Origin of the sequence: Amycolatopsis sp. NPDC004169, from assembly GCF_040610315.1 — a bacterium.
GTDB lineage: Bacteria > Actinomycetota > Actinomycetes > Mycobacteriales > Pseudonocardiaceae > Amycolatopsis.
In genome coordinates this window covers 1-81,830 of sequence record NZ_JBEXMD010000047.1, presented here as the reverse complement: position 1 = coordinate 81,830, position 81,830 = coordinate 1, and the positions used below count along the sequence as shown (strand labels likewise).

General features: G+C 71.6%; 77 protein-coding genes and 2 pseudogenes. 39 read left to right on the top strand and 40 right to left on the bottom strand.

The genetic code is table 11. The features are described 5' to 3' along the window. Window positions 1-112 precede the first annotated feature (112 nt). From ABZX11_RS40725 to ABZX11_RS40700, 6 genes are all read left to right on the top strand, one after another. Window positions 113-2,293, top strand: a complete 2,181-nt coding sequence (locus tag ABZX11_RS40725; protein WP_176169891.1) for a YcaO-like family protein — start codon at window positions 113-115, stop codon at window positions 2,291-2,293. Window positions 2,294-2,302: 9 nt separating this feature from the next. Continuing rightward, complete coding sequence (locus tag ABZX11_RS40720) at window positions 2,303-3,535, top strand: MFS transporter (protein WP_354923728.1); 1,233 nt, start codon at window positions 2,303-2,305, stop codon at window positions 3,533-3,535. Then, on the top strand, window positions 3,528-4,016 hold the full coding sequence (locus ABZX11_RS40715; RefSeq protein ID WP_354923726.1) for a GNAT family N-acetyltransferase: 489 nt from the start codon (window positions 3,528-3,530) through the stop codon (window positions 4,014-4,016). The genes ABZX11_RS40720 and ABZX11_RS40715 overlap by 8 nt, the downstream gene beginning before the upstream one ends. Window positions 4,017-4,066: 50 nt before the next feature. Further along, a complete protein-coding gene (locus ABZX11_RS40710; protein WP_354923724.1) occupies window positions 4,067-5,116 on the top strand; it encodes a DUF2235 domain-containing protein in 1,050 nt (349 codons plus the stop codon). Window positions 5,117-5,272: 156 nt separating this feature from the next. Further along, entirely contained in the window at window positions 5,273-6,736 is a 1,464-nt protein-coding gene (locus ABZX11_RS40705) for a PKD domain-containing protein (RefSeq protein ID WP_354923722.1), read from the top strand. Between the two features lie 16 nt (window positions 6,737-6,752). Continuing rightward, window positions 6,753-8,207 carry a hypothetical protein gene (locus tag ABZX11_RS40700; RefSeq protein ID WP_354923720.1) on the top strand — a complete coding sequence of 485 codons (1,455 nt, stop codon included), beginning with the start codon at window positions 6,753-6,755 and terminating at the stop codon, window positions 8,205-8,207. A gap of 75 nt (window positions 8,208-8,282) precedes the next feature. On the opposite strand, the gene ABZX11_RS40695 is transcribed toward ABZX11_RS40700, so the two are convergent. The 7 genes from ABZX11_RS40695 to ABZX11_RS40665 form a co-directional block, all read right to left on the bottom strand. Then, the gene (locus ABZX11_RS40695; protein WP_176169897.1) at window positions 8,283-9,041 is read right to left on the bottom strand and encodes a hypothetical protein; all 759 of its coding nucleotides are present in this window, start codon (window positions 9,039-9,041) and stop codon (window positions 8,283-8,285) included. Between the two features lie 111 nt (window positions 9,042-9,152). Then, on the bottom strand, window positions 9,153-10,592 hold the full coding sequence (locus ABZX11_RS40690; protein ID WP_354923718.1) for a glycoside hydrolase family 3 N-terminal domain-containing protein: 1,440 nt from the start codon (window positions 10,590-10,592) through the stop codon (window positions 9,153-9,155). 4 nt (window positions 10,593-10,596) lie between these two features. Beyond that, the gene (locus tag ABZX11_RS40685; RefSeq protein ID WP_176169899.1) at window positions 10,597-11,427 is read right to left on the bottom strand and encodes a carbohydrate ABC transporter permease; all 831 of its coding nucleotides are present in this window, start codon (window positions 11,425-11,427) and stop codon (window positions 10,597-10,599) included. After that, window positions 11,424-12,410, bottom strand: coding sequence for a sugar ABC transporter permease (locus ABZX11_RS40680; protein WP_176169900.1), 987 nt, complete (start codon window positions 12,408-12,410; stop codon window positions 11,424-11,426). Before ABZX11_RS40680 ends, ABZX11_RS40685 begins: the two co-directional genes overlap by 4 nt. Beyond that, window positions 12,407-13,708, bottom strand: coding sequence for a sugar ABC transporter substrate-binding protein (locus ABZX11_RS40675; protein ID WP_176169901.1), 1,302 nt, complete (start codon window positions 13,706-13,708; stop codon window positions 12,407-12,409). Before ABZX11_RS40675 ends, ABZX11_RS40680 begins: the two co-directional genes overlap by 4 nt. A 301-nt stretch (window positions 13,709-14,009) precedes the next feature. Then, the gene (locus tag ABZX11_RS40670; protein WP_354923715.1) at window positions 14,010-15,809 is read right to left on the bottom strand and encodes a TIM barrel protein; all 1,800 of its coding nucleotides are present in this window, start codon (window positions 15,807-15,809) and stop codon (window positions 14,010-14,012) included. Beyond that, window positions 15,799-16,647, bottom strand: a complete 849-nt coding sequence (locus tag ABZX11_RS40665) for a shikimate dehydrogenase (protein WP_354923713.1) — start codon at window positions 16,645-16,647, stop codon at window positions 15,799-15,801. The genes ABZX11_RS40670 and ABZX11_RS40665 overlap by 11 nt, the downstream gene beginning before the upstream one ends. A 115-nt stretch (window positions 16,648-16,762) precedes the next feature. On the opposite strand from ABZX11_RS40665, the gene ABZX11_RS40660 reads away from it, so the two are divergent. Both ABZX11_RS40660 and ABZX11_RS40655 read left to right on the top strand, forming a co-directional pair. Then, a complete protein-coding gene (locus ABZX11_RS40660) occupies window positions 16,763-17,407 on the top strand; it encodes a TetR/AcrR family transcriptional regulator (protein ID WP_176169904.1) in 645 nt (214 codons plus the stop codon). Between the two features lie 130 nt (window positions 17,408-17,537). Further along, window positions 17,538-18,857 (top strand): MFS transporter, encoded by a 1,320-nt coding sequence (locus ABZX11_RS40655; protein ID WP_354923711.1) that lies wholly within the window; start codon window positions 17,538-17,540, stop codon window positions 18,855-18,857. Here the strand turns inward: ABZX11_RS40655 and ABZX11_RS40650 are convergent. The 4 genes from ABZX11_RS40650 to ABZX11_RS40635 all read right to left on the bottom strand — a co-directional run bounded on the left by ABZX11_RS40650 (window position 18,854) and on the right by ABZX11_RS40635 (window position 22,608). After that, window positions 18,854-19,225 carry a hypothetical protein gene (locus tag ABZX11_RS40650; RefSeq protein WP_176169905.1) on the bottom strand — a complete coding sequence of 124 codons (372 nt, stop codon included), beginning with the start codon at window positions 19,223-19,225 and terminating at the stop codon, window positions 18,854-18,856. The two genes, ABZX11_RS40655 and ABZX11_RS40650, sit on opposite strands and share 4 nt — an antisense overlap. After that, window positions 19,226-19,975: an FHA domain-containing protein gene (locus ABZX11_RS40645; RefSeq protein ID WP_354923709.1), complete on the bottom strand. Its 750-nt coding sequence runs from the start codon at window positions 19,973-19,975 to the stop codon at window positions 19,226-19,228. Window positions 19,976-20,058: 83 nt separating this feature from the next. Further along, entirely contained in the window at window positions 20,059-22,161 is a 2,103-nt protein-coding gene (locus ABZX11_RS40640; protein WP_354923707.1) for a (Fe-S)-binding protein, read from the bottom strand. 30 nt (window positions 22,162-22,191) lie between these two features. Continuing rightward, complete coding sequence (locus ABZX11_RS40635; protein WP_176169908.1) at window positions 22,192-22,608, bottom strand: hypothetical protein; 417 nt, start codon at window positions 22,606-22,608, stop codon at window positions 22,192-22,194. Window positions 22,609-22,829: 221 nt separating this feature from the next. Between ABZX11_RS40635 and ABZX11_RS40630 the strand changes: the two genes are divergently transcribed. Beyond that, window positions 22,830-23,492 (top strand): nitroreductase family protein, encoded by a 663-nt coding sequence (locus tag ABZX11_RS40630; protein ID WP_354923705.1) that lies wholly within the window; start codon window positions 22,830-22,832, stop codon window positions 23,490-23,492. Window positions 23,493-23,495: 3 nt separating this feature from the next. Here ABZX11_RS40630 and ABZX11_RS40625 read toward each other — a convergent pair whose 3' ends face one another. From ABZX11_RS40625 to ABZX11_RS40615, 3 genes are all read right to left on the bottom strand, one after another. Next, window positions 23,496-25,595: an EAL domain-containing protein gene (locus ABZX11_RS40625; RefSeq protein WP_354923703.1), complete on the bottom strand. Its 2,100-nt coding sequence runs from the start codon at window positions 25,593-25,595 to the stop codon at window positions 23,496-23,498. Between the two features lie 81 nt (window positions 25,596-25,676). Beyond that, entirely contained in the window at window positions 25,677-26,774 is a 1,098-nt protein-coding gene (locus tag ABZX11_RS40620; RefSeq protein ID WP_176169911.1) for an alpha/beta fold hydrolase, read from the bottom strand. Window positions 26,775-26,845: 71 nt separating this feature from the next. Next, window positions 26,846-28,177 carry a cytochrome P450 gene (locus ABZX11_RS40615; protein WP_354923701.1) on the bottom strand — a complete coding sequence of 444 codons (1,332 nt, stop codon included), beginning with the start codon at window positions 28,175-28,177 and terminating at the stop codon, window positions 26,846-26,848. 124 nt (window positions 28,178-28,301) lie between these two features. On the opposite strand from ABZX11_RS40615, the gene ABZX11_RS40610 reads away from it, so the two are divergent. Beyond that, window positions 28,302-29,126 carry an SAM-dependent methyltransferase gene (locus ABZX11_RS40610; protein ID WP_176169913.1) on the top strand — a complete coding sequence of 275 codons (825 nt, stop codon included), beginning with the start codon at window positions 28,302-28,304 and terminating at the stop codon, window positions 29,124-29,126. Between the two features lies 1 nt (window position 29,127). On the opposite strand, the gene ABZX11_RS40605 is transcribed toward ABZX11_RS40610, so the two are convergent. Beyond that, the gene (locus ABZX11_RS40605) at window positions 29,128-32,055 is read right to left on the bottom strand and encodes a glycoside hydrolase family 3 C-terminal domain-containing protein (RefSeq protein WP_354923699.1); all 2,928 of its coding nucleotides are present in this window, start codon (window positions 32,053-32,055) and stop codon (window positions 29,128-29,130) included. A 343-nt stretch (window positions 32,056-32,398) separates the two neighbouring features. Between ABZX11_RS40605 and ABZX11_RS40600 the strand changes: the two genes are divergently transcribed. The 5 genes from ABZX11_RS40600 to ABZX11_RS40580 are packed head-to-tail and all read left to right on the top strand — an operon-like array spanning window position 32,399 to window position 38,451. Beyond that, complete coding sequence (locus ABZX11_RS40600; protein WP_354923697.1) at window positions 32,399-33,406, top strand: LacI family DNA-binding transcriptional regulator; 1,008 nt, start codon at window positions 32,399-32,401, stop codon at window positions 33,404-33,406. A 38-nt stretch (window positions 33,407-33,444) separates the two neighbouring features. Then, entirely contained in the window at window positions 33,445-34,680 is a 1,236-nt protein-coding gene (locus tag ABZX11_RS40595) for a sugar ABC transporter substrate-binding protein (RefSeq protein ID WP_354923695.1), read from the top strand. Continuing rightward, window positions 34,677-35,615 carry a sugar ABC transporter permease gene (locus tag ABZX11_RS40590; RefSeq protein WP_176169917.1) on the top strand — a complete coding sequence of 313 codons (939 nt, stop codon included), beginning with the start codon at window positions 34,677-34,679 and terminating at the stop codon, window positions 35,613-35,615. Before ABZX11_RS40595 ends, ABZX11_RS40590 begins: the two co-directional genes overlap by 4 nt. Further along, the gene (locus ABZX11_RS40585; RefSeq protein ID WP_176169918.1) at window positions 35,612-36,427 is read left to right on the top strand and encodes a carbohydrate ABC transporter permease; all 816 of its coding nucleotides are present in this window, start codon (window positions 35,612-35,614) and stop codon (window positions 36,425-36,427) included. Before ABZX11_RS40590 ends, ABZX11_RS40585 begins: the two co-directional genes overlap by 4 nt. A gap of 20 nt (window positions 36,428-36,447) precedes the next feature. After that, entirely contained in the window at window positions 36,448-38,451 is a 2,004-nt protein-coding gene (locus tag ABZX11_RS40580) for a TIM-barrel domain-containing protein (RefSeq protein ID WP_354923692.1), read from the top strand. Here the strand turns inward: ABZX11_RS40580 and ABZX11_RS40575 are convergent. After that, the gene (locus ABZX11_RS40575) at window positions 38,438-39,376 is read right to left on the bottom strand and encodes a pentapeptide repeat-containing protein (protein WP_354923690.1); all 939 of its coding nucleotides are present in this window, start codon (window positions 39,374-39,376) and stop codon (window positions 38,438-38,440) included. The genes ABZX11_RS40580 and ABZX11_RS40575 overlap by 14 nt on opposite strands. A 44-nt stretch (window positions 39,377-39,420) precedes the next feature. Between ABZX11_RS40575 and ABZX11_RS40570 the strand changes: the two genes are divergently transcribed. Continuing rightward, entirely contained in the window at window positions 39,421-40,023 is a 603-nt protein-coding gene (locus tag ABZX11_RS40570) for a TetR/AcrR family transcriptional regulator (RefSeq protein WP_176169921.1), read from the top strand. Window positions 40,024-40,047: 24 nt separating this feature from the next. Here the strand turns inward: ABZX11_RS40570 and ABZX11_RS40565 are convergent, their stop codons facing one another. After that, window positions 40,048-40,605 carry a YceI family protein gene (locus ABZX11_RS40565; RefSeq protein WP_176169922.1) on the bottom strand — a complete coding sequence of 186 codons (558 nt, stop codon included), beginning with the start codon at window positions 40,603-40,605 and terminating at the stop codon, window positions 40,048-40,050. Window positions 40,606-40,712: 107 nt separating this feature from the next. On the opposite strand from ABZX11_RS40565, the gene ABZX11_RS40560 reads away from it, so the two are divergent. The 4 genes and pseudogenes from ABZX11_RS40560 (at window position 40,713) to ABZX11_RS40545 (ending at window position 43,895) form a co-directional block, all read left to right on the top strand. Beyond that, window positions 40,713-41,189: a MarR family winged helix-turn-helix transcriptional regulator gene (locus ABZX11_RS40560; protein WP_176169923.1), complete on the top strand. Its 477-nt coding sequence runs from the start codon at window positions 40,713-40,715 to the stop codon at window positions 41,187-41,189. A gap of 9 nt (window positions 41,190-41,198) precedes the next feature. Then, window positions 41,199-42,194 (top strand): glutathione S-transferase C-terminal domain-containing protein, encoded by a 996-nt coding sequence (locus tag ABZX11_RS40555; protein WP_354923687.1) that lies wholly within the window; start codon window positions 41,199-41,201, stop codon window positions 42,192-42,194. Window positions 42,195-42,237: 43 nt separating this feature from the next. Next, window positions 42,238-42,606, top strand: a pseudogene (locus tag ABZX11_RS40550) (sigma factor-like helix-turn-helix DNA-binding protein); the annotation flags it as partial. A gap of 158 nt (window positions 42,607-42,764) precedes the next feature. Continuing rightward, window positions 42,765-43,895, top strand: coding sequence for an epoxide hydrolase family protein (locus ABZX11_RS40545; RefSeq protein ID WP_354923685.1), 1,131 nt, complete (start codon window positions 42,765-42,767; stop codon window positions 43,893-43,895). Here the strand turns inward: ABZX11_RS40545 and ABZX11_RS40540 are convergent. Then, a complete protein-coding gene (locus ABZX11_RS40540) occupies window positions 43,892-44,401 on the bottom strand; it encodes a TetR/AcrR family transcriptional regulator (protein ID WP_354923736.1) in 510 nt (169 codons plus the stop codon). The two genes, ABZX11_RS40545 and ABZX11_RS40540, sit on opposite strands and share 4 nt — an antisense overlap. After that, on the bottom strand, window positions 44,343-44,984 hold the full coding sequence (locus ABZX11_RS40535) for a GNAT family N-acetyltransferase (protein WP_354923683.1): 642 nt from the start codon (window positions 44,982-44,984) through the stop codon (window positions 44,343-44,345). Before ABZX11_RS40535 ends, ABZX11_RS40540 begins: the two co-directional genes overlap by 59 nt. A gap of 134 nt (window positions 44,985-45,118) precedes the next feature. On the opposite strand from ABZX11_RS40535, the gene ABZX11_RS40530 reads away from it, so the two are divergent. Then, the gene (locus tag ABZX11_RS40530) at window positions 45,119-45,718 is read left to right on the top strand and encodes a hypothetical protein (protein ID WP_354923681.1); all 600 of its coding nucleotides are present in this window, start codon (window positions 45,119-45,121) and stop codon (window positions 45,716-45,718) included. 78 nt (window positions 45,719-45,796) lie between these two features. On the opposite strand, the gene groL is transcribed toward ABZX11_RS40530, so the two are convergent. The 9 genes from groL to ABZX11_RS40485 form a co-directional block, all read right to left on the bottom strand. Then, window positions 45,797-47,488 (bottom strand): chaperonin GroEL, encoded by a 1,692-nt coding sequence (gene groL / locus ABZX11_RS40525; protein WP_176169928.1) that lies wholly within the window; start codon window positions 47,486-47,488, stop codon window positions 45,797-45,799. An 11-nt stretch (window positions 47,489-47,499) separates the two neighbouring features. Further along, window positions 47,500-48,525, bottom strand: coding sequence for an NAD(P)-dependent alcohol dehydrogenase (locus ABZX11_RS40520; RefSeq protein ID WP_354923679.1), 1,026 nt, complete (start codon window positions 48,523-48,525; stop codon window positions 47,500-47,502). Beyond that, window positions 48,522-49,211, bottom strand: coding sequence for an iron-sulfur cluster assembly protein (locus ABZX11_RS40515; RefSeq protein ID WP_354923677.1), 690 nt, complete (start codon window positions 49,209-49,211; stop codon window positions 48,522-48,524). The genes ABZX11_RS40520 and ABZX11_RS40515 overlap by 4 nt, the downstream gene beginning before the upstream one ends. Next, window positions 49,208-50,245, bottom strand: a complete 1,038-nt coding sequence (locus tag ABZX11_RS40510; protein WP_354923675.1) for an amidohydrolase family protein — start codon at window positions 50,243-50,245, stop codon at window positions 49,208-49,210. Before ABZX11_RS40510 ends, ABZX11_RS40515 begins: the two co-directional genes overlap by 4 nt. Before the next feature lie 37 nt (window positions 50,246-50,282). After that, window positions 50,283-50,654 carry a propane 2-monooxygenase effector subunit MimD gene (gene mimD / locus ABZX11_RS40505; protein WP_176169931.1) on the bottom strand — a complete coding sequence of 124 codons (372 nt, stop codon included), beginning with the start codon at window positions 50,652-50,654 and terminating at the stop codon, window positions 50,283-50,285. Beyond that, window positions 50,651-51,820: a toluene hydroxylase gene (locus tag ABZX11_RS40500; RefSeq protein WP_176169932.1), complete on the bottom strand. Its 1,170-nt coding sequence runs from the start codon at window positions 51,818-51,820 to the stop codon at window positions 50,651-50,653. Before ABZX11_RS40500 ends, mimD begins: the two co-directional genes overlap by 4 nt. Before the next feature lie 7 nt (window positions 51,821-51,827). Beyond that, complete coding sequence (locus ABZX11_RS40495; protein ID WP_176169933.1) at window positions 51,828-52,856, bottom strand: 2Fe-2S iron-sulfur cluster binding domain-containing protein; 1,029 nt, start codon at window positions 52,854-52,856, stop codon at window positions 51,828-51,830. A 16-nt stretch (window positions 52,857-52,872) separates the two neighbouring features. Continuing rightward, complete coding sequence (locus ABZX11_RS40490; protein WP_176169934.1) at window positions 52,873-54,522, bottom strand: methane monooxygenase; 1,650 nt, start codon at window positions 54,520-54,522, stop codon at window positions 52,873-52,875. A 106-nt stretch (window positions 54,523-54,628) separates the two neighbouring features. Further along, on the bottom strand, window positions 54,629-54,868 hold the full coding sequence (locus ABZX11_RS40485; RefSeq protein ID WP_176169935.1) for a hypothetical protein: 240 nt from the start codon (window positions 54,866-54,868) through the stop codon (window positions 54,629-54,631). 137 nt (window positions 54,869-55,005) lie between these two features. Between ABZX11_RS40485 and ABZX11_RS40480 the strand changes: the two genes are divergently transcribed. Further along, the gene (locus ABZX11_RS40480; protein WP_354923671.1) at window positions 55,006-56,790 is read left to right on the top strand and encodes a helix-turn-helix domain-containing protein; all 1,785 of its coding nucleotides are present in this window, start codon (window positions 55,006-55,008) and stop codon (window positions 56,788-56,790) included. 10 nt (window positions 56,791-56,800) lie between these two features. Here ABZX11_RS40480 and ABZX11_RS40475 read toward each other — a convergent pair whose 3' ends face one another. Then, window positions 56,801-57,508: a DUF4142 domain-containing protein gene (locus tag ABZX11_RS40475; RefSeq protein ID WP_176169937.1), complete on the bottom strand. Its 708-nt coding sequence runs from the start codon at window positions 57,506-57,508 to the stop codon at window positions 56,801-56,803. A 243-nt stretch (window positions 57,509-57,751) separates the two neighbouring features. Here ABZX11_RS40475 and ABZX11_RS40470 point away from each other — a divergent pair, with 243 nt between their 5' ends. Further along, window positions 57,752-58,165 carry a DUF5655 domain-containing protein gene (locus tag ABZX11_RS40470; protein ID WP_354923669.1) on the top strand — a complete coding sequence of 138 codons (414 nt, stop codon included), beginning with the start codon at window positions 57,752-57,754 and terminating at the stop codon, window positions 58,163-58,165. Window positions 58,166-58,168: 3 nt separating this feature from the next. Here the strand turns inward: ABZX11_RS40470 and ABZX11_RS40465 are convergent, their stop codons facing one another. Further along, window positions 58,169-59,302 (bottom strand): YncE family protein, encoded by a 1,134-nt coding sequence (locus ABZX11_RS40465; protein ID WP_354923734.1) that lies wholly within the window; start codon window positions 59,300-59,302, stop codon window positions 58,169-58,171. 282 nt (window positions 59,303-59,584) lie between these two features. Between ABZX11_RS40465 and ABZX11_RS40460 the strand changes: the two genes are divergently transcribed. Then, window positions 59,585-60,703 (top strand): helix-turn-helix domain-containing protein, encoded by a 1,119-nt coding sequence (locus ABZX11_RS40460; RefSeq protein WP_354923667.1) that lies wholly within the window; start codon window positions 59,585-59,587, stop codon window positions 60,701-60,703. Window positions 60,704-60,713: 10 nt separating this feature from the next. Further along, window positions 60,714-61,163, top strand: coding sequence for an HIT family protein (locus ABZX11_RS40455; protein WP_354923665.1), 450 nt, complete (start codon window positions 60,714-60,716; stop codon window positions 61,161-61,163). Here the strand turns inward: ABZX11_RS40455 and ABZX11_RS40450 are convergent. Continuing rightward, window positions 61,160-61,369 carry a DUF2945 domain-containing protein gene (locus ABZX11_RS40450; protein ID WP_033262310.1) on the bottom strand — a complete coding sequence of 70 codons (210 nt, stop codon included), beginning with the start codon at window positions 61,367-61,369 and terminating at the stop codon, window positions 61,160-61,162. The two genes, ABZX11_RS40455 and ABZX11_RS40450, sit on opposite strands and share 4 nt — an antisense overlap. Window positions 61,370-61,431: 62 nt before the next feature. Here ABZX11_RS40450 and ABZX11_RS40445 point away from each other — a divergent pair. Together ABZX11_RS40445 and ABZX11_RS40440 are read left to right on the top strand one after the other, a co-directional pair. Beyond that, window positions 61,432-61,812, top strand: a pseudogene (locus ABZX11_RS40445) (class I SAM-dependent methyltransferase); the annotation flags it as partial. Between the two features lie 384 nt (window positions 61,813-62,196). Beyond that, the gene (locus ABZX11_RS40440; protein ID WP_354923732.1) at window positions 62,197-62,523 is read left to right on the top strand and encodes a DUF3140 domain-containing protein; all 327 of its coding nucleotides are present in this window, start codon (window positions 62,197-62,199) and stop codon (window positions 62,521-62,523) included. Between the two features lie 75 nt (window positions 62,524-62,598). Here ABZX11_RS40440 and ABZX11_RS40435 read toward each other — a convergent pair whose 3' ends face one another. Then, complete coding sequence (locus ABZX11_RS40435) at window positions 62,599-63,726, bottom strand: epoxide hydrolase (protein ID WP_354923663.1); 1,128 nt, start codon at window positions 63,724-63,726, stop codon at window positions 62,599-62,601. A 62-nt stretch (window positions 63,727-63,788) separates the two neighbouring features. On the opposite strand from ABZX11_RS40435, the gene ABZX11_RS40430 reads away from it, so the two are divergent. Then, window positions 63,789-64,757 (top strand): YafY family protein, encoded by a 969-nt coding sequence (locus ABZX11_RS40430; RefSeq protein ID WP_354923661.1) that lies wholly within the window; start codon window positions 63,789-63,791, stop codon window positions 64,755-64,757. On the opposite strand, the gene ABZX11_RS40425 is transcribed toward ABZX11_RS40430, so the two are convergent. Together ABZX11_RS40425 and ABZX11_RS40420 are read right to left on the bottom strand one after the other, a co-directional pair. After that, on the bottom strand, window positions 64,726-65,205 hold the full coding sequence (locus tag ABZX11_RS40425; RefSeq protein ID WP_354923659.1) for an SRPBCC family protein: 480 nt from the start codon (window positions 65,203-65,205) through the stop codon (window positions 64,726-64,728). The two genes, ABZX11_RS40430 and ABZX11_RS40425, sit on opposite strands and share 32 nt — an antisense overlap. Before the next feature lies 1 nt (window position 65,206). Further along, the gene (locus tag ABZX11_RS40420; protein WP_354923657.1) at window positions 65,207-65,542 is read right to left on the bottom strand and encodes a metalloregulator ArsR/SmtB family transcription factor; all 336 of its coding nucleotides are present in this window, start codon (window positions 65,540-65,542) and stop codon (window positions 65,207-65,209) included. Window positions 65,543-65,631: 89 nt separating this feature from the next. On the opposite strand from ABZX11_RS40420, the gene ABZX11_RS40415 reads away from it, so the two are divergent. The 6 genes from ABZX11_RS40415 to ABZX11_RS40390 all read left to right on the top strand — a co-directional run bounded on the left by ABZX11_RS40415 (window position 65,632) and on the right by ABZX11_RS40390 (window position 71,780). After that, on the top strand, window positions 65,632-66,849 hold the full coding sequence (locus tag ABZX11_RS40415; protein ID WP_354923730.1) for an ROK family transcriptional regulator: 1,218 nt from the start codon (window positions 65,632-65,634) through the stop codon (window positions 66,847-66,849). Window positions 66,850-66,948: 99 nt separating this feature from the next. Further along, window positions 66,949-67,968: an ABC transporter substrate-binding protein gene (locus ABZX11_RS40410; RefSeq protein ID WP_354923655.1), complete on the top strand. Its 1,020-nt coding sequence runs from the start codon at window positions 66,949-66,951 to the stop codon at window positions 67,966-67,968. Then, window positions 67,965-68,738, top strand: a complete 774-nt coding sequence (locus ABZX11_RS40405; RefSeq protein ID WP_354923653.1) for an ABC transporter ATP-binding protein — start codon at window positions 67,965-67,967, stop codon at window positions 68,736-68,738. Before ABZX11_RS40410 ends, ABZX11_RS40405 begins: the two co-directional genes overlap by 4 nt. Next, the gene (locus ABZX11_RS40400; protein WP_354923650.1) at window positions 68,735-69,577 is read left to right on the top strand and encodes an ABC transporter permease; all 843 of its coding nucleotides are present in this window, start codon (window positions 68,735-68,737) and stop codon (window positions 69,575-69,577) included. Before ABZX11_RS40405 ends, ABZX11_RS40400 begins: the two co-directional genes overlap by 4 nt. Continuing rightward, window positions 69,574-70,887, top strand: coding sequence for an LLM class flavin-dependent oxidoreductase (locus ABZX11_RS40395; protein ID WP_354923647.1), 1,314 nt, complete (start codon window positions 69,574-69,576; stop codon window positions 70,885-70,887). The genes ABZX11_RS40400 and ABZX11_RS40395 overlap by 4 nt, the downstream gene beginning before the upstream one ends. Next, window positions 70,884-71,780 (top strand): TauD/TfdA family dioxygenase, encoded by an 897-nt coding sequence (locus ABZX11_RS40390; protein WP_354923644.1) that lies wholly within the window; start codon window positions 70,884-70,886, stop codon window positions 71,778-71,780. Before ABZX11_RS40395 ends, ABZX11_RS40390 begins: the two co-directional genes overlap by 4 nt. 212 nt (window positions 71,781-71,992) lie before the next feature. Here ABZX11_RS40390 and ABZX11_RS40385 read toward each other — a convergent pair whose 3' ends face one another. After that, window positions 71,993-73,180 carry an amidohydrolase gene (locus ABZX11_RS40385; RefSeq protein ID WP_354923641.1) on the bottom strand — a complete coding sequence of 396 codons (1,188 nt, stop codon included), beginning with the start codon at window positions 73,178-73,180 and terminating at the stop codon, window positions 71,993-71,995. A gap of 80 nt (window positions 73,181-73,260) precedes the next feature. On the opposite strand from ABZX11_RS40385, the gene ABZX11_RS40380 reads away from it, so the two are divergent. Then, window positions 73,261-74,721: an aminotransferase class I/II-fold pyridoxal phosphate-dependent enzyme gene (locus ABZX11_RS40380; RefSeq protein WP_354923638.1), complete on the top strand. Its 1,461-nt coding sequence runs from the start codon at window positions 73,261-73,263 to the stop codon at window positions 74,719-74,721. 51 nt (window positions 74,722-74,772) lie between these two features. Here the strand turns inward: ABZX11_RS40380 and ABZX11_RS40375 are convergent, their stop codons facing one another. Next, a complete protein-coding gene (locus tag ABZX11_RS40375; RefSeq protein WP_176169952.1) occupies window positions 74,773-75,252 on the bottom strand; it encodes a hemerythrin domain-containing protein in 480 nt (159 codons plus the stop codon). Between the two features lie 96 nt (window positions 75,253-75,348). On the opposite strand from ABZX11_RS40375, the gene ABZX11_RS40370 reads away from it, so the two are divergent. Further along, window positions 75,349-76,443: a glutamate--cysteine ligase gene (locus ABZX11_RS40370; RefSeq protein WP_176169953.1), complete on the top strand. Its 1,095-nt coding sequence runs from the start codon at window positions 75,349-75,351 to the stop codon at window positions 76,441-76,443. Here the strand turns inward: ABZX11_RS40370 and ABZX11_RS40365 are convergent. Then, window positions 76,440-77,774 (bottom strand): sigma-70 family RNA polymerase sigma factor, encoded by a 1,335-nt coding sequence (locus ABZX11_RS40365; RefSeq protein WP_354923635.1) that lies wholly within the window; start codon window positions 77,772-77,774, stop codon window positions 76,440-76,442. The two genes, ABZX11_RS40370 and ABZX11_RS40365, sit on opposite strands and share 4 nt — an antisense overlap. A 57-nt stretch (window positions 77,775-77,831) precedes the next feature. Then, window positions 77,832-78,227 (bottom strand): STAS domain-containing protein, encoded by a 396-nt coding sequence (locus tag ABZX11_RS40360; RefSeq protein ID WP_354923632.1) that lies wholly within the window; start codon window positions 78,225-78,227, stop codon window positions 77,832-77,834. Between the two features lie 112 nt (window positions 78,228-78,339). On the opposite strand from ABZX11_RS40360, the gene ABZX11_RS40355 reads away from it, so the two are divergent. Continuing rightward, window positions 78,340-79,473, top strand: coding sequence for a glutamate--cysteine ligase (locus ABZX11_RS40355; RefSeq protein WP_354923629.1), 1,134 nt, complete (start codon window positions 78,340-78,342; stop codon window positions 79,471-79,473). Between the two features lie 8 nt (window positions 79,474-79,481). Further along, complete coding sequence (locus ABZX11_RS40350) at window positions 79,482-80,477, top strand: iron-containing redox enzyme family protein (protein WP_354923626.1); 996 nt, start codon at window positions 79,482-79,484, stop codon at window positions 80,475-80,477. Between the two features lie 42 nt (window positions 80,478-80,519). Here ABZX11_RS40350 and ABZX11_RS40345 read toward each other — a convergent pair whose 3' ends face one another. Then, window positions 80,520-80,732, bottom strand: coding sequence for a CDGSH iron-sulfur domain-containing protein (locus ABZX11_RS40345; RefSeq protein ID WP_176169957.1), 213 nt, complete (start codon window positions 80,730-80,732; stop codon window positions 80,520-80,522). Continuing rightward, entirely contained in the window at window positions 80,719-81,438 is a 720-nt protein-coding gene (locus tag ABZX11_RS40340; RefSeq protein WP_176169958.1) for a methyltransferase, read from the bottom strand. The genes ABZX11_RS40345 and ABZX11_RS40340 overlap by 14 nt, the downstream gene beginning before the upstream one ends. Before the next feature lie 155 nt (window positions 81,439-81,593). Between ABZX11_RS40340 and ABZX11_RS40335 the strand changes: the two genes are divergently transcribed. Further along, window positions 81,594-81,758 carry a hypothetical protein gene (locus tag ABZX11_RS40335; RefSeq protein WP_354923621.1) on the top strand — a complete coding sequence of 55 codons (165 nt, stop codon included), beginning with the start codon at window positions 81,594-81,596 and terminating at the stop codon, window positions 81,756-81,758. Window positions 81,759-81,830 lie beyond the last annotated feature (72 nt).

Sequence of the window (81,830 nt, the reverse complement as noted above, 5' to 3'; positions counted from 1 at the left end):
CGACCACCATTGGCCCGCACGCGTCTGAAACTCCCGTGATCTGCGCAGAACGGGCCGCTCCGGGGCCGCGGCACGGCCGTGTCCGGCCCGTTTTCCGACCGAGGGGTTCGCCATGCCTGACGACGTCCGCCCGCAGCTGACCGGCATCGAGGTCCACGACCTCGAACCCGGGCTGTGCCTGCTCATCACGCCGAACGGCGGCCAGTTCTCCATCACCGCCCCGGTGCACGAGTTCCGGGCGTGGCTCGGCCGGTGCGACGGCACCCGCACCCGCCGGGAACTGCTGGCCGGGATGAACCCCGACTACGCCGAGGTGCTCGACGTCCTCGAAGAGGACGGCTGCCTGCGCCCGGGCCAGGACGAGCAGGCCGGTGCCCGGCGCCTCGCCGCGACCACCGTGCTGCTGACCGGCGCCGCCGAGCTGACGGCCCCGCTCGCGGAGCTGCTCGCGCCGTCCGGTTACGCCCGGGTGGCCCCGCTCACCGGGCCCGGCCACCCGTTCCCGGTCGATCCGGCGGACACCGTCGTCGTCGCCGCGTTCGCCCACCCGGCCTATGCCGAACTCACCGCGCTGGATGCGTTCTGCGCCGACCGCGGGGTGCGGTTCCTGCCCTTCCGCTGTGAACGCGGCCAGGGGATCGCCGGGCCCGCGGTCACCCCCGGCACCGGCCCCGACTTCGCCGACGTGCTGGCCCGCCGCCGCTCCGCCGCGCTCGACCCGCGCGTGCTCGACGCCTTCGCCGCGGCGGACGCCCCGCCCGGCCCGCGGTTCCGGCCCGGGGAGACCCGCTGGCTGCTCACCGCGCTCGCCGTCCAGCTCGAGCGCTGGGTCGCCGGCACGCCCGCCGAGACGACGACCGGGGAGCTCGAGCTCGATCCCGTCCGGCTCACCGCGCTCCCCCGGCCCGTGCTGCCGGTGCCCGACCGGCCGCGGCCGGTGGTCGCGCACGGGCCGCGGCCCGACCTGCTGGTCGACGACCGCACCGGGATCGTCACCGCGGTCCACGAACTGCCCGCCGCGCCGGGCATGCCCGCCCGGCTGAAGGTGTGCGCGGTCGACGTCGCCGACATGCGGCGGGTGGTCGACTGGCCCAACGACCGCCAGGCGTTCGGCACGTCGTGGCACGACTTCGAACTCGCCCGCGACTCCGCGATCGGCGAGGCCGTGGAACGCTACTGCGGCAGCTGGCTCGCGCCGGACCGGGTGATCCGGCACGGCAGTTACGACCGGCTGCGCCGCGACGGCGTCCCGGCGCTCGACCCGCGCCGCCTGAACCTGTACTCGCCACGCCAGTACCGGAGCGCGGGCTTCCCGTTCGCGCCGCTGGCCACCGACACCGAATGCGCGTGGGTGGAGGGCTTTTCGCACACGACGAAGGAGCCGGTCTGGGTGCCGGCCTGCCTCGTCTCGACCGAAGCCGAACCCGGCGGCGCCCGGTTCACCGACCCGCTGATCGCCGGGCTCGCCGGCGGCACCAGCCTCGAGCACGCCGTCACCTCCGGCCTCGAAGAGGTGCTGGAACGCGACACGACCATGCTCTGGTGGGCCAACACCCCGCGGCTGCGCCGGCTGCCCGTGCCGGCGGAGATCCGGGCGCTGGTCGCCGACACCGCCGACACCTACGACGTCACCCTCGTGCCCCTCGACAACGAGTTCGACGTCCCGGTCGTCGCCGCCGCCGTGTTCGACCGCACCCGGCGCTGGCTGTCGATCGGGTTCGCGACCCGGCCCGACGCGTTCGAGGCGGCCAAGAAGGCCCTCGCCGAAGGGTTCACCCTGCAGCACACCTGCCTCGCCCTCGACGACGAGCGCGAGCTGGCCGGGATGCAGGCCGACCTGCCGCACCTGGGCAACCTGAAGCCCTACCGCGCCGACCGGCGCTACCTCGACTCCTACCGCGAAGACTTCGCCGACGTCGTGGACCTGCTGTGCCAGCAGCAGGTCTACCTCGACCCGCGGGCCGCGGCCCGGGTGGCGCCGTGGGTGCGCGACCTGCCGGTGCGGGCCTGGGAGGGCCTCCCGTCGCTCGGCGAGCGGCGGCTGAAGGCCTACCAGGAGCGCGTCGAGGCGCGCGGGTTCGAGGTGATCAGCGTCGACCTCACCACCCGGGACGTCGAGGCCGCCGGGTTCCACGCCGCGCACACGCTCGTGCCGGGGCTGGTGTCGAACTTCCCGGCCGGGCTGCCGTACTGGGGTGACGGCCGGATCCGCCGCGCCGCGGTCGACCTCGGCTGGCGGTCGGAGCCGCTGCCCGAGGAGCGGCTGAACGTCTTCCCGCTCCCCCACGCCTGAGGAGCCCGGATGGCCGTCACCGAACTGCTCGGGCTGCCCCGGACCCGGGGCCGCCTGCCGCTGATCGCCGCGCAGGGTGTCGACGCGCTCGGCACCGGCCTGTTCCTGCCGTTCGCCGTCGTGTACTTCCACGCGGCCAAGGACATCCCGCTGCCCGCGGTCGGGGCCGCGCTGTCGCTCGCGGCCCTGCTCTCGCTGCCGGCGGGGCCGCTGGCCGGGCCGCTGGTGGACCGCTTCGGCCCGCGCCGGATCGTGGTCGCCGCCAACCTGCTGCGGGTGGCGACCTTCACCGGCTACGTCTTCGCCGGGTCGCTGTGGCAGCTGGTGGTGCTCGCCGCGCTGACGTTCTGGGGCGAGGGGCTGTTCTGGCCGGCCTCGGGCGCGCTGGTCGCGCAGGTGGCCGACGACGGGCAGCGCGCGCGGTGGTACGCGATGGAACGGACGCTGCGCAACGTCGGCATCGGCCTCGGCGGGCTGGCGGGCAGCGCGCTCGTCCTCGCCGGCGGCTACACCGCGATCGTCGTGCTGAACGCGGTCAGCTTCCTCGTCGCGGCGACGCTGGTCGCCGCGTGGCGAGGCGGGCGGGCCGGCCCGCCGGCCGCCGCACGCGAAGCCGTGCGCCGCCGGGGTTACCGGGCGGTGCTCGCCGACCGCGCGTTCCGCCGCGTGCTCGTGACGGTGTTCGTCTTCGCCCTGTGCGACCTGGCGCTGACGGTCCTGCTGAGTGCCTACGTGCTCGACACGCTGCGGCTGCCCGCGTGGCAGCCCGGGGTGCTGTTCGCTCTCAACACGGTCCTCGTGGTGCTCGCGCAGACCGTCGTGGCCCGGCGGGTGGAGCGCCTCGCCAAGGCCAGGACGCTGCAGGTCGCGGCCGTGGTGTGGGCGGTCGCCTTCCTGCTGTTCGCCGCCGGGCCGCTCGCCGCGCCGCTGCCGGTCTTCGCCGTGCTGACCGTGGCCACCGCCGTGTTCACCGCGGCCGAGCTGCTGCAGGCGCCGACCAGCAGCGCGCTCACCGTCGCGCTGGCCCCGCCGCACCTGCGCGGCCGGTACCTCGGGCTGGAGGAGCTGCTGTTCGGCGTGGCGCGGGTGGTCGCCCCGGTGACGTTCACCGCGCTGCTGGCCGCCGGCCCGCAGCTGCCCTGGCTGGTGCTGGCCGGGTGCTGCATCCTGGCGGTGGTCGTCCTCGCGGGACTGAAGGCGGTTCCGGAGCCGGCCGCGACCCGGGAGACCGCGCATGCCTGACTGGGCCGAGCTCAGTGACCTCTACCTCGACGTCTACCGCGAACCGCCGTACGGCGAGGGCGAAGCCGAGGCGGCGGAGTTCCGCGAAACCGTGGCACGGCACGCCCTGCTCCCCGGCTTCGCGGTCACCACCGTCCAGAGTGGAGAGACCGTGGCGGGGTTCGCCTACGGCGTCGGCCGCGAGGCGGGCTGGTGGCACCCGCGAGCCACCGCGGCCGCCCCGCCGTGGCTGGCCGGGCACCCGGTGTTCTACGTGTACGAACTGGCGGTCCGGCCGGCGTCGCGCGGCCGCGGCCACGGCCGGGACCTGCTCGACCGGCTGCTGGAGCCGCGGCCGGAGCCGTATGCGGCACTGGCCGCGTCGACGGCCGCCCCGGCGCACGCGATGTACCGCCGCTGGGGCTGGCGACCGGTCGGCTCGCTCGCCCCCGGCCGCTCCGAGCTGCTGGTGCTGCCCCTCCGGGGTGCTCCCCTGCCGTAACGCGGCCCCGGGTACCGGCGACTCACGAGCGTCCGGACCGGGGAGGAAGCATGCCGAAACGTCTCGTGATCTGCTGCGACGGGACCTGGAACTCCCTGCGCCAGCCGGCCCCGACCAACGTGGGCCAGCTCCAGAAGGTGGTCGCGCCCACGGACCCGGCCGGCACCGAACAGCGGGTGTACTACCACGAAGGCGTCGGCACCGGGAAGCTGTGGGACCGGCTCCTCGGCGGCGCGTTCGGGGTGGGGCTCTCGGCGAACGTGCAGCACGCCTACCGCTTCGTCGCCGAGAACTACGAACCCGGCGACGAGCTGTTCTTCTTCGGCTTCAGCCGCGGTGCCTACACCGCGCGCAGCACCGTGGGCTTCATCCGCAACTGCGGCGTCCTGCGCCCCGCCGAGCTCGGCCGGCTCGACGAGGCCTACCGGCTCTACCGCGACCGCGACCGGGAGACCTCCGGGCCGGACAGCGCGCGGGCCCGCGAGTTCCGCGCGAAGTACGCCCGCGAAGACCGGACGCCGATCCGGTTCGTCGGGGTCTGGGACACCGTCGGCGCGCTGGGCATCCCGCTCAGCGGCGGCCGGCTGATCCACCTGCTGAACAAGCGCTGGCAGTTCCACGACATGGAGCTGACCTCGATCGTGCAGGCGGCGTTCCAGGCGCTGGCGGTGGACGAGCACCGCAAGTCGTTCAGCCCGGCCGTGTGGCAGCCGTCGAAGGCGGCGAAGGGCCAGGTCCGCGAGCAGGTCTGGTTCGCGGGCGCCCATTCCGACGTCGGCGGTGGCTACCGGCAGCCGGCGCTGTCGAACCTCGCCCTCCGGTGGATGGCCGACCGCGCCGAGCGGTGCGGGCTCGCCTTCGCTGACGACGCCTTCGGCTACCTGGCCGCGCGCGACGAACTCGGCGAACTGCACAATTCGCTCAACGCCTTCTTCCGGTGGTTCGGCTCGGCGAACCGGGTGATCGGCCGGGTGGACCCGGCGACGGAGTGCGCGGGGTCGTGCGTGGTGCTCCGCGGTGAGCAGATGCGGCCGCCGTACCGGCCCGGGAACCTGCTCGCCTACCTGGCGGACCCGGAGCACCGGATCCTGAAGGTGTGACATCGGGGGCCATTACGTCATTCGGCGTAACTTGCGCCGAGCGTGTCACGCGGATCAAGGTGCCGCCGATACGCCTCGCGGGGATCTTCGTCATGGGGGCGAAGACCCGCGAGGGGGGCGGTTTTCGTGTTGTTCCCGTTACGATCCCGTGGCCGGATGGCCGTGGTCACGCTGCTGGCGGCGGCGCTGGCCACCGTGGTGCCCGGCGTCGCACAGGCGGCGGCGCCACCGGCCAACGACGACTTCGACAACGCCGCCGTCGTCACGTCCCTGCCCTTCACGGCGCAGGAGGACAGCGGCGCGGCGACCACGGCGGCCGACGACCCCGGCTGGTGCAGCGGGTACGCCGCGGCCGGCTCGGTCTGGTTCAGCTACACCGCGACGCAGGACGGCCTGCTGCGCGCCACGACGGCGGGCAGCGACCACCGGACGCTCCTGTCCGCGAACACCGGGGCACGCGGCGGCCTCCAGAGCGTCGCCGACGCCTGTGACTACGGAACCGGGCCGGTGATCACGTTCCGCGCGACGGCGGGGACCACCTACTCGTTCCTGGTCGCCGGGATCGACACGCCCGGCGGCGCGCTCTCGTTCTCGCTCGCCGCGGTCGCCCCGGCGCCCAACGACACCTACGCGAACGCCGAGCCGGTGACCGCCCTGCCGTTCACCGGACGGCCGGACCTTTCGGTGGCCGCGGCCGAGTCCGGCGAGCCCGACTCGACCTGTGTGGACGACGAGGGGCAGCCGTCGGTCTGGTACACCTACCCGGCCTCCGGCCCGGCACAGTGGCTCACCGCCCGAGTCGCGGGCACCGACGCCGCCGTCACCGTCTACACCGGAGCGTCGCCGGCGGAGCTGACCCAGGTCGCGTGCGCGCGGAACAACTCCTCGCGCCCCGCCACGTTCCCCACGAACCCCGGAACGGTCTACGCCATCCGGGTCACCGGGGCGCACCACGGCTACGGGACCTTCCAGTTCACCCTCCAGGAGGCGCCGCCGCTCGAGCCGGACGTGTCCGTGTACCCGTCGCCCGCCACCGTGTTCGACAACGTCGGCTTCTCGGCGTCGTCGTGGGAGTCCGCCGACCTGCCGCTGGGCGGGACGTGGGACTTCGGCGACGGGACGTCGGCCCCGGTGGGCACCGAGACCGTCTACCACCGGTACGCCGCCGACGGCGGCTACACCGCCACGCTGCACGCGACCGCGCCCGACGGGCGCACCGCGACGGTGACCCGGCCGGTCACGGTGACCACGCACGACGTCGGGATCTCGAAGTTCACCGTCCCGTCCGCGGCGCGGCAGGGGGAAAGCAAGCCGATCAACGTGGACGTCACGAACACGCGGTACGCCGAGACGGTGACCGTCGTGCTGTCCAAGCGGTCCACGGACTACTGGGCCGAGGTCGGCCGGCTGACCCTGCAGGTGCCCGCGCGGGCCACCGGCAAGGTCCGGTTCCCGTTCGCCTACACCTTCACCCCGGACGACGCGCTCGACGGGAAGGTCGCCTTCCGCGCCGAGGTCCAGCTGGCGTACCCGGTGACCGATGCCCGCCCGGGCGACAACGAGGCGATCTCCGTCGCCACGACCGTCAAGCCGCCCGCCACGCGCATCGCCGCCGTCTGACTTCCAGGGGGACCACATGAAACTCCGCCCGTTGCTCGCCTGCCTCGCGGCCGTCACGGCCACGCTGGTGGCGCCCGGGGTGGCCCACGCGGCCGCCCCGTCCAACGACGACTTCGGCTCCGCCACCGCCGTCACCGCCCTGCCGTTCACCGCGTCCCAGGACGTCCGGGAGGCGACGAGGGCGGCCGACGACCCGACGCCGTGCCAGACCTACACGACGTGGAGCGTCTGGTACGACTACACCGCGACGGCGGACGCCCTCGTCCGGGTGACGCCGGCCGGCACCGGGGCACGGCCGTTCGTCGCGGTCTACACCGGTGAGCGCGGGGCACTGTCCCCGGTCGCCTGCCGTGCCTGGGACACCCCCGGCTACGTGACCTTCCGCGCCACCGCCGGGACGACCTACCACGTCATGTTCGCCCAGCAGTACAACCAGGGCGACCTGACCGCCGGGTTCACCACCGTGCCGCCGGCGCAGAACGACGGATTCGCCGCGGCCGCACCGGTTTCCGTGCCCGGCGACTACGCCGGTGACCTCACCGTCGCCTCGGCCGAACCCGGCGAAGCGCGGCCGAGCTGCGACCCGGGCGCGGACCGGTCCGTCTGGTTCGCGTTCACGCCCGACCGCACGCGGTCGGTGAGCGCGCTGGCGATGTACGACTGGGGCCCGGGCATCACGGTGTACCGGGGCACGACGCCGGGCACGCTGTCCGAAGTGGACTGCGTGGCTTCCGGTGACCGCCGGGCCGCCGTGTTCACCGCGGAAGCCGGGCAGTCCTACCGGATCCGGGTCGCCGACGACGCCGAGGCCGCGTCGGTGTTCCAGCTCCGGCTCGACACGGCGCCGCCTCTCCGGCCGTTCGTGACGCCGTACCCGAACAACCCCACGGTGTACACCGACGTCACGCTGGTTCCCTACTCCGGCGACAGCCTGGGCCGGGACTTCGTCAGCGGCGAAGTGCGTTTCGGCGACGGCGGGTCCGCCCCCATCACCGGTGCGCCCATCGTGCACCGGTACGCCGCCGACGGCGAGTACCGCGTCGAGGTCACCGGGGCGACCGCGGACGGCCGGACCGGATCCGGCTTCGCCACCCTGAAGGTCGAAACGCACGACGTGGCGGTCTCGGACTTCGTGGTGCCGGCCAAGGCCCGGGTGGACGAAACCAAGCCGATCAAGGTGTCGATCACGAACACCCGCCACGACGAGACCGTCGTGGTCTCCCTGTCCAAGCTGACCGAGCAGGGCTACTACCAGGAAGTCGGGCAGCTCAAGCAGTGGGTGCCCGCCGGCGGCAAGGTGCTCTTCCCCTTCGCCTACACCTACACCGCGGCCGACGCGGCGGCGGGCAAGACGACGTTCAAGGTGTCCGCGGGCTTCGACCCGTCCTACACCGAAGACGCCCGGCCCGAGGACAACGTCCGGTCCGCCTCGACGGTGGTCCGGGCGCGGACGGCGATCGCGATGTCCTGACGTCCGTGGTGCCACGACGCGAGCGGGCCCCTGTCCGAGGGAGGTGGACAGGGGCCCGTGCGCGCGGTCAGCGGGTCAGTGGTTGACCTTGAACCACGGCTGCGACCAGCCGAGGTAGGTCTGGCCCCACTTGCTCTTGATCTGCGCGATCGTCGTCTCGGTGTAGCTGCCGTAGCCGTTGATGTCGTTCGACAGGAACTTGCCGCCGCCGATGGAGATCATCGTGTGGCCGGCCCCGCTGCTCTTGAAGAACGCCAGGCCACCGGCCGGGACCTGGTAGTCGCCCGGGTGCTTGAACGACGACGGGATCTGGGTCCAGTGGATGTAGGCCGTCTCCGAGCCCGAAGCGGTCCAGCCGTAGTTCTGCGCGTTGATCCGGTCGCACCAGCCCTCGTAGGAGTCGAGGTCGTTTGTGTGGATGCGGGACTTCGCCTTCGTGACCGCCTCGGCGCAGGTGTTCGGGTCGCCGGTGCCCGCGGTGGAGCAGGTCAGCGTCGAGCCGGCGCAGTCCGGCGCGACCCGGCCGTCGGAGCCGGTGTAGACGTAGGCGTCACTGACGTAGCCGTCGCCCACCTTGTCCCAGATGTCCGAGGTGCCGTACTTGCCGTCGACCGTGGATCCGTTGGTCTGGCAGGAGATGGTCACCGCGGTGCCGTCGGCGATGCTGCCGACCGCGCCCGCGCTCGCGCTCGGGCTGGACCGCACGGTCAGCGGCGCACCCGAGTCGGTGTGCACGGTCCCCGATGCCGCGAAGGCCGGGCCCGCCCCGGCGACCACGATCGCCGCGGCGATACCGGCGACCCCCGCCATCCGCTTCACGATGCCCATGTTCATGCTTCTGTCCTCCAGTTTTCGGTGTGAGGACAGCATGGGGACCGCCGGTACAAGCCCCGTACAAACGCCGACGCCGCTCGTGGAGATGCGGCAAAGCGGACGAAAACCCGGTCAGGCCAGGTATTCCGCCGCCGCGCGCAGGCTGACCCACGAGCCGCTGAACGTGTCGATCCGCGGGCCGGTGTCCCCGCCGGGGCCGGGCACCCCGGTCTCCACGCGGATGAAGTCCAGCTCCGCCAGGGCGGCCAGCAGTGCCTGCACCGGCGGGTGCCGGTGCGCCTCGCGGGTCACGACGACGACGCTGCGGAACCCCGGTGCCGCGGCCAGCACGGCATCGGCGTCGTCGGGGGTCACGGTGAGCGCCCGGGTTCCCGGCACCAGCTCGGTCAGGTGCGCGCCGAGGCCCCACGGCATCGGGCCGGCCGCGATGGTCGGCTCGGTCTGGACGTCGACTACCAGCGGCGGCCCGTCCAGCCGTGGCTCACCCTGGATCCGGAGGGCCTTGCGGGCCGCCTCCAGGCCGAGCCGCCGGTCCACCGGCCCCACCGCGGCCGGCGCCGGGTCGGTGCCCAGTGCCGCCGTCCGCTCCGCGGCCTCCGCCAGCCGCTCCAGGGGCAGCTCCCCCGCCGCGACCGCGGCCACGATGGCCGAGACGCAGGCGTCCAGGTGCTCGGCTTCGAACGCCGCCCCGCCGAGGCAGAGCGCGTCCGCGCCCGCGGCCAGCGCCCGCACGGCCGACCGGCCGAGGCCGTCGTGCTTGCCGTACGCGCCCGAGACCGCGCCCATCTCCAGCGCGTCGGTGATGACCGCACCGGTGAAACCGAGCTCGCCGCGCAGGACGTCGGTGAGCGCGGTCCGGTTGAGCGTGGCCGGTTCGTCGCCCCAGGCCCGGACGACCAGGTGACCGGACATCACCGAGCGCACCCCGGCCCGGATGGCCGCGGCGAACGGGACCAGCTCGATCTCCCGGAGCTCCTCGACCGTCCGCGGCAGCACCGGCAGGGCCACGTGCGAGTCCTCGGTCGCCGCGCCGTGCCCCGGGAAGTGCTTGGCGCACGCCGCGACGCCGTACTTCTGCAACCCCGTCACGTACGCCGCCACATGCGGTGACGCCTTCGCCGGGTCGGACCCGAACGCCCGGACGCCGATGATCGGGTCCTCGGCCGCCAGGGTCAGGTCCGCGCAGGGCGCCAGGTCGAGCGTGACACCGCAGGCCGCCAGCCGTTCGCCGAGCGCGGCGGCCACGGCCGTGGTCAGCTCCGGGTCGTCGGCCGCGCCGAGGGCCAGCGGCCCCGGCACGAACGACCCGGTGCCGACGTCCAGGCGGGTGACGTCGCCACCCTCCTCGTCGATCCCGACCACCACGCCGTCCCGCTCACCGCGCAGCTGGGCGGTGAGGGCGGCGACCTGCTCGTCGTCGACGACGTTGCGGCCGAACAGCACCACCCCGCCCAGGCCGCCGGCGATCCGGCGGCGCAGCCAGTCCGGGGCGGTGGTCCCGGCGAACCCGGGCAGGAGGAAGGCTTCGGCGAGCTTCTCCGGTGAAGTCAACGACCTACCCCTTCACGGCACCGGCGGTCGCGCCGGACACCAGCTTGCGTTGCACGAGCAGGAAGAAGATCAGCGCCGGGATCGCGTAGATCACCGACGCGGCCATCACGCCGCCCCAGTCGGTGGCGAACGCGGTGCGGAACGACGCCAGCCACACCGGCAGCGTCTCCTTCGGCTTGTCCTGGATGAAGACCAGCGCGAACAGGTACTCGTTCCACGCGGTGATGAAGCTGAACACCGAGGTGGTGACCAGCCCCGGACCGAGCAGCGGCAGCGTCACCCGGCGGAACGCGCCGGTCTGGCTGCAGCCGTCGATCATCGCGGCTTCCTCCAGCTCGTACGGGATCCCGTTGACGAAGCCGTAGAGCATCCAGACGGTGAACGGCAGCGTGGTGGCGAAGTAGATCAGCAGCAGCGACGGCAGCGTGTTGAGCAGCCCGGCGTCCCGCATCAGCAGGAACAGCGGGATGAACAGCGCCGACACCGGCGCCAGCTGCGCCACCATGACCAGCACCAGGAAGCCCCGCCGCCCGGTGAACCGCAGCCGGGACAGCGGGATCGCCGCCAGTGTCCCGGCGACCAGCGCGCACAGCACCGAGCCGACCGTGACGATCAGGCTGTTCATCAGGTAGGTCGGGAAGTTGTCCTTGCCCAGCGCGGTGGCGAAGTTGCCGAACGAGAACGACGTCGGGATCAGGTCGTACTTCGGCGAGAGGATCTGGCCGGGCGACCGCAGCGACGTGACGAACATCCAGTAGGTCGGGAAGACGATGGCCAGCGCCACCAGGACGCCGACGACCGACAGCGCGATCCGCTGCGGCAGCGATTTCCTCACTTGAGATCACCTTCCGGGGTCCGGACGAGCAGCTGGATGTACCGGCCGGTGATGAGCGCCAGCACGATCAGCATCAGCGTCGCGATCGCGCCCGCCGCGCCGAAGTGGTTGCCCGCGATGCCCTTGAGGTACAGGACGACGGCCAGCGTGGTGCTCCCGCCGTCGGGCCCGCCCTCGCGGATCGCCCAGATCTGGGCGAAGGCGTTGAAGTCCCACAGCACCGACAGGAACGTCACCATCGTGGTGATCGGCCGGATGGCGGGCCAGGTGACCGCGCGGAACGTCTGCCACGCGCTGGCGCCGTCGATGCCGGCGGCCTCGTACTGCTCCCGCGGGACGCCGATGATGCCCGCGTAGAGCGAGAACGTCACGAACGGCACGGCCTGCCACACGATGAGCAGCCCGATCACGGTGAGCGTGCTGGGCCCGCTGGAGAACCACGAGAAGCCGATGAAGGAGTGGAAGCCCAGCCGGTCCAGCGTCTTGTTGAGGATGCCGTACTGCTGGTCGAAGATCCACTGGAACACCGTGGTGGTGGCGATCACCGGCGTCGCCCAGGCGAGCACCAGCGTCACCTGCACGATGATCCGCACGACCGGGTCGAGGTGGCGCATGAGCACCGCCAGCAGCAGCCCGCCGAGGATGGTGGCGGCCACGATGGCGGCGGTGAAGACCAGGGTCCGGACGGTGATCGTCCAGAACTCCGGGTCGGCGAGGGTGTTCGTGTAGTTGTCGAACCCGATCCAGATCGTCTTGCCGGAGACGAGCTGGCCGATGTCGAGCTTGCGGAAGCTGATCGCCAGCACCTGGACCAGCGGCCACGCGAGCAGCACCAGGATGGCCGCCAACGCCGGGAGCAGCAGCAGGTACGGGAGGACCCGGTCGCCGAACCGGCCCCGCCTGCGCCTCTTCACCCGGGTGTCGCGCGGCGATGCCGGCGGGGTGGCCCCCGCCGGCATCGTCACATTCGCGGTCGCGGTCATCCGCCGATGAGCTTGTTCAGCGCTGCGTTGGCGTCGGCGGTCGCCTGGTCGAGCGTCTTCTTGCCGGTCAGGTACGCGGTCAGCATGTCCTTGACCGGGTTCTGGCCGGACTCCACGTCACCCCACTTCGGGCTGGCCGGCACGGCCTTGCCGTTGGTGGAGGCCTTGGCCATCACGCTGCCCAGCGGGTCCTTGTCCAGGCCGGTCAGGTCGGTCGACGTGCCGGGCACGACGCCGGCGGCGGCGAGCTGGCCCTGGTACTTCGGGCTGGAGAGCAGCTTGATGTACTCCTTGGCGGCGGCCACGTTCTTGCTGTTGGCCGGGATCGCCAGGTTGGAGCCGCCCAGGAAGACCGGGGCGCTCTGGCCGGCGGTCTTGCTCGGGATGGCGAAGGCACCGGTCTTCGCGGTCAGGCTCGCGTCGGTCTTGGCCGCGGTCGCCAGCTCCCACGGGAGGCCGATCATCATGGCCACCTTGCCGGCGCCGTAGACGGTCGCCTGCTGCGGCTTGGCCTCGTCGGCGTCCTTGGGCGCCTTGGTGCCGGAGGTGTCGACGAGCTTCTTGTAGAACTCCAGGCCGGCCTTGGCCTCGGGGGTGTCCAGGGTCGCCTTGTAGTTCTTGCCGTCCGCCTTGGCGATGTCACCGCCGTTGTCCCAGATGAACGACAGCAGCGAGTACCAGTTCTGACCCGGCAGGTAGAGCGCCTGGAAGTCGGGGTCGGAGCCGAACTTGGTCTTCAGCTTGCCGATCGCGTCGATCCACTCGTCGTTCGAGGTCGGCGTCTTGGTGATGCCGGCCTGCTCGAACAGGTCCTTGCGGTAGATGACCTCGCGGTTGGCCGCGTAGAACGGGACGCCGTAGACCTTGCCGTCGTAGGTGCCCGAGTCGGCGAGGCCCTTCAGCCACTGAGCGCCGTTGAAGCTGTCCTTGTCGGCGGTCAGGTCGGTCAGGACGCCGTCCTGCGAGGCGAACGCGGCGGTCTGCGTGTTGCCGATCTCGATCACGTCCGGCGGCGCGCCGCTGGCCAGCGCGGTGGTCAGCTTCTGCTGGATGCCGTCCCACTGCTGGACTTCGTACTTGACCTTGACCCCGGGGTGCGCGGCCTCGAACTCCTTGTTGAGCGCGGTGGTCAGCGTCTCCGGCGCGGAGCCGGTCATCAGCCAGACCGTGACGGTCCCGCTCAGCGGTGCGTTGCCGCTGGACGAGGCCGCGGTGTCCGAGCCGCCGGAGCCCGCGCAGCCCGCCGTAGCGAGCGTGAGTGCGGCGGCGCCCGCCGCCAGCTTGAGCCAGCGTTTCACTCGATGCCGTCCTTTCCATGCCCGGCCACCGCGGCCGGGCGCCCCAAATGGTGTAGACCAATGTTGGGGTTAGAGTGGTACGTACCACAGGCCCTGTCAAGGCGGTTGCCGGAACGTTGTAAACGCATGCGAGGAGTAGCCGGGCGGTTACACCTGCCGCGACGGGCGCGGCAGAAGTCGTCCGAATAGGAAGGTGTCCCGGGCGTTTTTCACCGCTGGGACATCGGGATCACGCGCGCCCGCGGTGACCGGCCACGACGAAAACCGCCCCGGGAAAGGCTTCCCGGGGCGGCGGTGGCGATCAAGCCGGCGTGTTCGCCGGTGGGACAGCGTGTCGCCGCGCGCGGTGGGCGGCCATCCGCACCGGCGCGTTGACCTCGCCGAAGCCGCGGTAGCCGCCGATGCGCTGCACCACTTCGAAGAACACCCGCGCCCCGGCCAGCGCGGTGTGGAAGTGCAGGAACTCGCCGCCGGCGTCCCGGTCGTAGAGCACCGAATGCTCCCGCAGCGCGGCCAGCAGCGAGGGCGGCAGCTCCAGGCGGGCTTCGAGGTCGTCGTAGTAGTTGCCGGGGATGTCCAGCAGCGGCGCGCCGGCCGCCCGCATCGCCGCGGCCGCGGCGAGCGCGTCCGTGCAGGCGAACGCCACGTGCTGCGGTTCGGGCACGGCCGGCGCCCATTCGCCGCGGCGGACCACCGCGGCCGCCAGCGTCAGCCGGACGTCCCCCGCCGCCACCGCCCGGCTGCGCACCAGCCCGAACGGCGCCGCGAACTCCGTCACCGGCGAGGGCGTCAGCCCGAACACCGAGCGGTAGAACAGCGCCGCCTCCTCGAAGTGGTCGAAGGGCTGGGTGAGCGCCACGTGATCGATTCCGAAGACCCCCGCACCGACGGCCGTTTCCCCGGTCGGCACGAAGTCCTCGCGCCAGTCGTCACCGCAGAGGAACACCTGGGTGCCGTCCGGCGCCGCGACCGAGGCGAGATCCGCCTCGTGCGGGCCGCGCACCCGCGGCAGGACCGGCGCCCGCAGCGCTTCAGCCCGGCGGGCCGAGCGCGCCGGGTCGGTGCTGGCCAGCGCGACCGCCCCGACGGCACCGTGCGCGGCACCCCCTTCGTTGACCACCACCCGGGCGTCGCCCTGCTCCCACAGCTCGACCGGCTTGGTGCGGTGCACGCCGGTGCGGGCGAAGCCCAGCGAAGCGAGCACCCGGCCGGCACCGGGATCGGTGACGACCTCGGCGAAGGCGTGCCCGGTGAGCGCGGGCGCGGGCGGCAGGTCGAGCACACCGAGGGACTCCTGCAGCGCCAGCAGCGAGCGCAGCGCGTCGACCGCGGCCGGGCGCGGGTCGGCCTGGCGGAACACGTCGTTGAAGACCTCGAGCGAGAGCGGCCCGCGGTAGCCCGCGGCCAGCACGTGCCCGGTGAACGCCGTCAGGTCGAAGTCGCCCTGGCCCGGGAAGAGCCGGTGGTGACGGCTCCACGGCAGGACGTCCATCGGCAGCTTCGGCGCGTCGGCGAGCTGCAGGAAGAAGATCTTCTCGCCGGGGATCGCGCGGATCGGCGCCGGGTCGTGGCCCTTCGAGAGGATGTGGAAGCTGTCCAGGCAGACGCCGAGCGCGGGGTGCCCGGCGCGGCGGACGATCCGCCAGGCGTGCTCGTAGCCGCTGACGTGCCTGCCCCAGGCCAAGGCTTCGTAGGCGACCCGCATCCCACGTGTCGCGGCCAGCTCGGCCAGTGCGTGCAGCTGCGCGGCCGCCAGCTCGTCGTCGTCGATCGCCTCCGGCGAGACCGACGAGCAGACGAGGATCGTGTCCGTGCCGAGCTCGGCCATGACGTCGAACTTGTGCGCCGCACGGCGCAGGTTGGCCGCGTGCCGCTGCGGCGGGACGGCTTCGAAGTCACGGAACGGCTGGTAGAGGTCGATCGACAGGCCGAGGTCGGCGCAGCGGCGGCGGATCTCGGCCGGGCGCGACGGCGAGACCAGCAGGTCGTTCTCGAACAGCTCGACGCCGTCGAACCCGGCCGCGGCGGCCGCGGCGAGCTTGTCCTCCAGGGTGCCGGAGAGGCAGACGGTGGCGATCGCGGTGCGCGGTTCAGGCGGCACGGGCGGCTTCCCCCTCCAGGGCGTCGAAGTGGCGCAGCATCCGCGCCGGATCCGGTTCGGCGCCGGTGAACAGCCGGAACGACTCGGCGGCCTGCAGCACGACCATGCCCCCGCCGTGCAGCACCCGGCAGCCGCGGGCGCGCGCGGCGGCCAGCAGCGCGGTCTCCAGCGGGCGGTAGACGATGTCGGCCACCCACAGCCGCGGGTGCAGCAGTTCGGCCGGGACCGGCGAGCCGGGGTGGGCGGCCATCCCGGTCGGGGTGGCGTGCACGAGCCCGTCGGCGTGCTCGAGCGCGGTGAGATCGCCGGCTCGGGCGCGGCCCGGGCCGAACCGCTGCACCAGCGCCTCGGCCAGCCGGGCGCTCCGGGCCGCGTCGACGTCGTGCACGGTGAGCCGTCCGGTGCCGAGCGAGAGGAGCGCGTGCCCGACGGCGGCGCCCGCTCCCCCGGCGCCGAGCAGGACGACCTCGTCCATCCGCGCGTCCGGGAGGCCGCGGGTGAGGCTGCGGGCGAACCCGGTCGCGTCGGTGTTGTGGCCGATCGCGCGGCCGTTCCGGAAGACGACGGTGTTGACCGCGCCGAGCGCGGCGGCTTCCGGCGAGAGCTCGTCGAGGTGCGGCAGGACGGCCTGCTTCGCCGGGTGGGTGACGTTGAGGCCGTCGAACCCGGCGAGCCGCGCGGCGGCGAGGACGTCGGCGACCGGGCGGCGCAGCACGTCGAGGTCGAGCAGGCGGTAGACGTAGCGGAGGCCGAGCTCGTCGGCCTCGCGTTCGTGCAGGGCCGGGCTGGCGGACGGCCCGATGCCCGTGCCGACGAGTCCGATCAGGTAGCTGGTCACGCGGCACCCCTCCGCCGTTAATGTACGAACTAGTACGTTCACGGTAGCGTGGCGACCGCCCGTGCGGAAGGGCTGGGCTAGAGTGAGGCCGTCGACCTGCAGCGGAAGGAGCCCGGTGGCCGCACCATCGTCGGAGGCCGAGCGCCAGCGCGACAAGGAACGCACGCGCGCCGACATCCTCGCGGTGGCCACGCGCGAGTTCGCGGACAAGGGCTACACCGGCGCCCGGGTCGACGAGATCGCCGCCCGCACCAGCACGACCAAGCGGATGATCTACTACTACTTCGGCGGCAAGGAACAGCTCTACCTCGCCGTGCTGGAACAGGCGTACTCCGCGCTCCGGGCGTCGGAGCAGCGGCTCGACGTCGAGCACCTGGACCCCGAGGACGCCCTCCGCCAGCTGGCCGCGCTGACCTTCGACCACCACGAGGCGAACCCGGACTTCATCCGGCTGGTCAGCATCGAGAACATCCACCACGCCGAACACCTGTCGCGCTCGGAGATCCTCGCCGGCCTGGCCGACCCGGCGCTCGGCGGGATCACCCGGATCCTCGACCGCGGCCGGAAGGCCGGCCTGTTCCGCGAGGACGTCGACGCACTCGACGTCCACATGCTCATCAGCTCGTTCTGCGTGTTCCGCCTGGCCAACCGCCACACGTTCAAGGCGATCTTCGGCCGCGACATGCTGGACCCGGCCCGGCGGGAGCACTACCGCGCGATGCTGGGCACCCTGCTGATCGAATACCTGACCGCGCGCTGAGCGCTCCGCTCCGCCCGGCAAAAGGATCTCTTGACACCTTGGGTCCGGTCTCGCACTCTCTATTAACTAACTAGACCGTACATTGCTTCCCCGCCGCAGCAACGAAGCACGGACGTCAGGAGCACCTCCCGTGACCGGATCGATGCCCCGCAAGGCGGCGCTGGCCGCCTGGATCGGCAGCGCGCTCGAGTACTACGACTTCTTCATCTACGGCACCGCCGCCGCGCTCGTGTTCGGCAAGGTGTTCTTCCCCGCCTCCTCCCCCGCCACCGGCACCCTGCTCGCGCTGGCCACCTTCGGCGTCGGCTACCTCGCCCGGCCGGTCGGCGCCTTCGTGCTCGGCCACGTCGGCGACCGGTTCGGCCGCAAGCGGGTGCTCGTCTTCACCCTGCTGCTCATGGGCTTCACGACGTTCTGCGTCGGCTGCCTGCCGACGTACGCGAGCGTCGGCGTGCTCGCCCCCGTGCTGCTGGTCGTCCTCCGGCTGCTGCAAGGGCTTTCCGCGGCCGGCGAGCAGGCGGGCGCGAACTCGATGTCCCTGGAACACGCCCCCGAGCACCGGCGGGCCTACTTCACCAGCTTCACCCTGAGCGGCACGCAGGCCGGGCAGATCCTGGCCACCGCGATCTTCCTCCCCGTCGCCGCACTCCCCCAGGCCGACCTGCTGGCCTGGGGCTGGCGGCTGCCGTTCTGGGGCAGCGCACTCGTCGTGGTCGTCGGCTTCGTGATCCGGCGCAAGCTCGACGAGACACCGGTGTTCGCCCGCACCGAGGTGGCGAAACTGCCGGTCGCCCTGCTGTTCCGGGACCACTGGGCGGACGTCCTGCGGGTGGTCGTCGCGGCGACGATCGCCTCGGTGAGCACGATCTTCACCGTCTACGCGCTGAGCTACGCGGTCAACACGATCGGGCTGGCCCGCACCCCGATGCTCTGGGTCGGCGTGCTCGCGAACATCGTCGCGCTGGGGGCGATCCCGCTGCTGGCCGGGGTCGCCGACCGCGTCGGGCGCAAGCCGGTGTTCATCACCGGCTGCCTGGCCTGCGGGGTGCTCATCTTCCCGTACCTGTGGTCGGTTTCGATCGGCTCGTACGCGCTGCTGTTCGTGCTGGGCATCCTGCTCTTCGGGGTGGCCTACTCCGGGGTCAACGGGGTCTGGCCGTCGCTGTACGGCGAGATGTTCACCGCCCGCGTCCGCCTGTCGGGCATGGCGATCGGCACCCAGATCGGCTTCGCGGTCGCCGGCTTCGCCCCCAGCGTCGTGGCGGCGATCGGCTCGGGCAAGGGCGACTGGCTCGGCGTCGCGATCTTCACCGCGGCGGTCTGCGTCGTGGCCGCGCTCGCCGCGGCGACGGCCCGCGAGACCTACCGGGTGCCGACCGCGCAGCTGGGCGCCAAGACGCCCCACGCCGACACACCGTCCACTGTGGTCGCGTCCGCTGTGGACGGTTAGCAGGGGATACCCACCGCCGCGGCCAGAGCGCGAACGGCGGTCCACAGCCCGGCGCCGGCGGTCGCGAGGCCGCCGGCGTCCCGGAGCAGGTCGCGAGCCCGGCGCACCTTCGCGCCCACGCCGGTTCCGCCGTGCACGACGTCCCGGTCGACCTCGTCGAGGGCGTCGTGCACGGCTTCTTTCGTGGCCGGCGGCAGCCGGGCCGCGTCGAGTTCCGCGCGGACCGACCGCACCAGGGCGGCGACCTGCCGCGCGTCGAGGCCGCGGTGGATCTGCTGGTGTCCACCGTGGACGGTGTTGATGTCGCCGTGGACGGCGTTGTTGACCGTTCCGGCCGACACGTCCCCGTGGAAGTGGATGCCGTCCACCTAGCGCCTCCTGTTCCGGCGCCGCTCGCGCGCCGCCTTGGCCATCACCAGCCCGATCGTCGCCACCACCCCGCCGAGCCCGAACAGGGCGAACCCCACCACCCCGAGCGGCACGCCGTCGAAGACGTCCGGGCCCAGCAATGACGGCGGCGTCCCGAACCCGTCCGCGGTGACCGCCTTGACGAACCGGAAGATCACCGACGCCCAGATCGCGATGCCGGCCAGCACCATGAGCAGCCCGAGCACCATGACCGCGCGGCCGGCGCCCCGCCCGGTGGCCAGTTCCGAGATCAGCTGCCCTTCGGGGGTGCTGAACTCGTACTGGTGGTGCTGGCGGTTGTCGTAGCTGTTGTTGACATCGCGCCCGGCGTTGTTGATCGTCCCGGCCGACACGTCACCGAAGGAGACACCGGACGCCGAACGCTGCCAGTTCCGGGTCTGCTGAACCCCGCCCGCACCGTCGGAGTACACCGCGGGGACCGGACCGAACTCGAGCCGGTCGCCGTGGCGGAGCGGGTGGTCCTGCCGCGGTGCCAGCCGCCGCCCGTTGACCCAGGTGCCGTTCCGCGACCCGGCGTCGGCCACCCACGTCCCGCGCGCGTCCTGCCGGATCCAGGCGTGCCGCAGGGAAACCTGGTCGGAGACCAGCCGCAGGTCCGCGTCGGGCCCACGCCCCACCAGCCACGAACCCCGGCGCACCTCCAGGCGCGCCCCGGACCCACCGAGCGTTTCGATCCTCGCCCCGGACATCGGTCTTCCTCCCGCCGCACGGCTCCCTGTTCAGGAAGAGCCGTGCGGCGGCCGGGAGATATCCGGCGAACGGGTGAACCCGTTCAGACCTTCGGGGCGGGGGTGTCCGCGGCCTTCACCCGCTCCAGCAGCAGCTGGGCCACATCGCGGACGTCGACGTTCTCCGCCTTCTGCTCGCTCTGCCGCTGGACCAGCCCGTCGGTCAGCATCACGCGGCAGAACGGGCAGCCCGTCACGATCGTCTCCGCGTCCGTGGCGATCGCCTCGTCCACGCGTTCCAGGTTGATGCGCTTGCCGATCTGCTCTTCCATCCACATCCGGGCGCCGCCGGCACCGCAGCACAGTGCCCGGTCCGCGTGGCGGGGCATCTCCGCCAGCGACGCGCCCGTGGCGCCGACCAGTTCGCGCGGGGGTGTGTAGACCTTGTTGTGGCGGCCCAGGTAGCACGGGTCGTGGTAGGTGACGCGCGGGCCGTCCTCCACCGGCTTCACCGGGGTCAGCTGACCGCCGCGGACCAGGCGGTTGAGCAGCTGCGTGTGGTGGACCACCTCGTAGTGCCCGTCCAGCTGGGGGTACTCGCGGCTCAGGGTGTTCAGGCAGTGCGGGCAGGTCGTGACGATCTTGCGCAGCCGCGGCTCACGGCCCTCGAACACGGCGTTGAGCGTCTCGGCCGTCTGCTGGGCCATCATCTGGAAGAGGAACTCGTTGCCCGCGCGGCGGGCCGGGTCCCCGGTGCAGGACTCCTCCTTGCCGAGCACCACGTACTTCACCCCGGCGATGTGCAGCAGCTCGGCCGTGGCGCGGACGGTCTTGCGCGCGTGGTCGTCGAACGCGCCGGCGCAGCCGACCCAGTAGACGTACTCGACGTCCTCGGCCAGCTCGCCGTCGAACACCGGGACGTCGAAGCCGAGGTCCTTGGTCCACGCGAGCCGCTCGGAGTTGTTCTGGCCCCACGGGTTGCCCTTGGTCTCCAGGTTCTTGAACAGCCCGCCCAGCTCGGTCGGGAACGCCGACTCGATCATCACCTGGTAGCGGCGCATGTCGACGATGTGGTCGACGTGCTCGATGTCCACCGGGCACTGCTCGACGCACGCGCCGCAGGTGGTGCACGACCACAGCACGTCCGGGTCGATGACGCCGCCGTCGTCCTCCGGCCCGACCAGCGGGCGCGCGCCCTCGTGCTCGGTGCCCGCCAGGATGTAGGGCGCCTCCTCGAACAGGTTGTCGCGCAGGTTCATGATGACGAGCTTCGGCGACAACGGCTTGCCCGTGTTCCACGCCGGGCACTGCGACTGGCAGCGGCCGCACTCGGTGCAGGTGGCGAAGTCCAGCATGCCCTTCCAGGTGAAGTCGCCGATCTTGCCGCGGCCGAACGTGTCGTCCTCGCCCGGGTCCTCGAAGTCGATCGGCTTGCCACCGGACTCCATCGGCAGCAGCGGGCCGAGCGCGTCCGGCAGCCGCTTCGCCGAGACGTTGATCGGCGCGACGAAGATGTGCAGGTGCTTGGAGTAGAGCACGATCGACAGGAACACCAGCATCACGCCGATGTGCAGCAGCAGGCCGACGGTCTCCAGCACCTCGGTCGTCGAGTGGCCGAGCGGCTCCAGCAGGTTCCCGACGCCGAGCGAGACGTACGCCCCGTTGTCGTACGGGAAGTTGCCGGAGGCCGACGAGGCGCCGCGGAAGAAGAACATCGTCCAGACGACGTTGAAGATCATGAACAGGATCAGCCAGGCGCCGCCGGTGTGCGAGCCGTAGAAGCGGGACGCGCGGTCCTTGCGCTCGGGGGCGTTCCGGATCCGGATGACGGTGAAGACGCCGAGCGAAACGGCCACGGCGACCGCGATGAAGTCCTGCAGGAACCCGAGCACCGCCCAGTGGCCGATCCACGGGATGGCGAACTTCTCGTCGAACAGCGCGCCGTACGCCTCGAGGTAGACCGAAGCGAGGATCACGAAGCCCCAGAACGTGAAGAAGTGCGCCAGGCCGGGCACCGACCACTTCAGCAGCTTGCGCTGACCGAACACCTCGCGCACCTGTGCGAAGAGCCGGGCACCGAGCTCGCCGGACCGCTTGGTGTCGGGCTGGCCTGCCTTGATCAGCCGGTACAGGAAGGCCACGCGCTTGCCGGCGACGGCGAGGCCGACGACGGTCATGAGCAGGCCGAGGATGAGACGAACGAGCACGAGTCCTCCGGACGTACTTGAAGGACCGGCTCAGTGCGAGCCGGTGTAGTACCGGCACGCCTTGCACGCGTACCGCATCTTCGCGATCCGCCAGTGCTTCCGGTACAGATCGAGGTCGGGCGAGCGCCGGACGCCGAGGCGCTGGTAGCGCCCGGGCCGCCGGCCGGTTTCGTACTGCTCGGTCGCGCGGCCGAGGTGGGCGCGCCGCAGCACGCACCCCCGCGTCCGGCAGCGGCCCAGCGCGGCGCGGCAGAACCGGTGCAGCAGCACGAGGTCGCCGGTCACTTCTTCGACCACGCCGTAGCCGGGGTGGTCACCCGGCCCGGTGAGCCGCACCGGCAGCCCGCAGTACGCGCATTTGAGCGTGCAGGGCAGGCAGCCGGTGAGGTGCCGGATCCGCAGTTCGCGCCGGTCTTCGGAGCCGGGTCCTCGGACGCGCGACGCCATGAAGCCTCCCGGATCGACTGTGATCAGCACCACTGTCTGCTACTGGAGGGTAATGAGGAGGTCACTTCGCGCGACAGGACCGAACAGCCCAGTTTCGCTGAGCTGTTCAGCGTAATTTCCGGAGGAAGGATCACCTTACTGTCCGTACAACGGACACTCAACACCGCGAATCGTACGTTCGGACCTGCTGCCGTCTCCGTGTTCCCCGCCACAATCCGGGCATGACCTACCACCCGGTCCCCTACCGGCCCGCCCGGTTGCCCGAAGACGAAGCGCTCGCCCAGGCCGCCGCGCTGCGCCGGCGGATGGAAGCCCGGCGCTCGGTGCGCATGTTCTCCCCCGACCCGGTCCCCGAACGCGCGGTGCTCGACGCCATCGCGGTGGCCTCCACCGCGCCGAGCGGGGCGCACCAGCAGCCGTGGACGTTCGTCCTGGTGTCGGACCCGCAGGTGCGCCGCCGGATCCGCGAGGCGGCCGAAGCCGAGGAGCGCGTTTCCTACGGCGGCCGGCTCGGCGACGAGTGGCTCGACGCGCTCCGGCCGCTCGGCACGGACGCGGTGAAGCCCCACCTGACCGACGCGCCGTACCTGATCGTCGTGTTCCAGCAACGGTTCGCCCTCGACGAGGACGGCGGCGTCCGCAAGCACTACTACGTCGACGAGTCGGTCGGCATCGCGGTCGGCATGCTGCTCACCGCACTGCAGGTGGCCGGCCTCGCCGCGTTGACGCACACGCCGTCGCCGATGCGGTTCCTCGGGGAGCTGCTGGGCCGCCCGCGCAACGAAAAGGCGTTCGCGGTCATCCCGGTCGGCTACCCGGCCGACGACTGCGTCGTGCCCGACCTGCGGCGCAAGCCCCTCGACGAAGTCCTCGTGCGGATCTGAGCCTCAGCCGGGCAAGCCGTCCGGCAGGCCGGGGAACGCCGGGCCGGACAGCAGGTCCGCGCCCCGGTCCTGCCACCAGGCGGCCTCGTCCGCGGTGCGCACCCCGGCGACCGACACCGCCGCCCCGGCTGTGTGGGCCGCGTCGATCAACGCCGACAGGGGCCCGGTCACCAGCGGGTGGTCCCGCTTGGCGGCCAGGTTCGGCGCGATCCGGACGGCGTGGACCGGGAACTCCGTCAGGCAGGTGGCGTCACCGAAACCGTGGATCTCCGCCCGCACCCCGATCTCCGCCAGCACCTTGAGGTTGTCGGCCGCGTCGCCGCCCTCGGCCGTGAGCGCCGCGGCCGGGAAGCCGGGACGCAAGTGCTCCGGCGGCAGGCCCGTGTCGTCCAGGACGCGGCGGATCTCCCCGACCAGGTCGGGGTCCGCCGCCTGCTGCGCCGTGAGCTCCAGGACCAGCGGCACACCGGCCCCGGACGCGGCCAGCCGCTCGGCCGCCGTGCGCAGCAGCCACGTCCCCAGCGGCAGCGCCAGCCCGGTTTCCGCGGCCAGCCGCACGCAGGTTTCGTGCGGCAGCACGCCTTCGGCCGGGTGGTTCCAGTGCAGCCGCGCTTCGACGCCCGCCACCGCACCGCTCGCCGCGGCCACCAGCACGCGGTAGCGGACTTCGATCTCGCCGTTCTCCCACGCGCCCGCCATCGACGCGGCCAAGCCGAAGTCGTGGCGGTCGCGCCGGTCCAAGTCGCGGTCGAACAGGCCCCACTGGTTGCCCGTCCGCTGGGCGCGTCGCAGGGTCAGGTCCGACGCCTGGAGCAGCTCCGCGGGCGTGATGTCGCGCGGCGGCCGGTGGACGACACCGATGGCGGCCGACACCGCGACCCCGCGCTGCCCGTCGACGTACTCCGCTTCGCCGAGCTCGGTGCCGATCCGGCGGACGAGCGCCACCACGCCCGGCGTCTCGGCCGTGTTCTGCACCAGCACCCCGAACTCGTCCCCGCCGAGGCGGGCCACCAGTGCCTTCTCCGCCTCGAACACCAGCTTCAGCTTGGCGGCGACCCCGCGCAGCACGCGATCGCCGAGCTCCTGGCCGAGCCCGCCGTTGATCCGGGAGAAGCCGTCGAGGTCGAGGTGGAACAGGGTGACCCCGCGCGCCGGATCGGCGTCGCGCAGCAGGGTTTCCAGCCGGGTGCTGAAGAACTGCCGGTTCGGCAGCCCGGTGAGCACGTCGTGCAGGGCCTGGTGGCTCAGCCGCCGCTGCAGCAGCGACACCTCGGTGTCGTCGTCGACGATGGTGAGCAGCTGCCGGGGCGCGCCGGCCGCGTCGCGGATGACCGACGCGGCGAACGTCGCCCACATCGGCTCGCCGTCCTTGCCGACCAGGCGGCGGCCGGCGCGCAGCCGGTGCAGCCGGCCGGCCACCAGTTCGCGGTAGCCGTCCCGCAGCTGCTCGACGTCCTCGGGGTGGACGAGGTCGAACAGCGTGAGAGCGGCGATTTCCGCCGGCGTCCGCCGGAGCGTCTTGGCCAGCGCCGCGTTGGCCCGCAGCACCCGGCCGTCCAGCTCGGTGAGCGCGACGCCGCTGGCCGAGCCGGCGAACACCTCCTCGAACTGCGCGCGGGAGATGACGTGCTTCTGCCGCGTTTCCTGCTCGACCTTGAGCAGCGCGCGGCTCAGGCCCTCCTGCCGCTTCTGGATGTCCTCGCGCAGCATCTCGCCGTAGCCGGAGCTGAACGCGCCGAGCACCAGCACGACCCGCTCGGCCAGCCCGTCGGTCCCGCGCAGCTCGGGCTCGCGCACCAGGGCCTTGCCCAGCACCTCGAGGCTGCGGCGCAGGCTGTCGGCGCCGACGCAGCGCAGTTCGACGAGCCGCCCGCCCGCGTCCGCGGCCGCCGCGAGGTCCGGCGGGTCGCCCGCCACCGCGTCGAACAGCCGCCCGGCCAGGACGCCCAGCTCGCGTTCGATCTCTTCGGGCGTGTGCGGCAGGTAGGCCGTGGTGCTGATCAGGTAGCCCCACTTGCGCGCGAGCGTGCCGAGCCGTTTCGCCGCGCGGTCGGCGGACGGCTTCTTCCGCGGAACGTCGCCGCGGGGTTGGGGAGCAGTCACCTCAGGCTGTCCAAGGGTTCAGTGCGCACCGGACGGGTCAATCGATATATCTTGGCCCGGAATTGCGCGACACGCACGGATTCAGTTACGTCCGATCGAGTGATAACCCTGCGGAGCGATCCCCAGGCTGCCCTGCAGCCAGGAGCGGGTGGCACTGCGGTATTCGCCGGCGTTTTCGTGCAGCGCCACGGAATGCCCCGCGCCGGGGAGCACGTACATCGACAACTTCGACGGGTCCGCGTAGTAGGGCGCTTCCTGCGCGCGCAGCACCGCGGCGTCGGAACAGTCGCGCAACGCCAGCACTCCGCAAAACAGGACGTCTTTTTCTCCCACCACCTGGAAAACCGGTGCGGTGATTCCCCACGTCGCGGGCAGCACGATACCGAACAACGCGACCGTGCCCATCCCGGGAACCGAAACCTGGTCCTTCGTCGCCTCGTCGGCCGCGATCACGGCCGGGTCGGCGTCACCCGCGGCGTAGAACAGGCCGGCCCGCGCGCCTGGCCTCGTCGTGAAGTACAGCGGATCGCTGCCGAGCCGCCCGAGCTGCCCGTCGAGCAGCGCCGGCTGCAGGCCGAGCGCCGCGCCGAGGGCGAGCACGGGCAGCGCGGGCAGGTGCGTGATGCCGGTCAGGACGACCCCGTCGACGTCGTGGTAGGTGGACGCCTCCACGGCGACGATCCCGGACCCGACCGAGTGCCCGACGATGACCACCTTCGCGAACGGGACCCCGCCGACCCGCCCGGCCCGCAGGTGGCCGACCACCTCGTGCATCGATTCGGCGGCCGCCCAGACCGACAGCGGCAGGCTCAGCGGCCGACTGCTGCCCCCGGCGCCGAGCTGGTCGGCGGCGAAGGTCGCGTAGCCGTGCGCGGCCATGTCGCGCTGGTAGGAGTAGCGCTCCGGCTGGTACGGCAGGTCCCAGTACGCGCTGTTGTACGTCCCGCCGTGCACGAGCAGCTGGACGGTGTCGGGGGCATCGCCGGCGGGCAGGCACAGCCGGCCGTGCACGATCGACGGCGCACCCGGCACCAGCGGCGGCAGGCCGGGGCCGGTGACCGGCAGATCCGTGTCGCTGCAGGAGATCGCGGCGGCCTCGGCCGGCACCGCCGCGGTCAGGGACGCGAACAGGATGCCGCAGCCCAGCAACGCCGACGTCACCTTGACGGGCAGCTTCACGCGCACTCCTTCTGGACTCGGACAGGTGAAGGAACTCGGAAACACTACACCCGGTAGCCGAACGCGTACCGTCAGGTCGTGCGCGGCACCACCGTCATCGGAAGCCGGTTCGGCTGCATGGTGGCCTTGATCTGCGCGTACACCTTCCGGCCCGGCACCGGCACCAGCCGCCACCGCGCCCCGATGGTGGCGGCGACGATGGCGATCTCCGTCGGCGCGAACACGTGCCCCGGGCACAACCGGGCACCCGCGCCGAACGGGATGTACGCGCCCTTCGGCAGTTCCGCCGCGCGGCCGGGCGCCCACCGGTCCGGGTCGAACCGGTCCGGCTCGGGGAACCAGCGCGGATCGCGGTGCAGCGTGTGCTGGCTGACCGCGACCTCGCTGCCCGCCGGGATCGCCACCCCGCCCAGCTCGACGTCCTCCCGCGCGCGGCGCATCAGGATCAGCGGCGGGGTGCGGCGGACGATCTCGTTGACGATCTGGTGCGTGTACGCGAGGTCGGGCAGGTCCTCGAAGCGCGCGGGACGGCCGCCGAGGACTTCGTCGACCTCGGCGTGGAACCGCCGCTCGACGTCCGGATGCTGCCCGAGCTCGTGGAAGAACCAGGCGAGCGCGACAGCGGTGGTCTCGGCGCCGGTGGTCAGGATGGTGATGACCTCGTCGTGGACCTGGCGGTCGGACATGCCCTCGCCGGTGTCCTCGTCGCGGGCCAGCAGCAGCATCGAGAGCAGGTCGCCGTGATCGGCGCCGGTTTCCCGGGCCGCGACCACGGTTTCGCCGATCACCTCGCGCAGGCGCGCCGCGGCGGCGTCGAACCGCCGGTTGGGCGGGATCGGCAGCTTCTCGACGAACTTCGGGGAGAACGCCCGGACCAGCACGTACTTGAGCATGATCGGGATCGAGCGGCGGATCTCGGCCAGTGCGTCTTCGCCCAATGCGGTGGAGAACAACGTCTGCCCGGCGATGGTCAGCACCAGGTCCTGCATCCGCCGGTCGAACTCGACGACTTCGCCGGGCCGCCACGAACTCGCCAGGTCGTCGGCCAGCTTCGTCATGGTGTGCTCGGCGTAGCCGGCGATCCGCGTGCGGCCGAAAGCGGGCATCACCAGCCGGCGCTGGCGGCGGTTGAGCTCGCCGTTCGAGGTGGCCAGGCCATCGCCGAAGAGCGGGCGCATCTTGTCGAAGACCAGGCCCTTGTCGAACTTGTCGGCGTCGGTGGCCAGCAGCTGCCAGGCCGGCTCCGGCGTGGTGACCACGTGCACCGGCAGCGGACCGAGGTGGATCTTGACGACTTCTCCGTGTGCCGGAAGGGAAGTGAAGAACCCGAGCGGGTTGCGCAGCAGCGGCAGCGTGTGCCCGAGCAGGGGCCACCGGCCGGGAACGGGACGCGCGTTCGTCATGGCCTCGCCTCCCTCGTGACCGGGACACCTTAGCCGGGGCCCGGCCGGCGGGAGCGCGAGTCCACACGAACGGGTGAGAGGACTAAGCTCCGTGCCTCGAGCGTCCGCGAGGGTGGGAGGTCCCGTGACCGGAGAACTGAGCTGGGTACCGCCGGAGATCGACACCACGGTGCCGAACCCGGCCCGGGTGTACGACTTCTGGCTGGACGGCGACCACAACTTCGCGGCCGACCGGGCGCTGGGTGAACAGATCCTGAAGATCATGCCGGGCATCCGCGACGCGGCCCGGCTCAACCGCGCGTTCCTCCGCCGCGCCGCCCGCGCCATGGTGGACGCCGGGGTCCGGCAGTTCCTCGACGTCGGCTCCGGCATCCCGACGGTCGGCAACCTGCACGAGATCGTCCAGCAGCTCGACCCGGCCTGCCGGGTGGTCTACGTCGACCGCGAACCGGTCGCCGTGGCGCACAGCGAACTGCTGTTGCAGGGCAACGACAACTGCGCGGTGCTGCAGGCCGACCTGCGCGACGTCAACGACATCTTCGACGCCGAGCCGGCCCGCCGGCTGCTCGACCCGGACCAGCCGACCGGCGTGTTCATGTTGCTGCTGCTGCACTTCGTCCCCGATTCCTGGGACCCGGCCGGCATCCTGGCCCGCTACCGCGACCGGCTCGCCCCGGGCAGTTTCCTGGCCCTCACCCACGTCGCGGCGGATTCCGGTTCGGCGGGCCTCGACGAGGCGATCGAGGTGTACACGGAACGGCAAAACCAGCAGAACCGGCCGTTCCCGCGCACGCACGACCAGGTGCTCCGGTTCTTCGAGGGCTTCGACCTCGTCGAACCGGGCCTGGTCGGCTGCGCGATGTGGAACCCCGAAGGGGTGGGCGACGTGTCCGACACCCACCCCTCGGTCAACTCGCTCCCCTACGCCGGGGTCGGCCGGAAACCGTAGATCACTTCAGCGAGAAGCTCGCCAGGTTCACCGGACCGTCGAAGGTCAGGTACACGTCGTGGCGCCCGCTCGCCTTCGCCAGGGCCGCCGTCACCGTGGCGTACGCGTACCGGTCGCCGGTGCCCGGGACCGAAGCCGTGCCCAGGACCGGGCCGGTCGGCGAGTCCAGGCGGACCGTGACCTTCGACGGCGTCAGCGCGGACACCGTGGCCGAGAACCGCACCGGACCGTTCAGCGCCACATCCCGGTACGCCACCCAGCTCCCGGCGATACCCGCGACCGAGGTGCCGGAGACCTTCGACGTGTCCGTCAGCGTCGTCCCGGAGTAGTCGTCGAAGTTCTGGGCCTGCGTCGGACGGCTCAGGTCGCGCGGCTGCGGCCGTTCTCCCGGGACGTGAACCGGCTGCGGCGCCGAAAGCTCGGAAGCGTTGCGGCCCACCGAGAACTCGTGGACGCCGGCCGCCACCACGGACCGCTCGCGCGAGACGTCCCAGGTCGCCAGGTCCGCCACCGGCACCTCGAACCGCACCGTGCGTGTCTCCTTCGGGGCCAGGGCCACCTTGGCGAAGTCCCGCAACCGCTGCACGCCGGCGTTCTTCGAGTACAGCTGGACGACGTCGCTGCCGGACCGGGCTCCGGTGTTCGTCACATCGACGCTGACCCGGACCTCGTCCCCGGCACGCACCGCACGCACCCGGTCGTACCGGAAGCCGGTGTAGCTCAGCCCGTAGCCGAACGGGAACAGCGGCTTCCCGCGGTAGTACTGGTAGGTCAGCCCGGTCTTGGCGATGTCGTAGTCCAGGATGCCCGGCAGGCCGGCGTCGGAGGCGTACCAGGTCTGGGTCAGCCGCCCGCCCGGGTCCTGGTCGCCGAAGAGCACGTCGGCGACCGCGTGCCCGGTTTCCTGCCCGGCGTGGCTGGTCCACAGGATGCCGGGTACCGAGAGCGTGTCCCAGCCGGTCGTCGGGTAGCTGTTCTCCACCACGACGACCGTGTGCGGGTTCGCCTTCTGCACCGCTTCGATCAGCGCGCGCTGCGCCGGGGCGAGCTCGGTGCTCGTGCGGTCGTCGGCCTCACGGCCGTTGATGAACGGCATGCTGCCGACCACGACGACGGCCGTGTCCGCGCCCTCGGCCGCGGCGACCGCGCTGCCGACGCCACTGGTCAGCACGTCCCGGCCGAACTTCGTCGCGTGCGCGGCGTCCGGGGCCGAGATCGTCAGGACCCCGTCGGCGCCGACGACGGCGAACCTGTTCGGGCCGAACCACGGCTCGTTCACCTCGTTGCCCGCGTACTCGAGCACATAGCTGCCGTCGGGCTGGGCGTCGAGCTTCAGCTGCTGCTGCACGAACCAGCCTGCCGGCTGGTCGACGTCGTTGACCAGCGCGCCCCCGGAGTAGCTGAGGAACTTGCCGTTGGCGGCCGCGCGCAGGGTGTTCTTGCCCGCGCCCCAGTCGTAGACGTCGAAGGACTCCGCGGTACCCGCGACGGTGCCGCCGGCGGTGATCTTGCCGGTGGTCGCGGGAGCCGTGAGGTACCGGCCGGTGGCAAGGTCCTTCAGAGCGATCCGGTCGACGCCTTCGGACGAGGCGACCGTGCCCGCCGAGCCGAGCCGCTCCTTGATGCCCTGCACCGGCGTGACCTTGTACTGCATCGCGCCGGCGTACCAGTCTTCGTACAGGGTGTTCGAAAGCGGGCCGACGACCGCGATCTTCTTGTTCTTCGCGGCGTCCAGCGGCAGCGCGGGGCCGTTGTTGCGCAGCAGCACCATCTGCGCAGCGGCGGCCTTGCGCGCCAGTGCCTGGTGCTCGGGCGAGCCGATGACCGCCGGGGTGATCTTCGCGTAGGGGTTGCGGCCCGGCGGGTCGAACTCGCCGAGCCGGAACCGCAGCGACAGCAGGTGGCGGTCGGCGTTCTCGACGTCGGCCATGGTCAGGAACCCCTTGGCCAGTGCCTCCTTGACCGCCGCCACGGTGATCGAGCCGTCGGTGTCGTTGTCGGTGAAGCTGTCGAGCCCCGCCTTGATCGCCGCCGCGTCCGCTTCGGCCTTGGTGGCGTAGTACTTCTCGGAGTTGACCAGGTTGGAGGGCGCGCCGGCGTCGCTGACGACGGCGATGTCCTGCGGCGCCCACTTGCGCAGCGCGCCGTCGAGGTCCGGGCTCACGTGGTTGGGCCGGCCGTTGACCAGGTTGTACGACGGCATCACGGCGTTGGCCGCGCCCGCCCGCAGCGGGATCTTGAACGCCTGCTCGTCGTAGTCGTGCAGGATCTTCGGCGGCACCGAGGAGTTGCTGGTGTCGCGGTTGGCTTCGTTGTTGTAGGCGAGGAAGTGCTTCAGCGTCGGGGCGGCCTGCAGGTACCGCGGGTCGTCCCCCTGCATGCCGCGGCCGTAGGCCACCGCCGTCTTCCCGGTCAGGTAGGGGTCTTCGGAGTAGCCCTCTTCGTTGCGGCCCCACCGCGGGTCGCGCAGCAGGTTCACCACCGGGGCCCACAGGTTCAGGCCCCACAGCGTCGGGTTGCGGGCGTTGAAGCCGCGCGCTTCCTGCCCGACCGCCGCACCCACCTGCTTGACCAGCGCCGGATCCCACGTACTGGCCAGCCCGATCGCCTGCGGGAACACCGTGCCGTCGGCCTTCACGACCGCGCCCTTGTTGTCGTAGTCCGTCGACCAGGCCACGCCGTGCAGGGCTTCGGTGCCGGTCTTGAACACGCCGATGCCCAGCCGCGGGATGGCCGGTTCGTACTGGTGCAGCAGCGAGATCTTCTCGTCCGCGGTCAACCGGGACAGCAGGTCGTCGATCCGCGTGGCCAGGGGCAGCGACGGGTCGCGGAACGGGGGTGGCGGGGCCGCGAACGCCGGTGACGGCGTCACCAGCAGGGTCGCGGCCACCGCCGGGACGAGGGCACGGCGGAAGAAGGACAAGCGCACGGACGGCCTCCGATTCGTCGAATCGTTTCGACGGCGCGGCGCGGAACATTCGCGTCGAACGGCGGGGAACCCGACGACTATTACAGTCGTGTGAGCGGGAGGTCAAGACATGCTGAAAACGCTCCCAGACTTCTCGCCCGACCGCGGCGATGGTGGCTCTGAGCTGCATAAAGATCCTTCAACAGGTGCTTTCGACGATTTCGACGAACAGGCTTGTTGTCGAATAACCGTCGAATACCCGCAACCGGCGAATGATGCTTGTGTTTCCGGCGGGTGTCACTTACCTTCGTGCCATCGTCGATGCGCTTCGACAGCTGCCAGCCCCGTCCCCAGGAGGCCGCCCGTGGTCACGATCAACGACGTCGCCAACGCGGCCGGGGTCGCCCCCAGCACGGTGTCGTACGTGATCAGCGGCAAGCGCTCGATCTCGCCGAAAACCCGGCGGCTGGTCGAGGACAGCATCCGCAAGCTCGGCTACCACCCGCACGCCGGGGCGCGGGCGCTGGCCAGCAGCAAGACCAACGTGCTCGCCCTGGTCGTGCCGCTGCGCACGGACCTCAACGTCGCCGTCGTGATGGAGTTCGTCGCCTCGGCGGTCACCGCGGCCCGCGCGCACGACCACGACCTGCTGCTGCTCACCAAGGACGAAGGACCGGCGGCACTGCAGCGGGTGGCGTCCTCGGCGATCGCCGACGCGCTGATGGTGATGGACGTCGAAGCCGCCGACCCGCGGGTGCCGATGCTGCTGGCGCTCGACCTGCCGGTGGTGCTGATCGGCGTACCCGACCACCCGGCCGGGCTCAGCTGCGTGGACCTCGACTTCACCTCGGCCGCTTCGACGTGCGTCGCGCACCTGGCCGAGCTGGGCCACCGCTCGATCGCGCTGATCGGCCCGTCCCCCGCCGTCTACCGGCGTGGCACGAGCTACGCGACGCGGTTCCTGCGCGGCTTCGACGAAGCCGCGAAGAGCCGTGACGTGCGTACGGCTTCCCGGGCGTGCGCGCATTCCTACGAAGCGGTGAGCGCCTGCGTCGGCGAGCTGCTCGCCGCCGATCCCGGCTTGACCGGCCTCGTCGTGCACAACGAGGCCGTGCTGCCCGGGCTGCTGTCGGACCTGCGCCACCGCGGCCTGCGGGTGCCCGAGGACATCTCGGTGATCGCCGTGTGCCCGGACAGCATGGCCGAGCAGCACGCCGTCGCGCTGACCAACGTGGCCATCCCGGCCGAGGAGGTCGGCACCCAGGCCGTCGAAATGACCATGCGCCGGCTCGCCGGCCACACCACCCCGGAGGTCCGCCTGCTCGGGCCCCGCCTCACCCGGCGCGAGAGCACCGCCGCGCCGCGCGCCTAGACCGACCGGTTCTGCTCCGCCGTCGAAGGAGAATCACCATGACCTCGATTCGTCGCGCCCTCGTGCTGACCGCGGGCGCCGCTCTGCTGGCCGGCTGCAGCCCCAGCCCGACGGCCCCGGCCGCGCCGGGCGGTGCCGACGCCCCGGCCGCCACGTCGATCACCGAGCTCGACTACTACGCCGACGAACAGGGGTCGGCCGCCTGGCAGAAGATCCTCGACACCTGCGCCGCGCAGACCGGGATCAAGATCGAGCGCCAGAAGGTGCCGACCAACCAGATGCTGCCGAAGGTGCTGCAAAGCGCCAGTTCGAAGACACTGCCCAACCTGCTCTTCACCGACAACCCGACGCTGCAGCAGGTCGCCGCCACCGGCGCGCTGACCCCGCTGAGCGACTACGGCATCAGCACCGACGGCTACTACGACAGCATCGTGAAGGCCGGGACCCACCAGGGCAAGGTGTACGGTGTCGCCCCCGGCGTCAACGGCCTCGCGCTGATCTACAACAAGGACCTGCTGCAGGCCGCGGGGGTCGAGCCGCCGAAGACGTGGGACGAGCTGAAGACCGCCGCGGCGAAGCTGACCAAGGACGGCAAGTACGGGCTCGCGTTCTCGGCCATCCCGTCCGAGGAGGGCACCTGGCAGTTCCTCCCGTTCTTCTGGAGCAACGGCGCGGAACTGTCCCAAGTGGACTCACCGAAGGCGGCCCAGGCGCTGCAGTACGTCACCGACCTGGTGAACTCGGGTTCGGCGTCGAAGTCGGTGGTGACCTGGAACCAGAACGACGTCGCCGACCAGTTCGTCGGCGGCAACGCGGCGATGATGATCAACGGGTCGTGGAACATCGCCCGGCTCGACGAGCAGAAGTCGCTGCACTACGGCGTCGTGCCGATCCCGGTGCCGCAGGACGGCGGCAAGCCGGTGGTCGCCCTCGGCGGCGAGGTCGGCACCGTCCCGGTGACCACCGGGCCCGCCCAGCAGGCCGCCGGCAAGGTGCTCTCCTGCATCCTCTCCGAGCCGACGATGGTCGAGTGGAGCAAGGCGCACGCCTACATCCCGTCGAAGACGGCCGTGGCGCAGAAGTTCGGCGCGGACCAGCCGGCGATGCAGGCGTTCGTCGACGAGGTCGGCACCGCCCGCTCCCGCACCGCCGAACTCGGCGAGAAGTACCCGAAGGTTTCGCAGGCGCTGGCCGACGCGCTCCAGGCGGCGCTGACCGGCAAGACCCCGGTCGACCAAGCCCTCGAGGCCGCCCAGCAGGCGAGCGGCTCGTGACGCTCGCCGCCGCCCCGGCGGTCTCGGCGGCCCCCCGCGCGAACCGGAAGTCCCGCCGGGACAACCGGTTCGCCGCGTGGGCGTTCCTGCTGCCCGCCCTGGCCTACGTCATCGTGTTCTTCGGCTACCCCCTGGTCGCGAACCTGGTGATGAGCACCCAGGACTACACGGTGAAGTCCTTCTACACCGGCGAAGCACCGTTCGTCGGCCTCTCGAACTACTCCGCCGTGCTGAACAACCCGTTGTTCTCGACGGCGGCGCTCAACACGGTGCTGTTCACCGCCGGGTCGCTCGTCTTCCAGTTCGGCATCGGCCTGGCGCTCGCGGTGTTCTTCAACGGCCGCTTCCTCGGCAGCGCGCTGCTGCGGTCGCTGCTCCTGCTGCCGTGGCTGCTGCCGCTGGTGGTCAGCGGCGCGGTCTGGCGGTGGATGTTCGACCAGGACCACGGCGTGCTCAACGCGGGCCTGCGGTTCCTGGGCTTCGACGCGGTGCCGTGGCTGAGCAGCACGAGCTGGGCGCTGCCGGCGGTGATCCTGACCAACATCTGGATCGGCATCCCGTTCAACCTGGTGATCCTGCACGGCGGGCTGCGCGCGATCCCGGCGTCGCTCTACGAAGCCGCGGCGCTGGACGGCGCCGGGGCGTGGCAGCGGTTCCGGCACGTCACCTGGCCGCTGCTGCGGCCGGTCACCGGGATCGTGCTGATGCTCGGGCTCGTCTACACGATCAAGGTGTTCGACGTGATCATGGTGGTCACCGGCGGCGGGCCGGCCAACGCGACACAGACGCTGACCACGTGGTCGTACCGGCTGTCCTTCCAGGACTTCGCGTTCGGGCAGGGCGCGGCGGTCGGCAACGTCCTCATCGTGGTGGCGACGCTCTTCGGGCTGCTCTACCTGCGCTCGGCGAAGGCGACCCTGGCGGAGGCGGCATGAAGACGGCGAACTGGCCGCGGACCGCGCTCGGCGTGCTGATCGTCGCGGTGCTGCTGTTCCCGCTGTACTGGATGGTCAACGCTTCGCTGCAGCCCAGCGGCGCCCTGCTGCGCCCGGACCCGGCGTTCTTCCCGGTCGGCGGCACCCTGGACGGGTATCGCAAGGCCTTGTCCTCCCAAGGGCCGCACCTGCTCTCCAGCGTCGTCGTCGCGCTCGGCACGGTGGCCGTGTCGCTGCTCGTGGCGGCCCCGGCGTCGTACGCGCTGGCCCAGCTGAAGGTGCGCGGCGGGCCGGTGCTGGTGTTCGTCCTGCTCATCGTGCAGATGATCCCGGGCATCGTGATGGCCAACGCGCTCTACACCGTGTTCAGCAACCTCGGCCTGATCGACAACTACCTCGGTCTGGTGCTCGCCGACTCGACCGCGACCATCCCGTTCGCCGTCCTCCTGCTGCGGGCGTTCATGATCTCCGTGCCGAAGGAGCTCACCGAAGCGTCCCGGGTGGACGGTGCCGGGTACTGGCGCACGTTCTCCTCGATCATCCTGCCGGTCAGCCGCAACGCCCTCGTCACCGCCGGGCTGTTTTCGTTCCTGTTCGCCTGGGCCGACTTCCTGTTCGCCGTCACGCTGACCACCGGGCAGTCGTTCGAACCCATCACCGTGGGCATCTACCGGTTCGTCGGCAACCAGTCCGCCGACTGGAACGGGATCATGGCCACCGCCGTCCTCGCCGCGATCCCCGCGGCCGTCCTGCTGGTCGTCGCCCAGCGCTACGTCGTCGCCGGGCTGACCAGCGGCGCCGTCAAAGACTAGTTCTTCCCAAGGAGACCCGCGTGATCGCCACGACCGAAGACGGCCGCTCGCTCGAAGTCAGCGTGCGGCACGAGGTGCTGCGCATCGAGCCGTGGGGGGACGGCAGCCTGCGCGTGCGGGCCGGACGGCACCGCATCCTCGAGGACGTCCCGGGCGCGCTGCTGCCCGCGAAGCCGTCCGCCGCCACCGCCGAGACCGACGGGCGGCACGGCCGCGTGGTCAACGGGGCGCTCACGGCGATCGTCGAGATCGCCGACACCGACACCGGGATCGACGCGCAGCTGAAGTTCGTCCGCACGGACACCGGCGAGGAGCTGCTGTCCGAGCAGCGCGCACACTTCTGGTGGCCGGGGGCGCGGCTGTTCATGCCCTCGCGCAACGGCTACGGCCGGCTGGAACAGCGCTTCAGCGCCTACGAAGACGAGCGGCTCTTCGGGCTCGGGCAGCACACCCACGGCAAGCTCGACCAGAAGGGCCTGGTGCTCGACCTGGTGCAGCGCAACGCCGAGGTGTCGGTGCCGTTCCTGCTGTCCAGCCGCGGCTACGGGTTCCTGTGGAACAGCCCCGCCGTCGGCCGGGTCGAGCTCGCGGCCAACGGCACCCGCTGGGTCGCCGACGACGCCCGCCAGCTCGACTACTGGGTCACCACCGGCGACGGCCCCCGCCGGATCCTGAGCCACTACGCCGACGCGACCGGCCACGCGCCGATGCTGCCGGAGTGGGCCGCGGGGTTCTGGCAGTCCAAGCTGCGCTACCGGACGCAGGAGGAACTGCTGTCCGTCGCCCGGGAGTACCACGCGCGGGGACTGCCGCTTTCGGTGATCGTCGCGGACTTCTTCCACTGGACCCACCTGGGCGACTGGAAGTTCGACCCGGCCGAGTGGCCGGACCCGGCCGGGCTGGTGCGCGAGCTCGACGGACTCGGCGTCAAGCTGATGGTCTCGGTGTGGCCGTCGGTGAACCCGCTCTCGGAGAACTACCGCGAACTGCACGAACAGGGCCTGCTGGTCGCCGCCGAGAGCGGCGTCCCGGCGCACGCGCCGTGGAAGGACAAGGGGTTCGGCGTCGAGATGCCGGTGGCCTTCTACGACGCGACCAACCCCGAGGCGCGGCGGTTCGTCTGGAGCAAGGTCAAGGAGAACTACTACGACCTGGGTGTGCGCGCCTGGTGGCTGGACGGCGACGAGCCGGAGATCCAGCCCGGCCACCCGCACAACCTCGGCTTCCACGCCGGTCCGGGCGCGGAGGTGTTCAACCTCTACCCGCAGGCGAACGCGCAGACGTTCCACGACGGCATCCGCGCCGAGGGCGACGACGAAGTGGTGCTGCTGTCCCGCTCGGCGTGGGCGGGCAGCCAGCGGTTCGGGGCGGCGCTCTGGTCGGGCGACATCGGCGCGACGTGGGAATCACTGCGGACGCAGGTCCGGGCCGGGCTGAACGTGGCGCTGGCCGGTATCCCCTGGTGGACCACGGACATCGGCGGCTTCCACGGCGGCGATCCCGGCTCGCCGGAGTACCGCGAGCTGATGGTCCGCTGGTTCTCCTACGGTGTGTTCTGCCCGCTGTTCCGCCTGCACGGCTTCCGCGACCCGCGCCCGGCGTTCGGACCGGAGATGACCGGCGGCCCCAACGAGGTCTGGTCGTTCGGTCCGTCGGCCTACGAGGCGATCACGGCGTCGCTGCGGTTGCGCGAGCGGCTGCGGCCGTACCTGATGGCGCAGATGCGGGTGGCCCACGAGCAGGGGATCCCACCGATGCGCCCGGTGTTCGTCGACTTCCCGGCGGACCGTGCCGCCTGGGACGTGGACGACCAGTTCCTGCTCGGCCCGGACGTGCTGGTGGCGCCGGTGCTCGAACCGGGTGTCACCACCCGCCGGGTGTACCTCCCGGCCGGGGCGGTGTGGACGGACGCGATCACCGGCACGCAGCACGAAGGCGGCGACTGGGTCGAGGCCCCGGCCCCGCCGGAGCGCATCCCGGTCTTCCTCCGCGACGGGGCGGACCTGCCGATCAAGCCCGAGTGAACCCGGCCCACCGCGGGGGCTGGGGCTCGCCGGGCGCCCAGCCCGGCGGCCAGGTCCGGACGACGCGCGCGTCCGTCCGGACCCGCGCCCCGGTGAAGTCGAAGCCGGCGGCGGTCGCGCCCGTGAAGTCCGCGGGGCCGCTGAAGCGCGCCCGGGTGAAGAGCACGCCGGCGGCGAACCGGCTGCCGGAGAAGAGCGTGCGGCCGGCGAACCCGGTCGCCTCGAACGAGACTTCGTCGCCGAAGGCGGCCGAAGTGAAGTCCGTGCGGGCCGAGAAGCGGGCGTGGTCGAACCACACCGGGCCCGCGGCGGTCACCCCGGCGAAGTCGGCGGTACCGGTGAAGGTGGCGTTCTCGAAGTCGGCGCCCGTTCCGAACCGGGCGCCGCCGAAGAAGGCGTGGCGGGCGAAGCACGATCCTTCGAAGCTCACCAAGCCGGTGAAGCGCGCGTCGCCGAAGCGGGCGTCGCCGGCGAACCGCACGCCGTGGAAGCGCGCGTCGCGGACTTCGCAGCCGCGCAGGTCGACGGCGTGGAGCACCACGTGGTCCAGCTCGACGTCCATCCCGGGCCAGAACCGCGGGGCTCCCGGGCGCAGGTGCGGCAGCAGGAGCCGCCACAGCTCGGCCTGCCAGGCCACCGGGTCCGGCCACCCGGACCGGAACCGGTCCAGGATCCGGTCGACGCACTCCTGGCGCAGCTCCAGGTCACCGTCGGCCCGCTCGGCGAGCGTGGTCAGCTCGGCCAGCCGCGCGGTGCGCTCGTCGGCCAGCAGCCGGGCGGCGACTTCCCCGGGCACCGGCTCCGGCGGCGCCGCGGGGGTGAGCACCTCGGCGGGCCGGTCCCGGCGCAGGAGCAGCCACGCGGTGACCGAGCCGGAGACGGCGCCGATCACCGCGAGGACCGCGAACGGCGTGACGGTGGACATACCCGGCATTCTCCCGGACGTGGCCAGCGGATTAACCTGGACCAGTGAGTCCAAAACTGACCCCGAAGGGCGCCGCGACGCGGCAGCGGATCATCGAGGGAGCGGCGGCGGAGATCCGCGAGCACGGCGTCGCCGTCACCACGCTCGACGACGTCCGGGCGCGGACGGGAACGAGCAAGAGCCAGCTCTTCCACTACTTCCCGGACGGCAAGGAAGAGCTCCTGCTGGCGGTGGCCCGCTTCGAAGCGGACCAGGTCCTGGCGGTGCAGCAGCCGCAGCTGGGCGAGCTGACGTCGTGGGCGGCGTGGCGGCGCTGGCGGGACACGGTCGTCTCGCACTACGACAGCCGCGGCCGGCACTGCCCGCTCAACGTGCTGATCTCGCAGCTCGGCCGCGCGACGCCGGGCGCGCAGGCCGTGGTGACCGAGCTGCTGCGCCGCTGGCAGGACGAGATCGAGGCGGGCATCCGCCACCTGCAGCGGGCCGGTGAGGTCGATCCGGAGCTGGACGCCGGACGCACGTCCGCCGCCCTGCTGGCCGGCATCCAGGGCGGTGTCGTGGTCATGCTCTCGACCGGCCGCATCGACCACCTGGAAGCGGCGCTCGACGTCGGGATCGGCAACCTGCGGGCGAGCGGGAACCGGTGAGCCCCGGTTCCCGCTCGGGCCGGATCAGGCGGACTTGATCGCGGAGATCTCGAACTCCAGCGTGACCTTGTCGCTCACCAGCACGCCGCCGGTCTCGAGCGCGGCGTTCCAGGTGATGCCGTAGTCCTTGCGGCTGATCGTGGTCGAGCCCTCGAAACCGATCCGGTCGTTGCCGAACGGGTCCTTCGCCGCACCCTCGAACTCGAACGGGATGGTGACCGAACGGGTGACGTCCTTGATGGTCAGGTCGCCGGTGACGTCGAAGCTGGTGTCACCCGTCTGCTTGATCTCGGTCGAGGTGAAGGTGATCTGCGGGTACTCGTCCATCGACAGGAAGTCGTTGCTCTTCAGGTGCCCGTCGCGGTCGGCGTTGCGGGTGTCGATGCTGTGGGCCTGGATGGTCACCTGGGCGCTCGACTTCTCCGGCGCGTCGCCGTCGATGGTCGCGGTGCCGGTGAACTCGTTGAAGCTGCCGCGCACCTTGGTCACCATGGCGTGCCGGGCGACGAACCCGATCCGCGAGTGCGTGGGGTCGAGGGTGTATTCGCCGGTCAGCTGGGGGTAGGCGGTCGCGCTGGTCATCGTTGTACTTCTCTCCTCGTGGTGGCACCCCCCGGTGATTGAGGGTTCAACGACACCCTACTCACTTTTGCTGGTTGCGCAAGCAAGCTTTCGGTACAGTCGCCGACATGGGTGATCTTCCGGCTCTCGACCTCGACGAAGCCGCCTTCTGGCGGCCGCTGATGCGGATCATGACGGCGCTGCCGCGGGCGCTCGAGGACCAGTTCCTGTCCGAGACGGGGCTCGCGATCACCGACTACGGCGTGCTCGTGGCGCTGTCCGAAGCGCCGGACCACCTGCTCCGCATCTCCGGCCTGGCCGCGACGACCGGGCTGTCGCTGAGCCGGATCAGCCGGGTCGTCGACGACCTGACCCGCCGCGGCCTGGTCGAGAAGCGCAAGTGCCCCGAGGACGGCCGCGCGTCCAACGCCGTGCTGACCCCGGCCGGATTGGCCAGACTGGAGGCGGCCTACCCCAGCCACCTCGCCCGCGTGCGGGCCTCGGTGTTCGACCACCTGAGCGCCGAGGACATCCGCACGGCCGGGCCGGTGCTGGCCCGGCTGGCCGCGGCACTGGACGCCGCTCCCCCGACCGACGACTGCTAGAGGACACGGATGAGCGACAAGGGCGAGTACAAGCGGGACCAGAACTACCTCCCGGACCGGATCACCGCCGACGGCCGCGACGGCTGGCCGGTCGAGGCCGGCCGCTACCGGCTGGTGGTGGCCAGGGCGTGCCCGTGGGCGAACCGAGCGGTGATCGTCCGCCGGCTGCTCGGCCTGGAGCCGGTCCTGTCGATGGGGATCGCCGGCCCGGTGCACGACGAGCGCAGCTGGAGCTTCGACCTCGACCCGGGTGGCCGCGACCCCGTCCTCGGCATCGAGCGCCTGCAGGAGGCCTTCTTCAAGCGCGACCCGGACTACCCCCGCGGCATCACGGTGCCGGCGTTCGTCGACGTCCCGAGCGGGAAGGTCGTCACCAACGACTTCGCGCAGATGACGCTGGACATGTCGACCGAGTGGACGGCCTACCACCGCGACGGCGCGCCGGAGCTGTACCCGGAGAAGCTGCGCGACGAGATCGACGACGTCGCGCAGAAGGTGTTCACCGACGTGAACAACGCGGTGTACCAGTGCGGGTTCGCCCGGTCCCAGGAGGCGTACGAGCACTCCTACCGCAAGCTGTTCGCCCGCCTCGACTGGCTGTCGGAGCGGCTGGCGGACCAGCGCTACCTGGCGGGCGACACGATCACCGAGGCCGACGTCCGGCTGTTCACCACGCTGGTGCGGTTCGACGCGGTCTACCACGGCCACTTCAAGTGCAACCGGCAGAAGCTCACCGAGCTGCCGGTGCTGTGGGCGTACACGCGCGACCTGTTCCAGACGCCGGGCTTCGGCGACACGATCGACTTCCCCCAGATCAAGGAGCACTACTACGTGGTGCACAAGAACGTGAACCCGACGGGGATCATCCCGCTGGGCCCGGACACCGGCGGCTGGCTGACCCCGCACGGCCGTGAGGAGCTGGGCGGGCGCCCGTTCGGCGACGGGACGCCGCCGGGGCCGCCGCCCGCCGAAGAGCGGGTGCCCGCGCTGCAGCCGCCCGGCTAAACCGGAGAGGCGGGTCGCGCGTGGTCTGCCCGTGACTGCGAACATGTCGAGAGCCGAGCGGGAAATCGTCTTCCGGGCCCTGTTCGACCGGCACTTCGGTGACCTGGCGCGGCTGGCCCACCTGCTCGGCGCCCAGGACGCGGGGGGCGTCGCGCAGGAAGCCTTCGTCCGGCTGTACGGGCTCCGGACCTTCCCGGCCGACGAGCACCAGGCGGCCCGGCGGCTCCACGCGACCGTCGTGCGGCTGACGCGGCGGCGGCGTTCGCGGCCCGGCCGGCCGCTCGGCGGGCTGTCCCGCCGGCACCGCGAGGTCCTCGTGCTGCGCTACGGCCTCGACCTCGGCACGACGGACATCGCCGAGACGCTCGCCCTTTCGCCGCACGCGGTCGACGCGGCCGGGCACCGCGCGCTGGAGGAGCTGCGGGGGCTCCAGGCCCGGTCCCCGGTCCCGGCCTGGAGCCAGGCCGCCGCGGTGGCCGCGGCGTTGGTCGTGGCCGTGGTGGTGCCGATGAGTGCCTCCATCGGCAACGAGGACTCGATCCGTCCTATATCCGCGAGACCCTCGTTCCCATGGATCCCTTCCGCCTCGACGTTCCGCAAGCCGACCTCGACGAGCTCCACCGCCGCCTCGCCGACACCCGCTGGCCCGGTGAGCTCCCCGGCGCCGGCTGGGACTACGGCGTCGACCAGACCTCCCTGATCGACCTCGTCGGCTACTGGCGGAGCGGCTTCGACTGGCGCGCCCAGGAAGCCCGGCTCAACGCCCACCCGCAGTTCACCACCACCATCGACGGCCAGCGCATCCACTTCCTGCACGTCCGCTCCCCCGAGCCGGACGCCACGCCCCTCGTCCTCACCCACGGCTGGCCGAGCACCGTCGCCGACTTCCTCGGCATCCTCGGCCCGCTCACCGATCCGAAGGCCCACGGCGGCGACCCGCGGGACGCCTTCCACGTCGTCGCGCCGAGCGTGCCCGGGTTCGCCTTCTCCGGGCCGACGCACGAGCGGGGCTGGAACACCCGCCGCACCGCGAAGGCCTGGGCCGAGCTGATGCGGCGCCTCGGCTACGACCGCTACGGCGCCCAAGGCGGCGACTTCGGCAGCATCGTCTCCCCCGAACTCGGCCGCGTCGCTCCCGAAGCGGTGCTGGGCGTGCACGTCAACGCCGTCGCCAACGCCGGGGTGCCGACCGCCCCCGGGGACGCGGACCGGTTGTCCGAAGAGGACCGGAAGAAGGCGGAGGAAAACCAGGCCTGGTGGTACGCCCACTCCGGCTACGCCACCCAGATGGCCACCCGCCCGCAGACCCTCGCCTACGCGCTCAACGACTCGCCGGCCGGGCAGCTCGCCTGGAACCTCGAGTGGTTCGTCGACTGGGACCCCACGGCCACCGCCCAGACCCCGGTGAGCCGGGACGCGATCCTGACGAACGTGACGATCTTCTGGCTCACCGGCACCGCCGGCTCGGCCGCGCGCCTCTACCGCGAGGCCGCGCAGGACGGCTGGGGTGAACGCCCGGCCCCCTCCGGCGTCCCGACCGCGGTCGCGAACTTCCGCGGCGACCACGCCATCCGCGGCCTGGCCGAGCTCTCGAACACCGTGACGCGCTGGTCCGAATACGACACCGGTGGCCACTTCGCGTCGCTGCAGGCGCCGGACGTGCTGGTCCGCGACATCCGGGAGTTCTTCCGCGACCTCTAGGCCCGGCGGCGGCGCCGGTCCACGGCGCCGTCGAGCAGCGGCCGCAGCTCCGCGACCACCGTCTCCAGCGGGGCGACGTCCCGGTGCGCCCGGGCCAGGACGATCGCGCCCTCCAGCGCGCTGAGCATCAGCACCGCCAGGGACCCGCTGCGGGCCGGCGGCACGCCCAGCTGCTCGAGGGTCGCGGCGACCGGGCGCTGCCACCCCTCGAACGCCTTGCCCACCGCCTCGCGGAGGCTTTCGCTGATGGCCGCCGTGTCCGCGACCGTCGCCACCAGCGGGCAGCCCGCGTCGAAGCCCGCCGTGGTGAACTCGTCCGTCCACTGGGCGGCCATGGCCTCGAACAGCTTCCCCGGGGTCGGGTCCTCGAGCTTCGCCGCGATGCGCGCCACGCGCCGGGCCGCGTAGTCCCCGGCCCAGGTGACGGCTTCGGCGATCAGCTGGTCCTTACCGCCCGGGAAGTAGTGCTGCAGGGACCCCCGCGGGGCTTCGGCGTGGGCGACCACGTCCCGCATGCCGGTCGCCCCGACCCCGTGGATCCGCACCAGCTGCGCGGCGCTGAGCACCATCCGCTCGCGCGGTGTCCTGGTCATCCGCTGCCTCCTTCATGACGTCCGTCATGGTAGCCCAGTCCGGCACGACGAGCGCGAAGTCGCGTTCGCCCCGCTCGTAGGACGGCACCGGCCGGAACCCCTGCCGCAGCAGCAGCGCCTCGGCGCCGGTGTTGCCGGCCCGCACGGTCGCCCGCACGGTCCAGCCCGGCCAGCGCCCGGACGCCCACAGCCACCGGCTCAGCGCGCTGCCGATTCCCTGCCGCTGCCACGCGTCGGCGACGAGGATGCCGATCTCCGCCTCCCCCGGGGCCGGCGAGACGAAGTTGAGCAACCCCACCGGGACCTCGCCGGACACGGCGAGCAGCGCCACGCCGTCCGGCGGTCCGGCGAGCAGGAACCGCTGGTAACGGCGGAAGACGTCGGCCGGGCGGGCGGGGCCGCCCATCAGGAACCGGCTCCGCAGGCTCTCCGGCGAGCAGGCCCCGACCAGCGCCGCGACCCGCTCGCGGTCGGCGACCTCTATGACAGTGGTCATAGACCCATGAGAACACAGCCGCCCGGAAAACGCCATGACCGCTGTCATAACCCGGCGGAGACCGCCCGGTTCGCCCGGCCGGGACGCGGGTACGTTGCCGTGGCCGCGCTCCCCCACCGCGAAAGGCCTTTCCGATGCAGCTCTACGCCGAACGGCCGGTCCGCCGGACCGCCCAGCTCGTCAGCGACCTCCTGGCCGTGCTGCTCGTCGTCTTCGCGGTGTGGCTGGGAACCTCCGTGTACGACCAGGTCATGAAGCTGCGGGCGCCCGGCGACGGGCTCGTCGACGCCGGCACCGGCCTGCGCGGCACCTTCGACTCCGCGGCGAACTCCGCCGACGGCATCCCGCTCGTCGGCGCCGCACTGGCCAAGGCCCTCCACGGCGGCTCGGACGTCGGCACCAAGCTCACCGACGCGGGCCACTGGCAGATCGAGGCCGTCGAGAACCTGGCCTGGTGGCTGGCGGCGGTCATCATCGCCCTGCCCGTGCTGACGCTCCTGGTGTCGTGGCTGCCGCTGCGGTGGCACTTCACCCGCCGGGCCACCGCGGCCGCACGGCTGCGGGCCCTCGGCGACGACGGGCTGGACCTCCTGGCCCTGCGGGCACTGGCCACCGGGTCCTTGCCGCGCCTGGCCGCGGTGGGCGAACCGGCGAACGGCTGGCGGGAGCGCGACCGGGACGTCATCGAGAAGCTGGCCGGGCACGAACTGGCCCGGCACGGGCTCGCCCGGTGAGCCGGAGGTCTCCCCGCCGGGGCTCAGGACACCGGCGGGGAGACCTCCTCTACTCCGCGGCTGACGGACGTGGAGCTTTCAGCCGACGGAGGGGCCCATCCCGAGGGACTGCGGGGTGCTGGCGTCCGGCGACGGCTGGTGGAGGCCTTCGTCCAGCGGCCCGAACTCGGTCATCAGGGCCGGGCTGCCGCCCCACGGGGTCTGTTCCTCGGCGATCAGCGAGTTCGTCGTGAGCAGCAGGCCCGCCACCGAAGCGCCGTTCTGCACCGCCGACCGGCACACCCGCAGCGGGTCGACCACGCCGAGCGCGATCATGTCGCCGTAGCGGTCGTGCAGGGCGTCGAAGCCCTCGTCGTCGCCGAGTTCCCGGGTGCGCGCGACGATCTCGTGGGCCGGGTGGCCCGCGTTGTGCGCGATCAGGAACGCCGGCTCGGCCAGTGCCCGCCGGACGATCTCGACGCCGATCGCCTGGTCACCGTCCAGTCCGAGGTTTTCCAGGGCCCTCTCCGCGTGCAGCAGCGCCGCTCCCCCGCCCGCCACGATGCCTTCGGCCATCGCCGCCCGGGTCGCCGACAGGGCGTCCTCGACCCGGTGCTGCAGCTCCTTCAGCTCGGCCGGGGTGGCCGCGCCGACGCGGACGACCGCGACCTTGCCGGTCAGGGCGCCGATCCGCTCGGTCAGCACGTCCTCGTCGACGCCGAACTGCGCCCGCTCCAGCTCCGCGCGCAGCTGGCCGACCCGGAAGTCCACCGCCTCCGACGAACCGGCGCCGCCGACGATCGTGGTGCGGTTCTCGGTGACCCGGACCTGCTTGGCCCGGCCGAGGTGCTCCAGCGTCATCGTCTCCATGGTGAACCCGGACTGCCGCGAGAGCACCGCGCCGCCGACGATCGCGGCCAGGTCCTCCAGCTTGTGCAGCCGCCGGTCCCCGAAGCCGGGCGCCCGGACGGCGACCGACTGGAACGTGCCGTTCATGTGGTTGTGCACCAGCATGGACAGCGCCGTGCCCTCGACCGTCTCGCCGATCACGACCAAGGGCCGGGGTGCCCGCATCACCTTGTCCAGCAACGGCATCAGCTGCTGCACCTTGGTGATCTTCTCCGCGCACATCAGGATGTACGGGTCGTCGAGCACCGCCTCCAGCCGGCCGGGGTCGGTGACCAGGTACGGCGAAAGGTAGCCGTTGTCGAACTCGAACCCTTCGACGAACTCGACGCTCATCCCGATCGACGGCGACTCCTCGACCGTCACCACCCCGCCGTCGCCGACGGTGTGCAGGGCCTTGGCGATCACCGCGCCGACGGCGTCGTCGTCGTTGGCCGAGATCGCCGCGACCCGCGCGTAGTCCTGTTCGGACACCACCGGGTGCGCCTGCTTCTCCAGGTGCCTCACCAGCAGCCCGACGGCGTGGTCGATGCCGCGCTTGACGAGCACCGGGTTGCCGCCGCCGGCGATGGCCCGCATGCCTTCGCGGACGATCGCCTGGGCCAGCACGGTGGCCGTGGTGGTGCCGTCGCCGACGACGTCGTTGGTCTTGATCGCCGCTTCCTTGACCAGCTGCGCGCCCATGTTCTCGAACTGGTTCTTCAGGTGGATCTCGCGCGCGATGGTGACGCCGTCGTTGGTGACCACCGGCGAGCCGGTGATCTTCTCGATGATCACGTTGCGGCCCTTGGGCCCCAGCGTGGACTTGACCGCTTCGGCCAGCTTGTCCACGCCCGCCAGCAGCAGGTCGCGGGCATCCGGGCCGAACCGCAGTTCCTTCGCCATGTTCGCTGCTCCTAGGGGGTGAGGATGGCCCGGCCGCGCACGCGCCCGGCGTCGAGGTCGGCCAGCGCGTCCAGCGCCGCGTCCAGCGGGTACTTCTTCGTGTGCAGCGTGACCTTCCCGGCCTGGGCCAGCACCATCAGCTCGGCGAGGTCGTTGTAGGTGCCCACCAGGTTGCCGATGATGTTCCGTTCGGTGGAGATGATGTCGATCGTCGGGATCTCGATGTTCGAGCCGTAGCCGATGACGAAGTGCGATCCGGCGCGCCGGGTCATCGCGAAGGCGTCCTGCTGGGCGCCTTGCTCGGCGACGAAGTCGAGGACGACCTCGGCGCCGTTGCCGCCGGTCAGGTCGAGCACCGCCTCGACCTGCTTGCCGTCGGCCAGCACCGTTTCGTCGGCGCCCAGCGTGGCCGCGAGCTCCAGGGCGTCGGCGTTGCGGTCGACCACGATGACCCGGGCCGCGGTCAGCGCGCGCAGCGACTGGATGCCGATGTGCCCGAGACCGCCGGCGCCGTTGACGACGCAGGTGGTGCCCGGGTACAGGTGCGGGACGGCCTTGCGGACCGCGTGGTAGGCGGTGATGCCCGCGTCCGCCAGCGCGGCCACGTCGGAGGGCTGGGTCGACGGGTCGAGCTTGATGCACGCCCGCGCCGACGTCAGCAGGTACTCCGCCATCCCCCCGTCGCTGCTGATGCCGGGGAAGCTCCCGTTCGGGCAGTGCATGTCGTCGCCCGCGCGGCAAGCGTGGCAGAGCCCGCAGGTCGGCGTCGGGTGCAGGATGACCGTGTCGCCGACCTCGACGTTCGTCACCGCCGAACCGACCTCGTGCACCCAGCCGGCGTTCTCGTGGCCGATCGTGTACGGCAGCTCGACGCCGGACTTCTCGGCCCACTGCTCCTCGATGATGTGCAGGTCGGTGCGGCACACGCCGGCACCGCCGATCTTGACCACGACGTCGAAGGGTCCGGTGGCGCGCGGCTCCGGGACGTCTTCGATCACCGGGTGCTGGTGGTACTTCTGCAGCCGCACGGCCTTCATCCCGTGCCCTCCTCTTCGCTGGTCAGGGCGTACCGCGCGCGCAGCATGCCGCGGCAGACGCCCGAGTTGGCCTCCATGCTCGTGCGGGTCAGCCGCGCGAACGCGAGGTACCGCTTCGCGTCGGCCGGGCTCGTCCCGGTGGCCGGGTCGAGCAGCAGCGGGTCGCCGTCCTCGGCGGGCAGGCCGAGCTCGCGGCGGCGGGCGCGCAGCCGGTCGAGGTCCGGGCTCGGCGGGACGTCGCCGAGGGTGAGCGATCGCGGGTCCCGGCCCAGTGACCGGCAGACGCGGTCGGTGCCGGCCAGCACGGCCTTGCGGACGAAGTCGTACCGCAGCGTGTCGAGCTCGTCGGCGGCCTCGCCCTCGAACGACGCGACGAACCCCTGCCGCGCGGCCACCCCGCGGTTGATGACGTCGGAGGCGAAGTGGTCGTCGAGCCGGATGTCGAGCCCGGTCAGGCCCGGCACGCCGGCCACGGCGTCGTAGGCGTCCGCCACCATGAGGAACGCGAAGTTGGGCGCGCAGAAGTACGTCGGCAGCCGCAGCCGGACGACGGCGTGGCCTGCGTCGCTCACCTCGCAGCGGGCCACGAACCCGAGGTCGGTGAGGGGTTCGTCCAGTTCGGGATCCCGGACGGTGCCCAGCGCCGCCCACACGGCGGCGCGGGCCCCGGTCACCACGGCGGTCATGAGTTCGGCACGCCGACGGGCTCGACGTTCTCCGGGTCCGCGAGCCGCAGCTCGGCGGGGACGTCGATGTCGTAGAGGCGGGCCGCGTTCAGCCCGAGGATCTTCTTCTTCTGGTCGACGGTCAGCGGCGGGAAGTCCGACAGCTCCTCGTCGGACGGCATGTTCCAGTCGACGAAGCCCTCGACCTGCCACTTCGGTTCCCAGATCGCGTAGTCCGCACCGAAGATCAGCTTGTCCTCGCCGAGCCAGAACATCAGCTCGCCCATGACCTTCGCGAAGAACTTCGGCCGGGCGTGCATCAGGCCGCCGACCACGACGGCCAGCCCCGCGTAGACGTTGCGCTCCTGAGTGGCCATGAAGCAGAAGTCCTCGATGCGCGGCAGGCCGACGTGCTCGACGATGAAGTTCAGGCCCTGGAAGTTCGTCGCCGCGTGGTCCACATCGGACACGTCGAAGGCGTCCTTGTCGAGGGGCCAGATCGTCGGTCCCTTGTGGATGTGGACGTTCTTGACGCCGAGCTCCTCGCACTTCTCCAGGTAGCGCGCGGCTTCCGGGTCCTTGAGGCTCCAGCCCCGCGAGTTTCCGCGCCATTCGGCCGTGTACAGCTTGACGCCCTTGCAGCCGTACCGCTTGACGCGTTCTTCCAGGGCCTTCAGGCCTTCGTCGCCTTCACGCGGGTCGAAGGTCGTGTTGACGAGGAACCTGCCGGGGTGCTTCTCGGCCAGCGCCGCGTCGGCCTCGGTCGTGTTGAACCCGTTCTTGTACCACTGCCGCAGGTTGGTCGGCTGGAAGATGGCCGTGTCGACGTGCCCGACCTCGAACAGGTCGTGCATCATCAGCTCCTCGGAGTACTTCTGGAACCGGTCGAGCGGCCAGTGCGTCTCCTTCGGGCCGAGTCCCTGGTAGGCGTGGAAGCACTCGATCCAGCCCTTGGCGTATTCCTCCTGCCCCTCCACCCAGTTCTCCGGGCTCGCGTCCCAGAAGTGGGTGTGGGCGTCCACCACGAAGTATTTTTCGCCGTCTTTTTCGTACATGGTTGATCCTCCTGAGCGGGATCGAGTGCTTGCCTTGCTAGCGAATGGGCTTCAGATCGAAATCGAGGTACTCGGCGGCGTCCTCGGGGTTGGCGAACATGATCGTGCGGTCGTCCTCGTGGATCATCCGCCCGTAGTGGGTGGACATGCTCTCCTCGAACTCGGCCGCGGTGAACCAGCCCTCCTCCTCACCGGCGGCTTCGTCGACCTCGGCGTAGACGACCTCCATGCGGCCGACCGCGTCGACCCGGATCATCGAGGGCAGCGGCGTGATGGTGACGTTGTCCTTCGTCCCCATCACCTCCGCGATGATCGCGCCGACCTGGTTGTTCATCAGGGTGAAGCCGCACATGTTGGACGCGGTGTTGTCGGCCTTGAACGGGCTTTCCGCGGTCTTGAAGACAGTCACTGGCCCAGCTCCTCGGGTGCCTTGAGACCCAGTTCGGACAGGATTCCGGCGAACCGGCTCTTCACGCGGTCGAGCCCGTCCTCGAACCGGATCGGCTTGGCGTCGGGCTGCGACCACAGCGGCTGCAGCGCGCGGGCGGCGGCGATGCACCGCGGCACCCAGTCCTCGAGCCACTTCTGCAGCAGCGCCTTGTTGTGGTCGGCGAACTCCTTGTCGTTGATCAGCAGGTGGTACAGCGGTTTCGTGTAGCGCAGGTCGCGTTCGGAGAAGTCGAACTCCTCGGCGCCGATCAGCGTCGGGGTGACGAAGTCGCCGTTGGCGGGTGCGGCCTGCTGGACGAGGTTGCTGCGGAACAGCTCGCCGACGAGGGGTTCGAAGACGACGTTCGCGGCGAAGATCGCCTCGCCCCAGTCCCAGATCCCGGTCAGCTGCTCGGCGGTCTCGCGCACGCCCTGCCAGGCCGGGTCCTCGTTCCAGGTGGCCAGGTGGGCGGTGCCGTCGAAGCCCTCGATCTCCTCGGTGAGCGTCAGGTTGTACAGCGCCAGGTCCTGCGCCGCGCGGATGCGGTGCATGCTGTTCACCGAGATCGCGTTGTTGTGCATGTTGGTCGGAGCGCGGCGGTTGGCGTTGGCGAACAGGTACAACCCCAGGCCGTGGTCGACGTGCATCCAGGCGCCGACGTGCTTGGCGACGAAGTCGACCCAGTTGCGGTTCCACTGTTCGAACGCCTTGGCCTGGCGGGCGGCGTCGATGTTCTGGTTGAGTTGGCGGACGACGTTCGCGTTGTAGCGGTAGAGGGTGAGCTCCCACTCCTCGTTGGGGTCACGGAACTCGTGCCAGCCGTGGGCCGGCCAGTCGTAGCCCTTGCCGCCGGAACCCGGGCCGCGTTGGGGCAGCGGCCGGTCCGAGCCCCACGCCTTCAGCGCGGTCCACTCCAGCGGGTAGCCGCCCTGGCCGTCGGCGAAGGCGTAGAGCCAGCCCTGGGCCAGGTAGTGCCGCGGGTCGGGCTGGACCTCGACGGTGACGTCCTCGTAGTGGCTCTGCTTGCGCTTGGCCGGGGTGAAGTAGTTGTACTGGCGGGCGGTGGAGTCGGGGAAGACCTTCGCGCCCGCTTCGGCGTCGGTGAACGCCGGCTTGGGCACGCTGCGTTCCTGGGTGGCTGTCATGGGTTTCCTACCCTTCGCCCGTGGTGGTGAACTTGTCGTAGAAGACGCGTTTGTCCGCGACGCCGAGCGCGGGCAGCAGCTCCAGCGCGGCCTCCACCATCGGCGGTGGCCCGCAGACGTAGGCGTCGGCGCCGGTGAGGTCGGCGCCGGCCCGGCGCAGGACGTCGGTGACGAAGCCGGTCTCGCCGGTCCAGTCGTCGTCACCCGGCTCGGACAGCGCGGGCACGTACCGGAAGCCGGGCAGTTTCGCTTCCAGTTCCCGCAGTTCCGCCTCGAAGCAGAGGTCACGGCGGCGGCGGGCGCCGTAGTAGAAGGTCGCCTTCCGGTCGATCCCGCGCTCGGCCATCGACCGCAGCAGCGACAGGATCGGCGCCATCCCGGCCCCGCCGCCGACGAAGACGAGGTCCGCGCCGGGGTTGTCCCGGAGGGTGAACACCCCGAACGGGCCGGTCACCCGGAGCCGGTCGCCGACCGCGACCTCGGCGGCCAGGAACCGGGAGAACAACCCGTCGGGGTAGATCTTGATGACGAACTCCAGGAGCCCGTCGCGGGCTGAGGTGTTGGCCATCGAGAACGACCGCGTCTCCTCGGTGCCCGGGACCGCGAAGTCCAGGTACTGGCCGGGGAAGAACTTCAGGTCCCCGTCCAGCCGGACGACCAGGTGCCGCAGGTCGTGGGTCACGGGATCGTTCGCCACGACCTCCGCGGTGGCCTCCTGGATCGGCAGGCCGGACTGGATCATCTCCTCGTCGTAGTTGAGCAGCTCGATCGTCAGGTCTTCGTAGGCGTGGGCCCGGCACAGCAGCGTGAAGCCTTCCTCCTTTTCGTAGTCGGGGAGCGCGAAGGTCGAGTACTTGTCGTGTTCGACGTCGTCGCCGTCGAGGAGGAACGACTTGCAGGCCGCGCACTGTCCTTCCTTGCAGCCGTGCATGAGCATGACGCCCTGCTCGGCGGCGGCCCGCAGGATGGTCTGCTCCTCGGCGACGTCGATCTCGATCCCGACCGGCTCGAACCGGACGCGGTGCTTCTCTCCCATGCCGGACCCCGCCCCGTCAGGCCTGCGGTGCCGGGCGCCCGGCCGGGCCCTGGCGGTGGTAGTCGGCGACGAACGCGGCGCGCTGCTCGTCGGTCATCTGGTTGAGCAGCACGTTCGGCGACTGCACCTCGGGCATCCGGCGCAGGTGGTCGAGCGTCCACATCTTCTTCGGGTCGAGGTCCAGATGCGGCTGGGCGACCATGGTCTTGCCGTCGTCGCGGACGAAGCCCATGTCGGAGACGACGTCGGCCCAGTTCCAGCCGTGGTAGAGCGTCTCCCACTCGCGGGCGCCCACCAGCTGGCCCATGTTCGGCGTGTTGCGGCCCTGGTAGGTGGGCCGGAACGCCTCGGCGTCGGTCCAGCGGCAGGTCTCCGAGCAGTACGTCCGGTGCTGGCCGTCGACTTCGTCGACCACCATGTCCTCGCGGATCAGGCACGGCACCATGCAGGTCCAGCAGCGGTGCGGGTACACGTAGTCGACGTCCTCGGCGACGATCGGGTGGTGCCCGTTCGGCGTCGCGAGGCGGTTGTAGTTCTCCCACCACTTGCCGTACTTGTCGTACCAGCCCGGGTACTTGTACTCGAACCACTCGAAGTCCTCGTCGGTCATCGGGTCGATGCGCCAGTAGTTGGCGAGCCACCCGGTGGCGAAGAACTGCGCGACCTCGTGGACGTAGCCCTTGTTCCAGATCCGGTTCCAGGCTTCCTCGATGAGGTCGTGCGGGATGACGAGCCCGTACTTCTCCAGCGGGACGAGGTAGGAGCGGTAGTAGTCGTCGTAGATCCAGCGGCGCCACATCTCCGCGTAGCTTTCGCGGTCCTTGCGGCGGTCCTTGGTGCCGTATTCGATGAACGTGCCGATGGCGGCGTCGACGACGGCGTGGTTGTTCCACCACGCGTACCGCAGGTCGCGTTCGAGCAGCTGGTGGTTGCTTTCGTCGGACAGCGCCATCAGCAGCGTCGCGTAGCCGTTGCTGATGTGCCGGGACTCGTCGGACTGCACCGAGTGGAACACCGTGGGCAGCAGGTAGTCGCCGTTCGCGGCGGCCTCGGCCGGCATGGCGACGAACAGCGTGTTCGTGAACGCCGTTTCCGCGACGATCGTGAGGTAGATGCTCGCCGCGGTGATGGCGTCACCGGTGATGAAACCTTCGGCGAACTGGCGGCCGATGGTGCCGCAGTAGTCGTTCTGGAAGTTGCGCAGGCTCGAGTTGAAGCCCGCGGGGTCGATGTAGTTCTGCATGTACAGGCGCTTGAGGTTCTGCTGGATCGTCGAGTGCCGGACCTCGTCGATCATCTGGATCGCCTGGCCGTTGTGCAGCTCCGGGTTCGGGACCGTGCGGAACAGCAGCGGCATCGCCCGTGCGGCGGAGATCTCGGGCAGCGGGATGATCGACAGGAACAGCTTCTGCCACTCCAGCCAGCGTTCCTGCACCTGGCGGAACATGTTGCCGCGGATCGCGCCGTCCTCGGCGCCGTAGACCCGGTGGTCCTTTTCCTCCTGCATCGGGAAGTACGAGCGGAGGACCTGCTTCAGCGGGTCCTTCTTCTTGGCCTTCCGGAAGGTGTAGTCGGTGCCGTAGTGCGAGACCGGGGTATGGTACGCCGGTTCCCACGACAGTTCCTGGATCTTCTGGTGGGCTTTCGCCACACTCTGGCGACTCATGGATCAACTCCTTCTCTCCTGAGCTCGCCGCCCGGGGCGTCCTGCGTTGACCATTGAAGGGGCGCGGGCGCGCGCCGCGGGTCTCAATCTGAGACAGAACCGCTGCTCACGGCGTTTCGTCCGCGTCGAGCAGCCGCGCGCGCAACCCGGCCAGCTCGTCGTGGACGCCGGCCTGCACGCGCGCGTCACCCTCGACGGTGGGGACGATCCCGAACGCGCGCAGCAGGGCGGCGGCGGGTTCGCCGGGGTGGCCCGCCGCGCCGAGCTCCGGGTGCAGGCCCTGCTCGGCCAGGTGCGTGAAGACCAGGTTGACGATCGTCCAGGGGTTGTACGTCTCGGCGGCCATGTCCCCATCGCACCGCCGCCCCGCGGCCGGGAGCGTCTCAATTTGAGACACCGGCCCGGCGCCGGTCGCCGTAGGCTGAACGGGCGGCACAACGGGTGTGCCCGCACCCACGTGGGCCGCGGGGAACTGGAGGTCACGTGGACGAGATGACCCTGGTCGCCGACGACGAGCTCGCCCGCTCCCGGGTGCGGTTCCTGACCGCCGAAGCGGTCCCCGCGGACACGGTCCGGCCGACGATCCTCGCGTCGTGGCGGCGGTCGCGGGAGTTCCAGGTCGAGGCCGACCGGATCGACCCGCTCTACCTGGGCGACCAGAACCTCGACATCCCGCTCATGCGCGGCGCCGAACCCGTGCTGGCCAAGCTGGGCGAGCAGTTCGAGGGCCAGCCGATCAGCCTCGTCCTCACCGACGCCAGTGGCGTGGTGCTCACCCAGCGGACCGGGGACGCCGACCTCGCCCGGCACCTGGAACGGGTCGAGCTGGTACCCGGGTTCAGCTACGGCGAGCAGTCCGTCGGCACGAACGGCATCGGCACCGCGCTCGAGGACGGGCGCCCGACGACGGTGTTCGGGCACGAGCACTACGCCGAGCACCTGGAGAACCTGGCCTGCGCGGGCGTGCCGATCCACCACCCCATTTCGGGCAAGAAGGTCGGCGCGGTCGACCTCACCTGCTGGTACAAGGACGCCGGTGGCCTGCTGGTGGCGCTGGCCCGCTCGACGGCCGAGCAGATCCGCCAGGCCCTGCTCCGGCACAGCGACCTGCGGGAGATGATGCTGTTCCAGGCCTACCTGCAGACATGCCGCCGGTGGACGGGCATCGTGCTGGCGTTCAACGAGGACATCGTGATGATGAACGACCGGGCCCGGCAGCTGCTCGATCCGGCCGACCAGTCGGTGCTGCTCGGCCACGCCACCGAAGCACTGGCCGAGGGCCGCCGGACCCCGGCGACGCTGTCGCTGTCCAGCGGGCTGCGGGTGCGCGTGCTGTGCCGCCGTGTGGCCGGACGGCGTGAGTCGGAGACCGCGGGCGGCGTGCTGTCGGTGAAGCTGATCGAGGCCGAGGAGACCCTGGCCGCGGCGGCCCCGATGCTGCCGATGTACCTGCCGGGCGTGGTCGGGTCGGCGCCGCTGTGGCTGCGCTGCGGGCACGACCTCGACACCGGCCACCAGCGCGGCGAGTGGGTCGCGCTCGAGGGCGAGCCCGGGACCGGCAAGCTGACCCTGACCAGGGGCCTGCACCAGCGCCACCACCCGGCGGCCCGGCTGCTCACCGTCGACGCGGCGCCCGGCACGGACTGGGCGGCGCTGCTGCGCGAGCACGCCGAAGCCCCGATCCGCACGCTGGTGGTCCGGCACGCCGACCGGCTGACGGCCCCGGCGGCCACGGCGCTGGCGTCGGTCCTGCGCGCCCTGCGCGAAGACCCCGGCGCGCCGTGGATCGTGGTCACCCTCGTGCCGGAGGCCGAAACCGAACCGGCGCTGGCCGAGCTGCTGAAGTTCTTCCCCCGGACCGTGCGGGTGCCGCCGCTGCGCCACCACGTCGAAGACCTCGCGGAACTCGTCCCGCTGATGCTGAGCAAGCTCGGCTACGGCGGCAGGCTCACCTGCTCGGCCGCGGCACTGCACCTGCTGATGCGGGCGGAGTGGCCGGGCAACACCGGCCAGCTGCACCAGGTGCTGCGCAAGGTCGCCCAGCGCCGCCGGGCCGGCACCATCCGGCCCGGCGACCTGCCGGCGGAGTTCCACGCGGTGACGCGGCGCCCGCTCAACCGGTTCGAGTCGATCGAGCGGGACGCCATCGTGCGGTGCCTGGAGGACGCGGACGGCAACAAGGTCCGCGCGGCGAAGCTGCTCGGCATCTCCCGGGCGACGATCTACCGCAAGATCCACGAGTACGGCATCGTGCCGCCGGCCCGGTAGCCGGCCGACGTCACTTCGCGGGTGGGTTCACCGCCGTGGCGACCTCCTCGATCGTCGTGGCGTCGACCAGCCCGGTGTCCTCGAGCACGGTCATGTGGTCGAGGACGGTCTGGTTCGCCTGCGTTGCGTGCCGCCGGATGACGTCGTTCTGCGTCCCGGCGCGGACCTCGGCGATGGTGGCGAAGATCTTGCCGTGCGAGGCCCGCAGCACGTTCGCGAAGAGCTTGTCGAACTCCGCACCCCGGGCGTTGGTCAGCCGGCGGACCCAGTCCTGCTGTTCGGCGGTCGCTTTGTCCGGCAGCGGCACGCCGAGCATCTTCGCGTCCTCGCGGACGAGCTGGTCGAGGTGCGAGTGCCCGTCCAGCAGGTGCAGCCCGGCGCGCTTCACCTGTTCGCTGCTGGCGTTGGTCTGCGCGAGGTCACCGGCGGGGATCTCCCAGAGCCCGGCCTGGCGCACCTTGACCAGGAAGGTCCGGTCGAGCTCGGTGACCGGCCCGGCGCCGGCCGCGTTGTCCCCAGTCCCGGCCTGGGCGGCCGAGCCCTGCTGCATGCCGGCCATGTCGTGCGCGGCGACCTGCGCCTGCGTCGAGCCCGGCGCGGTCTGGGCATCGGCTTGCAGCACCATGACCGAGCCCACGCCGACCACGGCGAGCGTGGCCACGACGACCAGCGCGGTCCGGGCCTTGGCGCGGCCGGTCATGCCACGGTGATCCGGCATGGTTCCTCCTTCGAGACGGCAGTTCTGGTACGGGGTACACGGACGCCGTCACGCGGAGGTTCAGCGAAATCCGAAGAATTTTTGCTTTGCACCAACGAAAACAGAGCAAGATCGCGTTGAATGCATCGAAAAGAGAAGCCCGGCCGACGCGGCAGACCCAGCCGTCAAGCGCCGGGATTGTCCATTTTGACCGATGCCCTCGAGGTTGGCAAGGAGTGCGCCGCGAGTGCCATCCTGGACGGCATGCCGACCCGCTGGACGTGCCCCCGCTGCGACCGCGAGTTCGCCCGCACCGGCCAGGGCCACACGTGCGTCCCGGGCTGCACGGTCGAGGAGACGTTCACCGGCAAGCCGGCGTGGCAGCGCGCGGTTTACGACCAGGTCATCGAGCACCTGCACACCCTCGGCGACGTCCACGAGGACGCGGTGCGGGTCGGGGTGTTCCTGAAGCGGGACCGGAAGCTGGCGGAGCTGCGCCCGCGATCACGGGACGTGCTGGTGTACCTGTGGCTGCCCCAGCCGGTGGAGACGGCCCGCATCGCCCCGGCGAGCTGGGCGAGCGGGCCGCGGGTCGGGCACAAGCTCAGCTTGCGCGCGGTGTCCGATGTGGACGACGAAGTCCGCGGCTGGCTCACCGCGGCCTTCGCCGTCGCCTGACCATCAGGACCCCGTCGGCCCCGTCCAGCCCTCCGGCACGTGGCCGATCCGCACCCGCTGCGGGTGATCCCCCACCGGGACCGACACGAGCTTCTGCCCGGTCGCGAAGTCGATCGCCGTCACCTGGTCGGCGCCCGCCTCGGAAATCACGCAGGCGTTGCCGTCGCCGCTCACCGTGGCCCAGTACGGCTTCACCGCCGGGACCAGCGCTGCCTGCTGCAGCGTCGCCCGGTCGACCACCGTCGCGTAGTCGTCCATCGTGCCGGCGATGCAGAGCTTGGTGCCCGCCGGGTTCATCGACATGCCGTGGTGGCGGGAGTCGTTGACGAACGTCTTGCGGTCGTCGCTGGTGGCCGGGTTCTTCGGCAGTTCCTTGATCCGGGTGATCTTGTCGGTCGCCACGTCGTACTCGGCGAACCCGTTGAAGAACGACACCTGGAAGTACAGCTTCGACCCGTCCGGGGTGAACGCGACCGGGCGCACGGCGTCCGAAAGATCGCTGCGGCCGAAGGCGTCGAGGCGCTGGCGCATGTCGATCACCTTGACCTGGCGGTAGGTCGCGGCGTCGACCACGGTGATGTGCCGGTCCCCCTTGGTGAAGTCCCAGCCCGGGTCGTCGAGGTCGGTGTTGACCTCGCCGATCGACATGTTCCACAGGTACCGGCCGCCGTCGGTGAACACGTTCTCGTGCGGCTTGTCGCCCGTGGCGAAGGAACCGAGCTGCTGCCCGGTGACGATGTCGAGCACGTGCACCGTGTTGGACGTCGAGGCGGAAACGGCGACGCGGCGGCCGTCCGGCGAGACCGCCATGTGGTCGGAGCGGAAGCCCGACACCGGGAAGCGCCAGTTGATCCGGCCGGTCGTCAGGTTGATCGAGACGACGTCGGCGAAGCTCGGCCGCGACGCCACCACCGAAGAGCCGTCCGGCGTGGTGTACATGTCGTCGACGAACTGGTCGTGCCCCTCGCCCGGCCCGTTGCGGATGCCGAGGAAGAAGGCCAGCTTGATCGGGTTGAGGTAGATCTCCGTCAGGCGCTGGTCCTTGTCGGGGATGATGTTCACCCGGCCGACCTTGGCGAACGAGCCGCGGGACTGGATGACGTCCGCCGTGCCCTCCCAGTTGTTGCCGACGAACATCACCTCCCGCAGGGCCGCCGCGGCGGCGGTGGCGGGCACCGCGGCGCCGGTCGCCAGCAGGGCGACGGCCGCGGTCAGGCAGGCCAGTCGGGAGAGGTACGACCGCTTACGACGGGACACGGGGAACACCTTTCGCCATTGAAGAGGTGCGGTGGATTTCGCGGAGAAACGAGGTTACTGTCCGGTATTGTCACGATAACCGGCCACCGGAGCCGCTCCGGTAGGGCCGCTCGCCCAACATCGCGGCCACGCCGTTGTGGCCCGGCCACAACGGGAGGTGCCGTGCCGGCCTCACCGCTGCTCCGGCAGGTGCTGGACGCGATGGCCGCCGACGACACCGTCGTCGACGAGCTGGTGAAGGCCGCGCGGAGCCAGTCGCCCGAGGTGGCGCGGCTACCGGAGGCGGAGAACCGGCGGCACGTCCGGTTCCTGCTCTCGGCCGCGCTGCGGGCCACCACGAACCCCGACAGCGCGGACTACACCACCGCCGAAGCGCTGGGCGCCGACCGCGCCGCGCAGGGTGTCCCGCTCACCGATCTGCTGCGCGGGGTCCAGGCCGGCCGGACGCTGGCGGCCCGGTTCGCCGTCGAACGGGCACGGGCGGCCGGCCTGCCCGACGACGTCATCCTCGAAACCGTGCTGGACGCCGAGCGCTACACCGGCGCGCTGGAGCGGCACATCGTCAAGGGCTACCACGCCGCCGAGCTCCAGCTGTCGCGGACGGTGCGCGACGCCCGGACCCAGCTGCTGCGCACCCTGCTGCTCGACGGCCACTTCCCCACGCCGGAAGAGCTCCGGCACGCCGGGCTCCGGCCCGGAGGCCGGTACTCGTGCGTGGTCTCCGACGTCAGCGACCCGGCGCGGGCGCGCACGCTCGAACAGGCACTGCTGGCGTTCGGCGGGGTCTACGGGCTGGTCGAAGGCCGGCTCACCGGCCTGGCGGCGCGCCCGCCCGCCGGGATCGCCCTGGCCGACGGCGCCTTGCTGGTCGTCGCGCCGCCCGTGGCGCTCACCGAGCTGCGCGAGGTGCACCGGCTCGGCACAGCGGCGGCGCGGATCGCCGGTCCGGGCTACCACGACCTGACTTCACTCGCGGGCGAAGTCGCGTTGACGGCCCAGCCGCGGCTGGCGGACCTGCTCGCGGACGGGCTGCTCGGCGCGCTCGACCGGGGCAATTCCTTCCACCGCGAGCTGGCCGCGACGGCGCTGGCCTACCTCGACCACGGCCAGCGCCTGCGTCCCACGGCCGATGCCCTGCACCTGCACCCGAACACCGTCCGCTACCGCCTCGACCGGCTGGCCGAGCTCACCCCGGTGGCCCTGGCCGAGAACAGCGGCGGCCGCGTGCTCGACGCCGTGCGCTCGTGGTGGGCCCTGCACCACTGGCTCGGGGGCCGATAAGGTCACCCGCATGGCTGAACTCCACCGCCTGCCGGCGACCACCACGGACGGAGAATGCGTTTTCTGCGCGATCGGCTCGGGCCGGGCTCCCGCGGCGTTCGTCCACGAGGACGAGGAGTTCGTGGCGATCGTCGACCTGCGTCCGGTGACGACCGGCCACCTGCTGGTCCTTCCCCGCGCGCACGCCGCGGACCTGGCCGCCCTCCCGCCGTCGGCGGGGGCGCGCATGTTCACGATCGCCCAGGAACTGGCGGCGGCCCTGCGGCGCACGGACCTGCGCTGCGAGGCGGTCAACCTGTTCCTGGCCGACGGGGAGGCCGCCGGCCAGGAAATCCCCCACGTCCATCTGCACGTGATCCCCCGGTTCGCGGGCGACGGCTTCACGATGAGCGCCGACTGGCGGGTGCGGTCGCGCGACGAGCTGGCTGAGGTCGCGGAGAAGGTGCGCGCGGCGCGTTAGGCCTTGTGGAGCTTGTCCGGGTGGTGGACCGCGGTCTTGCCGGATTTCTCGCTCTTGACCAGGTATTGGGGATTGTCGGGCGAGGCTTTGACGTCGCGTTTGCCGGCGTGGGTGTCCTTGGTGATCTTCTCCTCGACGGTGCCGACGGAGCTTTGGTTGCCGGCGTCCCACTTGACGCGGTCGCCCTTCTTGAATTCGTTGCTCATACGCTCCAGGTACCCCGAATCCGCCCCCTCATTCGGGAGGCAAGCGCGGTTACGGTGACCGGGTGGAAAAGAACGAGCTCGCCTCGTCGTTCGGCGCGTCAGCCGCCGCCTATGCCGAGCACCGCCCGGACTACGCGCCCGCTGCGGTGCGCTGGGCGCTCGGCCCCGCGCCCGGTCCGAGGGTGCTCGACCTCGGCGCCGGAACCGGCAAGCTCACCGCCACCCTGGTGAACCTCGGGCTCGACGTGACCGCGGTCGAGCCCGACCCGGCCATGCTGGCCGAGCTGCGTCGGACCCTGCCGGGCGCCCGGGCCCGGCCCGGGAGCGCCGAGGCGATCCCGCTGCCGGACGCGTCCGTCGACGCGGTGCTGGCGGGCAACGCCCTGCACTGGTTCGACCTGGCCGTCGCCGGACCGGAGATCGCCAGGGTGCTGGCGCCGGGCGGCATCCTGGCCGGTCTGTGGAACGTCGTGGACGACCGGGTCGGCTGGGTGGCCGGGCTGGCGCGGGCCGGCGGCAGCGCGGTGATCGGCCCGCGGGACACGCCCACGGGCTGGCGCGCCGAAACCGCGGAGGCGTTGCACACCACCCGATTCGGGTCACCGGCGCGGGCCGAGTTCCCGCACGGGCAGCGCCGCACCGCCGATTCCCTGGTGGCGGCCCTGGCCACCCGGGCCGGTGTCCTGGTCATGCCGCCCCGGGAACGAGCGGACACTCTGGACCGGATCCGGGCGTTCCTGGCCGGCGAACCGGAGACCGCGGACGGCGAGTTCACCCTTCCGATGCTGACCTGCGTGCTGCGCGGCCACCTCGGGTACCCGTCCCGGATGGACGACGAAGAGACCCGCCGCGAATTCGGTGACAGCGTCAACATGACAGCCAAGCAGCTCGACGACTGGCTGAGGACCGACGAGTCGAAAGCCGCCGGGCAGCACAAGGACAGCGAATCGATCGGGCACCAGTCGGGCCGGCGGATCGTGGAGATCCTGCACAAGAAGAAGGACGACCTCACCGGCGACGACCTCGCCCACATGCGCAAGGTGGTCGGGTACGTGCACCGCCACCTGGCCCAGCGCCCGTCCGGCGACGTCAAGGACACCACCTGGCGGCACTCGCTGATGAACTGGGGCCACGATCCCCTGCACCAGCCGTGATGTCCAGCGCGCGGTCGGTGCAGCCGCCCGCCACCACGCGCTGGACCAGCGGCGCAGCACCCGCCGCGCGGACGTTCACGGCCGCAGGCCGCGGAAGAACGCGCGGATGTCGGCCACCAGCAGCTCCGGCTCCTCCATCGCCGCGAAGTGACCGCCCTCGGCGAAGTCGGACCAGTGCGCGATCTTCTCGTCGGGGTCCATGATCCGCCGGACCACCGGCGAGGTGTTGAACACCGCCCAGCCCGCCGGGACGTCCGACGGCGCCAGCCAGCCGTGCGCCGAGTGGGCGGCCTCGTACAGGAACCGGGCCGCGGTCGCGCCGCTGCGGGTGAACCAGTAGAGGCTGACGTTGGTCAGCAGCCGGTCGCGGTCGACGCCGTCCGCGCCGGCCCACGCCTGGAACTTCTCCGCGATCCAGGCCAGCTGCCCGACCGGGGAGTCGGTGAGCGCGGCCGCGATCGTCTCCGGCTTGTGCGACTGCAGGTCGAGGTAGCCGCGGCCGGCCCGCCAGCTCGCGCGGGCGGCGTCCAGTTCGGCCTGTTCGGCCTCGGACAGGCCCTCCGGCAGCGGCAACTGCTCACCGGCGAGCGCGATCGTGCCGCGGTCGCTGTTGACGTGGGTGCCGATGACGCGGTTCGGGTACACCGCCGCGAGCCGGCCGGTGACCCCCGCGCCGAGGTCGCCGCCCTGCGCGGCGAACCGGTGGTAGCCGAGCCGGGTCATCAGCTCGGCGAACGCGTCGGTCGTGCGGGCCAGCTCCCAGCCCGGACCGCTCAGCGGCGTCGAGAACCCGAAGCCGGGCACCGACGGGACGACGACGTGGAACGCGTCCGGGCCCGGCTCGGTCAGCGGGCCGATGACGTCGAGGAACTCGGCGACCGACCCCGGGTAGCCGTGGGTGAGCAGCAGCGGCACGGCGTCGGCCTCGCTCGAGCGGACGTGCAGGAAGTGGATCGTCTGGCCGTCGATTTCGGTGGTGAACTGCGGGAACGCGTTCAGGGCTGCTTCGTGGGCCCGCCAGTCGAAGCCCGCGCGCCAGTGCTCGGCCAGCTCGCGGACGGCGGCGGTGGGCATACCGCGGGACCAGTCCGGCTCGTCGCCGGGAACGGGATCGGCGAACCGGGCCGAAGCCAGGCGCCGGTGCAGGTCGTCCAGCTCGGCCTGCGGGACGTCGATGCGGAAGGGGCGGATTTCGTTCGTCATGGGCAGCACGTTATGAGCCATTGCGGAAGACTTCCTTCCGCGTTTCGTGCGAACCTTGGAAGATGTTGCAGACCTCCGCTCGTCTCCTGCGGCTGCTGTCGCTGCTCGAGACGCGGCGCGACTGGACCGGCGCCGACCTGGCCGACCGGCTCGGCGTCACCGCGCGCACCGTCCGCAGCGACATCGGCAAGCTGCGGGAACTCGGGTACCCGGTCGAAGCCGCCCCCGGTGTCCAGGGCGGTTACCGGCTCGGCCCGGGCGCGCAGCTCCCGCCGCTGCTGCTGGACGACGACGAAGCGGTGGCCGTCGCGGTCGGCCTGCGGACGGCGACGGGCGTCGCCGGCATCGGCGAGACGTCGGTGCGCGCGCTGGCCAAGCTGGAGCAGGTGCTGCCGTCGCGGCTGCGGCACCGGGTGCGGGCCCTGCAGACCGCGACGGTCGCGGTGCCCGGCACCGGCCCCGCCGTCGACGCCGACGTGCTGACCGCCGTTGCCGCGGCCATCCGCGCGAACGAGCGGCTGCGCTTCGACTACACGAGCCACCAGCGCACGCCGAGCCGCCGCGAGGTGGAGCCGCACCGGCTGGTCAGCTGGGGGCGCCGCTGGTACCTGGTCGCCTGGGACACCGCCCGCGACGACTGGCGCACCTTCCGCGTCGACCGGATGACGCCGAAGGTGCCGAACGGCCCGCGGTTCACGCCGCGCGAGCCGCCGGAAGGCGACGTGGCGCAGTTCGTCCGGCGCAGCGTCGGCACGGCGACCTGGCGGTTCCACGCCCGGGTGCGGCTGCACGCCTCGGCCGAGTACGTCCGGGCCCGGCTGCCGGTCGCGGTCGACCTCACGCCCGAGGGCCCGGACCGCTGCCTCGCCGAGTTCGGGTCGGACCACGCGCAGATGCTCGCGCTGTACCTGGGCCTGCTCGACGTGGACTTCGAGGTGCTCGACGCGCCGGAACTCGCCGAGGCACTGGTGAAGACGGGTGAGCGGTTCCTGCGCGCGGCTAACGCAGGGAATCCGCCAGCTCCTGGATGAGCTCCATCTGCCCCTGCGCGCCGACCTCCATGCCGGACTGCAGGATCGTGTCGCGCAGTTCCCGGCTGCCGGTCACGGTGAGCAGTTCCAGGCGCGTGCGGTCGCCGTCGAGCGCGGTGAAGGTGACGGTGATGAGCGGGCCGTCCACGTCGTCCGGGCCGACGCCGGGCAGTTCGTACACTTCGGTGTAGACAATCCGCTCGTCCGGCACGATCTCGCGGTACTCGCCGTGGAACCCGACCTCGGCGCCGTCGTTCGTCTTCACCACGTACCGCCAGCGGCCGCCGGGCCGCAGGTCCAGCTCGACCTCGGTGGTGGTCCCGCGGTGCCCGCTCCACCAGCGGCTCACCAGCTCCGGGGAGGTCCACACGCGGTAGACCAGGTGTCTCGGTGCGTCGAATTCGCGCGTGATGAGGATCCGGTCGTCGGCCGGGGTGGTGATCTGCACGTCACTGCTCCTGTTCCTTGAGTTCTTCGAGGACCTCGTCCATCAGGCCGAACCGTGCCGCCCACGTCCGTTCGTAGCGCTTGACCCAGTCGTGGATGGGTTTGAGCGCGGCACCGTTGAGCCGGTACAGCCGCTGGCGGCCGTCGCCGCGCACGTCCACCGCGCCCACCTCGCGCAGCACCCGCAGGTGCTTCGACACCTGGGGCTGGGCCAGGCCGAGCAGGTCGACGAGGTCGCCGACCGACCGCTCCCCGTCCATGAGGACGTCGAGGATCTGCCGCCTCCGGGGTTCGGCGACCGCGTTGAAGGTGTCGGCCGTCGTCGCTGCTCGTGCCACGCGACCCATCATATTCCCATATGGGTATGCGTCAAGCCCGCATCCTGGGCACACTGGGCCCGCGCCGCGTCGTCTGCCACGATCGGGCGATGACCAGCCGGGCGGAAAGTCCACAAAGGACGGACGCGCGCGGGGTCCGGCGCAGTGCCAGTGCGAGCGCCGTCCTGCGGGCGGTGCTCGACGACGGCCCGATCGCGCGCAGCACCATCGCGCGGCGCACCGGGCTGTCCGCCGCCGCGGTCACCGGGCACACCGCCGAGCTGGCCCGGCTGGGACTGCTGCGCGAGCTGCCGGAAGCGGAGTCGCGCAAGGGCGTCGGGCGGCCGCACGTGCCGGTCGACCTCGACACCGGGCGGCACGTCGCCGGCGCTCTGCACCTGGCCGTGCACCACGCCACGGTCGCGCTGCTCGACCTGCGCGGGAACGTCCTGGTCCAGCACGAAGAACCGCACGACGGCCTGGCCGCGGAGGACCTGCTCGCCCGGGCCGCCGAGATCTTCGACGACCTGCTGCTCGGGCACGCCCCGGACCGCGAGCCGCTCGGTCTCGGCGTCGCCACCGGCGGCTGGGTCGACCGGGCGTCCGGCACCGTGGTCGAGCACCCGCTGCTCGGCTGGCGGAACGTGCCGGTCCGCGACCTGCTGGCCGGCAGCACCGGGCTCGCCGTCGAGGTCGACGGGCACGCGCGCGCCCTGGTGCACGCCGAACGGCTCTTCGGGCACCCGCGGGCCCGGGACAGCGTCGTGCAGCTGTTCACCGGCAACGTCGTCGACGCCGCGTTCGCCACCGGGGCGACCGTGCACCACGGGCCGCGCTCGGCCGCCGGGGCCGTGGCGCACCTGCGCGTCGACGACAGCAGTGAGCCGTGCCGGTGCGGGCGCACCGGCTGCCTCGAGGCCGCCGTTTCGGAAGCGACGCTCGCGCGCCGGGCCGCGGAAATCGGATTGCTCGAGCGGCCGGACTTTCCGGAATTGCTCGCACTGGCCGTGGCCGGCGATTCCACGGCCCTGCGGATGTTCCGCGAACGCGCGCGGCTGATCGGCCAGGCGGCCGCCCTTCTGCTCGATGTCCTGAACCCGGCCGTGCTCGTGGTGGTCGATCGGAGTGTAGCCCGGGTGCCGAACTGCCTTCCCATCATCCGGGACGAGGTCCACGACCGGTCACGCGGCCCCGCCTCGGCGGAAACCGTTGTGGGCACGAGCTTCCCGGGCGCCGAGCTGGCCACCGCCGGCGGCGCGGTGCTCTTGGACGTCCTCTACGAAGACCCGCTCGGTCCGCTTCTCACACGGTGGCCCCGCGCCTCGTGAACCGCCGGAGTTATTTCACGAACTCGCAAAATTGACCGCCCGTCCGGAGCTTGCGAACAATTGCTCGCATCCCCACCGACTCCCGGAACGGACGAAACCGTGAAGAAAACCCTGCCCCTGTTCGCCGCCGCCCTGCTCCTGCTGGCCGGCTGCGCTTCGGCGACGGCCACCGGTGCGCCCGGGCAACCGGAGAAGCTGGAACTGCGCTACCAAGGCAGCGCGAACGCCGTGACCCTGCCCGAGCTCGCCGAAGACCTCGGCTACTTCGGCCCGGTCAAGCTGAAGTGGGTCGGCAACACGATCAGCGGCCCGCAGGACATCCAGTCGGCGGCCACCGACCAGACCGACTTCGGCGGCGCCTTCACCGGCGCGGTCGTCAAGCTCGTCGAGGCGGGTGCGCCGGTCAAGGCGGTCGTCAACTACTACGGCTCCGACGACAAGACCTTCCTCGGCTTCTACACAGGAGTGAACAGCCCGATCCGGACCCCGCGCGACCTGATCGGCAAGAAGGTCGGCGTCAACACGGCCGGGGCGAACCTCGAGGCCGTGCTCGACACCTGGCTGAAGGGACAGGGCCTCTCCGACGCCGAGATCAAGCAGGTGCAGCTCGTCGTCATCCCGCCGGTGAACGCCGAGCAGGCGCTGCGCAACGGCCAGCTCGACGTCGCCGCGCTGCAGGGCATCCTGCAGGACCACGCCGTCGCGGCCGGCGGGGTGCACCCGCTGTTCACCGACGTCGGCGCGTTCGGCCCGTACAACGGCGGGCCGTACGTGCTGCGCACCGACTTCATCAAGAAGTACCCGGAGACCACGAAGATCTTCGTCTCCGCGGTGGCACGGGCCATCGAGTGGGAGCGCACCACCCCGCGCGACGAGGTGATCGCCCGCTTCACGAAGATCATCAAAGCCCGTGGCCGCAAGGAAAGCACCGACACGCTGAAGTTCTGGAAGAGCGTCGGCATCACCCGCGGCGGCCTCATCTCCGACACCGACTACACCCGCTGGGAGCCGTGGCTCAAGCAGGAGGGCTACCTCAAGCACGACAGGATCGACACCGCCAAGCTCTACACCAACGAGTTCAACCCCTACCGCGACGGCGCGCCGGCGGTGACCAAGTGATCGGCATCCGCTCGGTGACCAAGACCTTCGGCGCACTCACCGCCCTCGACGACGTCTCCCTCGACATCGCCGACGGCACGTTCATCTCCCTGGTCGGTCCCAGCGGCTCGGGCAAGTCGACGCTGCTGGACCTGCTGGGCGGGCTGACCACCCCGACGTCGGGCGAGGTGCTGATCGACGGCGAGCCGGTGCGCGGTCCCGGCCTCGACCGCGGGGTCGTCTTCCAGCAGTACGCGCTGTTCCCGTGGCGGACCGCGCAGGCCAACGTCGAGTTCGGACTCGAAGGCGGCCCGCTCGGGAAGCGGCAGCGGGCGGAGCGGGCGCGTGAGCACCTCGCCCTGGTCGGGCTGTCCGGCTTCGAGGACCGCTACCCGCACGAGCTGTCCGGTGGGATGAAGCAGCGCGTCGCGATCGCCCGCAGCCTGGCCTACGACCCGGCCGTGCTGCTGATGGACGAGCCGTTCGCCGCGCTCGACGCGCAGACCCGCGAGCAGCTGCAGGAGGAGCTGCTGCGGATCTGGCGCCGCACCGGCAAGACGATCGTGTTCATCACCCACGGCATCGACGAAGCCGTCTACCTGGGACAGCGCGTCGCGGTGCTGACCTCGCGGCCCGGCAGGCTGAAGGCCGTCGTCGACGTCGACCTCGGCGACCGCACCGGCGACGTGCGCTCCGGGACCGAGTTCGGCCGGCAGCGCCACCGGCTCTGGGAGCTGCTCCACGACGAGGTCCGCAAGGCGGCCGAACACGAACGGAGCGCGGCCCGATGACCACCACCCTGGAGGCTCCCACCGTCCACACCGGACTCACCGGCACCCCGCCGGGACCGCGCCGGTTCACGAAGAAGCTCATCCGCGCGGTGCACGCCTCCGCCGCGGTCGTGCTGTTCGCGCTGCTCTGGGAGCTGGTCCCCCGGTTCGTCCTCGACGAGGGCACCCGGACGTTCCTGCCGCCGCTGTCGGAGGACGTGGCGGCCCTCTGGCAGCTCGTGCTCGACGGCGAGCTCGCCGACCACCTGCTGGCCAGCGTCGGCCGGTCCGCGGCCGGGTTCGCCGTGGCCGTGGCCGCCGCGGTCCCGCTCGGGCTGCTGATCGGCTGGTACCGGCCGGTCGCGCGGTTCCTGCAACCCCTGCTGGAGCTGGCCCGCAACACCGCCGCGCTGGCGCTGCTGCCGGTGTTCACGCTGCTGCTGGGCATCGGCGAGCTGTCGAAGGTCAGCCTGGTGGTCTACGCCTGCGTGTGGCCGGTGCTGCTCAACACGATCGCCGGGGTCAACTCGGTCGACCCGCTGCTGGTCAAGGCGGCCCGCTCGCTGGGGTTGTCCAGCCCGCGGCTGTTCCGGAAGGTGATCCTGCCCTCGGCCGTGCCGACGGTGTTCACCGGCATCCGGATGGCGGCGTCCTATTCGATCCTCGTGCTCGTCGCCGCCGAGATGGTCGGCGCGAAGGCCGGGCTCGGCTACCTGATCAACACGAGCCAGGTCAACTTCCAGATCCAGCAGATGTACGCCGGGATCATCGCGGTCTCGCTGCTCGGCGTACTCGTCAACGCCGGTTTCGTCGGCCTCGAACGGCGGTTTTCCACCTGGCGTCCCAAGGAGCAGGCATGATGCACCTCAACGCGTTCGTGATGCCGAACGGCCACCACGAAGCCGCATGGCGGCACCCCTCGACCGACCCGCACCGGGCGCGTACGCTGCGGCACTACGTGGACATCGCGCGCACCGCCGAGCGCGGCAAGCTCGACTCGCTGTTCCTCGCCGACGGCGTCGCGCTGTGGGGCAACGTCAAGCACAACTCCCACAGCCACTTCGAACCGCTGACGCTGCTTTCGGCGCTCGCCGCCTCCACGGTCCACATCGGACTGATCGCGACGGCGTCGACGACCTACAACGAGCCCTACCACCTGGCCAGGAAGTTCGCCTCGCTCGACCACCTCTCCGGCGGCCGCGCGGGCTGGAACATCGTCACCTCGGCGGGCATCGACGAGGCCCGCAACTTCAACCTGGCCAAGCGCCCGCCGCACGACGCGCGGTACGACCGGGCCGAGGAGTTCGTCGAGGTCGTCAAGAAGCTGTGGGACAGCTGGGACGACGACGCGGCGGTCGTCGACCGGGCGACCGGGGTCTACGCCGACACCGCCCGGATCCACGCGATCGCCCACGACGGCCCGCACTTCCAGGTCCAGGGACCCCTCAACATCGAACGGCCGGTGCAGGGCCACCCGCTGCTCGTCCAGGCCGGGTCGTCGGAAACCGGCAAGGAGTACGCGGCCCGGCACGCCGAGGCGGTGTTCACCGCGCAGCAGACTTATCCCGAGGGCAAGGCCTTCTACGACGACGTCAAGGGCCGGCTCGCCAAGTACGGCCGCACGCCGGACGAGATCAAGATCCTGCCCGGCATCTCGCCGATCCTCGGGCGCACCGAAGCCGAGGCCCGTGCACGCGAGGCCGAGCTGAACGCGCTGATCACCCCGGACTACGGGCTGCAGCAGCTGTCGAAGATGCTCGACCACGACATCACCGGCTACCCGCTGGACGGCCCGCTGCCGGAGGTCGGCGCCTTCACCGAAGGCGGCCAGAGCCGGTTCGACCTGGTCGTCGGCCTGGCCCGGCGCGAAGACCTCACCATCCGGCAGCTGCTGGAACGGCTGGCAGGCGGGCGCGGGCACCGCGTCTTCGCCGGCACCCCGGTCCAGGTCGCCGACGAGCTCGAGGCGTGGTTCCGCGGCGGCGCCGCCGACGGCTTCAACGTCATGCCGCCCACCCTGCCCGGCGGGCTCGACGACTTCGTCGACCTCGTCGTCCCGGAACTGCAGCGGCGCGGCCTGTTCCGCACCGAGTACTCCGGCACCACCCTGCGCGAGCACTACGGCCTCCCGCGGCCCGTCAACCGCAACCGAGTGAAGGAGCCCGCATGACCACCATCGGTACCGACGTCCGCAAGCTGACCGGGAGGATCGGCGCCGAGATCGTCGGCTTCGACCCCTCCGGCGACCTCGACGCCGCGCAGGTGGCGTTCCTGACCGACGCCCTGCACGAGCACAAGGCGCTGGTGTTCCGGAACGTCCGGCTCGACGACGAGGGCCAGCAGCGGTTCGCCGCGCACTTCGGCGAGTTGACCAAGGCGCACCCGACGGTGCCCGCCGTCGAGGGTGCGCCGACGATCCTGCCCGTCGACAGCGAGCAGGGCCGCGCCAACCACTGGCACACCGACGTCACCTTCGTGCTCAACCCGCCGAAGGCCAGCACGCTGCGCAGCCTGGTGGTGCCGCCCTACGGCGGGGAGACGCTGATCGCGAACGCCGCGGCGGCCTACCGGGACCTGCCGGAGCCGTTGCGCGCCTTCGCCGACACCCTGCGGGCGGTGCACACCAACGACTACGACTACGTCCAGCCGCCGGAGACGGTGGACGAGAAGGAGCAGGCCCGGCGGGCGCAGTTCGTCTCGCGCAAGTACCGGACCGTGCACCCGGTGGTCCGGGTGCACCCGGTGACCGGCGAGCGCGGCCTGTTCATCGGCGGGTTCGCCCAGCGGATCGAGGGCCTGTCGGTGAGCGAGTCACGCGACCTGCTGCGGCTGCTGCAGTCCTACGTCACGCGGCCGGAGAACGTCGTGCGGGTGGCGTGGGAGCCGGACCAGCTGGTGCTGTTCGACAACCGGATCACCCAGCACTACGCGATCGACAACTACGACGGCCTGCCCCGCCGGCTCAACCGCGTCACGGTGGCGGGCGACATCCCGGCCGGCATCGACGGGCGCCGCAGTGAGTCGCTCGAAGGGGACGCTTCGCACTACACCTCGGTGGCCTAGTCAGGCCCCGTCCGCGCCCGGGTGACCGGGCGCGGGCGGGGCACTCGCGCCGGCGATCGCGCTGCTCCCGGACGCCCGCCGGTTCGCCGAGCGCGCGGGAGGCGAGCTGGACCACCGTGAATACCCGGGCCTGTTCCCCAACTGGCTCATGCAGGCGATCCCGGAGGGCGTCGAGGCGATGAACCACGGGGAGCGGCTCCTGCGGCGCCCGGTCACCGCCCGTTCCGGGCCAGGTCCCGGAAGCAGTCCCACGCGCGGCTGACCAGCGCCGGGTGCGTCCGCAGGTCGATCACCGTGCGGGCCAGCGCCGCCGCCGAGGCCAGCATCGCCGCCCGGCCGCGGGGGCTCGCCGCGGCCGCGGCGAACTCGGGCGTGTGGTCCGACATCTCCTCCGCCGTGATCGCCACGAACGGGTGGATCGCCGGGACGCGGACGCTGACGTCACCGATGTCCGACGACCCGAGGAAGACCCCCGGCGCCGGCGGGGTCGCGTGGATCCCGCACGCCGCCAGGTGCTCGGTGAACCGCTCCGAGAGCACCGCGTTGTCGCGGAAGTGGGCGTACCCGCGGCCGAGGCGTTCGACTTCGGCCTTCGTCCCGGTCGCCAGCGCCGCGCCCTCCGCGCACGTCGTGACGTCCTCCACCAGGCGGTCCAGCGCGTCGGTGGTCAGCGCGCGCAGCCCGAACCGGCCTTCGGCCCGGTCGGGGACGATGTTCGTCGCCTCGCCGCCGTGGGTGATGATCCCCTGGACGTGCGACCCGGCCGGCAGCCGCTGGCGCAGGGCCGAGACCGCACCGAAGGCCTGGATCAGCGCGGCGAGGGCGTCGACGCCGTGCTCCGGGTCGCCGGTCGGGTGGGCGGCCCGGCCGTGGAAGGTCACCTTCACCTCCACCTGGGCGGTCAGCGGCGCCCACGACCACGAGTGGACCCCGGGGTGGACCATCAGGGCCGCGTCGACGTCGTCGAAGACGCCCGCCTCGGCCATGGCGACCTTGCCGCCGCCGCGTTCCTCGGCCGGCGTGCCCACCGCGAGCAGCGAGCCGGCGGTGTCCCCCAGGACGTCCTTGGCGGCCAGTGCGGCACCGAGGCCCGCCGCGGCGATCAGGTTGTGCCCGCAGGCGTGCCCGAGGCCGGGCAGGGCGTCGTATTCGAGCAGCAGCGCGACGCACGGGCGCCCCTCGCCGACGCGGGCGACGAACGCGGTGGGGAGCCCGGCGACCCCGGTTTCCACCGCGAAGCCGTCCGCGGCCAGTTCCGTGGTGAGCCGTTCGGCGGCAGCGTGCTCCTCATAGGACAGTTCCGGCCGCTCGTGCAGCGCGGTCGCGACGGCCCACAGGCGCTCCTCCAGGTGCTCGATGCATTCGTCGGCCCGCTCGTGCAGCTCCTCGTGCCACTCCATGCCCTCCGGAATACCCCAACCACCGACCCTCATGCCACCGGGGGTGTTTCCCGCGGGCCCGCTCCGGCTACTCCGGCGGAATGGACCACAGCAAGGCACCGGTACTCGAGGCGCTGCGCGACTACCACAGCGCCGGCTACGTCCCGTTCAACGCGCCCGGGCACAAGCAGGGCCGCGGCATCGACCCGCGGGTGCTCGAGGTCGTCGGGGCCGACGTGTTCAAGTCCGACGTCATCGCGCTCAACGGCCTCGACGACCGGCTGATGCGCAAGGGCGTCCTCCAGGAAGCGCAGCAGCTGATGGCCGACGCGGTCGGCGCCGAGCACACGTTCTTCTCGACGTGCGGCAGCTCGTTGTCGGTGAAGAGCGCGATGCTCGCCGTCGCCGGCCCGCACGAGAAGCTGCTGGTACCGCGGCACGTCCACAAGTCCGTGATCTCCGGGCTGATCGTCAGCGGCGTCCGGCCGGTGTGGGTGCACCCGCACTGGGACGCCGAGCGGCACCTGAGCCACCCGCCGGGCGTCCGGGAGTTCGCCGAGGCCTACGAGCGCGACCCCGAGGTCAAGGGCGCCCTGGTGGTGACGCCGACCGACTACGGCACGTGCGGCGACCTCCGGGCGATCGCCGAGTGGTGCCACCGGCACGGGCTGCCGCTGATCGTCGACGAGGCGTGGGGCGCGCACCTGCCGTTCCACGACGGCCTGCCGCCGTGGGGCATGGACGCCGGCGCCGACGTCTGCGTCACGAGCGTGCACAAGATGGGGGCCGCGGTGGAGCAGAGCTCGGTCTTCCACCTGCAGGGCGACCGCGTCGACCCGAACGTGCTGAAGGCGCGCGAGGACCTGCTCGGCACCACCAGCCCGAGCTCGCTGGTGTACGCCGCCCTCGACGGCTGGCGGCGGCAAATGGCCGAACAGGGCAAGGAGCTGCTGGACGGCGCCCTGACACTGGTGAAGTCGGTGCGCGGCCGGCTGGGCGAGCTGGGCTTCACCGTGCTGCACGACGAATTCCTCGGCCCGGACCTGGCCGACTCGGTCGACCCGCTGAAGGTCGTGCTCGACCTGGACCCGCTGGGCATCAGCGGCTACCAGGCGGCGGACTGGCTGCGCGAGCACCAGCGCGTCACCGTCGGCCTGGCCGACCACCGCCGGATGGTGGCCCAGTTCAACCACTCCGACGACGACGGGACCGCCGGAACGCTGATCGACGCGCTCGACGCGCTGCTGAAGGCCGCCCCTTCGTTCGAGAAGCCGCCGAAGGTCGACCTGCCGTCGCCGCGGGAGATGGAGCTGGAGACGGCGATGCTGCCGCGTGACGCGTTCTTCGGCCCGGCCGAGCAGGTGCCGGCGGCCGAGGCGGCGGGCCGGATCGCGGCCGAGATGATCACGCCGTACCCGCCGGGGTCGCCCGGGGTGCTGCCCGGCGAGGTGCTCACCCGGCCGATGCTCGACTACCTCCGCAGCGGCCTCGGCGCGGGGATGCAGCTGCCGGACCCGGCCGACTCCGAGCTCGAGACGATCCGCGTCGTCGCGAAGCAGTGACACCGGAAGGGGCGGCACCTTCCCGGGAAGGTGCCGCCCCTTTCGCGGTGCTCAGGCCTTGGCGCTCTTGAGCTCCAGCGGGTTCTTCGGCGCCTTCGGGCGGGCGTCGATCATCCGCTGGCCCAGTTCCTGCAGCTGCTTGCGGCCCATCGCCGAGCGGACCTCGGGGAACCACTCGTCCTCTTCCTCTTCGACGTGGTGGCGGACGTTCTCGGTCAGCACGGTGACCTTGGCATCGAAGGTCTCGTCCTTCGGGTCCATGCCGAGCAGCTCGGACAGCATCCACACCACGACGTGGTGCTCCTCGACGCTTTCCAGGACGTGGTCCTTGGTCTCCGGCACGGCTTCCCGCGCCGCCGGGTAGAAGATCTCCTCCTCGATGTAGGCGTGGACGGTCAGCTCTTCGATGATCGAGTCCGCGATCCGGCGCTTCTCGTCGTACGCGTCCTCCTCCGCCTTCTCGAATTGCTTGAAGAGCTTCTCCACGGTCTTGTGGTCGTTCTTGAGCAGCACGATCGCGTCGGTCGACATGGCGCCCGGATACCCGCTCCCCGCCCGGGAAAACCCGTTTGCCGGAACCGCCGGACGGGTATTCATGCGACTCCCGCGACCCCCAGGAGAACATCGGTGAACGAACCCACGCGCGATGTGCTGACTTTCGGCATCGAAGAGGAGTTCTTCGTCGTCGACCGCCGCGGTCAGCTGTCCCACGCCGGCGACGACGTGGTCGACGCGGCCGAGGCGGCCGGCGACGACCAGGGCGAACTGCAGCACGAACTCACGCGCTCCCAGGCCGAAGCGGCCACCGACGTCTGCCGCACCCACACCGAAGCCCTGCGCCAGCTGCGCGGCCTGCGCGGCGACCTCGCCTCGGCCGCCCGGCGCCGCGGGTACCGGGTGCTGCCGGCGGCGTCCCCGCTGCTGTTCGAGGCGGACCCGCCGGTCATCACGCCGAACCCGCGCTACGAGCGGATGGCCGAGCACTTCGGCGCCACCGCGCGGACATCGCTGACGTGCGGCTGTCACGTGCACGTGGCGATCCCGGACAAGGAGAGCGGCGTCCAGGTCCTCAACCGGATCCGCCCGTGGCTGCCGGCCCTGCTCACGGTGACGGCGAACTCGGCGATCTCCGACGGCTACGACACGGGCTACTGCAGCTGGCGTTATCAACAGTGGAGCCGCTGGCCGTCGGCCGGTCCCCCGCCGCGGTTCGCGTCCCTGGACGAGTACGAGAGCATCGTGGACGGCTGGCTGCGCGCAGGCTCGATCCTCGACCGCGGGATGATCTACTGGGACGTCCGGTTGTCGGACAAGCAGCCGACCCTGGAGTTCCGCATCGCCGACGTGGCGGCGACCCCGGAGGACGCAGTGTTGTTGGGCGTGCTGGCCCGCGGCCTGGTGGCCACGGCGCTCGCCGACGACGGTGCCGCACCGGAGTTGTCGAACGAGGTGCTGCGCGCGCAGTTGTGGCGGGCGTCGAGGGAGGGTGTCACGGGCTGCTGCCCGCACCCGAAGAGCGGCGGGCTGGAGCCGACGAAGGTGGTGCTGGACGACTTGATCGCGTTGGTGGCCCCGGCGCTGGAGGCGGCCGGGGACCTGGAGTTCGCCCGCGAGCGAACGGACCACCTCGCCACGGAGGGCGGCGGGGCGGACCGGCAACGGAGGCGGTTCGCGGAGCGGAAGCGGGCCGAGGACGTGGTGGACCTGCTGACGGGCGACTAGGGGCACTCCGGGGGCGGATCGCCGGGGCCGAGCTGGAGGGCGGTCAGGATCTCGTGGGGTGCCATCGCCAGCCCGGGTTGGTGGTCCAGCTGGAACTGCTGGGCCGAGGTGAGCTGGTGGACGCCGACGACGCCGTCCACCTTCACGATCAGGAGCGCACCCACCCGGATGACCGCCTCCTTCGTCGGCTGCAGGGCGGTGAGGACCGGGCCGAGGTTCTGCAGCATGGTCGCGGTGATCGTCGCGTCCTGGCTGAGAACGAGCCGGGCTTCTGCCGCGTGGGCGGCGACATGCGCGAGTTCGCGGCCTTTCGGCGTGCGCGCGGCGAGACGGACCTTGGCTCGCAGGCGGCGGAACCACGAGCCGAGGATCGGCTCGTCGGCGTCGGCTATCCAGCCGCCGACCTGGGTCACGAGGTCCTCGACGGCGTTTTGGACCTCCTCGTGGATCGCTTCGTCCGAGAGGTAGATGCTGATCGGCAGGTCCGATGGTGCGGGCTCACGGTGCGGCGAACCGGTCGAGCTGGGGATCGAGAAGCCTGAGAAGTCGGTCTCCTGAGCGCGGTGAACGCAAACCGGGCACGAAAAGGCGTGCCTGAAAATGACCACACACTGGTCGGCGGTGAGAACCAGCCCCTGGTGAAGATTTTGCTGCTCCGGAGACAGGATGTTGGCGAGCAGGCTGTCCAGCACTGGGCAGTCCGCCCGGCCGGAATGGGCAAGAACCAGCGCGACGATCGCATCCCGGGTGAGCTGTCGAGCGCGCTGCAGCTGAACTTTCACGATGGAGACCGGCAGATCCAGCGCGGCGGCAAGCTCCGCACCGGTCACCAGGGTGTCGCGCTCGATGCTGAGCCGGACGTGTTCCTTCATCAGCCGCTGCAATTCGCCGCCGAGGCTTTCGATGGCCGGAGGAAGGATCGCCCAGAGGTCACGTTTGCTGATGATGGTTTCCAGGTCGGCGGGAACCGAAACCAGGTCCTCGATGTCGATCTTGGCGTGCGCCAGCTCAAGGTAGGGTTCGTCAGGTACGTAGGAGAGCTCACCCAGGTCGTCGAACGGGCGTACGCGATCGTTTTCGCGATACCGCTCCTTGAGGACGTTGCTCGCGATTCCGATCAGCCACGGATCGAGGGACCTCGGCGGTCGGTTCGCTCGAATCGCTTCCAGGGCCCGGGTGACGATTTCGCTGACGCAGTCGTCGACGTCCGCCGCATTCGGCAATCGTGCGGTGAGATATTTGCGGACCTTGCCCTGGCACAGTTCCAGCAAGGCCGCCGATGCGGCTGCGTCACCGGCCTGCAATCGGCCGATCAGGTCGTCTTCCGGCATGCTGCCTCCCTGCGTCCCGCTGCACAGAGGTTAGCCGGAAAACGTACCCCATCTCGACTAACTCACGACCCCGTAAAGGCGATCAAGCAACTCCAAAGCCCGAACCGCAGCCCGCGACTCGCCCGGATCCACCACCAGGTGAACCCCAGCCTCCTCGGCATGGCGGTGGGCGCGCAAAAGCACCCGGATCCCCGCCGCCCCGAGGAAACACACGTTCCCGAGGTCCACGCGCAACACCCCCGGCCGGCCGCGGATGTGCTCGTCCAGCAGCGCCGCCAGGTCGGGCACCGTGTTCAGGTCGATCTCCCCGGTGACCTCCACGACCACCGCGTCGGGGGTCTTCCAGCGGATGCGGCTTCCCAGGTCCCCTTCGGACGGTGCGCGGGGTGAAGGCAGGCGGTGCTCCGGCGGGGCGTCCGCCCCCACCACGCGCAACCGCTCGTGAGTCGTCATGGGTGCGAGGTACCCGCGCGGTGTGAACGGCGAAACAAGCGAAGGGTCCCCGCGCATTTCCACCACCGGAACGGGTAACCGCGTCGCACGCCCGTCCGGAAGGAGCCCGCCCATGTCCGACGGCCCGCCCACGATGGGTGTCGAAGAGGAGTTCCTCCTCGTGAACCCGCGCACCGGGCACGTGTCGCCGGGTGCGGAACTCGTCCTGGCGCGGTACCGGCACCACGGCCCGCTGCCCGACGGTGTCGGCGTGCACCGGGAACTGCGGCTGACGCAGCTCGAGGCCGTCAGCGGGGTCTGCACCACCGCCGCGGAGCTGCGGCACCAGCTGACCGCCGCCCGGCGGGTGCTCGCCGGTGCCGCCGCGGCCGAGGACTGCGCGCTGCTCGCCACCGGTACGCCCGTCGGGCCCGGGCCGGCCGCGCCAGCTCCCGAAAGCGCCGGACGCTACGCCGAGATCGACGCCGTCTACGGCGCTCTGGTCGCCGACTACGAGGCCTGCGGGTGCCACGTCCACGTGGCCGTGCCCGACCCCGACACCGCGGTCGCCGTCGTCAACCACCTCGGGCGGTGGCTGCCCACGCTGCTCGCCCTCTCCGCCAACTCCCCGTTCGACCACGGCCGCGACACCGGCTACGGCAGCTGGCGGATGGTCCTGCAGTCCCGCTTCCCCGGCTCCGGCATCGCGCCCCACCTCCGCAGTCACGACGACCACCGCCGGGCGGTGGACGCGCTGGTCGACTGCGGGGCGCTGGTCGACCCGGACCAGACGTTCTGGCTGGCCCGCCCGTCCGGCCGGTTCCCGACGGTCGAGTTCCGGGTCGCCGACACCGCGCTCACCGTCGACCACGCGGTGCTGCAGGCCCTGCTGAGCCGGGCGCTGGTGCAGCGGGCCCTGGCCGAGCTCGCCGCGGGCCGGGAAGCCCCGCCGCTGTCCCCGCAGGTCGCCGCGGCCGGGGTCTGGGCCGCCGCGCGGCACGGCCTCGGCGGGCAGCTCGTGGACGTCGTGACCGCGACCCGGCGGCCCGCCTGGAGCCTCGTCGGCGAGCTCCTGGAGCACGTCCGGGCGCCCCTGGCGGAGAGCGGCGACCTGCCGGAGGTCCAGCAGCTGCTGGAAATCGTGCGGATGGAGGGCACCGGGGCCGCGCAGCAGCGCGCCGCCGCCGGTGGCGAGACGGCGGCCGCGGTGCGGTGGCTCGCCGCAGCGACCGTGCCCGCGGCGCATGGAACGCTGCTCACCGGGTAGCCGGACTCATGACGACTTCCACCACTGCCCGGGCGGCCACCCTGCCGGCCGCCCGGGGCCCGCTCTCGGAGTCCGTGCTGGGGATTCTCCTGCGCGCGCACCCGCGGGCGGACCTGGACTTCGACGGTCTCGCCGACGCCGACCCGCTCGGCGACGACCTCCAGCTGGCCCTGCACCTGTGCTACGAACTGCACTACCAGGGCCTGCCCGGGGTGTCCCCCGACTGGGAATGGGACCCGGAGCTGCTGCGCCTGCGCGGCGCGCTGGAGGCCCGCTTCCTCGCCGCGCTGCACGAGAACGTGGCGGGCGGCGACGACGTCACCGCCGAACTCGACGCCCTGCTGGTCGAGCCGATCGACGGGGAAGGGGTGTCCCACCACCTCCGCGACCACGGCGACTGGACGCAGGTGCGGGAGTACTTCACCCACCGCTCGATCTACCACCACAAGGAAGCCGACCCGCACGCGTGGGTGATCCCCCGGCTGCGCGGCCGCGCCAAGGCCGCCCTGGTGGCGGTGGAGTTCGACGAGTTCGGCGGTGGCCGCGCGGAGCTCGCGCACTCCCGCCTCTACGCCGACCTCCTGCGCGCCGCGGGGCTGCCCGACGGCTACCTGGAGCTCATCGACCAGGTGCCGGGCGCCATGCTGGCGGTGGTCAACATGATGTCGCTGTTCGGCCTGCACCGGTCGCTGCGGGGCGCGCTGTGCGGCCACTTCGCCGCCGCGGAGATCACCACCGCACCCTCGGCGCAGCGGATGGACCAGGCCCTGCGGCGCCTCGGCGCCCCCGACGCGTGCCGGCTGTTCTACACCGAGCACATCGAAGCGGACGCGGTCCACGAACAGGTGATGCGGCACGACGTGCTCGGCGACCTGCTGGACCAGGAGCCGGAACTGGCCGCCGACGTCGTGTTCGGCATCCAGGCGACCGAGTTCCTCGAAGGCCGCTTCGGCGAGCTGCTGCTGAGCCGCTGGAAGGCCGGGAAGTCCTCGCTGCGGGCCTGACCCGCCGACGGCCTCCCGGCGCGTGCCGGGAGGCCGTCTTCGTCAGTCGCCGTCCTGGACGCGGACGCGTTTGCGGTGGCTGGTGTCGCAGAACGGGAACCGCTTGCTCCGACGGCACGCGCACACCGCGACCACGAAGCGATCGGAGCGCACCAGCTCCCCGTCCGGCGTGCTCATTTCGACCGGCCCCTCCACCAGCACCGGGCCGCCCGGCACGACGGTCACCCGCCGAGGTCCCCGGTCAGCGGTCGGCACGGAGCACCACCAGCTCTTCCACCCGCTGCCCCGGTTCGATCAACCCGGCCGCCTCGAGGAACTCCGTCCGTCCGGAAAGGACCGGTCCGAACGGGATCCAAGCGCGCCGGGCCACCGAAACCCGCAACCCGCGCGAAGCCAGCAGCGCGGCCGACTTGTCCACATCGGACATGGCGGACTGCACGAGCAGCATCGTCCCGCCCGGGCGCAGCAGCCGGCCGGCGGCAGCGCACAGCGGGTCCAGCAGCGCACGGCCGTCCGGGCCCGCGTCCCAGCCGCGGGTGGACCGAACGGCCGGCGCCGGGGACGGCACGTACGGCGGGTTCGCGACGACGACGTCGAACGGGCCTTCGCGCAGTGCTCTGCCGAGGCCGCCCCGGCACGGGCGCACGGTGAGCTGCCGGGCCAGCGCGTTGAGCCGCACCGAGGCCAGTGCCCGGCGCGAAAGGTCCAGTGCGAACACGGTTCCCGCACCGCGGCGGGCCAGGGTAATCGCCTGCGCGCCGGTGCCGGTGCACAGGTCGAGGGCACGCGCGCCGGCCGGGATCGCCAGTTCCGCGATCGCCGACGCGAGCAGGGCGGTGTCCTCCTGCGGGCGGTAGACACCGGGCAGGCGCAGCATCCGCGGGGCGGGCGGTACGGGCCGGTGGACGACGGACCGGGCGGCCAAGGGGCCCGGGCGGACGGGTTCCGCCGACGTGGTCATCTGGGTCTCCTTCACCTCGCCGCGGCCCCGGCACGATCGCCGGTCGACAACCGCGTCGCCCTGGGCTACCCGGTGATCTTGGCCGCAAACGCCGGCGGTTGAGCCGGGCCGAGCCGGGTATCCGCAACGGAAAGAGATGTGAAGGAGGGACAGGAATGACGTCCGAAGAGCGCACGCAGCACCCGACCGAGCCCGCCGAGGGCGCCCGCGGCGACGACCCGCACGGCGACACCCCGGAGGCCCAGCGCGAGACCCTCCGCGGCGAGCAGGGCACCTCGAGCGGCGACGAGCACGACGACAGCGACCCGCAGTCGGGCTGAGCGGTCACCACGAAGCCGGGGTGGGGGGGGGTCTTTGGGCAGACCGCCACCCCAGTTGGTGGTGGGGGGTGC

Bases quoted from the DNA above. Each gene is read 5' to 3' on its own strand.
- ABZX11_RS40535 (WP_354923683.1), bottom strand. From the start codon at position 44,984: ATGACCACTGTCATAGAGGTCGCCGACCGCGAGCGGGTCGCGGCGCTG.
- ABZX11_RS40390 (WP_354923644.1), top strand. From the start codon at position 70,884: ATGACCACCATCGGTACCGACGTCCGCAAGCTGACCGGGAGGATCGGC.
- ABZX11_RS40340 (WP_176169958.1), bottom strand. From the start codon at position 81,438: ATGACCACGTCGGCGGAACCCGTCCGCCCGGGCCCCTTGGCCGCCCGG.
- ABZX11_RS40705 (WP_354923722.1), top strand. From the start codon at position 5,273: ATGGCCGTGGTCACGCTGCTGGCGGCGGCGCTGGCCACCGTGGTGCCC.
- ABZX11_RS40385 (WP_354923641.1), bottom strand. From the start codon at position 73,180: ATGGAGTGGCACGAGGAGCTGCACGAGCGGGCCGACGAATGCATCGAG.
- ABZX11_RS40515 (WP_354923677.1), bottom strand. From the start codon at position 49,211: ATGACCGCCGTGGTGACCGGGGCCCGCGCCGCCGTGTGGGCGGCGCTG.
- ABZX11_RS40565 (WP_176169922.1), bottom strand. From the start codon at position 40,605: ATGACCAGCGCGACCGCCTACCCCCAGCTGACCGGCGAATACACCCTC.
- ABZX11_RS40435 (WP_354923663.1), bottom strand. From the start codon at position 63,726: ATGACGAACGAAATCCGCCCCTTCCGCATCGACGTCCCGCAGGCCGAG.
- ABZX11_RS40595 (WP_354923695.1), top strand. From the start codon at position 33,445: ATGACCTCGATTCGTCGCGCCCTCGTGCTGACCGCGGGCGCCGCTCTG.
- ABZX11_RS40575 (WP_354923690.1), bottom strand. From the start codon at position 39,376: ATGTCCACCGTCACGCCGTTCGCGGTCCTCGCGGTGATCGGCGCCGTC.
- ABZX11_RS40415 (WP_354923730.1), top strand. From the start codon at position 65,632: ATGACCAGCCGGGCGGAAAGTCCACAAAGGACGGACGCGCGCGGGGTC.
- ABZX11_RS40555 (WP_354923687.1), top strand. From the start codon at position 41,199: ATGAGCGACAAGGGCGAGTACAAGCGGGACCAGAACTACCTCCCGGAC.
- ABZX11_RS40455 (WP_354923665.1), top strand. From the start codon at position 60,714: ATGGCTGAACTCCACCGCCTGCCGGCGACCACCACGGACGGAGAATGC.
- ABZX11_RS40715 (WP_354923726.1), top strand. From the start codon at position 3,528: ATGCCTGACTGGGCCGAGCTCAGTGACCTCTACCTCGACGTCTACCGC.
- ABZX11_RS40560 (WP_176169923.1), top strand. From the start codon at position 40,713: ATGGGTGATCTTCCGGCTCTCGACCTCGACGAAGCCGCCTTCTGGCGG.
- ABZX11_RS40520 (WP_354923679.1), bottom strand. From the start codon at position 48,525: ATGAAGGCCGTGCGGCTGCAGAAGTACCACCAGCACCCGGTGATCGAA.
- ABZX11_RS40695 (WP_176169897.1), bottom strand. From the start codon at position 9,041: ATGAACATGGGCATCGTGAAGCGGATGGCGGGGGTCGCCGGTATCGCC.
- ABZX11_RS40700 (WP_354923720.1), top strand. From the start codon at position 6,753: ATGAAACTCCGCCCGTTGCTCGCCTGCCTCGCGGCCGTCACGGCCACG.
- ABZX11_RS40465 (WP_354923734.1), bottom strand. From the start codon at position 59,302: ATGTTCGTCGGCAACAACTGGGAGGGCACGGCGGACGTCATCCAGTCC.
- ABZX11_RS40545 (WP_354923685.1), top strand. From the start codon at position 42,765: ATGGATCCCTTCCGCCTCGACGTTCCGCAAGCCGACCTCGACGAGCTC.
- ABZX11_RS40475 (WP_176169937.1), bottom strand. From the start codon at position 57,508: ATGCCGGATCACCGTGGCATGACCGGCCGCGCCAAGGCCCGGACCGCG.
- ABZX11_RS40360 (WP_354923632.1), bottom strand. From the start codon at position 78,227: ATGACGACTCACGAGCGGTTGCGCGTGGTGGGGGCGGACGCCCCGCCG.
- ABZX11_RS40495 (WP_176169933.1), bottom strand. From the start codon at position 52,856: ATGGGAGAGAAGCACCGCGTCCGGTTCGAGCCGGTCGGGATCGAGATC.
- ABZX11_RS40350 (WP_354923626.1), top strand. From the start codon at position 79,482: ATGACGACTTCCACCACTGCCCGGGCGGCCACCCTGCCGGCCGCCCGG.
- ABZX11_RS40680 (WP_176169900.1), bottom strand. From the start codon at position 12,410: ATGACCGCGACCGCGAATGTGACGATGCCGGCGGGGGCCACCCCGCCG.
- groL (WP_176169928.1), bottom strand. From the start codon at position 47,488: ATGGCGAAGGAACTGCGGTTCGGCCCGGATGCCCGCGACCTGCTGCTG.
- ABZX11_RS40400 (WP_354923650.1), top strand. From the start codon at position 68,735: ATGACCACCACCCTGGAGGCTCCCACCGTCCACACCGGACTCACCGGC.
- ABZX11_RS40430 (WP_354923661.1), top strand. From the start codon at position 63,789: ATGTTGCAGACCTCCGCTCGTCTCCTGCGGCTGCTGTCGCTGCTCGAG.
- ABZX11_RS40725 (WP_176169891.1), top strand. From the start codon at position 113: ATGCCTGACGACGTCCGCCCGCAGCTGACCGGCATCGAGGTCCACGAC.
- ABZX11_RS40490 (WP_176169934.1), bottom strand. From the start codon at position 54,522: ATGAGTCGCCAGAGTGTGGCGAAAGCCCACCAGAAGATCCAGGAACTG.
- ABZX11_RS40720 (WP_354923728.1), top strand. From the start codon at position 2,303: ATGGCCGTCACCGAACTGCTCGGGCTGCCCCGGACCCGGGGCCGCCTG.
- ABZX11_RS40440 (WP_354923732.1), top strand. From the start codon at position 62,197: ATGGACGACGAAGAGACCCGCCGCGAATTCGGTGACAGCGTCAACATG.
- ABZX11_RS40380 (WP_354923638.1), top strand. From the start codon at position 73,261: ATGGACCACAGCAAGGCACCGGTACTCGAGGCGCTGCGCGACTACCAC.
- ABZX11_RS40530 (WP_354923681.1), top strand. From the start codon at position 45,119: ATGCAGCTCTACGCCGAACGGCCGGTCCGCCGGACCGCCCAGCTCGTC.
- ABZX11_RS40485 (WP_176169935.1), bottom strand. From the start codon at position 54,868: ATGGCCGCCGAGACGTACAACCCCTGGACGATCGTCAACCTGGTCTTC.
- ABZX11_RS40500 (WP_176169932.1), bottom strand. From the start codon at position 51,820: ATGACAGCCACCCAGGAACGCAGCGTGCCCAAGCCGGCGTTCACCGAC.
- ABZX11_RS40365 (WP_354923635.1), bottom strand. From the start codon at position 77,774: ATGCCGGAAGACGACCTGATCGGCCGATTGCAGGCCGGTGACGCAGCC.
- ABZX11_RS40395 (WP_354923647.1), top strand. From the start codon at position 69,574: ATGATGCACCTCAACGCGTTCGTGATGCCGAACGGCCACCACGAAGCC.
- ABZX11_RS40585 (WP_176169918.1), top strand. From the start codon at position 35,612: ATGAAGACGGCGAACTGGCCGCGGACCGCGCTCGGCGTGCTGATCGTC.
- ABZX11_RS40635 (WP_176169908.1), bottom strand. From the start codon at position 22,608: ATGGCGTCGCGCGTCCGAGGACCCGGCTCCGAAGACCGGCGCGAACTG.
- ABZX11_RS40375 (WP_176169952.1), bottom strand. From the start codon at position 75,252: ATGTCGACCGACGCGATCGTGCTGCTCAAGAACGACCACAAGACCGTG.
- ABZX11_RS40645 (WP_354923709.1), bottom strand. From the start codon at position 19,975: ATGTCCGGGGCGAGGATCGAAACGCTCGGTGGGTCCGGGGCGCGCCTG.
- ABZX11_RS40630 (WP_354923705.1), top strand. From the start codon at position 22,830: ATGACCTACCACCCGGTCCCCTACCGGCCCGCCCGGTTGCCCGAAGAC.
- ABZX11_RS40355 (WP_354923629.1), top strand. From the start codon at position 78,340: ATGTCCGACGGCCCGCCCACGATGGGTGTCGAAGAGGAGTTCCTCCTC.
- ABZX11_RS40335 (WP_354923621.1), top strand. From the start codon at position 81,594: ATGACGTCCGAAGAGCGCACGCAGCACCCGACCGAGCCCGCCGAGGGC.
- ABZX11_RS40470 (WP_354923669.1), top strand. From the start codon at position 57,752: ATGCCGACCCGCTGGACGTGCCCCCGCTGCGACCGCGAGTTCGCCCGC.
- ABZX11_RS40710 (WP_354923724.1), top strand. From the start codon at position 4,067: ATGCCGAAACGTCTCGTGATCTGCTGCGACGGGACCTGGAACTCCCTG.
- ABZX11_RS40450 (WP_033262310.1), bottom strand. From the start codon at position 61,369: ATGAGCAACGAATTCAAGAAGGGCGACCGCGTCAAGTGGGACGCCGGC.
- ABZX11_RS40510 (WP_354923675.1), bottom strand. From the start codon at position 50,245: ATGTACGAAAAAGACGGCGAAAAATACTTCGTGGTGGACGCCCACACC.
- ABZX11_RS40615 (WP_354923701.1), bottom strand. From the start codon at position 28,177: ATGACGAACGCGCGTCCCGTTCCCGGCCGGTGGCCCCTGCTCGGGCAC.